This is a genomic window from Microbispora hainanensis (assembly GCF_036186745.1).
Classification (GTDB): domain Bacteria; phylum Actinomycetota; class Actinomycetes; order Streptosporangiales; family Streptosporangiaceae; genus Microbispora.
Genome location: NZ_CP108086.1, coordinates 4,546,398 through 4,659,577, shown reverse-complemented (window position 1 = coordinate 4,659,577; position 113,180 = coordinate 4,546,398). Strand labels below are relative to the sequence as shown.

Sequence of the window (113,180 nt, the reverse complement as noted above, 5' to 3'; positions counted from 1 at the left end):
GGCTTCGCCCGCCGGGCGGCCAACCGGATCGTGTTCATGGCCGACGGCCAGATCGTCGAGGAGGGGTCGCCCTCGGAGTTCTTCACCCAGCCGAGCACCGAGCGCGCCCGCGACTTCCTCTCCAAGATCCTCACTCACTAGATCCCAGCTCACGACAAGCTCCACAAGAAGCGAAAGGTGACGCGGATGCGATTCGGAGCCGGCCTGCTCGCGCTGGCCGCCCTGGCCACCGGCCTGACTGCCTGCGGCAACTCCGGTGCGGACTCGATCGTCGACAAGGCCAAGAACGACAAGAAGCTCGTGGTCGGCATCAAGATCGACCAGCCGGGCTGGGGGCTGAAGAAGCCCGACGGCAGCTACGGCGGATTCGACGTCGACGTGGCGAGGTACGTCGCCAAGGAACTCGGCGTGCCGGAGAGCGGGATCACGTTCAAGGAGGCCCAGTCGGCCAACCGCGAGCCGTTCATCCAGCAGGGCCAGGTGGACATGGTCGTCGCGACCTACTCCATCACCGACGAGCGCAAGCAGAAGATCTCCTTCGCCGGGCCCTACCTGGTCACCGGACAGGACATCCTCGTCCGCGCCGACGACACCTCGATCACCGGGGTCGAGTCCCTCAAGGACAAGAAGGTCTGCGGCGCCCAGGGCTCGTCGTCGCCGAAGCGGCTCGCCGACAAGTTCGGGCCCGAGTGGGAGTCCAAGAACCTCACCCAGCAGCAGGGGTACGGCGCCTGCCTGCCGCTGCTGGAGAACAACCAGGTCGACGCCATCTCCACGGACGCGACGATCCTCGCCGGGTTCGCCGCCCAGTTCCCCGGCAAGTTCAAGCTGATCGGCCAGCCGTTCAGCGAGGAGCGGTACGGCATCGGCATCAAGAAGGACGACAAGGCCGGCCGTGACGCGATCAACAACGCCATCGAGAAGTTCTTCAACGACGGCAGCTGGCGTGCGGCCCTCGACGCCAACCTCGGCGAGTTCGGCAAGTACTTCACCACGCCGCCGGCCGTCGACCGCTACTAGGACGGCGCGGAAGCGGCACTGAGAGGAGGCCGGCGGTGGAGGCCGTCGTCGACGAGCTTCCCGTCATCCTCGGCGCGTTCTGGCTGACGGTGAAGCTCACGGTGGTCAGCGGGGTGATCTCGCTGGTCTGGGGGATCGTGCTGGCGGCCATGCGCGTCAGTCCGCTGCCGGTGCTGCGAGGGGCGGGCGCGGTGTACGTCAACGTGCTGCGTAACACGCCCCTCACGCTCATCATCGTGTTCTGCGGCCTCGGCCTGGGCACGGTGATGAGCGTCCAGTTCTCCCGGGACGACCTGTCGCTCAACAGCTTCTGGCTGTCGATCATCGGGTTGTCCGCCTACACCTCCGCCTTCGTGTGCGAGGTCGTGAGGTCCGGGATCAACACCGTGCCGCTCGGGCAGGCGGAGGCGGCCCGGGCGATCGGGCTGACGTTCCTGCAGACGCTCCGCCTGGTGATCCTCCCCCAGGCGGTGCGCACGGTCATCGCTCCGCTCGGCAGCCTGCTGAACGCCCTGGTCAAGAACACGACGGTAGCGGCGGCGATCGGCGTCATGGAGGCGGCGCTGCGGATGAAGAACCTGTTCGACGCCCACGGAGACGCGATCATTCCCATCTTCCTCGGCTTCGCCGCCGGGTTCGTCGTGCTGACCCTCCCCTTGAACCTGCTGTCCGGCCGGCTGGCCCGGCGCCTGGCGGTGATCCGATGAGCGGACGCGGCGCCACCGTCCTCTACGACGTCCCGGGCCCGCGCGCCCGCCTGCGCAACAACGTGCTGACCCTCGTGTTCGGCGTCGTCCTGCTGCTGGTGGCGTACTTCGTCTGGACGAAGTTCGACGAGAAGGGCCAGTGGGACGGCAAGCTGTGGGAGCCGTTCCTGCGGGGCGAGACCTGGACCGAGCTGATCCTGCCCGGGCTGCTCAACACGCTGGTCGCCGCCGCGCTCGCCGCGGTGCTCGCGCTGCTGTTCGGGGCCGTGTTCGGCATCGCCCGTCTGTCGGACCACCGCTGGGTGCGGATCCCGGCCGGGGTGGTCGTCGAGGCGTTCCGCGCGGTCCCGGTGCTCATGCTGATCTTCTTCGCCCAGTACGGCGGGAGCCTCGCCGGGCTGGTCGTGACCGAGTTCGCGGCCGTGGTCTTCGGTCTCACGGTCTACAACGGGTCGGTCCTGGCCGAGATCGTGCGCGCGGGCATCCTCGCCGTGCCGCGCGGCCAGGCCGAGGCGGGATCCGCGATCGGTCTGCGCAAGAACCAGGTGATGCGGCTGATCCTGCTGCCGCAGGCGGTGACCGCGATGATGCCCGCGATCGTCAGCCAGCTCGTGGTGCTGCTCAAGGACACCGCGCTCGGGTTCGTCGTGGCGTACGCCGACCTGCTGAACGCGGGCGCCCGCGTGGTGCCGGCCAACTACGCCAACCTCATCCCCTCGGTCATCGTGATCGCGACGGTCTACATCATGATCAACCTGGCGCTTGGCTACCTCGCCAACTGGCTGGAACGGCGCAGCAGGCGCAGCCGCAAGGTCGCGGCCGACCCGGCCGCCGCCGAGGCGGCCGCGGGCGGCGAGGTCGCGCTGATGCGCTGACCTGCGGGAGTCCCGGGTAAAGGGAGCTTTGCCGTGTCGCTGCTGGCGGGGGGACAGGCTCGACCTCGATATTGAGCGCGTGTGGCGTGGCGTTGCCGTGGTCGGCGTCCTTGCGGCCGCGTTCCTGACCGGTGGATGCGGGAACGCCGGCACGCTGGTGGTCGGCGTGCGCTCCGGGCAGCCGGGCCTGGTCACCCGGCTCCCCGACGGCCGCTACAGCGGCTTCGACATCGAGGTCGCGCAATACGTCGCCAGGGCGCTCGGCTACCGCGACGACCAGGTCGTCTACACGCTCGACCCCACGCGGGCCGATCTCGTCGTCGGCGCCACCGGCCCCGCGGGCTCCCGGTATGTCGCCGGCCCCTACCTCGTCACCAGCACCGACATCCTCGTACGGGCCGGCGACCTGTCCATCCGCCGCCCGCGTGACCTCGCCCGCAAACGCGTCTGCGCCACCCGGGAGTCCGCCGGGCCGCTCGTGAAGCGGTTCGGCACCCGCTGGCGCCAGGTCTTCCTCGCCGAGGCGAACCTGCCCGCGGCCTGCGCGCCGCTGCTGGCCTCCGGCAGGACCGACGCGATCGTGGCCGACGCCCCCGTGCTCGCCGGGCTGTCGGCGCAGTATCCCGGCAGGTTCCGCTTCAGCGGCGGGTCCCTGGCCACCGAGAAGTACGGCATCGCCGCCGAGACGCCCGCGCTGCGCGACCAGGTCGAGGAGGCGCTGCGCCGGATGTTCGACGACGGCACCTGGAAGCGTACGGTGATCGACCAGCTCGGCGCGCTCGCCACCCGCTACACCACTCCCCCGTCCCTCGACTGACGCGTTGCCGCATTCACGCCCCCGGAAGCGGGCTCGTCCGGCAGGATGCGGTCATGCCCCCCACGCCTGGCCCGAGGCCGTTCTCGCCACGGCCGTCGTCCATCTCCACCGCCGACGTCGCACGCGCCGGCCGGCGGCTCGGCTTCCCGACCGTGCTGGGCGGGGAGACGTGGTGGGAGGAGGACCGCCCCGCCGAGGGCGGCCGCCGCACCGTCGTCCACCGGGCCGCCGACGGCTCCCTCACCGACCTGCTCCCCGCGCCCTGGGACGCCCGTACGCGCGTGCACGAGTACGGCGGCCGGTCCTATGTCGTCGTCCCCGGCCACGGGATCGTCTTCGCGCACCACGCCGACCAGAGGCTCTATCTCGCCAGGCCGCGCACCGGCGGCGGCCCGGGAGTGGAGCGGCCCTCTCCGGTCACGCCGGAGCCCGACGAGCCCGGCACGCTGCGCTACGCCGACCTGCGGGTCCAGGACGGCGCGGATGGTCTGCGGGTGTGGTGCGTCCGGGAACGCCACCACCACGATGCCAAGGTCACCCGCTCGATCGTGGCCATTGATCCGATCGGCGGCGAGATCGCCGAGGTGGTCACCGGCAGCGACTTCTACGCCTCGCCCACGCCGTCCCCCGACGGCCGGCACCTCGCCTACATCTGCTGGAACCATCCCCACATGCCCTGGACCGGCACCGAGCTGCGGGTCACGCGGCTGTCCGACGGCGCCACGCGGACGGTGCTGGGCGGCACCGCCGAGTCGGTCCTCGCGCCGGTGTGGTGCGACGAGCGGCGCCTGTACGCGGTCTCCGATCGGTCGGGCTGGTGGAACCTCTACCGGGCCGACATCACCGGCTCGTCGTGCGAGACCCTCTGCCCGGCGGAGGAGGAGTTCACCGGCCCGCTGTGGCAGCTCGGCGGCCTGCCGTACGCCGTGCTGGGCGACGGGCGGCTCGCCGTGCTGCACGGACGCGGCGACCTGCGCCTGAGCGTCCTCGACCCGGAGACGCGTACGCTCTCCGATCTCGACGTCCCCTTCCAGGGCTGGGCGCCCATGCTGGACGCGGACGGCGACGTGCTCGTCGGCCTCGGCTACCGGGCGGGCGCGCCGCGTTCGGTCGTCCGGATCGACACCACCGCAGGCCCCGGAGACCCCGCCGACGGCCATGCCGACCGCGGCGAGGGCGAGGCCGACCACGGCGGGAGCGGCCTCGACCGACCTGCCGATCTGAGCCCCGGAGACCCGGCCGACGACCGCGCCGACCGTAGCCCTGGTGCCCTGGCCGCTCGGGTGGCTCGGGCCGCTCGGGTGGCTCGGGCCGCTCGGGTGGCTCGGGCCGAGGAACTGCGCCGGGAGATCGACGACGTCCCCGCCGATGCTCTTCCCACGCCTCGTGCCGTCGAGTTCGGGGCGGCGCCCGGCGTCCGCGTCCACGCGTACCTGTATCCGCCGCGACAGCCGGATGAGGGCGGCGCGCCCTACGTCGTGTTCGTGCACGGCGGGCCCACCGGGCACGCGACGAGCGAGCTCAGCCTGGACAAGGCGTTCTTCACCAGCCGCGGCATCGGCGTGATCGACGTCAACTACGGCGGATCCAGCGGATATGGCCGGGCCTACCGGGAGCGCCTGCGCGGCCGGTGGGGCGTGACCGATGTGGAGGACGTGATCGCCGCGGCCAAGTGGCTGGTCGTGGAAGGTCTCGCCGACCCCGCGCGGATCGCCGTACGCGGCGCGAGCGCGGGCGGGTGGACGGTCATGGCCGCCTGCGGCGCGTCGGACGTCTTCGCGGGCGGCGTCTCGGTGGCGGGCGTCAGCGCGCTCGGGCCGCTCGTCGCGGCCACCCACGACTTCGAGTCGCGCTATGTGGAGTGGCTGGTCGGCCCCGAGGACCGGTATGGCGAGCGCGAGCCGCTGGCCCGGGCCGACCGGGTGAACTGCCCCATGCTGCTCATGCAGGGGCTCGCCGACCCGGTGGTGCCGCCGGCCCAGTCGCGGGCGTTCGCCGAGCGCCTGCTGGCGCGCGGCGTGCCCTGCACCTATCTGACCTTCGAGGGAGAGGCCCACGGATTCCGGCGGCTGGAGACCAGAGCGGCGGCGCTCGCCGCCGAGTTGTCGTTCTACCTGCAGATCTTCCGCTGAGCGGAGCCGGTCATCCGTCCGTCCCGGCGAGAAGCGTGCGCATCCGGTCGATCTCGATGCGCTGGTCCGCATCGACATGGGTGACGAACTGGTTGATCTCCGACTCCTCGCCTCCCCCGTCACCGAAGAGCCGCTCCACCATGGTCAGCGCTCCCAGGTGGTGCTGGATCATGTACTCGTAGAAGAGCCGGTCGAACCGCGCTCCCTTGGCCTGCTCCAGCTCGGCGAACTGCGCCTCGCTGAGCATGCCGGGCATGAGCTCCCCGCCGCCGTGGTCGTGTCCCCCGCCGGAGCCCACGCTCGGCACCTGCTGGAGCCGGGCCCTGAGCCAGCGCACCATCTGGTCGATCTCGTCCTGCTGGGAGATCTCGATCCGCTTGGCGAAACGCGGGAGGTCGCTGCTCTCGCTGCGCCCGGCGACGAGCGCGGTCATGCGCAGGGCCTGCGAGTGATGCCGGATCATCCCCTGCATGAACCGCACGTCGGCGTCGGTGTACTCCCTGCTGTCGGAGCTCGGCACCTCACCGGCCGGTAAGACCTTGCTGCCCTGTCCCGGTGCCCCCGGCTGCACGACGTTCACCGTGGCGGGGGGTGCGGCGGTCTCGGCCGTACAGGCACTGATCGCGGCGGCGGCCAGCGCGAGCGCGAGAAGCTGCCGTAACGACGGGGAGGAGATCATGGCCTGCGCTCGCTTCGTCGGCGGTTGGGGGGATACCGGCCAAACCGGAGGATGTGAAGGGGTATAGCACATTCGCCCCATATTCAGTTAGTGTCCCCCAAACGCCGCGTAGATCTTTTGGGTCGGGCCGGGCCCCGAGATCTGTCGCACGTCGCAATGGGTCACGCCGGCAAGATCAGAAAAGGAGGGGTGCGACCCTTGAGAATCAGTCGTGCGGCAGCACGTTGGGGGCGTGCTGGATTGAGGAAGATCGGAGTCGTCGCCGCAGGGGCGGTCCTGGTGGGCCTCCTGCCCGCCACGGCCATGGCGGACGACGCCGATCCACGAACCGGCCTGGGAGCAGGCTGGCTGGACGCTCAGCAGGCGAGCCAGGGGCTGGAACTCCTGGCCCACCGGGACAAGCCTGAAGGCTTCTATCAGGCCTCCAGCCCGGGCAACTCGTCGTTCGCGAACTCGGACATGGCCTTCAGCGGCAAGTACGCGTTCGTCGGCAACTTCACCGGTTTCAACATCTACGACATCTCGACGCCTTCCAATCCGGTGCTGACCACGTCCGTGGTGTGCCCGGGCGGCCAGGGCGACCTGTCGGTGTACGGCAACCTGCTGTTCATGTCGGTCGAGGAGACCCGGGGCAGGATCGACTGCGGCACGCAGGGCGCGAGCGGCACGGTCAACCCGGACCGCTTCCGCGGCGTCCGGATCTTCGACGTGAGCGACATCAGCAGGCCGGTCCAGGTGGCGGCCGTCCAGACCTGCCGCGGCTCGCACACCCACACCCTGGTGACCGGCAAGAACGACCCGGACAACGTGTACGTCTACGTGCAGGGCACGGCGAGCGTCCGGTCGGGTTCGGAGCTCGCGGGCTGCGCCAACACCGCGGCGACCGACCCGAACACGTCCCAGTGGCGTATCGAGGTCATCAAGGTGCCGCTGGCGGCCCCGCAGACCGCGGCGGTCGTCTCCACACCGCGCCTGTTCACCGATCCGGAGACCGGGGCGATCAACGGTCTCCAGAACGCCCCGCAGTCCCCGCAGCACCCGTCCGGCTCGTCCTGGTCGCCGTCGCCCGTCACGACACACTGCCACGACATCACGGCCTACCCGGAGATCGGGCTCGCGGCCGGGGCGTGCGCGGGCAACGGCCTCCTGATCGACATCTCCGATCCGGCCAACCCCAAGCGGCTCGACGCGGTGACGGACCCGAACTTCGCCTACTGGCACTCGGCCACGTTCAACAACGACGGGACCAAGGTCGTCTTCACCGACGAGTGGGGCGGCGGCACCGGGGCGCGGTGCCGTGTCACCGACGAGCCCTCGTGGGGCGCGGACGCCATCTTCGACATCGTCGACGGCAAGCTGAAGTTCCGCAGCTACTACAAGCTGCCCGTGCCGCAGACGAACCAGGAGAACTGCGTCGCGCACAACGGGTCGCTCGTTCCCGTGCCCGGCCGGGACATCATGGTCCAGGCCTGGTATCAGGGCGGCGTCTCGGTGTTCGACTTCACCGACTCGGCCAACCCGCACGAGATCGCGTACTTCGACCGCGGCCCGGTCAGCGCGACCTCGCTGCTCCTCGGCGGTTTCTGGTCCGCGTACTACTACAACGGCAACGTATACGGCAGCGAGATCGCCCGCGGGATCGACGCGTTCAAGCTGACCGCGAGCCAGCACCTGGACCAGGCCGAGATCGACGCGGCTGCCACGGCCACCTTCGACCGGTTCAACACCCAGCAGCAGCCTCGGGTGACGTGGCCGGCGAGCTTCCCGCTGGTGCGCGCCTACTACGCGCAGGCGCTGCGCACCGGCACCATGAAGAAGAACACCGCCGACAACGTACAGAAGTTCGTCGACCGGGCCGAGCAGTTCACGAACGGGCCACAGAAGAACGCCGCGGTGGCGCAGCTTCGGGCCGTCTCCCACCAGCTCGACACCTCCGTCAAGGCGCAGGCGACGCTGGCGAAGGCGCTCAACGACCTCGCCGACGCGCTCAGCCTCAAGGCCTGAGCCGACGGGGGGCGCCCCACCGGGGCAGTCCCCGCACGACCGGGGCCCCCGTCCAGCATTGGACGGGGGCCCTTCACCGTGGGTGCCCCGGGCTGTGGGGCATGAGGGCCGGGACTATGCCGGCCGAGGCTTCACGCGGCGATGCTCACCGGAGGGGCGCCGCCTACCGGGCAAGGTGGGGAGCGGACGGGGCGTCGCCGAGCGACCCCGGCAGGGCAGGCGGCACCGGGCAAGGCGTACCTGCCGGGGCTTCATGGGGTGAGGCTCTCAGATGGGGCTTACCGGGCGAACTCCGTGGCACGGGACTCGCGGACCACGGTGATGCGGATCTGGCCGGGGTAGGTCAGCTCCTCTTCGACCTGCTTGGCGACGTCCCTGGCGATGACCTGGGCCTGGATGTCGTCCACGTTGTCGGGCCGGACCATCACCCGGATCTCCCGGCCGGCCTGCATGGCGAAGACCTTGTCCACACCGTCGTACGACTGGGCGATCTCCTCCAGACGCTCCAGCCGCTTGACGTACGCCTCCAGGGACTCGCGCCGGGCACCGGGGCGGCTGCCGCTGATCGCGTCCGCGGCCTGGGTGAGGACCGCCTCGACGGTCTTGACCTCAACCTCGTTGTGGTGCGCCTCGATGGCGTGGACGACGTCCTCGTGTTCGCCGTACCGGCGGGCGATCTCCGCGCCGATCATCGCGTGGCTGCCCTCGACCTCGTGGGTGAGCGCCTTGCCGATGTCGTGCAGAAGCGCGCACCGCTTGACGAGGTCACGGTCGAGCCCCAGCTCGGAGGCCATGATTCCGGCGATGTGCGCCGACTCGATCAGGTGCTTGAGCACGTTCTGGCCGTAGGAGGTGCGATAGCGGAGCTGGCCCAGCAGCGTGACCAGCTCGGGGTGCATCTCGGTGATGCCCAGCTCGACCAGGGCGTCCTCTCCCGCGCGCACGCACAGGTCCCGCACCTCGGCCTTGCTGCGCTCGTACGCCTCCTCGATGCGCTGGGGGTGGATCCGGCCGTCGAGCACCAGCTTCTCCAGCGTCAGCCTGGCCGTCTCCCGCCGGACCGGGTCGAAACACGACAGCAGCACCGCCTCCGGCGTGTCGTCGATGATCAGATTGACCCCGGTGGTGGACTCGAACGCCCTGATGTTGCGGCCCTCGCGGCCGATGATGCGGCCCTTCATCTCGTCGCCGGGCAGGTGGAGGACGCTCACCACCGACTCGGCCGTCTGCTCGGTGGCGACCCGCTGCACCGCCAGTGTCACGATCTTGCAGGCGCGCTTCTCGCCCTCCTTCCGGGCCTCGCTCTCGATCTCCCGGACGATCAGCGCGGCCTCGCGCTTGGCCTGGTTCTCGATCTCCTTGACCAGCTCCGCCTTGGCCTGCTCGGCCGTCAGGCCGGCGACCCGCTCCAGGATCTCCTGCCGCCGCTCGGCCACCCGCTCCAGCTCCTCACGGCGGTCGGCCAGCTCGGTCTCGGTCTCGGCCAGCTTGCGGGCCCGCTCCGTCTGTCTGCGCGCCTCCTCGTCAAGCCGCTGCTCACGCTCAGCAAGCCGGTTCTCGCGACGCTCGAGGTCGGAGCGCAGTTCCTTGAGCTCCGTCTTGAGGATCCGCGCCTCCTCCTCGACCTCCTTGCGCATCAGCGCTGCGCTTTCGGCGAGTGTCTCCGACTTCTTGAGGATCTCCCCCGCGTCACGCTCCGCCTTCGTGCGGATCTCCTCGGCCTCGCGTCTGGCCTGTTCGAGTTCCTCGTTGACCTCGGCCTTCACCTCGGCGAGCTGCTCGGGCGAGGGGCCGGACGGTGCGACGACGCCGGTGCGGCGCATGACTATGACGAGGGCGGCGATCATCACGAGAGCCAGCAGCACTACCGCAACCGCAAGAACGATCACGATCGTGTCCATGCGCGCTCACCCCTCACGACAACTATTGGCAGAGGTCACACGCGCAGCACGGCAGCGCCCGGTGGCGTCACCAGGACAAATATCGTCGCAATGCCCGGACGCCCCAAGGGGCGGCCGATATGGCCCGGAGGCCGGTCAATGTCTCTCGTCCGTCGTGGTTCACCGTTATGGCAATCCGCGCTGCGCGGAGTAACTCCTCACTGCGGTCGAGATTAAGCGTCAGAGAGGTAACGAGCAAGCAAAGATGCCCTGTCAAGTGACTTTTGCGTGGTGCGATGGCTCACTCGAAGGTCTCCGGAAGCCCATCTGACGGGCTGCCTTCGGCCTCGATCGCCTCTCGGACCACGCGGAAAGCCAGCCCCGGCGAGTAGCCCTTGCGGGCCAGCATGCCGACCAATCGTCGCATGCGAGCCTGCGGCTCCACCCCACGGGTGGCGGCCAGCTTCCGGTCGACGAGCCTGCGTGCGGTCTCGGCCTCCTCGTCCGGATCAAGCTGCCCGACGGCGTCCTTGACCGTCTCCTCGGCCACGCCACGCTGCCGCAGTTCCTGCGCGAGCGCGCGGCGGGCCAGCCCGCGACCGGTGTGCCGGGAGCTCACCCACGCGGCGGCGAACGCCTTGTCGTCGATGAGCCCGACCTCGGAGAACCGCTCAAGCACGGCGTTCGCCGCATCCTCGGGCACGTCCCGCTTACGCAGGGCGTCCGCTAGCTGAGCCCGGGTCTTGGGGGCCATCGTGAGCAGCCTCAGGCAGATGGCCCTGGCCACCGCCTCCGGGTCGGCCGGCGGCCCCGCGCTCGCCGCGGTGCCCTCCTCCGGCCCGTCAGGAAGCCACCCGTCGGACCTCCTACGCTTCCCCCGGCGTCCCGGCGTGCCCGGCTCCCCCAAGCCGGCCCAATCTCCACGGCCTGCCAGGTCTCCCGGCACGCCCGGTCCCTCCGAGCCTGCCCAATCTCCACGGCCTGCCCGGCGTCCCGGCGCGGCCGACTCCCCCGGGCTCGCCCAGTCTCCCGGCGCGGGCCGGTCTCCCCGTGCGCCCGGCTCTTGCAGCCTTGCCCGGTCTCCGCGCGTGCGGCCACGTCCCTGGCGTCGGCGGCCGACAGGGCCGGCTTCCTGGCCCGCCTCCGCCCGCCCGCTCGCCTCGCGGCCGATCTCCTGCCCGCCGATCCTCGAACGCCCGTTTTCCGCACGCCCGGTCTCCGTACGCGCGTTGCCCGCACGCCCGGTCTCCGCACGCCCGCCGTCCGTACGCCCGCTTTCCGCGCGCCGGATCTGCTCGCGGAGGGCGGCGATCGTCGCGGAGACGTCCTCAGCGGGCCTCTGCGGCTCTTCGGCCGGCGCCCAGGGTCCCGAGTTCCAGTCCCCCGGCCCGATCTCGCCGTCCGGGCCAGGGGGCTCGTCGCGCCTCATGCCTGCGCTCAGACGTCACCCGGCTTGGGCGCACTGGCCGCCTTGCTGCCCCGGCCGGAGGTGGGGGCGGCCGGCGTCGCCGGGGCTGCGGGGGGCTCGCTCGGCGTGTCGAGCCGCGGCCCGACTCCGAGCTTCTCCTTGATCTTCTTCTCGATCTCGTTGGCGATGTCGGGGTTGTTCTTGAGGAAGTTGCGGGCGTTCTCCTTGCCCTGCCCGAGCTGGTCGCCCTCGTACGTGTACCAGGCGCCGGCCTTGCGCACGAACCCGTGCTCGACGCCCATGTCGATCAGCCCACCCTCGCGGGAGATGCCTACGCCGTACAGGATGTCGAAGTCGGCCTGGCGGAAGGGCGGGGCCATCTTGTTCTTGACGACCTTCACCCGGGTCCGGTTGCCGACCGGCTCGGTGCCGTCCTTGAGCGTCTCGATCCTGCGCGCGTCCAGCCGCACCGACGCGTAGAACTTCAGCGCCTTGCCACCCGTGGTGGTCTCGGGGCTGCCGAACATGACACCGATCTTCTCGCGGAGCTGGTTGATGAAGATGGCGGTGGTCCGGGTCTGGTTCAGCGCACCGGCGATCTTGCGCAGGGCCTGCGACATCAGGCGGGCCTGGAGACCGACGTGGCTGTCGCCCATCTCGCCCTCGATCTCGGCCTTCGGCACGAGGGCCGCCACCGAGTCGATCACGATGATGTCGACGGCGCCGGAGCGGATCAGCATGTCCGCGATCTCCAGCGCCTGCTCACCGGTGTCCGGCTGGGAGACGAGCAACGCGTCGACGTCGACGCCCAGCTTCTTGGCGTACTCGGGGTCGAGGGCGTGCTCGGCGTCGATGAACGCGGCGATGCCGCCGCCCTTCTGGGCGTTGGCCACGGCGTGCAGGGCGACCGTCGTCTTACCGGAGGACTCTGGGCCGTACACCTCGACGATCCGGCCGCGGGGATAGCCGCCGATGCCGAGGGCGACGTCGAGAGCGATCGAACCGGTGGGGATGACCTCGATCGGGGCACGCGCCTCGTCTCCGAGGCGCATGACACTGCCCTTGCCGAACTGCCGCTCGATTTGCGCGAGGGCGGTCTCAAGGGCCTTCTCGCGGTCGTTGATTGCCATTGGGTGCCCCCTGAAGGGTGTCGTCTGCTCGGTCACCGAAAAGCTACGGGGTGCCACCGACATTTTCCGGAGCTTCCCGCACACCGCCCCGAGAGGTGGGCCGGGAGCCTGTCGCGCCCCGGCGACCTGACGGCGCGCACCCCGGCGGCGACCAGTCCAATATAGCCGAACGACTGTTCGATCACATGCGGAACCGCGGCCGAGCCGGGGACGAACGGCGTCCCAACCGTGCCGTTACATTCCCGGGCCTTACCCTGCCGTGGTTGTCAGCGCGCTGACCTGCGACGATTCTTGTAGCGAAGCTGGATCTCCCCGCTGGAGGGGCTACGTGACGGGCACCGGCGACTACAGCCGACAGCGTCTGGCCCGCCTTGAGGCGCTCGCGGCGCGACTGTCCGGGCAGGGTCTTTCCGCGCGGCTGCTCGGCACGGACGATCCGGTCCTGTCCGTCCGGCACCCCGGCACCGGCAGGCAGACGATCGTCTTCGCGACGCCCTCCGGGGAAGGATGGATGTTCCTGTGGGCTCCGGGCGGCCAGGAGAGCGCCGACGACCCCGGCCGTGCGGCCGAGCTGATCGGTCAGGCCCTCTCCCGGCCCCCATGATCCTCCGTCCGCGCCCCGCCGGGAGCGAACGCCTCGCCCCCGCCGTCAGAGAACGCCTCACCCCCCGCCGGGAGCGAACGACCTCGCCCTGCCACCAGCGAAGGACCTCGCCCTGCCACCAGCGAACGGGTTCACCCTGCCGTCAGCGGACGACCTCGCCCAGCTTCACCCGGGCGCCGGTGCGGAGCACCGCCCGCTGATAGACGCGGGCCGCGCCCAGCAGGACGGCCACCACGGCCACGACCATGAGCACCGCGGCGATGAGGATCTCCACCAGCGGCACGTCGACGGCCGCCGTACGGACGGGCATGACCATCGAGGAGAACGGCGGCACGAACGACAGCACGCGCGCGACCGTGCCCGTCGGCTCGACGGCGGCGAAGTAGGCCGTCAGGTAGGTGAACATCATGAGCATGGTCATCGGCGTCAGGACGCTGTTGAGCTCCTCCTGCCGCGACACCAGGGAGCCGAAGGCGGCGGCGAGCGCCGAGAAGAAGGCGTAGCCCAGCACGAACCAGACGACCGCGCTGACCACGATTCCCCCCATTCCGGGCGGCAGGTCGGCCGTGAAGCCGGTCGCGGACGACGCCGACAGACCGGCGGCGATGACCACGACAAGGTTGACCAGCCCCAGCGCCCCCAGCCCGACGATCTTTCCGCCCAGGAGCTGCCAGGGACGCACCGAGGTGAGCAGGATCTCCACGATGCGGCTGCCCTTCTCCTCGACCACGCCCATCGCGACGAACATCGAGGAGTAGATGAGTAGGAAGAACAGCACCATCACGATCAGGGTGGCGATGCCGGTGCGCACACCCTGATAGCGGGCGTCGGCGCCGACCGACTCCACCGTCAGCGGCGTGATCGTGAGACCGGCCGCCTTGATCTGCGCGTCGCGGTGGGCGCTCTCCAGGATCAGTCCCAGCCGCTGGTCGAGTTCGCCGTTCGCGAGGACCTTGTTTCCATTGATCAGGGCCGCGTCGAGGTCCCCGTCGACCACGGCCTTCCGCGCCGCCGCCTCGTCCGGCAGCCGGGAGTACGCGAGTTGGGCAGCGGGCGGGGGCGCCTCGCCCACCACGCCGACGTCGTAGGTGTCGTCGCCACCCAGGACCTTCGGCAGGAACGCGAGCGCCGCCACCAGGACCGCGCTGACCGCCAGACTGATCAGGTACGACTTCGTCCTGATGCGCGTGCGGATCTCCCGCTGGGCCACCAGCCACAGGCCGTTCATGCCACCGCCTCCCTGAAGATCTCGGCCAGCGTCGGCTGCCTGCGGCCGAAGTGCTCGACCCGGCCGGCTCCCATCGCCGTACGCAGGATGTCCTGGTCGTCGCCCTCGTCGCACAGCAGGACGTCGCGGTCGCCCTCGCGGGTGAGCTCGCCGGGCAGGCCGTCGGCCCAGCCGGGCGCGGCGTCCCTGACCACGACCCGCAGCACCCCGCGGCCCTCCCGCTCGCGCAGCTCGCCGACCGGTCCGTACGCCACCATCCGGCCCGCCGAGATGATGCCGACCGAGTCGCAGAGCTGTTCGACCAGGTCGAGCTGGTGACTGGAGAAGATCACCGGCACGCCCGCGGCGGCGCGGTCCTTGAGCACCTCCGCGAGCGCGTCGACCGCCAGCGGGTCGAGGCCCGAGAACGGCTCGTCGAGGATCAGGACCGCCGGTTCGTGGACGAGCGCGACCGCGAGCTGCACCCGCTGCTGGTTGCCGAGCGACAGCGCCTCCACGGCGTCGTCGCGCCGCTCGACCAGGCCGAGCCGTTCGATCAGGGCGTCGGTGGCCGAGCGCGCGGCGGCCGGGGCGAGCCCGTGGAGCCTGCCGAAGTATTCGATCTGCTCGGCGACCTTCATCTTCTGGTAGAGGCCGCGCTCCTCCGGCATGTAGCCGAACGTCCGGCGGTCGTCGTACGTCAGGGGGCGACCGCCGAGGCGCACCTCGCCGGAGTCGGCGTCGAGCACGCCCATGACGATCCGCATCGTCGTCGTCTTGCCCGCGCCGTTGGCGCCGACGAACCCGAACATCTCGCCCGGCCGTACGGCGAAGCCCACCCCGTCGAGGGCGGTCTTGTCTCCATAGCGTTTGCGCAGGCCGTCGATTTCAAGCACGGGGGGTTGCCTCCACAATCCGTCGCAGAACGTCCATGTAGGTCTCGAAGGCCGCACGCCCCTGATCGGTCAGCGAGAGCCAGGTGCGCGCCCGCTTGCCGACGAAGGTCTTCTCCACGTGGACGTAGCCGGCCTCTTCGAGCGTGAGGATGTGCTTGCTGAGCAGCGAGTCGCTGACCTCGATGGTGTCGCGGAGGAAGCGGAAGTCGGCCTTGTCCGCCGCCGCCAGGGCCGCCATGATCGACAGCCGCACCGGCGCGTGGATGATCTCGTCGAGCTCGTGGCGTGGATGGACTCTCATCAGCTCCTCATCAGGCGGAGTCCGCCGTACACCAGGGGCAGCCCGGCGAGCACCGACAGCGCGACGAGCACCACCGTCCAGCCCGTATCGGGCCGGTCGGGACGCAGGCACATGCCGACGACGAACGGCACCATCATCGTCACCACGTACGCGGCCGAGATCGGCCTGTTGATCTGCTTCAGCAGCCGGTTGTGCACCCGCAGCCGGGCCCAGTACACGCACAGGGCGACCGTCAGGATGATCCACCCGACCCCGGCGAGCATCGGCAGCGGCCGGCCACCGAGGAACATCGCCGGCCAGTAGAGCATCGTGGCCAGTCCCACGAGCAGGTATGCCCGCCCGGGCCCGCGCGATGAATGCCTGACCTGCCGATCCACGCGCCCTATCTCCTGAAGCGCCTCATCGGGACTGAAGTGATCTCCGGTCATGCCCTTCCTCCGTGTTCATCCAGTCAACACGCTAGCAAGCACTCAACCGTCGTTCAAGTGATTGCCATAGGCGACGGAAGGCATGGGGCATGGACGAATCGGCGTGTGGCGGGACCACACCGCCGCGGCGCGGGACGGAGGCCGCCACGGAGCGACAACGCCCGCGCGGCCCGCCGCTCAGAAGGAGAGAGGAATCAGCGCAGCCTGGGGTCCACGTCGACCTCCTGGCAGACGGCCTGCCAGACCCGCTTGGCCGCCACGCCCTCCGCGAGGGCCTGCTCGACCGTACGCCCGCCGAGCCCGGAGATCACGTAGTCCTTCGCCCACGACTCCGCGTACGCCTCACCGAAGTGGCGGCGCATCCTGTTCCAGAAGTCTGTGAGGCGCATGCGTTCAGTATGACGCCGCGGCCCGGATGCTCGTCCGGGCCGCGGGCGCCTTCCACCCCGCTGTCGGGAGACGGGGTCACATGACGCGGGAGCCGTACATCTCGCCCAGGGGATCGGCGAGCAGTTCCAGGCGCGCGCCGTCCGGGTCGCGGAAGTAGATCGAGGCGCCGCTCTCCACCTGGTAGGGCACCCCGGCGGCGTCGAGCTTGCCGCGCAGGCGCTCCCACGTCGCCCGCTCCACGGAGATCGCGATGTGGTGGAGCCCGCCGAGAACCTCCTTGTACGGCTCCAGGTCGAGGCCGGGGAGGTCGAAGAAAGCCAGCAGGTTGCCGTTGCCGATGTCGAAGAAGAAGTGGTTGGACCCGCGGTAGTCGCGGTTCTCGAAGATCTCGGTCAGCGGGAACTCGAGGAGCTCCTGGTAGAAGCGGATGGTCCGCTCGACGTCGGACGAGATCAGTGCGAAGTGGTGCAGACCCCTTGCGCTGCTGGGGGCACGGCGCTCGCTCAGGTAGCGTTCGCGAATCCGCGCGCGCTCCGCCTCGATGGCCGCGTAGTCGATTTCCATACTGAGGAAGCATGTCCCGACAGCAGCATCTCGTACCAGACGCGTAAAGGGAGCAGCCGCGTTCGCCGTCTCCTCCGTTCCGGCGCGCTCCGCTCCCGGCGATGCCCGTCGCCCGGCGGCGGGATGGCGGTGCGGCGTTTTCTGTCGGTGGGGCGATGCATGATGGGCAGGTGGGTGCGCTCGACGGATTCAGCCCGGTGACCAGGGAGTGGTTCACCGGCGCCTTCGCGACGCCGACCGCCGCGCAGGAGGGCGCGTGGTCGTCGATCGCGCGCGGTGAGAACACGCTCGTGGTCGCGCCCACCGGGTCGGGCAAGACGCTCGCCGCCTTCCTCTGGGCCGTCGATCGCCTCGCCGTCGAGCACACGACGGGCCCGGCTTCGCCGGGAGCCGAGGCGGACCGTCCTTCCTCGCCGGGGGCCGAGGCGCGGGGGCCAGGCGGCCGCCGCGGTGCGCGACGCGGCCGGAAGGGCGACGCGGGGCCGCCCCGGCCCTGCCGGGTCGTGTACGTCTCCCCGCTGAAGGCTCTCGCGGTGGACGTCGAGCGGAACCTTCGGGCTCCGCTCACGGGCATCCGGCAGACGGCGCTGCGGATGGGCCTGCCCGCCCCCGACATCTCGGTTGCGATCCGTTCCGGAGACACCGCGGCCGAGGAACGGCGTCGTTTCGCGGCCCGGCCGTCCGACATCCTGATCACGACGCCCGAATCCCTGTTCCTGATCCTCACCTCGCAGGCGCGCGAGGCGCTGCGCGGCGTCGAGACCGTGATCGTGGACGAGGTCCACGCCGTCGCGGGGACCAAGCGCGGGGCGCACCTCGCGCTGACCCTGGAGCGGCTCGACGCCCTGCTGCCCGCTCCGGCCCAGCGCATCGGCCTGTCGGCGACCGTACGGCCGGTCGAGGAGGTGGCGACGTTCCTCGGCGGGTCCCGTCCGGCCACGGTCGTGCAGCCGCCCTCCGAGAAGGTCATCGAGGTCGACGTCGTGGTGCCGGTCGAGGACATGACCGAGCTGGCACCGCCTCCGCCCGGCGCCGACGGCGAGTCGCCGGAGCACCGCAGAAGCATCTGGCCGCATGTCGAGGAGCACCTTCTCGACCTGATCGAGGCCCATCGGTCCACGATCGTCTTCGCCAACTCGCGGCGTCTGTCGGAGCGTCTGTGCACCCGGCTCAACGAGCTCGCCTGGGAACGGCGCACCGCACCCGCGCCGGGCGACAGTCCGAGCCCGGGGGATCCGGCCCACTGGTCGGACGCCTTCGAGGAGTTGCACGCGCGATGGTCGGGTCTGCGCGAAGACCCCGATGCTCACCCCTCGGACACCGCGCACGCGGACACCGCGAACGGGAACACCGCGCACGGGAACACCGCGCACGGGGACACCGAGCACGCGGACGCCTCGTGGCCTGAGCCGCCCCGCGGGGACGTCCGGCGGACCGGCCAGGCGGCCATGCCGTCGGAGCTGATGGCCCAGGCGGGGGCCTCGGGCGGCGTGATCCCCGAGGTGGTGCGCGCGCATCACGGCTCCGTCTCCAAGGAGGAGCGGTCCCAGATCGAGGAGGCGCTGAAGTCGGGCCGCCTGCCCGCCGTGGTCGCCACCTCCAGCCTGGAGCTGGGCATCGACATGGGCTCGGTCGATCTGGTGGCCTGTGTCGAGGCGCCGCCCAGCGTGGCGAGCGGCCTGCAGCGCATCGGCCGCGCCGGACACCAGGTCGGGGCCGTGTCCCGTGGCGTGATCTTCCCCAAGTATCGGGGTGACCTGGTCCAGACGGCCGTCGTGGCCGAGCGCATGCGCGCGGGGCAGATCGAGGAGATCCGCTATCCGCGCAACCCCCTCGACGTGCTCGCCCAGCAGATCGTCGCGATGACCGCACTAGACGAGTGGACCGTCGACTCGCTGGAGACGCTGGTGCGCCGGGCCGCGCCGTACGCCACGCTGCCGCGCAGCGCGCTGGAGGCGACGCTCGACATGCTCGCCGGGCGCTACCCGAGCGAGGAGTTCGCCGAACTGCGGCCGCGCATCGTCTGGGACAGGGTGACGGGCACCCTCCAGGGCCGTCCCGGGGCCCAGCGCCTGGCGGTGACCAACGGGGGCACCATCCCCGACCGCGGGCTGTTCGGCGTGTTCCTGGTGGGCGAGAAGGCGTCGCGCGTGGGCGAGCTGGACGAGGAGATGGTCTACGAGTCCCGCGTCGGCGACGTGTTCGTGCTGGGCGCGACCTCGTGGCGGATCGAGGACATCACCGCCGACCGGGTGCTGGTCTCCCCCGCTCCCGGGCAACCGGGCAAGCTGCCGTTCTGGCACGGCGACACGCCGGGCCGGCCCGCCGAGCTCGGCCGGGCGATCGGCGCGTTCCTCCGCGAGCTGTCCGCCGCCGGGGCGGGCGGCCGGGGCGACCCGGCGAAGGTGCGCGAGCGCATCCGCGCGGCGGGGCTCGACGACTACGCCGTGGGCAATTTGCTCGCCTACCTCGCCGAGCAGCGGGAGGCGACGGGCTATGTGCCCGACGACCGCACGCTCGTGGTCGAGCGGTTCCGCGACGAGCTGGGCGACTGGCGCGTGGTGATCCACTCCCCCTTCGGGGCGCGGGTCCACGCCCCCTGGGCGCTGGCCATCGGGCGGCGGCTGCGCGAGCGGTACGGCATCGACGTTCAGGCCGTCCACTCCGACGACGGCATCGTGCTGCGCGTGCCCGACACCTTCGAGGACGCGCCGACCGACGTCGCGGTGTTCGACGCCGAGGAGATCGAGGAGATCGTGATCGAGGAGCTGGGGGGCTCGGCTCTGTTCGCCTCCCGGTTCCGTGAGTGCGCCGGACGCGCCCTCCTGCTGCCCCGCCGCTCGCCCGGCAGGCGCAGCCCGCTGTGGCAGCAGCGCCAGCGTGCGGCCCACCTGCTCGGCGTCGCGAGCAAGTACGCCGGGTTCCCGGTGGTGCTGGAGACGATGCGCGAGTGCCTGCAGGACGTCTTCGACGTGCCGGGCCTGGTGGAGCTCATGCGCGACGTGGCCGCCCGCCGGGTGCGGGTGGTCGAGGTGGAGACCTCCCAGGCGTCCCCGTTCGCGGCGTCGCTGCTGTTCAACTACATCGGCGCGTTCATGTACGAGGGTGACGCGCCGCTGGCCGAACGGCGGGCGCAGGCGCTCGCCCTCGACACCGCGCTCCTCGCCGAGCTCATGGGACAGGCCGACCTGCGGGAACTGCTCGATCCGGATGTCGTGGCCGAGACCGAGCGCGAGCTGGCGCGGCTGGACAGGCCGCTGCGCGACGCCGAGGACCTCGCCGACCTGCTGCGCTCGCACGGCCCGCTGCTCGCCCAGGACGTCTCGATCCGTGAGGGAGACCCCGGCTGGCTCGCCGACCTGGAGCGGGCGCGCAGGGCCATCCGGGTGCGCGTGGCGGGCCACGAGCAATGGGCCGCGGTGGAGGACGCCTGGCGGCTGCGCGACGCGCTCGGGGTGCCGTTGCCGGTGGGCGTCCCGCATGAGTTCCTCGAAGCGCCCCTCGGGGGTGGGTCCGGCGCGGCGGGCCGGGCCGCCGCCCCCGATCCGCTCGGCGACCTGGTCGCGCGCCACGCCCGCACTCGTGGGCCGTTCGCCTCCGGCACGGCCGCCGCGCGCTTCGGTGTGGGCGTGGCGGTGGTGGACGAGGCGCTGCGCCGTCTCGCGGCGGCGGGCAGGGTGGTCGCGGGCGAGTTCCGCCCCGGCGGCCGGGGCGAGGAGTGGTGTGACGCCGGGGTGCTGCGGCTGCTGCGGCGGCGGTCGCTGGCGCGGCTCCGCAAGGAGGTCGAGCCGGTCCCTCCGGAGACGCTGGCGGCGTTCCTGCCCGCCTGGCACGGCATCGTCCCGCAGAGCGGCGCACCGGCCGGCAGCGGCCAGGGCGGCAGTTGGCAAGGCGGACCCGGCGGCTGGCAAGGCGGGACCAGCGCCGGCCAGACCGGCGGCGCACAGCGCGGACCCGGCGGCCAGGGCGGCGGCCGGCAGGGTGGGACCGGCGGCGGGCAGGCTGAGGGCTGGCACGCCGGAGGTCGGCAGGGCGGCGGCGCGCAGGCTGGTGGCTCGCAGAGCGGACCGGGCGGCTGGCAGGCCGGCGGCGGGACCGGGCTCGCGGAGCCCGGCGCCCACGGCGGCCAGGGCCACGGCTCGGCGCGGGCCATGGACGCGCTGATCACGGCGATCGAACGGTTGCAGGGGGCGGCCGTCCCCGCTTCCGCGCTGGAGTCGCTGGTGCTCCCCGCGCGGGTGCCCGGATACTCCCCCGCGCTCCTCGACGAACTGACCTCGTCAGGAGAGGTCGTCTGGGTGGGCCAGGGGTCCCTGCCCGGCGGCGACGGATGGGTCGGTCTCTACTTCGCCGACACCGCGCCCCTGCTGCTCCCCGAGCCGTCGGAGATCAGCATGACTCCGCTGCACGAGCAGATCCTGGAGATCCTGAGCGGGGGCGGCGCGCTGTTCTTCCGCGAGCTGTCCAACCGGATCGCGGCGGCGGCGCTCGGCGATGCGGTGCCGCCTCTGTCCGGCCCTGACGCCGCCTCGGCCCGCCGGGCCAGAATCCTCGGCCGCGCCACCGGCGCCCCGCAGCCGGGAGCCATCGGCCCGACGCCGGGGGTCACACCCGCGAACACGACACCGGACGTCACGCCTGGAAACGCGGCGGCGGGTACCGTGCGCGGGGACACCGAGCGGGGTGTCACACCCGGCCGTGCGACGCCGGGTGGCGCACCCGCGAGCACGACACCGGATGTCAGGCCTGGAAACGCGGCGGCGGATACCACGCCCGGGGACACCGCACGGGGTGTCACACCCGGGAACGCAGCGCCGGACGATACGACGCTGGCGGCGGCCCTGTGGGACCTTGTCTGGGCCGGCCGGATCACCGGCGACACGCTCGCCCCGCTTCGCTCGACGCTGGGCACCGGGCGGCCCGCCCACCGGCCACCGGCGACCAGGCGCCACCGCGCGGTGCTGCCGACGAGAAGCGGCCCGCCGACCGTGAGCGGCCGATGGTGGCTGCTGCCCGCACCGTCGGCCGACGGCACTCAGCGGGCCCACGCCCAGGCCGAGGTCCTGCTGGAGCGGCACGGCGTGCTGACGCGGGGCGGCATCACCGCCGAACGCCTGCCCGGCGGCTTCTCCGCCGTCTACCAGGTGCTGCGCGCGTTCGAGGAGAGCGGCCGGTGCCGCCGGGGCTACTTCGTCGAAGGTCTGGGCGGCGCCCAGTTCGCCCTGCCGGGCGCGGTCGACCGCATGCGCGCCATGTCATCCACACGGTCCTCCGCGCAGTCGTCCACACGCCCCGATCCGGCCGAGGACCTGTGGTCGATCCCCGCCCCGCCGCCGCCCCGCCGTGCGGTCGTGCTCGCGGCGACCGACCCGGCCAACCCCTACGGCGCGGCCCTGCCCTGGCCGGACCGCGCCGACGACGTGGCCCACAAGCCGGGCCGCAAGGCGGGCGCGCTGGTGGTGCTGGTGGAGGGCACGCTGATCCTCTACGTGGAGCGCGGCGGGAAGACCCTGCTCTCGTACGGGCCCGAGGAGGACCTGCGGCCGGCCGTGCAGGCCCTGGCCGTCGCCGTGAAGCGGGGGGCCCTGGGGAAGCTGACGGTCGAGCGGGCGGACGGCACCGCCATCACCGACTCGCCCCTGGCGCAGGCCCTGGAAGCCGCCGGGTTCCATCCCACCCCACGCGGCCTGCGCATCCGCAGCTAGCCGAGGGCCCGACCCACCGGGCGATACTCGGCGGGGTCCGTCGCGTCCAGCAAACGTGATCACGTCCGTGGCCCGGCGGGGCTCCGGCCCGGCACGGGTCCTGGCACAGTCCCGGCGCAACTCCGGAACGCGTCCGGGCACGGCGCAGGCACGCGGCCGGGCACCGTGCTGCGCACGGCGTTGGGCGCACGGTGTCCGTCAGGCACTGTGTCAGGCACGATGCTGGGCACGATGCTGGGCACGGTGCCGCGCCAGGGCCGGCAGCAGGGTGCCGACCGAGACGGCGACGATGCCCGCGCCGAAGATCTGGAACGTCGCCTCCGCTCCCAGCCGCTGTGCGACGAACCCCGCGGCGACGGCGGGCAACGAGATCGCGGCATAGGCGACGATGTAGAAGGCGGCCATGACCCGAGCCCGGCCGTCCGGCGGCGCGGCGGCACCGACGGTGCGCAGTGCGCCGAACATCGCGAAGCCGACGCCGATGCCGATCACCACGCTGGCCGCGACGAACAACACGGCGCTGTCGGCGGACAGCGACCACGCCATCGACGCGATGCCCCCGATGAGCGCGAGCGTCCCCCAGACGATCTGGACGGCCGGGGGCAGCGCCCGCGCGACCAGGGGCGGCACCGCCGACGCGCCTCCCAGAGCCAGGATGGCCAGACCGGCCGCGAGCGAGCTCGCGGTGTGGAGGAGAGCGGGGGCCAGCGTGCCGGCGAGTCCCAGGTAGATGCCGATGATCGACCAGGCGCAGGTGATCGCGAGGCCCGCGACGACGAACGGCGCGCGGATCTGCCGTGGCACGCCCGGTGTCGCGATCCGGAGCCCGGAGCGTGACACCCGTGGCACGGTCTCGGGGACCGTCGTCATGCCCAGCAGCAGAACGGCGACCAGCACGGCGAGCACGACGAACGGGGTGACCAGCGGTGCCGGCGCGAACTGCAGGAGCACCGCGCCGAGCAGACCGCCGGCCCCGACGCCCAGGGCGCTGGCGACGACGTTGGCGAGACTGGCCGTGGCCGGATCGCGGCCCTGCCGCAACTCCAGCAGGGCGGCGCCGGACGCGCTGATCGCGATGCCGGTGGCCAGCCCCTGCACCGCGCGGGCGGCGAACAGCCAGGCGGCGCCGGACGCGAACCCGAACAGGCCCATCGCGACGAGCAGGCCGGACAGGCCCGTCATGACGACCGGCCTGCGGCCCCAGGTGTCGGAGACCCGGCCGAAGACCAGCAGCGAGGCCAGCACCCCCAGGCAGTACGTGGCGTAGATCAAGGTCACGGTGGAGGTCGGCAGATGCCATCGGACCGCGTACAGCCTGTACAGCGGAGACGGCACGGCCGACGCGGCGAGGCAGAGCCCGATGACCCCCGCCGTCAGCGCGAACGCGGGCCCGGACGCCTGCCGTCTCGCCGACGGACCAGCCGACGCGGCAGCCGTCGAAGCAGGCGACGTAGTGGGCGACGTAGTGGGCGACGTAGTGGGCGACGTAGTGGGCGACGCGGCAGCCGACGGATCAGGCGACGAAGCAGTGGAAGTCGCGTTGTTCACGCCTATCAGGTTCGCCGGGGCGCCGCGCGCGGACGAGTGGCAGAACTGCCGCCATCCATCAAAATCCTGCCGTTATGGTGATCGCATGAGAGCCGTTCCCGGCATCGTGGCCCTCGCCGTCATTGCGGACATGCCGATGTTCGAGCTGTCCATCGCCTGTGAGATCTTCGGAACCGACCGCCGCGAGCTCACCGATCCCTGGTATGAACTGCGGCTGTGCGCCGCCCGGCCCGGGACGACGCGTACGCAGAACGGGTTCGCGCTGCACACGCCCTACGACTTCCACACTCTCACCACGGCCGACACCGTGGTGGTCCCCGCGATTTCGGCCGACGCCGTGCTCGCGGGCGACGTGGGCCGCACGGGCGGCACGCGCAACGCGGACGACACGGGCGGCGCGGCCGGCATCACCGAATCGGGACTGCCGGAAGCCCTACGTGAAGCGCACGCGAACGGCGCCCGGATCGTCTCACTCTGCACGGGCGCCTTCGTCCTGGCCGCAGCGGGGCTCCTCGACGGGCGGCGGGCCACCACACACTGGATGTACACCGGCATCCTCAGCGCGCGTCATCCCCGCGTCCGGGTCGATCCCGCCGTCCTCTACGTGGACGAGGGCGACGTGCTCACCAGCGCGGGACGCACCGCCGGGATCGACCTGTGCCTGCATCTCGTCCGGACCGACCTCGGCGCCGAGGTCGCCAACCAGGTCGCCCGGCGCATGGTCACGCCCGCGCATCGGCCCGGCGGGCAGGCGCAGTACATCGAGGCTCCGGTGCCGCGTTCCGGTGACGACGGGCTGGCCCCCGTCCTTCAGTGGGCGCTGGAGCGCCTGCATGAGCAGCTCACCGTCGCGCAGATGGCCGCGTGGGCATCGGTCAGCGCGCGCACGCTGGTGCGGCGGTTCCATGCGGCCACCGGCACGACCCCGCTGCGATGGCTGCACGCCCAGCGCCTCGCGCGGGCCCGGCACCTCCTGGAGACGACCGATCTGCCGATCGAGCGGATCAGCCGGATGTGCGGCATGGGCACGGCCGGGAACCTGCGGCACCATTTCGTCAGGTCGGTCGGCGTGACCCCGGCCGACTACCGCCGGACGTTCCAGAGCGGGCGGGCGGTGTCCACGAGCGCGCCCGCCCGGATTCCCTACAGCTCGACGGGGCCGTAGATGGCGGCGGGGGCGCGGCGGGTCATGGCCCAGTAGCGGTCGCCGTACGACCAATGCCACCACTCGGTGGGGTAGTTGACCAGCCCGGCCGCCTCCAGGGCGGCGCCCAGGACGTCGCGGTTGTGCCGCGCCTCGGCTCCCACGGGGGCGGCGGTGTAGCACGCGCCGCCGCTCTGCTCGGGGGTGGCGTTGACCGCCGTGCCCATGTCGAGCTCCACTCCGTCGTCGTCACAGAGCGTGAGGTCGACGGCCGCGCCCGCGGTGTGCGGAGCCACCTCGATCGGCGAGACGTACCGGCTCGCGGCGACGTGCAGCTCCGCCTCCGTCAGCCGGGGGTACGCCGCCCGCAGTTCGTCCTTGTACTCCTCGAAATACTTCGTCTGCAGCGACGGCGGGCGATAGCCCTCGACCACCACCAGATGGCACCCGGCGGGCAGGAGGTCCTGGGCCTCCTCCAGACGGGCGAGCAGGCCCTCGCGCAGATGGGCGTAGGCCCCGGCGGGGTCGGCGAGCCGCTCGTCCACCCGCAGCCGCCCTCGCACGTCGCTCAGTTTCTCCCCGCATTCGTGCACCTCGATCGAGGTCACGCGGGGGTCGGAGATGAGCACCGGACCCTCGTCGAGGGCGGGCACGGCGGAGCGATCACGCGAGAAGTCGGACATGGGCATCAACCTACCGTCAGACGGTGTCCGAAAAGACCTCTTCACGTGCTCGGTCCAATGCCGCGACGATCGCACCCATGAGAACGGGATTGCCCTCCACTCCGGTCGCCACCACCGTGGGACGGCTCGGACACACCCGCGCCACCGCCTCCTCGACGCGCTCCGCGAGATGACCGCCGCCGGCCCTGCCCACGTCGCCGCCGAGCACGACGAGCCCCGGGTCGAGGACCACGGACACCGCCGCGACCCCGACCGCGAGCCGTCCCGCCAGGTCTTCGACGAAGTCGTCGTTGCCTGTGTCGATGGCCGTACGGACCAGGTCGGCGACCTCCGCGTCCCGCGTGTCCGGGGTGGTGAGGCCGTGCGCGCGGGCCAGGTTCCACAGCGCCTCTCCTCCGACGAGGCGCTGGAAGGAACCGGTCTGCGGCGCGGTGACCGCGCTGGGCAGGGGTTCGCCCGGGACGGGCAGCCAGCCGATCTCGCCCGCGCCGCCCGTGATGCCCCGGTGCAGCCGGTTGCCGAGCATGACGCCGAGGCCCTGGCCGACGCCGGTCCAGAGGATCACGAAGTCGTCGGCGTCCCGCGCGGCGCCGTACGCCTGCTCCGCGAGCGCCGCGAGGTTGACGTCGTTCTCGATGATCACGCTGTCGCCGAGCAGCGTGCGCAGCCCGGCGAGGATGCCGACGTGCCAGGCGGGCAGGTCGACCGAGTAGCGCACGTCGCCGGTGAGCGGGTCGACCACGCCGCGCGTGCCGATGACGAAGCAGCGCAGCCGGGTGAGCCCGATCCCGGCCGTCCCGCAGGCCCGCTGGACGGCCTCGTGGACCAGGCCCACGGGGTCGCCGGCCTCGCTCGGGTCGACGGTCACCTGGGCGACGACCGTGCCGGTGATGTCCGCGACGGCGGCCGTGACGCTGCCGGGCAGCACCTCCAGCCCCGCGACGTACGCGCTGGAGGGGTTGACGCCGTAGAGGGCGGCGTTGGGGCCGCGCCCGCCGGGGCGCTCCCCCGCGGCCGTGACCAGGCCGCGCGTCTCCAGACGGGCCAGGAGCTGGCCGGATGTGACCTTGGACAGCCCGGTAAGCTCTCCCAACTCGGCCCTGGTCAGCGGGCCTCTGGAGATGAGGAGTTCCAATGCCGCGCGGTCGTTGATCTGCCGGAGCAGGCGAGGCGTACCCGGTCGTTGAGGCACCGGCTGGTTCCCCTCTCGTCACGATCCGCTAACGCGGTCTTTTTTATAAGAAAGTTTCTTGTTAGTTTATCGCCAGCCAGCCCGGAGGCAACCGATCAGCCTCGGGACGCCAGAGCGCCGACCGAAAGGAGAGCGCCTTCCAGCAGGTGAGCGGCCCGCCGACACCCCCCACGAGGCGCACCCCCGACGCGAAGCCGGGAAGGGAGAGACCAATCGTGAAGATCGTGAAGCTCGCGGTCGCAACCACCGCGACCGCTGCCCTGGCCCTGGGACTCGCCGCTTGCGGAAGCGACGACTCCGGAAGCACGACCGCCCCGTCGGCCTCCGCCGCCGCGAGCGGTCCGAAGTTCGCCGGCCAGACTCTTACCGTGTGGCGACTCGGTGCCCCCACCGACGTCTTCACCAAGTACATGGACGACCTGAACGCCAAGTTCAAGGAGCAGACGGGCGCCGAGGCGAAGGTCCAGTGGATCCCCTGGCCCGACGCGCAGAAGAAGTGGACCACCGCGCTCGCCGGCGGCGAGGGCCCGGACGTCACCGAGTTCGGCAACGACCAGGTCGCCGCCTGGGTGGCGCAGGACGCGCTCACCGACATCACCGACGCCGTCAAGAACGACCCCGAGCTCCAGCAGATTCCGCAGAACCTGTGGAGCTACGAGACGATCGACGGCAAGATCTACGCCGTGCCGTGGGGCGGCGGCACCCGCGCCGTGCTCTACCGCAAGGACTGGTTCGAGAAGCTCGGCATCGAGGTCCCCAAGACCTGGGACGACCTGGTCGCCGCGGCCAAGACGATCGTGGACAAGCAGGGCAAGGACGTCGACGGCTTCGCCTTCAACGGCGGCTCCGACGCGAACATGTCGCTGTCGCCGTTCGTCTGGTCGGCCGGCGGTGACTTCGCGAAGTTCGAGGGCGGCAAGTGGGTGGGCCAGCTCACCCAGCCGGGCTTCAAGGAGGGCTTCCAGTTCTACACGGACCTGGTCGCCAAGGACGGCGTGTCCGGCAAGGGCCGCCTGACGCAGAACTCCGTCGACATCGCCCAGCGCTTCGCCGCCGGCAAGGTCGGCATGTACGTCACCGGCGGCTGGGACATCGCGGCCATCAAGGAGCAGAGCAAGGGCAAGGTCGACGAGTCGAAGATGGGCTTCTTCTCGCTGCCCGCCAAGGACGGCTCCGGTCCGGCCCCGGCCTTCCAGGGCGGCAACGACATCGCCGTCTGGAAGGACGCCAAGAACCCCGAGCTCGCCCTCGAGTACGTCAAGCTCGCCGCGGGCAAGGAGTTCGGCGTCCGGTACGCCAAGGAGGGCGGCCTGCTCCCGCTCTACCCCGACGCGCTGGAGGAGATGGGCAGCGACCCCGCCCAGAAGCCGTTCACGGACACCTTCAAGGTCGCCAAGGGCTTCCCGGCCAGCCCCAACTGGGCGGAGGCCAACGACACCAAGGCCGTGCTGCAGAACGCGGCGCGTGAGGTGATCGAGGGCAAGAAGAGCGTCGACCAGGCTCTGACGGACGCGAACACCGAGCTTGAGACGATTCTCAACCAGTAGATCATGACTCAGATGTCAACCCTCGCCCGGGGCGGAGCCGACACCTCCGCCCCGTCGCGGCGCAGTCGCAAGGGGGCGCGCGGGCCGGGGCTGTCCCCCAAGGCCGTCCCCTACGTCCTGCTTCTGCCGGGCCTCCTGGTCATCGCGGTGCTGCTGCTCTACCCGCTGTACCAGATGGTCGAGATGTCCTTCCACAAGGTCGGACTCCGGCAGATCAAGGCCGTCAACCCCGCGCCCGCCGACTTCGTCGGCTGGGACAACTACACGCAGATCCTCGACTCCGACCTGTTCTGGTCGTCGCTGCGCAACACGGTGGCCTTCGCCGTCGTCACCGTCGCGCTGACGCTCATCCTCGGCACCCTCGTCGGCCTGCTGCTCAACAAGCTCGGCCCGAAGATGTCGACCTTCGTGGTCGTCGGCATCATGGCCGCCTGGGCCACCCCGCCGACCGCGCAGGCGATCGTGTGGAAGTGGCTGTTCGACTCCGACTCGGGCATCGTCAACTGGACGCTGAACCTCCTGCCCGACTGGCTGTCGAACCTGGTGTTCGGCCACGCCGACTGGAGCGGATATCCGTGGTTCAACGACACGCTCACGCTCTACTTCGTGCTGATCGTGGCCGTGGTGTGGGCGTCGTTCCCGTTCATCGCGGTGTCGGTGCTCGCGGGGCTCAAGAGCATCCCCTCGGAGCTGTACGAGGCGGCGAAGATGGACGGCTCGGGCGCGGTCCACACGTTCCGGAGGATCACCCTTCCGCTGCTCAAGCCGGTGTTCTCGGTGCTGGTCGTGCTGTCGATCATCTGGGACTTCAAGGTCTTCACGCAGCTCTACCTGCTGGCCGGCGGCACGGTGAACCGTGACGCGTTCAACCTGTCGCTGTGGAGCTACGCCGAGGCGTTCAGCAGCCCGCCGAAGATGGGCCTGGGCGCCGCCATCGCGGTCGTGCTGACCGTGATCCTGCTGCTGATCACCTTCGTGTACGTGCGTCAGATCGTGAAGACGGAGGACGACATCCGATGAGCCCGCTCGCCCGCAGGAGGCTCGGACAGGCCGCGCTGAACGCGGCCGGGGTCGTGGTGTTCCTCTTCGCCGTCTTCCCCGTCTACTGGATGGTCACGACGGCCTTCAAGCCGAACGACCAGATCTTCACCACGAGCTTCATCCCGTTCCCCAGCCCGCCCTCGATGGACCACGTCTCGCGGGTCTTCACCAAGGGCGTCGCCGGCCACTCCATCTGGCAGTACCTCTTCAACAGCACTCTCGTGGCGCTCAGCGCCGTCGTGATCGGCGCGGTGTTCGCGCTGCTCGCGGCGACCGCAGTGGCGAGGTTCCGCTTCCGGTTCCGCACGTCGTTCCTGATCCTGCTGCTGATCGTGCAGATGGTGCCGGCCGAGGCGCTGCTGATCCCGCTGTTCACCATGGTCAAGCGGCTCGGCCTGTACGACCAGCTGCCCGGCCTGATCATCATCAACGTCGGCCTGACGCTGCCGTTCTCCGTCTGGATGCTGCGCACGTTCGTCGCGGCCGTGCCCAAGGAGCTGGAGGAGGCCGCCTGGATCGACGGCGCCGGCCGCTTCACCACCTTCTGGCGGGTGCTGTTCCCGCTGGTCGCCCCGGGCCTGGTCGCCACCAGCATCTTCGCCTTCATCACCACCTGGAACGAGTTCGTGTTCGCCCTGACCCTCATCGGCGACCAGGGCAAATACACGATGCCGGTCGCGCTGCAGTTCTTCGTCGGTCAGCGGTCGACCGACTGGGGCGGGATCATGGCCGCCTCCACCCTGATGACCATCCCGGTCCTCATCTTCTTCCTGCTGGTCCAGCGGCGGATGGTCTCCGGCCTCGTCGCGGGTGCGGTCAAGGGATAACCCGACCGCCACCGGCACACCCCTCGTACGGCCCCCCTGGTACGGCCACCGGATCCGGTGGCCGTACGGGCCCTGCACGCGCGCCCTCACTCCACCGTCACCTAAGGAGCCGAGACACCATGTCCGCCACCCGCGACCCCCTGCCGGGGGCCGCCGACCTGTCCACGCGCACCGGCGACCCGGGCCTGCACCGGCTCGCGGCGGGCGCACTGCTGATCTCGTTCCAGGGGACGACCGCGCCGGACTGGGTCCTGCGCGGCCTGGAGGACGGTCTGGGCGGCGTCTGCCTCTTCGGGTTCAACGTCGCGGACGGCGAGCAGATCGCGGCGCTCACCGCCCGTCTCAACGAGGCGGGCCGCCCGGTCGTCTCGCTGGACGAGGAGGGCGGGGACGTCACCCGCCTGGCCTACCACACCGGGAGCGTCTACCCGGGCAACGCGGCGCTCGGCGCCGTGGACGACGTGGCCCTGACCGAGCGGGTCTACCACGCGATGGCCGCCGACCTGGCGCGGTGCGGGGTGAACTTCGACATCGGCCCGGTGGCCGACGTCAACACCGCCGACGACAACCCGATCATCGGCACCCGGTCGTTCGGCTCCACGCCGGACCTGGTGGCCCGGCACACGGTCGCCGCCGTACGCGGCCTGCAGTCGGCGGGGATCGCCGCCTGCGTCAAGCACTTCCCCGGCCACGGCGCCACCCTTCAGGACTCCCACCTGGAGATTCCGCTGGTGGACGCGCCGCTCGACGTGCTCAGGGAGCGCGAGCTGGTCCCGTTCGTCGCGGCGATCGAGGCAGGAGCGAAGTCGATCATGACGGCGCACGTGGCGGTTCCCGAGCTGACCGGGGACCTGCCGGCCACGCTCAGCGCGCGGGCGCTGACCTGGCTGCTGCGCCGCGAGCTGGGCTACGACGGCGTCGTGCTCACCGACGCCCTCGACATGCACGCGATCAGCGGGAGCGTGGGGCTCGCGGAGGGCGCGGTGCGGGCCCTGGCCGCGGGCGCCGACCTGCTGTGCCTCGGGCCGCTGCCCACCGCGGAGGACGTACGCGGCATGGTGGACCACATCGTGGACGCCGTCGCCGAGGGCAGGCTCGCCGCCGAGCGGCTGGAGGAGGCCGCCGCCCGGGTGGAGCGGCTGCGCGACTGGTTCGACGGCACGCGGCCGTCCCCGAACGGGTCGTCGGTCAATGGGGAGGCCGCGAACGGCGAGGTCGTCGGCCTGGACGCCGCCCGGCGCGCCGTGTCGCTGACGGGCTCGGCGGGGCCGCTGACCGACCCGTTCGTGGTCGAGATCGACACGCCGCCGACGATCGCGGTGGGCGAGGTGCCCTGGGGCATCGCGCCGTGGCTGCCGGAGGCCGAGATCGTCCGGGTCAAGCCGTCGGAGGCCGACGCCGGAGAGCTGCTCGGCCGGGCCCGGAAGCGTTCGCTGATCGTGGTCGTCAAGGACGCCCACCGCCACCCCGACAGCCGCGAGCTGGTCTCCGCGCTGCTCGCCGCCCGCCCGGACGCCGTCGTGATGGAGATGGGCCTGCCGATCTGGCGGCCCGGCGCCGGGGCCTACATCGCGACGTACGGCGCGGCCCGCGCCAACGCCCGGGCCGCGGTGGAGCTGCTGAGCGGTGACCCCTCGACGGCCGGGCTGTAGAGGGCGGGCTGTAGACAGCAGGATGTAGAGGGCCGTTATGAGGCAGGAGCCGACCGGCCCATCGGCCGGTCGGCTCCTGTTCACTTGTTCACCGCGGCGGCGTCCCCGGTGCCGCATACCGTGACGTCAGCCGCAGCTGATCGCGTTGTATGCGGCCTCGTAGGACGTGGTGACCTGCTCGCCGTTGATGAGCGACGTACCGGTCACGGTGGCCTTGCCCGCGCCGATCTGCCCGGCCCGGGTGTTGAAGGACTGGTAGGCCTGCTTGCCCGGGGCCACGTCGGCCACGGTCTTGGTGCCGTACGGGGTGGTCAGTGTGATCGTCGCCGGCACGTCGCCGTCGTTGACGGCCGTGACCGCCACGTACGCCGACGAGCCCACACAACGAGACGCGGCGGTAACGGTCAGCGGTGTCTCGGCGGGCGGCGTCGCGACCACCGTGAACGTCACCGACTGCACCTCGGAGGTGTTGCCGGCCTTGTCGGTCGCCCGGTAGCGCACCGTGTGCTCGCCGACCTGATCCACCGGCACCGGAGCCGAGTAGGCCTGGAACGCACCACCGTCCAAGGCGTACTCCACCGTCTCCACCCCCGACTCGCTGTCGGTCGCGGAGATGGTCACCGTGGCGGAATCCACGTAGTCGCCGTCGGCGTTCTTGTCGCCCGACACCGACGCCGACACCTCGGGCGGGGTGGTGTCCTCCGGCTGCGGGGCCACTACCGTGAACGTCACCGACTGCACCTCGGAGGTGTTGCCGGCCTTGTCGGTCGCCCGGTAGCGCACCGTGTGCTCGCCGACCTGATCCACCGGCACCGGAGCCGAGTAGGCCTGGAACGCACCACCGTCCAAGGCGTACTCCACCGTCTCCACCCCCGACTCGTCGTCGGTCGCGGAGATGGTCACCGCGGCGGAACCCACGTAGTCGCCGTCGGCGTTCTTGTCGCCCGTCACCGACGCCGACACCTGCGGCGGCGTCGTGTCGGTGGGTTCGGCGCTGGTGACCACGAGCTCGCCGACCATTCCCGCGTGACCGGGGATCTCGCAGTAGTAGCGGTACGTTCCGGGGGTGAGGGTCACCTGAACCTCGTGCCTGCCCCCGCTCGTGTCGAAGGGGCTGGCCATGATGTTGACGTCGACGTCGTGGTTGTAGCCGGGGCTGTCGTCGTCGAACGTCAGCGTGTGCGTCATGCCGTAGGTGTTGCCGGTCGACGCGTTGGTCTCGAAGACGATCGTCACGAGGCCGGCCGTCGCCGTGGTCGGCGCGGACTTGTATTCGGTGTAGCTGTTGTCGGCGGTCCAGACGAGCGTCTGCTCCGCCGCCAGGCCGGCCCGCTGACCCTGGTCCTGTGCCGCGGCACCGACTCCCGACAGCCATACCGTCGGCAGTGCCACAGCCAGGATCACCAACGCCATGCGTCCGAACGTGGCCGGGGATCTGAGCGCCTTCCGCAGAGCACGGACGAAGCCCGATGAAGATCTGATGCGCATATACCGTGTACCTCTCATGATCTGATGCTCGGCCGTCGGACATCGCACTTCGGCCGACGTCACTCGGGGGGCGTGCCGGGCGGGAGAGCTCGCGTACACGGGCGTCGCGGAACTCGGCCAGGCGGTGTCGGCCTCGGAGCTGTGGTAGGTCAGGCGGCCATGACGGGCGGCGTCGCCACGCCCAGAGTCAGGGCGACGTCTCCCTTGTGATCACGACACGGCACCGGGCGGGTGGCCGGGGTGTGCGAAGAGGTCTCTTCGGCCCATCGTCCGCTCCTTCGGTTGTAGGGGGGGCAACAGCAACCTTCGGAAGAACTACCTGGTCAGCGGCAGTGGTCACCGGGCTCGACGATGTCGGACGTGGCACCGGCCCCGGCGATCTCCTCGTCTCTGCGCCGATCGATCGTTTCCGGAGACGGCAGCGGTGCCGTGACGTCCACATCCCTTCGGAGACCGGTGGTCACTCCTCCGACGCTTCGGCGGAAACGTAACATTCTGGCCGTATTTAGTCCACATCTATGACTAAGTAGACTCGTTCGTTACCATACTTCCTGAAGAAACCCGCTAAAGGATGGGTCTTATCGACAGAAGTCCCCCCACGTCTGTACAAAGTCCTCCGGATCGGCATGGCCGGCTCACCGCCGGCGTCACGGACCACCCCCCAGCTCGCCACACGTTGCCGCACGTGGGCGAGCGCCGTCACCGATTGGGAACCATGACCGAGAAGACCAGCGACGTGACGCGACGCCTGCTGTCGCGGCGCGCCTTCGCCACCACCGCGGCCGCAGCCGCCGCGATCACACCGTTCGCCGTGGCAAGTCAAGCCACCGCGGAACCCGCCGGCAAGACCACCCGTAAGACCGCAGGGGAGCCGGGCGAGGTCCGCCGCATCACCCTCTACGTGGACAAATTCCCCGATGGGCAGATGGGCTACGGCCTGGAACCCGGCAAGCCCACCATCCCCGGCCCCCTCATCGAAATGATCGAGGGCGAGACCCTCGAAATCGAACTCGTCAACAACACCGACGTCACCGCCAGCCTGCACGTGCACGGCGTCGACTACGAGACGAGCAGCGACGGCACGCGGATGAACGACAGCGTCGTCCAACCCGGAGGCCGCTACGTCTACACCTGGCGCACCCACGCCCCCATCACACGCGCGGACGGCACCATCGCCCCCGGCAGCGCCGGCTACTGGCACTACCACGACCACGTCGTCGGAACCGACCACGGCACCGGCGGCATCCTCCTCGGCCTCTACGGACCACTAGTCGTACGCCGCACCGGCGACACCCTCCCCGACAAAACCTTCACCGTCGTCTTCAACGACATGAAAACCAACAACCTCACCACCGCACCCGACTTCACCGCCAAACTCGGCGAACGAGTCGAATTCATCGTCATCGCCCACGGCAACCTCTTCCACACCTTCCACATCCACGGACACCGCTGGGCCGACAACCGCACCGGCACACTCACCAACCCAGACGACCAAAGCCGAATCATCGACACCAAAACCACAGGACCCGCAGAATCCTTCGGCTTCCAAATCATCGCCGGCGAATACGTCGGCCCGGGAATGTGGATGTACCACTGCCACGTACAAAACCACTCCGACTCGGGAATGGCCGGGGTGTTCAAGGTCACCGGCGGCGCGAGCGAAAAGGTGCCGCTGACCGTTACCGCCACGTCTCGTTGCGTGGGCTCGTCGGCGTACGTCGCGGTCACGGCCGTCAACGACGGCGACGTGCCGGCGACGATCACACTGACCACCCCGTACGGCACCAAGACCGTGGCCGACGTGGCCCCGGGCAAGCAGGCCTACCAGTCCTTCAACACCCGGGCCGGGCAGATCGGCGCGGGCAAGGCCACCGTGACCGGTACGTCGCTCATCAACGGCAAAGAGGTCACCACGTCCTACGAGGCCGCATACAACGCGATCAGCTGCGGCTGACCCTGCATCTTTCCGCGCAGATCTCCGGATCGGCATGGCCGGCTCACCGCCGGCGTCACGGACCACCCCCCAGCTCGCCGCACGTGGGCGAGCGCCGTCACCGATTGGGAACCATGACCGAGAAGAACAGTGATGTGACGCGACGCCTGCTGTCCCGGCGCGTCTTCACCACCAGCGCGGCCGCAGCCGCCGTGATCACACCGTTCGCCGTGGCGAGTCAGGCCACCGCGGAACCCGCCGGCAAGACCACCCCCACGACCACCAGTAAGACCGCGGGCGAACCGGGCGAGGTCCGCCGCATCACCCTCTACGTGGACAAATTCCCCGATGGGCAGATGGGCTACGGCCTGGAACCCGGCAAGCCCACCATCCCCGGCCCCCTCATCGAAATGATCGAGGGCGAGACCCTCGAAATCGAACTCGTCAACAACACCGACGTCACCGCCAGCCTGCACGTGCACGGCGTCGACTACGAGACGAGCAGCGACGGCACGCGGATGAACGACAGCGTCGTCCAACCCGGAGGCCGCTACGTCTACACCTGGCGCACCCACGCCCCGACCACTCGCGCGGACGGCACCATCGCCCCCGGCAGCGCCGGCTACTGGCACTACCACGACCACGTCGTCGGAACCGACCACGGCACCGGCGGCATCCTCCTCGGCCTCTACGGACCACTAGTCGTACGCCGCACCGGCGACACCCTCCCCGACAAAACCTTCACCGTCGTCTTCAACGACATGAAAACCAACAACCTCACCACCGCACCCGACTACACGGCCAAACTCGGCGAACGAGTCGAATTCATCGTCATCGCCCACGGCAACCTCTTCCACACCTTCCACATCCACGGACACCGCTGGGCCGACAACCGCACCGGCACACTCACCAACCCAGACGACCAAAGCCGAATCATCGACACCAAAACCACAGGACCCGCAGAATCCTTCGGCTTCCAAATCATCGCCGGCGAACAGGTCGGCCCGGGAATGTGGATGTACCACTGCCACGTACAAAACCACTCCGACATGGGAATGGCCGGAATGTTCATCGTGACCGACGCGAACGGAAACGTGCCGGGCCACTCCATGGACGACATGCCGGATCACTCGACGAGTGGGACGCCGAGTCCCTCCACGAGCGACATGCCGGGCCACACAATGAGTGGGACGTCGGGTCACTCCATGGACGCCATACCGGACCACTCCATGCACGGCATGTGACGGCGCCACCGCCGTACGTCCGGATCGGGACTTCGGCCGGGAGCACTCCCTATGCCGTGAAGATCTCCTCGCGGGCCTGGTCGAGCGCGGCGAGAACGGCGCCGCGCAACACCGGGTTGCCCTCAACCTGGCTCGTGACGACCTTCGGGGGGACCGGGCAGATGCGCGCGACCGCCTCCTCCACCCTGCTGGTCAGCGCCGCCCCACCGGCGCGGCAGACCTCTCCGGCCAGCACCACGAGGCCGGGGTCGAGCACCACGCACACCGACGCCACACCAAGGGCGAGCCGCGAGGCGACCTCGTCGAGCAGCGGCTCGCCCGCGGTCCCGGCCGCGACGGCCGCGGTGACGCAGTCGGCGGCGGTGTCCCCGGCGAAGCCGTGCCCACGGGCCAGCTCGGTGACGGCCTCGGAGCTGACCAGCGACTGCAGGCCGCCCCCGAGGGACGGCAGGCGCCCGGGCACCGCTCTGACGTCGTCGGCGAGCGGCACCCCGGGCACCGGCAGGTAGCCGATCTCCCCCGCACTGCCCGACCGGCCACGGTGCAGCCGTCCGCCCAGCACGACGGCCAGGCCGATGCCCCGGCCCACCCACACGAGCACGAAGTCGTCCACCTCCCGGGCGGAGCCCTTCGCGCGTTCCGCGATCGCGGCGAGGTTGACGTCGTTCTCGATCGTGACGTCCCTGCGCAGGTCGCGCGCGAGCGCCTCATGGATGCCCTCGTGCCATTGCGGCAGGTCGAAGGAGAACCGCACGTCCCCCGTGCGGGGATCGACGACGCCGGGCGTGCCGATGACCACGCCGCGCAGCCGCGACAGCGCGACCTTCGCACTCCTGCACGCCTTCACAACGGCCGAGTGCACCAGCGAGACCGGGTCATCCTGCCCCTCGGGGGAGGCCGTCACCTCGGCCACCACGTCGCCGTTGATGTCGGCGATCGCCGCCGACACCCGGTCGGGGCCGACCTCCAGCCCCGCGACGTACGCGCAGGAGGCGATCACGCCGTACAGCGCGGCGTTGGGTCCGCGGTTGCCCGCCTGCTCCCCCACGACCTCCACCAGGCCGCGCTCCTCCAGACGCGCCAGCGTCTGGGACGCGGTGACCTTGGACAGGCCGGTGAGCTCCCCGATCTGGCCGCGGGTCAGCGGACCCGAGGCGAGCAGCAGTTCCAGGGCGGCCCGGTCGTTGATCTCCCGGAGCAGCCGGGGCACGCCAGGACGTCGCTCCATGCTCCTGCTTCCCATCGTCTGAAGTCTCCGGCTCGCCGTCGGTGCGCCCACCCACGCCTCTCCGGTTCGCTCGGCCCCCGGCGGCGCTTCGACCATGTGCGCCCGTGAATGAACAACAAGGTTTCCAGCAAGCTTAGCGAGCCGACACGTGCGAGGAACGCCCCAGGTCGAACGTATTGGTAACGCTCCCATCTTTCGTGAGGATGGCTCATATGAGCCCGAAGGGAGCGCCATGACCGAGACGTCCGGGCAACCGCACACCCCACCTGCCCGCGGGCTTCCCGCTCCCCCGTGGCCGCTGGTCATGCTGGCGACGGGCGTCACGCTCCTGATCGACGTGGTGCGGGTGTTCCTGCCGTCCCTCATCACCCTGTACGGCAGGGCGGGCGAGACCGCTCCCGCCGGCATGGGGACGTACGCCGCGCTGTGGTTCGTCCTGCCGTTCGCCGCCGTCCCCGCGGCGCGGTTCGCGTCGCCCCGGATCGTCGGTGTGGTGGGTGCGGTGGCGCTCGTCGCGGCCCGGCTCGGCCTCCAGGCGGCGGACGGAGGCACGCCCCAGCTCCTGCTCGCCTCCGCGGGGGTCACGGCGGGGCTGGTCTTCCTCTACGGCTGCGCGCGGACGACGGCGGGCACGTGGGTGCCGGCCGGGCTGATCGGCGGCCTGGCCGGTGCGTCGATCCTCCACCTGGCCCTCGACCGGGTGGACCTCGTCTGGCGGGACGGCCCGCTCCCCTGGATCGCCGTCGCCGCGCTCTGCGCCGCCTTCCTCTGGTCCGTACGGCTCTCGCCCGCGTCGCCCGTCCCCGCCCCGGCGGCCGTCTGGTTCGTCTTCGGCCCGGTGCTCATGCTCGCGGGCATGTACTGCGGCGGCGCGGCCACGCTCGCGCAGGACGCCGGGCAGCACGGTGCGCCCTTGACCGCCCTGGCGGTCGCGCTCCAGGCCGCGGCGCTGTGCGCGGCCGTCGTCTGCGCATGGACACTGTCGTCGGGCCGGCCTGTGCCGTGGGGCCGAGCCGTGTCCTGGAGCCGGATCGCGTCGTGGGGCCGGGTGGCCGGGGTCCTCCTCGTCGCCGGGGTGGCGGCGGCCGAGGCCGGCGTGCCGGGCGTACCCGCCCTCGTGGCGACGGTCGCACTCGGGGCCTGCGCCGGCATCGCCGGACGCCAAGGGGGCACCGCCGCCGCAAGCACAAGCGGGCGCGCAAGCGCTGCCGACGACACGGCCGGAGGCGTCCCGGAGCGCAGAGCCGGGCGCGGGGGCGTCGCGGTGCTGGGCGGGATGCTCGTGTTCCTGGTCGGGGCGTTCCTCTACTACGCGTCCTTCGACGCCGACCTGGGCTTCCCCAACGCGCTGGCCCCGCCGGCCGTGGCCGTCCTCGTCGCCGCCGTCGTCTTCTTCCGGGAAGCCCCACCGCAAGAGACCACCCCGACGAGGCGAGTGCCGCGCCGGTGGGTGGCGATCGGGCTTGCGGCGGCCGTCCTGACCGGCCTGCTCACCTGGCAGTCGCCGCCCGCGACGAAGACGATCACCGGGAACGAGTTCACCCTCGTCGCGTACAACATCCGGATGGGCTTCGGGCTCGGCGGACGGCTCGACCTCGACCACATCGCCGCCTGGGTCGCGACGCGGCGTCCCGACGTGGTGCTGATGAGCGAGGTCGACCGGGGCTGGCTGCTGAACGGCGGGCACGACGACCTGGCGAGGATCGCCCGCGGCCTGGGCATGCGCTACTACTTCGCGCCCGCCGCCGACCGCCTCTGGGGCGACGCGCTGCTCACGAACCTGCCCGTCGCCGAGATCGGCTCGACCCGGCTCGGACGGCACGGGTATCCGACCGGCGCCCAGGCCCAGTCGATCGTGCTGAGGATCGGCGACCGTGAGGTGGGCATCGTCAACACGCACCTGCAGGAGCCGCGCGGGCAGGCGCCCGAGGCGGCGGCGATCGCCCGGCGGCTCGCCACGGGCACCCTCCCGTCCGGCACCGCAGGCGCCGGCCCGCGACCGGTGATCGTGGCCGGCGACCTCAACACGACGCCGTCCGACCCCCAGATGCGCGTGCTGGAGGCCGCCGGCCTGTCCGATCCGCTGCGGGCGCTCGGCGACCCGCCGACCTCTCCCGCCGACGCTCCCGTGCGGCGCATCGACCACGTGCTGATCTCGGACGGGCTCACCGCCGTGGCGGCCGAGGCACCCCGCGTGCCCTACTCCGACCACCTCCCGCTCGTCGTACGGCTCCGGCTGAATTAGGGTCTGCGGCCGGAAAATCAGGGCTCCGCCGGGCCGTGATGGCAGGCGGGCGTCCTACCGATGCCAACCAGGCGGGATAATCGACTACATGCGACTTTCTGCCCGTGTCGACTACGCCCTCCGTGCCGCCGCCGAACTCGCCGCGTCGGGCGAGGGACCCACCACGGTGGGCGAGCTGGCCAAGGAGCAGGAGATGCCCCCCAAATATCTGGAGAACATCCTCCTGCAGATGCGCCGCGCCGGACTGGTGCGCGGGCAGCGGGGCCCAGAGGGGGGCTATGTCCTGGCACGGCCGGCCAGCCAGATCTCGCTCGCCGACGTGATCCGCGCGGTGGACGGACCTCTGGCCAACGTGCGGGGCGAGCGGCCCGAGCACGTCGGATACCAGGGCGCCGCCCAGGCGTTGCAGCAGGTGTGGATCGCGCTGCGGGCGAGTGAGCGGGCCATCCTCGAAGAGGTCACGCTGGAGCAGATCGCCAAGGGCGAGCTGCCGCCCCGGGTGACCGAGCTCGCCGCCGACCCGGCGGCATGGGACTCGCACATGCCCGTGTGAGCCGCCTGTACCCGATCCTCACGGGAGGAGAGCCGTGCCGGAGGGTGACGCCGTCTATCGGACCGCCAAGCGGCTCAGACAGGCCCTCGACGGCCGGAGGCTGACCCGCAGCGACTTCCGGGTGCCCCGGTATGCCACCGCCGATCTGCGCGGCCGGACCGTGCTGACGACGGTCTCGCGCGGCAAGCACCTCCTCACCCGGGTGGAGGGTGGGCTCACCGTCCACACCCACCTGCGCATGGAGGGAAGCTGGCGCGTGGGCCCGGCGGGCCGTCCGGCGCCGAGGGGCGACGTGGTCCGGCTGATCCTCGCCAACATCCAGTGGCAGGCGGTCGGCACCCGGCTGGGCATGGTCGACCTCGTGCCGACCGACCGCGAGGAGCGGGTCGTGGGGCATCTCGGCCCGGACCTGCTCGGGCCGGACTGGGACGCCGCCCTCGCCGTACGGAACCTGCTGCGCGACCCGCAGCGGTCGATCGGGGAGGCGCTGCTCGACCAGCGCGACCTGGCGGGCATCGGCACGATCTGGCGGGCCGAGACGCTGTACGCCGCGCGGATGTCCCCGTGGCGTCCGGTGGGGTCGATTCCGCCGGACGAGCTGGAGGCGCTGGTCTCCGTCGCCCACCGCCTGATGGACGCGAGCAAGGACGCGCCACTCCCGGTGACGACGGGCGACGCGCGCCCCGGGCGGTCGCTGCTCGTCTACGGCAGGGCACGCCGCCCGTGTCACCACTGCGGCACCCCTGTCAGCCGCGGGGAGATGGGCCCACAGCCGGCCGAGCGGCTCATCTACTGGTGTCCCTCCTGCCAGCGCGACTGAGAACCGGTACGCACACGAAGGGGATCCCGTGCCGCCCACCGCCGCCCGCGTCATGCTGCTCGTCCTGTACACCGACCGGCTGGAGGAGTGCCGCGCCTTCTATGGCGCACTCGGTGTCGAGTTCACCCTGGAACGGCACGGCCAGGGCCCGCGGCACCACGCCGCCGTCCTCGCCGACGGCACCGTGTTCGAGCTGTATCCGGCGACCGCAGAGCGCAGGACCGGGTCCGTACGGCTCGGCTTTGACGTGGACGGAGCCGCCGCCGAGCCGCGGCTGGAGCCCGGCCGCCACCTCATGACCGACCCGGACGGCAGGGTGGTCGAGATCCACGCATCGTGATCGCGGGCGGCCGCAAGCGCGCGCCCGAAGGCCGAGGGCAGGTCCACGAGACCGCGAGCAGCGGTGAGCACGTTACGGGAGCGCGGCAGGCACCACGGAGACGAAGTGGCGAACACAACCCGGCGGAACCGCTGAAAACGGGCCCACGACACAGAGACGGGGTCAGACGAGCGTGTCGAGAACGGGTGAGACAGGCGCGCCAGGAGCAGGCCACGCGACACGGGGACGGGCCAGACGCACGCCGGAAACGGCCCAGGCGACACGGAGACGGGGCCATACGGGCGCGCCGGGACGGGGCCGTACGAAACGGAGACCCCATCGGGAGCGGGCCGCACGAAGTCGGAGACGGAGCCCGGTGGGCGCGTCAGGGAACGGGGCGACACCCGAGGCGACACCAAAGGGAACGGGCGGAACGGGCCGCACGATACAGAAACGGGCACGGAAACGGGCCTGCGGGGGCCAGGCGCCCGCCCGTGGGATCGGGACTGGGCACCCGGGTCCGGGTCGACCCGGACTGCGGGCGCGGAGGTCACGCCCTGGCCTTCGGACCGGGCGTGCCCTATCGGGCCGTGTCTTATGGGGCCTACGGGGACAATCGGGCGAGGTCGCGGAGACGCCGTCCGCCGGCACGGCGGGGCGTCGAGACGCCGCCTAGGCGGCGACCATGTCCTTGACCTCCGGGAAACCCTCGAAATCCGGCCCGGCGGGGACGGTTTCGGGTATGGGCAGGCGCTCGTGCTCGGGCACATCTGCCAGCACGGGGGCGGCCTGCAGCTCGGCCAGTGCGAACTGGTCGGACACTTCACGCAACACCTGGGACAGCGGCACCCCGAGCGCGCCGCAGATCGAGGCGAGCAGCTCGGAGGAGGCTTCCTTCTGGCCGCGCTCGACCTCGGACAGATAGCCGAGTGAGACACGCGCCAGCGTGGAGACCTCGCGAAGGGTGCGATTCTGCCGCACCCTCAGCCGCCGCAGTACGTCACCGAGCAGCTGACGCAGCAGGATCATCTGTCGCTCCCTCCCCAAGGGGGGCGCCTTCACGACGCCTCTCGCGGTGGGCTCATGTCGCCCCTTCTTAATCTGCCCTTCGTACATACGCCTCGCCGTCATCATGGGTTCGCTCGGCCCCTTCGCCGGGCGTGCGCCTGTCTTGCTCCTCGCCTTTGGCTCACGGACCTCACTCACAGCTCCACCGTACCTGTAGAGGGCGACACCGCGGCAGACCGAGGCGAGCATGTTCGCTGGGGACGTAACGCGGTAATCACCCCAGATGTTCCCCCGAATTTGCCTTCAGCACACCTTCCAGCAGCAGCAACGCCTCCTGGCAGGTGGCGGTTCTGATCCCGTCCCTGTCTCCGGTCAAGCGCAGGTCACGGTGCCAGAGGCGCTCTCCCGGTCCCGCCAGGGCGATGTGGACCGTGCCGACCGGCTTGCCGTCCTGGGGATCGGGGCCGGCGACCCCGGTCACCGCCAGGCCGTAGCCAGAGTCGGCGAGCTTGCGAACGCCGACCGCCATGGCCGCGGCCACGTCGGGATGCACCGCTCCCTCTCGTTCAAGGAGATCGGACGGCACGTCGAGAAGGCTCGCCTTGAGGTCCGTGGCATAGGCGATCACGCCGCCCCGGAAGGCGGCCGAGGCGCCCATCGGACCGGTCAGCGTGGCCCCGATCAGGCCGCCGGTGAGCGACTCCGCCACGGCGACAGTCGCGCCCTGCCGCACCAGCAGGGACAGCACCTCGCTCGCCACACCCCTCATCAGCCTTGCGCACTCCTCGCCACCTGCCGCAGCCGCACCGCCCTCACCACGTAGTCGGCGCCGGTCCCGACCGTGACCACCAGGGCGAGCCCCATGGCCACCCACCTGATCACGTCGGGCACCCCCGGCACGATGTAGAGCGCGATGGCCACGATCTGCAAAACAGTCTTCACCTTGCCCCCGTAACTGGCCGGGATAACCCCGTGCCGGATCACGAGGAAGCGCAGCAGCGTCACTCCCGCCTCGCGGGCGATGATCACCACGGTGACCCACCACGGGATCTCGCCGAGGTACGACAGGCTGAGCAGCGCGGCGCCGATCAGCGCCTTGTCCGCGATCGGGTCGGCGATCTTCCCGAAGTCGGTGACCAGCGCGTACTTCCTGGCGAGCCAGCCGTCGAGCTGGTCGGTGAGGGAGGCGAGCAGGAAGACCCCGAGCGCCGCCAGCCGCCAGCCCTCCCCCTCGACGAACAGGAAGACGGTGAAGACGGGGACGATCGCCAGCCGGGCGATGGTCAGGACGTTCGCGATGTTCCAGGTGCTGACCCGGCGCACCACGCCTTCCCCCGCACCTCCGGCGATACCTTCCCCGGCGCCTCCGGGGACGCCTTCCGCGGCGCCCTCGCCGGCGCCTTCTCCTGTGCCTTCTCCGGCGGACGGCGGCTCAGCGGCCGTACGGTCGCCGGTCACGGCCCCGGAGCCCGGCTCCCCCGCGACGTCCTGCCCCGCCTGCGGGACACGCGGAGCGGGCGCCGGGATCGCCACCGGCGTGGCGGGCACGGCGGCGACCGGCGGCGCCGCGGACTCCGGTGTCATCTCCCCCGGGCCCGCCACGTCCATCGGCGGCTCACCGCGCTCCGTCATGTGCCTGCCTTGATCCGGGCGATGAGGTCGACCCCCTCGGAGTCGACGGCGACCGCTTGGACGATCTGGCCGGGGACCAGGCCGATCCCCTGCACCGTGACGGCGCCGTCCACCTCGGGACCCTGATGCGCCGCACGGCCCTCGTATCCGCCGTCGCCGAGGTCCTCCTCGATCAGAACCTGCAGCTCGTCGCCGATGCGTTCCTCGGCCCGCTGGGCGGTCAGCTCCTCGGCCAGCTCGGTCAGCATCGCGACCCGCTCGTCGATCACGTCCTGGTCGAGCTTGCCCTCGAAGCCGTACGCGTCGGTGCCCTCCTCGTCGGAGTAGCCGAAGACACCGATGACGTCGAGCCTGGCCTTTTCGAGGAAGGCCACCAGCTCGTCGAACTCCTCCTGGGTCTCCCCCGGGAACCCCACGATGAAGTTGGACCTGATGCCCGCCTCGGGCGCACGGTCGCGGATCTGCGCGAGCAGGTCGAGGAACCGCTTGGGGTCGCCGAAGCGCCGCATCCGCCGCAGCACGGTCCCGCTGGCGTGCTGGAAGGACAGGTCGAAGTAGGGCGCGACCCCCTCCGTCGAGGCGATCACGTCGAGCAGCCCGGGCCGCAGCTCGGCGGGCTGCAGGTAGCTGACCCGCACCCGCTCGATGCCCTCGGTCGCGGCCAGGAGGGGCAGCAGCTTCTCCAGCGCGCGCAGGTCGCCCAGGTCCTTGCCGTACGACGTGGAGTTCTCGCTGACCAGCACGAGCTCCTTGACGCCCTGCCCGGCCAGCCAGGCGGCCTCGGCGAGCAGGTCCTCCGGGCGGCGCGAGACGTACGAGCCGCGGAAGGCCGGGATCGCGCAGAACGTGCAGCGCCGGTCGCAGCCCGACGCGAGCTTCAGCGACGCCACCGGCCCCGAGCCGAGCCGCTTGCGCAGCATGCGCGGGCCGCTGGCGGGGGCGACGCCCTCCGGCAGCGGGTCCGCCTGGGCGTGACCGGGAATGTGGGCGTGGGCGGCCGAGCGCTCCACCGGCGTGATCGGCAGGAGCGTGCGGCGGTCCCGCGGGGAGTGCGGGACCAGCGGCCTGCCCGCGATGACGTCGTCGAGACGCTCCCCGATCTCGGCGTAGTCGTCGAAGGAGATGACGGTCGCCTCGGGCAGGGCGTCGGCGAGCTGCGCGCCGTACCGTTCGGCCATGCAGCCCGCCGCCACCACCTTCGCGCCCGAGTCGGCCGCGGCGAGCAGGGTGTCGATGGAGTCCTTCTTCGCCGAATCGATGAAGCCGCACGTGTTGACGACGACGACGTCGGGATCGTCGTCATCGGTGTGCCAGCCGGCGGCCTCCAGCCGCGCGGCCAGCTCCTCGGAGTCGACCTCGTTGCGGGCGCAGCCCAGCGTGATCAGCGATACGGTTCGGCGAGAAGACATGATGCGAACTACGGTATCGGCAGTCGGCGATTAACGGAGACTCGGGCCGCCCGCCTCGAAGGTCCGCCGGATCATCTGGCCGTCCTTGCCGGGCGTGCCGAGGTCCTTTCCGTTGACCTCCAGCCGCACCGCCCCCGCGTCGCCGATGGTCACCCGCATGCGGTCCTTCGCCGAATAGGTCGAGGTCCTCCCCTCGGGCAGCGTCCCCTGGAAGATCTCCTTGCCCTTGGCGTCCCGCACGTTGATGTACGACGGCTTGCGCGCGGTGACCTTCACGACCACCGTGCCGGGCGCGAGGGCCTCCTCCAGGGTCTTCTTCTCGTGGCCCTTCTCGTTACGCGCGTGCTGGTGCGGCGCGGTCACCGGGAGCTGGGCGGCAGTCGTGCCGGCCTTCTCGCCGGAGCCCCCGAGCATCCGCGCGATGACGACGACCGCGACGATGGCCAGGGCGACCGCGGCGGCCTTCGTCCAGCCCGTGGCCCAGCGGGCCCGCTCGCTCACGTCGCGCCTGAACACCGCCGAGGCCTTGACCGGTGACGCGATGTCGGCGTTCTCCTGCTCGTACTGCCGCAGGATCTCGTCCGCGTCCAGGCCGAGGTCGGAGGCGATGGTACGGATGTGCCCGCGTGCGTAGAAGTCGCCCACCGAGAAGTCGTCACGCTCGAAGCGTTCGATGACGGACTCGCGGACCCGCGTGCGCTCGCTGAGCTGACGCACGGTCAGCCCGGCGCGCTCACGGGCTTCGGCCAAAACAGCACCAACGCTCATTGGTCACGCCCCCCTGTTCGAGCTTGCAGCTCGCCCCACAATGCGTAGTTAGTCACATTCAATCAGTAACTGGCTACGATGTGTACCCGGGGGTGTGCCAAATGTTCACGGAGAGTGCGCGCGGGGAGCGGCCGGGGCCTGTTCAGCGCCGCAGGGGCTTCAGCGCGAGATAGAGCCCGGCGGCGATGAGGAACCCGGCCTCGAACGCGATGTCCCCCACCTGGGGCACGCTCCGCGGCACCAGGCCGACGTACTGCTCCTGGTTGGAGAACAGCCAGACCGACAGGACGACCCCCGCGACCATCGCGACGGGCCCGGCCCAGTTGGTGTGCCGCCGGTCGAACATGAGCGGTTCGAGCGCGCGGATGTCCTGGCCGCGCCGCAGCAGCATGTCCGTCAGCACCACGCCCAGCCAGGGGCCGATCCAGTACGCGATGACCAGCAGGAACGCCTCGTACTTGTGCCCGGCGTCCTCCAGGCCCGAAAGCGCCACCACGAAACCGATCACGCCGCAGGCCAGCGCGACGATGGCCCGGCGCATCGTCAGCGGCAGCCGTACGCCGAGGGCGAGCAGCGACATCGCGCCCGAATAGACGTTGAGCGCGTTCGCCGACACGGCCCCGAGGGCGATCGCGAGCAGCGTCAGGTTCGCCACGAGCGCGGGCAGGTGGCCGGTGAACGCCGAGGTGGGCTGCCCGAGGGCGTCGCCGCCCCCGATCGTCACGGACGCCGCGCCGACGACCTCCAGCAGCACGCACGACACGAACACGCCGAGGCCCGCCGACAGGCCGGTGGCCCGCCTGCTCGCGTCCTGCGGAAGGTACCGCGTGTAGTCGGCGGCGTACGGGTTCCAGCCGGCCGCGTAACCGAACGTCGCGCCCACGGTCAGCAGGAAGCCGCCCAGCCCTCCCCCGCTGCCCGCATAGCCCGGCTGGGCCTTCGACAGGATGATCACGGAGGTGACCGCGAAGATCGCCGCGAGGACCGGGAACGCGTACTTCTCGAAGGCCTGCACCAGGTTGTGGCCGAAGAATCCGAGCACCACCATGACCGCGACGACGATCAGCAGGCAGGCCCAGCCCGGCAGGCCGGTCAGCGTGTTCAGCGCGAGCGCGCCGCTCACGCTGTTGACCGCGAACCAGCCGATTCCGGCGGCGACGGAGTTGAACGCCGAGGGGATGACGTTGCCCCAATAGCCGAACGGCAGCCTGCCGAGCACCATCTGCGGCAGTCCCGCGCTCACACCCCTGGCCGACAGCACGCCGTGGGTGAGGGCCCCGAGGCCGCTGCCCACGACGACGGCGAGCACGGCCTGCCAGAAGCCGAGCCCGAACGCCGCCACGGCGAGGACCCCGAGGAAGATCGTGGCGAACTCCAGGTTCGGCGAGGTCCACGTCCAGAAGAGCTGCCGGGGCCTGCCGTGACGCTCGGAGAGGGGGATGAACTCGATGCCGCCGGGCTCGATCGCGGCGACCTTGTCGCCGTACCGGCCCTCGCGTACGGCGACCTCGGAGGGTTCCAGAACTGTCATACGGTGATCGCCCTCAGCTTCTCGAGGAGGTAGTCGGACGCGCGGACGGGCTCGTAGGAGACCCGGCCGACCGGGGGGCCGAGCGACTCCACCTCGGCCAGGGGATTGCACTCGTAGAAGTAGATGAGCGAGATCAGCTCCTCGTCCGGCGCCGACGGGTCGGGCGGGAGCACCCGATGCCGGGTGGAGCGCCAGCGGTCGCCCGTCCAGCGGGCCAGCAGATCACCGATATTGATCGTGAACGAGTCCGGCACGAACGGCGCGTCGATCCACTCGCCGTCAAGGGTGTAGACCTGCAGGCCGCCGACGCCCCGCTGCCGGTCGAGCACGGTCACGGTGCCGAAGTCGGTGTGCGGCCCGATCCGGAACTGCCCCGGCTCCGGCTCGCCCACTTGCGACAGCGGCGGATAGCGGTTGATGTTCATCGTGTACGACGGGTGGTCGGCCCGTGAGGCGAAGAAGTCCTCCTCGATCCCCAGGGCGGCCGCGCAGATCACCAGGAGTTCGCCGGCCAGCGAGCGCATCTCCGCCAGGTAGCGGGTGAGCAGCGCCTGGAGTTCGGGCACCTCGGACGGCCAGACGTTGGCGAGGAACCACTCGGCGTCGATCTCCGGGACGCCGATCGGCCGGTCGGCGCCCACGGCGAAGGTCTCCTTGAGGTCGGGCGGGGTGGGCGTGCCCTCGGCGTAGCCGTTGGCCTCGACGCCCGGCGGCAGCCAGCCCCGCTCCCCCACGACGGCCGCGTACCGCTGCTTCACCTCGGCGGGCAGGGCGAAGAACCGCCGGGCCGCGGCGCGCACGTCCTCGCGCAGCTCGGCCGGCACGCCGTGCCCGGTGACCAGCAGGAAGCCGATCTCGCGCAGCGCGGCGTCGACCTGGGCGGCCACCCGCGCCCGGCCGTCCGCCTCACCGGAGAACCAGGGAGTCAGGTCGACGACGGGAACCGAATTCATGCCTCATCTCCGATGTCCTCGTTCCAAACGGCCGGGTTGGCCGCGATGAAGGCCGTCATGAGCCCGGCGCACTCCGGATCGTCGAGCACGACGACCTCCACCCCGGCCTCGGCGAGCCACTCGTGCGCGCCCGTGAACGTGCGGCACTCGCCGACCACCAGGCGCGGAATGCGGAACTGCCGGATCAGGCCGCTGCAGTACCAGCAGGGCGACAGGGTGGTCACCATGGTGGTCCCGCGATAGGAGGGCTGGCGGCCCGCGTCGCGGAAGGCGGCGGTCTCCCCGTGCACCGAGGGATCGCCGTCCTGGACTCGGCGGTTGCGCCCGCGCCCGAGCAGGCGGCCGTCCGGGCCGAACAGGGCCGCGCCGACGGGCACGCCGCCCTCGGCGAACCCCTTCCTGGCCTCTTCCAGGGCCACGCTGAGCATGGCGGCGTCGCTTGTCATGTGCTCACTATCCCTCCGGGCGGCGCCTTCGGGAACGGACGAAACGTCCGTACTATGACGTCCCTTAACGGACGATCCGTATAGGGGTGCATCGATGCCTCTGACGCTGCGCGAGTTGCTGTCCTTCGAGGTGCTGCGGGAGGCCCGGCCGGAGGTCCTCGCCGGGGAGGGCGCGCTCGACCGGGTGGTCCGATGGGTGCACTCCAGCGAGATCTACGAGATCGGCCCCCTGCTCACGGGCGGCGAGCTGCTGCTGACGACCGGGCTCGGCCTGGCCGGCACGGACGCGGGAGCGCGGCGGCACTACCTGCGGGAGATCGCCGCCAGGGGCGTGGCCGGGGTCGCCCTCGAACTCGGCCGCACGTTCCCCGAGACGCCGCGCGAGCTGGTGGAGGAGGCCCGCAGGCAGGAGCTGCCGTTCATCGCCCTGCACGCGGTCGTCCCGTTCATCCGGATCACCGAGCACGTCAACACGCTGATCGTCGACTACGCGAGCCGGCGGCTGCGGGTGGGCGACTCGGCCACCCGCGCACTCAACGAGGCGCTCATCGCCGGCGCCGGGGTCGCCGGGGTGCTGGCGACCGGAGCCGAGGTCGTGGGGGCACCGCTGATGCTGCTGTCCGCCAGCGGCGCGCTGGTCGCCGCCCACGGCGTGGGCAGCGACCGGGACGCCTGGCGCGCGGCTGAGCGTGCGGTCTGCGAGTCACCGGTCACCCTCCACGGCCATCCCTGGGGGCGGCTGGTGGCCGGCCCCGGTTCGGCGCTGCCCGCCGACGACCTGGCGATCGCGCTGGAGCGCACGGCCGTCGCCCTCGCCCTCGCCATGCTCAGGACGGGCAGTCCGCCGAGCGAGCGCGACCGCCAGGCGTCCGCGCTGCTGCGGGACCTCATCGAGGGCACGGCCGAGGCCGACCCCGGCGTACGGGCGGTCATGGCGGGCCTGCCCACCGGGCCCGCCCACCTGCTGGTGGGCGTGGCCGTGGACGCCCTGGAGACGGCGGCCGCGCTCGCCGTACTCGACCGGGCCGCGCACATCCTGCACACGACCGCCCTGCGCGGGCGGGTGGGCCGGCTGGTGCTCGGCACCCTCGCGGTGCCGGTGGCCGTGGCGGACGCCGCCGGTGCGGCCGCCCAGGCGCTGGAGGAGGCGCTGCGGCGGCTGCACACCCCCCAGCTCAGAGTCGCCGTGGGGCACGCCGCGACCGGCCTGGCCGAGCTGGGCGGTTCGCTGCGGGACGCACGGGCCGCGCTCGGGCTGCGGCGGGACGCCCGGCTCGTCACCACCCGCGCGCTCGCCCTCGAGCTGGAGCTCACCCGCCACGCCGACACCGGGCACGCCGCCGAGCTCGTACGGCGGACCATCGGCCCGCTGGTGGACTGGGACACGGCCCACCGGACCGACCTCGTCGGCACGCTGGAGGTCTTCCTGCTGCACGGGTGCAGCGCGACCCGTGCGGCCGCCGCGCTGCACCTCGGCCGGCAGACGTTCTACCAGCGGCTGCAGCGCATCGAGACGCTGCTGGGCCACCCGGTGACCGACCCCGGCGCGCACGCGGCCCTGCTGCTCGCCACCGCCGCCCACCGGGTCGCACGCCGCTGAAATCAGGCGATCCAGGCCGTGCGGACGCTCGGCGAGGCCCGGCGGCTACTCGCCGCCGCGGAGGTCGGCGAGCAGGCCGGGCAGGTCGTCGGGCTTGACCAGCACCTCCCGGGCCTTGGACCCCTCGCTCGGGCCCACCACGTTGCGGCTCTCCAGCAGGTCCATCAGCCGTCCGGCCTTGGCGAAGCCCACGCGCAGCTTGCGCTGGAGCATCGACGTGGAGCCGAACTGGGTCGACACGATCAGCTCGGCGGCCTGGATCAGCAGGTCGAGGTCGTCGCCGATCTCCTCGTCGATCTCCCGCTTCGCGGTGGCGGGCGCGGCGACGTCCTCCCGATATTCGGCCTGCATCTGGGCCTTGCAGTGGCCGACGACCTCCGCGATCTCCTTCTCGGAGATGAAGGCGTTCTGCAGCCGCATCGGCTTGCTCGCGCCCATCGGCAGGAACAGCGCGTCGCCCTGCCCGACCAGCTTCTCCGCCCCCGGCTGGTCGAGGATGACCCGCGAGTCGGCGAGCGAGGAGGTCGCGAACGCCAGCCGCGAGGGCACGTTCGCCTTGATCAGGCCGGTCACGACGTCGACGGACGGCCGCTGGGTGGCGATGACCAGGTGGATGCCGGCGGCCCGGGCGAGCTGCGTGATGCGGACGATCGAGTCCTCCACGTCGCGCGGCGCGACCATCATCAGGTCGGCCAGCTCGTCCACGATCACCAGCAGATATGGGTACGGCTGGTAGACGCGCTCGCTGCCCGGGGGCGGCACCAGCTTGCCCGCGCGCACGGCCTTGTTGAAGTCGTCCACGTGCCGGAAGCCGCTGGCCGCCAGGTCGTCGTAGCGCCGGTCCATCTCGCCCACCACCCACTCCAGGGCCTCGGCGGCCTTCTTCGGGTTGGTGATGATGGGCGTGATCAGGTGCGGGATGCCCTCGTACGAGCTGAGCTCCACCCGCTTGGGGTCGACGAGCACCATGCGGACCTCATCGGGCGTGGCCCGCATCAGGATCGAGGAGATCAGGCCGTTGATGCAGGTCGACTTGCCCGCGCCGGTGGCGCCGGCGATGAGGATGTGCGGCATCTTGGCCAGGTTGGCCACGATCGTGCGGCCCTCGACGTCCTTGCCCAGCCCGACGATCATCGGGTGGTGGTCGGCCTGGGCCACCTGCGAGCGCAGCACGTCGCCGAGCGACACGAGGTCCTTGTCGACGTTGGGGATCTCCACGCCGATCGCCGACTTGCCGGGGATGGGAGACAGGATCCGGACGTCGGCCGACTTGACGGCGTAGGCGATGTTCTTGGTGAGCGCGGTGACCTTCTCGACCTTGACGGCCGGGCCGAGCTCGATCTCATACCGGGTCACCGTCGGGCCCCGGGTGAAGCCGACGACCTGCGCGTCGATCGCGAACTGCTCCATCACGCTGGTCAGCGCGTTCACGACCGTCCGGTTGGCCTTGGTCTCCTGTTTGGGCGCGCTGCCCGGCCGCAGCATCGCCAGGTCCGGCAGCGTGTAGGGCCCCTCCTGGCTCGACAGGACGAGCTGCTCCACCTTGCGCGGCGCGGGGGTCGGCAGCGGGGGCTGGGGCGCCGGCTTGGGCGTCTCCGGCTCGGCCGGCTCCACGATGTCGTCCACGAGGCCGGGGACGATCTCCGGCGAATGGTCCTTCTCCGCCAGCACCGGCGTGTCGTACGGCTTGACGGTGTCGCCGCCCTCGGGCACGTCGCGCCCGCCGCCCGGCTGCTTGCGCGTGCGCTTCCTCGGCGGCGCGGGGGCCCTGCGGGGCTCCCCGTTCTCGTCCGGCCGCTGGAAGAGCATGTGCTGGATCTCGGCGAGCCGCTCGGGGATGCGGTGGATCGGCGTGGCGGTGATCACCAGCAGGCCGAAGCCGGACAGCATCAGCAGCAGCGGGATCGTGATGAACGCCGGCAGGATGCTCGACGGCGGAGCCGAGACGATGAACCCGATCATGCCGCCCGCCGCCGACACGTTGTCCATGCCGTCGTCTGGACCCCCGGAGGGGTACGGCGTGCCGTGGGCGACGTGCACGATCCCGAGGATCCCGGCCAGCAGCGCGGTCCAGCCGATGCCCATCCTGCCGGTCTCGGAGTTCTGGTCGGGGTGGCGCAGCAGCCGCCAGGCGAGCAGCGCGAGCAGCACCGGCGCCGCCCAGGTGAGCGAGCCCACCGTCCCGCGCACCACGGCGTCGACGAACGCGGCGAACCCCGTCTTGGTGTCCCGCCAGGTCAGGGCGGCGAGCACGATGGCGCCTGCGAGCACCGCCAGCCCCTGCCCGTCGCGGCGGTGCGCGGGATCGAGGTCGCGGGCGCCCTGTCCGAGTGCCCGGGCCGCCGCCCCCACGCCGTTCGCCAGCAGCATCCACATGCCGATGACGAGCTTGCCGATCACGAGGAAGAACCAGCTGACCGGATCCTGGCCGGTGGCGACGGGCCGTTTGGGCGCGGATCTGGGGGCCGGCCTGCCTCGGGAACCCGACGGGGATCGCTTGGTGGAAGCCGTACGGGATCCGGAGCGCGACGCGGGGCGCTTGCCGGACCCCTGTCCGGACGTACGGGTGGCCATGATGCCGAAGTTACCCCGGATGCGGGCGATTGCCGGGGCGGCGCGCCGGGAGGCCACCCGATGAAGCGCCGCCCGGCCGAGCGCGCCGCACACGACAGCGGCCCGCGAAGCACCGCCCGGCCGAGCGCGTCCTACGAGGCGCCGCCCTCTGGGGCGCTGGAGGGCCCGCGCCGCCCGTCGAGGAGCGCGCTCACCCGCCTGCGGCCGTCCTCATTGGCCGGCACCTGCAGCACCAGCAGGAGATCGGGGTGCTCCGCCGGCCGCAGCTGGAACATCTCCAGGTCGAGCCGCCCGATCTCGGGGTGATCGATGGCGACCGTCGCGGGCCTGAAGCGGCGGACCGGGTAGTCCGCCCACCACTCCCGGAACTCCGGGCTGACCTCGCTCAGCGCCGTCACCAGCGCGGTGAAGGCGGGGTCGCCCTGCCGGTGTCCCATCGCGGCGCGGAACTGGCTGATCAGGGCGCGGGCGGCGCGTTCCCAGTGGACCATCCGGGCGCGGTTGCCGGGGTCGGTGAACATCATCCACAGCAGGTTCCGCCGGTCCGGCGGGAGCGTCAGCGGATCGTGGCGGAGCAGGGTGTAGGGGGTGTTCCAGGCCAGGTAGTCGAAGCGCGCGTCGTACACGCAGGCGGCGTTCGGAGCGGCGGCGTCCACCAGGCGCCGCAACCGGTCCCGGGGCCGCTCCCCCTCTCCTGACGGCGTGTCCGGCGGGGCCAGCCCGGCCAGATGGCGCAGGTGCCGGTGTTCGTCGGGATCGAGCAGCAGCGCACGGGCCAGCGCGTCGATCACCTGCGCCGACGCCGAGATGTCCCGTCCCTGTTCCAGGTAGGTGTACCAGGTGACGCCGACGCCCGAGAGCTCGGCGATCTCCTCACGGCGCAGGCCGGGGGTGCGGCGCAGGGCCGGATCGCCTTCCGGCAGGCCGACGTCGGACGGGCGCAGGCGGGCCCGCCGGGCGCGGAGGAACGCACCGAGCTCTGCCCTGCGGCTCGACGTCCTGGAGCGGCGGTCGGGTCCATGACTGGCAGCACGAGTGCCAGGACCGCCGGACGCCGCCTCGTTATCGTGACGCCCATGATCCCTCACACCGCGAGTCTGCCATGGAGGCATACGCCATGAGCGATCCCGTACTGGTCGTCGGAGCCACGGGCCGGCAGGGCGGCGCCGCCGCGCGCCGGTTGCTCGCCCGGGGCCGGAACGTACGCGCCCTGGTGCGCGACCCGGGCGGTTCCGCCGCCAAGGCGCTGGAGGAGTCGGGGGCGGAACTCCTCGTCGGCGACCTCGACGACGAGGAGTCGCTGCGCCGCGCGATGCGGGGCGTGGACGGGGTCTTCCTGGCGCTGACCATGATGCAGGGCCCGACGATCACCGTCGAAGGCGCCGCCGCCGAGGAGCGGCGGGGCCTGACGGTGGCCCGGCTGGCCGCGGAGATCGGCACGGGACACCTCGTGTACAGCTCGGTCCCCGGCACGGACCACCAGTCCGGAATCCCCCACATCGAGAGCAAGGCGCGGATCGAGCGCGAGATCCACGAGCTCGGGCTGCCGGCGACCATCCTGCGCCCGGTCTCCTTCATGGAGAACTTCAGCACCTACAACCGGCCGAGCCTGGAGGACGGCACGCTGGTCGTACGGCTCCCCATGGATCCCGGGACGCCGATGCAGCTGATCAGCGTCGAGGACATCGGGGTGTTCGCCGCCCTCGCCTTCGAGCGCCCCGGCCAGTACCTCGGCCGCACCGTCGATCTGGGCGCCGACGAGCCCACCCCGTCGGAGATCGCCGCCACGTTCGGCCGGGTGTGCGGCCTGCCGGCCCGCTTCGAACGGACGCCGATCGAGCACGTGCGCGCGTTCGACCCGTGGGTGGCCCGGATGTTCGAGTTCTTCGAGGAGCACCCCGCACAGGTCGATCTGCCTGCCCTGCGCGCCGAGCACCCCGGATTGATGACCCTGGAGACGTGGCTGCGCGCCACCGGCTGGAAAGCGTGAGGTGCGAGGACATGACCGATGGACTGTTACTTCCGCCGGGAGGCGGCGACTCGATCCAGGCGATGACGCTGAAGGTCGGCGCGGAGCAGGCGGCGGCGTGGTCGGTCTTCGAGGCCGTGGTCGCCCCGGGTTTCGACGTCGGGGCGCACCTGCATCACGAGGCGGAGGAGATGTTCTACGTCATCGACGGCGAGCTCGACCTCCTCGCCTTCCATCCGGCGGACTCCGAGACGGGCTCCGACTGGCGTTCCTGGCGGTCGGAGGCCGGCGCCGAGGTGCTGCGGGGCGGGCCCGGGAGCTTCATGCACGTGCCGGCCGGATGCCCCCACGCGTTCTTCAACCCCGGCAGTGAACCGGCCCGGATGCTGTTCATCGTGACCCCCGCGGGTCACGAGACCTACCTGCGGGAGCTCACCGGGATGCTGGCCTCGGGACCGCCGGACCCGGCCGAGATCACGGCGCTGCGCGCCCGGCACGACATCCACCAGCTGACCCCGCTCACGAACCGCGCCTGACCACGCTCGCCCCCGGCGCGCGGTGGCGCACCAGCCTCGCGGCGAACCCCCGTACGCGTGGTCCGTGCCTGCGGACCCACGCCCTCACCCACACGGCCTGGTAGGCGACCACGACCCCCAGCGTCAGCAGGGCGTCGGCGGCGTCGACCAGGCCGTCGTGATGCAGCAGCACGCCGAGGGACCTGGCGATCAGCGCGACCGTGAACGGGACGGAGATCAGGAGGAAGACCCCGAGGCAGAGCCCCGTCCCGGCGACGAGGAGCACGCTGTAGAACCGGACGAACCGGCGCTGCCGCGGGTCCAACCCGGTGAGCGGCTCCGCGGTGGGCCTCCGTACGGCGCGGCGAAGCAGGTGCAGCAGGAAGGCGGCGGCGTCGGCGTAGAGGTTGCGGCAGCGCGCCAGGTCCTGGAGCAGGAAGTAGAGGTCGGTGCGCATGAAGACGAAGAACTGCAACGCCAGCCCCGTCATCTCGGTGAGCGCGATGACCGACAGCAGCGTGTTCGTGCCGGACAGCGCCATCGTCAGCAGGCAGGCGGCGAGCACGCTCGCGTCCACCGCCATCCCCGCGAGATAGACGGTCAGGCGGACCCGCCGCTCGGCGAGCCAGACGCCGGAGACGTCGGTCTGCGCGGCCAGGAACTGAAGGCGCGTGTCGATCCGGATGCGGCCGGGGACGCCCGCGGCCCGCGCGGTGAGGAGGTGGGCGAGCTCGTGGAGTGAGACGAGCACGGCCACCACGGCGATCTCGCTCAGCAGGACCACCGTGCCGTGGTCGCTCCAGAGCAGGGCATGCCACCGGGGAACGACGCCGGGCCGCAGCACCGCCGCGACGACCCCGCCGAGCACGAGCAGGCCCAGCAGGCAGTGCAGCAGGGGGCTCAGCGTCCACCGCACCATTTCCCGCGTTATCCAGGGAAGCGACGGCGCCGGGGCGCCGGTGTCGGCGAAGACCCGGTCGCCGATCGAGGCCACCATCCCCACGGCCGCCAGGTCGTCCACGAATCCGGACACGTCGAGCTCCACCCCGAGCTCGGCTCTCAGCTCCTCGCGCGCCGCGCGGATCGTCCGCCCGCTGCCGAGCAGTTCGATCGCCCGTTTGCCGGCGTAGGGCACCTCGATGCAGACGCCCGTGTCGACGCGGCCGACGATCCATCCGTCCTCGTCCTCGCGGAACCCGAGAGGACGCAGCCGGACGTGCGTCATCGCGCTTGCGCGTCCGTCCGGGGCGGCGGAAGCGGGACGACCCGCTTCTCCACGTAGGCCGGCAGGTCTTCGCCCCGCTCGTACAGCGAGGAGACGACCGACGTCCATGCGGCGACGGCGTCGGCGTCGTCTATCCGGCGGGCGCCGGCACACGCGCCGCGGTCGTCGTAGCGCACGTGGTACATGTGCCTGCCGGGAAAGACGACGAGCTCCGGGAGGGGACCGTCCGCCTCGAGGCCCGCCAGCTCACCGGCGTCCAGAACCCTGCCGCGCTCCCCCAGGCGCGCGCGCAGCGCGAGCAGGTGCAGCTCCCACTGCAGATATGCGGTGAGCGGCGTCTCGACGATCCGCAGGCGGCGCAGCTCCCCCCGGGCCGGAAGGTCCGCGGCGATGGTCTCCCGCGCCTCTTCCAGCAGTTCGAGCGAGCGGTGCCAGTCTCCCGCGCGCATGGCCTTCCAGCTCGGGTTCTCCCCTTCGTCGAACGTCTGGGCGCGCTCCAGCTTCCAGATCACACCGTCGACGTCGTGGAAGACCTCAAGGAAGTCCGCCGCGTACTCCCGCATGGGCAGCATCGTGCCCGGCACGGCCTCGGGCCGGGGTATTTTCATGCCTCACCGTCATTCGTATTTCGCATGACGATGGTCCGGACGGCGACTCGGAAATCGACCATCCGGACCATCACCGGTCAGCTATTCGAGTTTCCGCTGTACGACTGCGTCGTCTCGATCTTGTCGAGCAGCCGGAACGAAATCTTTCCGGCCGCGTCCTCGGTCTCGGCGGAATCCTGCACCGCCGGCTCCTGTCGCTCCATTTCCACCCCCTTTCGTCGCGACAACTCACGACACTAAGCCGGGGCATTTCAGGCGTCAACCGCTGATTTCCGTTCCCTTTTTCCCCGCACCGCGCAGCCGGCGCATTCCGGCGACGCCGCATAGTGCGTGTACACATGCTGTTCGGGGGCGATCAGATTTATCCCGGTGACATGACTGCGCAGCGTCGCCGGAATTCCGGTCACCATCGAGATCACGGCCTGCGCGGTGAGGTGTCCGGAAATGCCGGCGGACGGCGCCAGCACTCCCGGCCCGCCGAGGTCGACGTGGACCCCCGGCTCCAGCGACGCCTCGATCGCGGCGGTGAGGCATTCGTAGCAGGGCCCGCCGGCGGCGAAGACCCCCACGCTGACGAGGGGACCCCGATAGCCGCCGACCGCCCACGGCACCCCGGCCATCAGGCATGCCCGGTTGGCCCAGATCCGGATGCTGTCCTGGCCGCGAGGTTCGTCGGCGCACAGGGCGAGCGCGTCGAACCCGGCCAGCAGCGCGGACACGTCCGCCCTGCTCTCGACGGCGCGGGTCTCCCCGGTCACGCGCACACCCGAGTTGATCGCCGTGAGGCGTTCGACCACCACGTCGGCCTTCGGTCTCCCGATGTCGGCCTCGGTGAACAGCGCCTGCCTGGTGAGGTTGGACACCTCGACCACGTCGCGGTCGACGCAGTGGATCCTGCCGACCCCCGCGGCGGCCAGCGCCCAGGCGGCGTGGCTGCCGGTGCCCCCGAGCCCCAGGACCAGCACGCGTGCGCGCTTCAGCGCGACCTGCGCCTCCCATCCATGGGCCCGGGGCACGAGATCCACCCAGCGGAAGAACGCCTTGTTCCGCGAATATCGCTCCGTCTCGGCCGCGCTGAGGTCACCCGGCGGCGGGGCCGCCGCGTCCTCCAGGTAGCCCGATCGCAGCAGCAGGTCCACCACGCCGGCGGCGTCCACCCGCTTCATGCCGGGAAACAGACGGCACAAATGATCGGCGACGTCGGCGGGCGCGCGGGTCCCGTCCATCGCCGACAACGCGGCCCACGCGTGACCATGCGGATCCGATATCTCCGCGGCGATTCCATAAATGGAGCCGCCGATGCGAATCCTGTCGCGCCCGATCCTGTACGGCCGGTGCTCGGCCTTCACTTTCGGCAGGCGCAAGCCGACCTCCATCGGCCCGAGGAGACGATCACGACACCGGGAACTTATCAGCGCGAATTGCCGCCGGTCAATGTCTATTCGCGAATACGCCGAAGACCGGGAAGAATACGGTGCGGAACGGCCCGCCGATCCGGCCGGCCCCAAAATAATCGCCACGCCCGGACGAATTCTAGATTTCTTCTATATGCGGGCGCCCCGCACGCATGTGCGTGCGGGGCGCCGCCGACGTGTCAGAAGGCGCGGCGCTGCCGCATGGCGGAGCGCTCGATGCGCTCACGTGCCTCCAGCAGGCAGGAGGCGATCTCCTTCTCCCGCTCGGGCGTGAGGCGCGGGATCGGCACCGAGCAGCTGATGGCGTCGCGCGGCGGGTCGCTGATGTGCAGCGCGACGCCGAAGCAGCGCAGCCCCTCGGTGTTCTCCTCACGGTCCACCGCGTAGCCCTGCTTGCGCACCCGGTGGAGGTCGACCAGCAGCTCGTCGGCGTCCACGATCGTGTTGGCCGTCAGCGCGGGCAGCTCGGCGGGCAGCAGCGCGCGGACCTCGTCGTCGTCGCGGCTCGCCAGGATGGCCTTGCCGAGCGACGTGGTGCTCGCCGGCAGACGGCGGCCCACCCGCGAGAACGGCCGCAGGTAGTGCCGCGAGGCGCGGGTGGCGAGATACACGATGTCGAAATGGTCGAGACGGGCGAGGTGCACCGTCTCGCCGGTGACCTCGGCCAGCCAGTCCAGCGCGTCGTGCGCGAGCTGCACCACCGGGTCGCCGTCGATGTACGTCGCCCCGACCAGCAGAGCCCGCATGCCGATCCGGTAGAGCGTGCCGGTGACGTCGGTCTCGATCCAGCCGAGGTCGACCAGCGTGCGCAGCAGGGCGTGCAGGCTGCTCTTGGGGTAGCCCAGCTTGCCCTGTAGGTCGGTGAGGCTGTGCAGTCCGGGATACTGCGCGAAGAAGTCGAGCAGCTCGACCGTCCGGAGTGCCGACTTCACGTGCGGCACGGGTTCCGCCATGTGTACCTCCCTGACCCGCCTGTTCCGCCTCCTATTGTGAGCCGGTTCCCCAGGAGGCGACCGTACGGGAGGCGATGTAGTCCATATCCAGATCATCCCCTAGTCCGGGAGTGTCCGGCATCCGCACCTTTCCGCCGGAGAGCGGGTCGACGATCGACCGCAGGTGCGGGGCGGGCGTGTCGTAGTCCGAGTGCGGGTGCAGCAGTCCCCGTTCGTACCACTGCCCGCAGAGGCTGGCGCCGATCACGGCGAGCGCGCCGGAGCCGTTGCCGTGGATCTCGCAGTCCATGCCGAACGACTCGGCCAGGTGAACGGCCTTGATCGCCGGGATGATGCCGCCGGAGCCGACCACGCCGACCCTGAGGATGTCGCAGGCCCCCGCGGCCACCCACTCCGCCCGCGCCATGTGCTTGCCCCAGGAGGTCTCCGGCCCGAGGATCGGCGTCCTGAGCTGGTCGGCGAGCCATCGGTACGACTGCACCGACGCCTCCTCCATCGGCTCCTCGTACCACGCGAAGTTCAGCTCGTCCAAGGCCCGGCCGAGGGTCAGCGCCTCGGAGCGGGAGTACCAGTGGTTGCTGTCGAGCATGAGCGCGACGTCCGGGCCGACCGCCTCCCGGACCGCGGCGCACGCCTCGATGTCGCGGTCCACGCCGTACGGCATGGGCGGCATCCAGGTGTGCAGCTTGATCCCGCGGTAGCCGCGGGAGACGAGCTCCTTGGCGAAGGCGGCGTAGTCGTCGGGGGTGGCCAGGCCGCCGGGGATGTCGTCGCCGCACATCGTGCTCGCGTAGGCGGGCACCTCGGAGCGGGCTCCGCCGAGGAGCTTCCAGACCGGCAGGCCGAGCTTGCGCCCGGCGAGGTCCCACAGTGCCTGGTCGACCGCGCTGAGCGCCCGGTCGGACAGGTTGCCCTGGGCGCCCCGCTGCCGGCGGGCGACGCGGTGCCACAGCCGTTCGCGGTCGAGGCTGTCCTGACCGATCAGCGCCGGGCCGATGTGGCCCGTGATCACCGCCTCCCTGACGGTGTCGGGCGCCGCCAGGCAGTATCCGGTCGCGCCGTCGCTGTCGGTGACGGCCAGCAGCGCCTCCCGCACCTCGCGGGGCGGGCCGGGGTGCCGGTGGCCGTGGCCGTCCACCACGGACTTGGTGACCGTGGCGAAGACCGTGACGATGACGCGTTCGACGACCGCCATGACCTCTTCCTCTCTGTCGGTGTGGAGGGGCCGGAGGGCCGGTGCGCGGTCAGGTACGCACCGGCCCGGTCCCGGGACGCGGCGGCGATCGTCAGCCGCCGGTCGCCTTCTTCCATTCGGCCTGGGCGTCGGTCAGCTTCTGCGCCAGGGTGTCGAGGAACTCCTGGGGCTTCATCTGGCCGAGCAGCACCTTCTGGAAGAGCGGCTCGGTGTCGGCCTTGGTGATGGAGGAGAACTGCGGCAGGTAGTAGGGCGGCGACACGACCTGGGTGTTCGGGTCGCTCAGCGTGTCGACGGCCGTCTTCAGGTGCTCCAGGCCCTGCACCCAGGAGTCGCCCTGCGCCTCGGTGTTGGCCGGGATCTGGCCCGTCTGCTCGTTCCAGTAGCTGTTGCCGTCGTGGGAGACCAGGAACTCCACGAACTTCCAGGCGGCGTCCTTGTGCTCGCTGTTCTTGAACACCGCGAAGCCGTCCACGGGGTTGGCGACGATGGTCCGCTTGCCGCCGGGACCGGTCGGCAGCGCGAAGGCGCCGATCTTGTCCTTGCCGTGCGCCTTGACGTGGTCGTTGTACGAGCCCAGGTTGTGGTGCATCATCGCGATCTTCCCCGTGCCGAACTGGGCGACCATCTTCGGGAAGTCGTTGGTGACGTCGGCCTCGGGGGTGTCCTTCTTGTACAGCCCGGCCATCTTCGTGAGGAACTCGGCGTTCTTCGGGTCGTTCACCGTGCTCTTGCCCGAGGCGTCGAAGAACTCGGTCACGCCCGAGTAGGAGTACATCTCGGCCAGGATCTGGAAGATCGAGCCGGCCCCGCCGCGGATGGTGTAGCCGTACTCGTCGGGCTTCTTGGTCAGCTCGTCGGCGTCCTTGAAGAACTCGTCCCAGGTGTCCGGCGCCTGCTGGAGCTTGTCCTTGAGGTACCACACCACGTCCATGTTGGAGGTGTTGGGCACCAGGTAGAGCTTGCCGTCCGGCACGGTCTTGCGGACCGAGTCGAGCATCGACGTGGCCAGCTTGCCGTTCACCGAGCTCTTGGCCAGCCACTCGTCCGCCGGCTCCAGCGCCTGCTGGCCGGTCAGGTTGGCCAGGTACGACGTGGTGACGCCGCCGACGTCGGGGGTGTCCCCGCCCGCGATGGCGGTGTCGTACTTCTGCTGGACGGAGGCGATCGGGACGCCGACGTACTCGACGTGGATCGAGGGGTTGGCCGCCTCGAACCGCTTGATCAGCTCCTGATAGATCGGGGTGCGGGCGCCCCCGTTGTTGTCCCAGAACGTGATGGTCGTCTTGCCGGAGCCCTCGCCGGAACCCGAGTCCGACCCACATCCGGTAACGGTGACGGCCAGAACGGCGAGCGCCGCCCAGGCCACTTTCATCTTCATGGTTCCTCCTGCTTACGACAGGCTGCTCTCGACAGTTCTCTGGGGGTGCTATCCCTTGACCGTCTCTGGGGGTGCTATCCCTTGACGGCGCCGGCGCTGATGCCGTGCACGAGATAGCGCTGGACCACTGCGAACACGCAGACCACCGGCAGGGCGGCGACGACGCCCCCGGCCGCCAGGGCCCCGAAGTCGGCGCTGTACTCCCCGATCGTGTAGCTGAGCCCGACCGGGATCGTGAAGCTGTCCTGCTTGCTGACGAACATCAGCGCGAACAGGAAGTTGTTCCACGTGTGGATGAAGGCGAACGACCCCACGGCGATCAGGCCGGGCCGCAGCTGCGGCAGCACGATCGCGAGGAAGCCGCGGAACCGGGTGCAGCCGTCGACCATCGCGGCCTCCTCGACCGTGAACGGCACGGCCGAGATGAACCCGCTCATCAGGATGATCGACAAGGGCAGGTTGAAGACGGTGTCGGCGACGATGAGGCTGGCCAGGCTGTTGATCAGGCCGAGCGACTTGAAGATCGAGAACAGCGGGATCAGCATCATCGCGCCGGGGATGAACTGGGTGCACAGCAGCACGACCATGAACAGGCTCCGGCCGCGGAACCGGTAGCGCGACAGGGCGTAGCCGCCCATGACCGCGATGACCGTGGTGACCAGCAGCGACCAGACCCCGACGATCACGCTGTTCTTGAAGAACACCGCGTAGCCGATGTCGTTCCAGACGGTCTCGAAGTGCTCGAACGTGATCGGCCACGGCACCGGGTCGGTCGAACCGGCCGGCCGGAGGGCGAACACGAGCATCCAGTAGAACGGCACGAGGGTGAAGACCAGATACAGCCCGAGAGGGACGTAGAGCCGCAGCACACGGCCGGGATCGCGTCTCCTCCGCCTGCGGGCCCCCTGGGGCAACGCTCGCGTGCGCGGGCGGGTCATGACGTCGGCGCTCATCGCGAAACCCCTCGCCTCTTCATCGTTCCCCGCCGAACCGGCTGAGCCGGAGGTAGAGGATGGAGCAGAACAGCAGGATCACGAAGCCCGCCATCGTCAGCGCCGAGCCGTACCCGAAGTCCTTGGAGTCGACCGCCCGCTGGGCGACGTACAGCGGCAGCGTGGTCGTGACCTGCGCCGGGCCGCCGCCGGTGAGGGTGTAGAGGAGGTCGACGTTGTTGAACTCCCAGACCCCGCGCAGCAGCGTGGCCAGCACGATCGCGTCCCGCAGGTGCGGCAGCGTGACGTGGAGGAAGCGCCTGACGCGCCCGGCGCCGTCCACCGCCGCCGCCTCGTAGAGCTCGCCGGGGATGCCCTGCAGGCCGGCGAGCAGGAGGATCGCGAAGAACGGCACGCCGCGCCACAACTCGGTCACCACCACGGCGGGGAAGACCGTGTCGGGGTTGCCGAGGACCGCCGCCTCGGGCTGCCCGAGGAAGCGCAGCACGCCGGTGCTCGGCGTGTAGAGCAGGATCCAGATGCCCGTCGTCAGCACTCCGGAGACTGCCCAGGGCGAGAAGACCAGCGACCGGGCGAGCCCCCGTCCGATGAAACTTTCATTGACGATGAGGGCCAGGGCCAGCCCGAGGATCAGCTGGAGGCCGATCTCGGCGACCACCCATTTGGCGGTGAACCCGAGGCTGTGCCAGAAGACCTCGTCCTCGAACAGCATCTGCCGGAAGTTGCCGAGCCCGGCGAAGCCGTCCGCCCATGGCCGGGTGAGGTTGCGGTGCTGCAGGCTGTAGTACGCGACGCTGGCGATCGGGTAGACGAGAAACGCGGCGATGAGCGCGACCGTCGGCGAGATCAGCAGGTACGGCACGGCCTTGCGGCGCATCGTCGTCACCGGCGCATCTCCTCTGCGACTCTTGCCGGAACCACAGCCAAGACATATTCCTGAACGTGGTTCACAAACGTGGACGGATCCACGGTGATGTTCGGGCCGCATCCCTGTCAAGGATCCGTGTCCTATTCGAAACATTCGCTCTCTTCGGGGTGCGCGTCTTGACCGCGCGCCGCCGCGCGCCGTACGGTCCCGGTGTTCACGAATATGAATCACGTTCAGATGGATGACGGAGGAAGCCGGTGACAATCGACGGCCTGCTGTTCTTCCCGGTCACGCCCTGCGACGAGGAGGAGCGGCTCGACCTCGAGGTGTTCCGCCGGCACGTGCGGCAGGGTGTCGAGGCGGGATGCGGAGCGGTGTTCGCCTGCTGTGGCACCGGCGAGTTCCCCACGCTCAGCCTGCGCGACTACGCCGCCTGCGTGGCCGCGGCCGTCGAGGAGGCGGCCGGGCGCGTCCCGGTGGTCGCCGGCACCGGCTACGGCACCGCGATGGCCCTGGAGTTCGCCAGGGCGGCCGAGGACGGCGGGGCGTCGGCCCTGCTCGCGCTGCCGCCCTACCTCCTGCAGGCGGGCCAGGACGGCCTGCGCCGCCACTACGAGGCACTCGCCGACGGCGCCCGGCTGCCGATCATCCTCTACCAGCGGGACAACGCGATCTTCGAGCCGGAGACGGTCGCGGCGCTCGCGCGACACCCGGGCGTCATCGGGCTCAAGGACGGCTACGGCGACCTCGGCCTCCTGCGCCGGATCATCGAGGCCGCCCCGCCGGAAATGCTCTACTTCAACGGCCTGCCGACGGCGGAGCTGTCCCAGCTCGCGTACCGGGACCTCGGAGTGGTCCGCTACTCCTCCGCCGTCTTCTGTTTCCTCCCCGACCTCGCGCTCGCCTGCTACCGGGCGATGCGGGACGGCCGCGACGACGTCGCGAACCGTCTGATCGAGGGCTTCTACCGTCCCCTGGTCGACCTCCGCAACGAGGGCCCGGGGTACGCCGTCTCGCTCATCAAGGCGGGCGTTCGCCTGCGTGGTCTGGACGTGGGACCCGTCCGCCGGCCGCTGTCCGATCCCAGCCCCGAGCACCTCGACAGGCTCGCCGGGCTGATCGGCCGCGGCCTCGCCCTTCTCGAAGAACTGGAGCGGTCGCCCGATCCGGCCTGAGCGCCGGCGACACGTACGACTCGTCTCGGGGGAGCGACCGCGGAACGGAGACAGTCATGCCCGGAAGATCCCTACTCCTGTCGGCCGCCCTCGCGATCACGGCCGCCGTCCCCGTGCTGGGAGCGGGCCCCGCCGGAGCGGTCACCCCGCCCGCCGGGAAGCCGGCCGACATCGGGCGGCAGACGCTGCCCTCGGGCGACGGCTGGGCCTCGTCCGGCACGGGCACCACCGGCGGCGCGGCGGCCCCCGCGTCGAACGTCCACGTGGTCACCGACCGCGCGGGCCTGGCCGCGGCGCTCGCCTCCCCCGGCCCCCGCATCATCTATGTCAAGGGCGTCATCGACGTCGACAAGACCTGCGCCGACTTCGCCACCGGCGGCTACACCCTGGCCGGCTACCTCGCGGCGTACGACCCGGCGGTGTGGGGACGCGACACCGAGCCGTCCGGGCCCATGGAGGACGCGCGGGCCGCCTCCGCCGCTGCGCAGACGAAGTACATCAAGCTCAAGGTGCCGTCCGACACCACCATCGCAGGCCTGCCGGGAGCGACCATCCGGCACGTCAACCTGCACGTGGACAAGGCCGACAACGTCATCATCCGCAACATCCGTTTCGAGGACGCGGCCGACTGCTTCCCCCAGTGGGACCCCACCGACGGCGACGAGGGCAACTGGAACTCGCTCTACGACAACATCTCGGTCACCGGCTCGACCCACGTCTGGATCGACCACAACACCTTCACCGATGGGGACAACCCCGACTCCGACCAGCCGCTCTACTTCGGGCGGCCGTACCAGGTGCACGACGGGCAGGCCGACATCACCAACGGCTCCGACTTCGTGACCGTGTCGTGGAACAAGTTCTCCGACCACGACAAGACCATGCTGATCGGCTCGACCAACAACCCCGCGACCGACCGGGGCAAGCTCAGCGTCACCGTGCACCACAACGAGTTCTCCGGAAACCTGCAGCGGCTGCCCCGCGTGCGGTTCGGCAAGGTGCACGTCTACAACAACTACTACCAGGTGCCCGACGCCGAGCCCTTCGAGTACGCGCTGGGCGTGGGCGTGGAGTCGCAGATCTACGCCGAGAACAACTACTTCCGGCTGAGCCGGAGCGTCGACCCGGCCGACCTGCTCTACAACTGGGGCGGCACGACGCTGACGGCCAAGGGCAACCTGCTGCGGGTCGGCGGCAAGGAGACGCCGATCGACCTGGTCTCCGTCTACAACGCGAAGAACGACCCCGACCTCGGCGCCGACGCGGGCTGGACGCCGGCCCTGCACACGGGGATCGACCCCGCCGCGAGCGTGCGCAGGGAGGTCTCCCGGCACGCCGGGGCCGGCGAGATCCACTGACGGCCGGCGGCGCGCGACCCCTGTACGCGACTGTGCGTGCCAGGCGCGCGGCCCCTGTGCGCGCGCACAGGGGCCGCGTGCAGAAGCCGCGTGCAGAAGCCGCGTGCAGAAGCCGCGTGCAGAAGCCGCGTGCAGAGGCGGTGTGCGGAGGCGGTGTGCGGAGGGGCCGCGTGCGGAGGAGCCGCGCGCACCCTCGTCAGGGCGGGCCGAGGCGGGACAGCGGCAGCCCGAGCTGGAGATACAGCTCAAGCTGGTCGAAGAAGATCTGCTGGTCGACGATCAGGCCGTCCTGCACGGTGAAGAACCAGCCGCACCGCACGCTGACGTACCGCCAGGAGCCGTGGAGCTCCTCACCCGTGGTGAGCGGGAAGGGCCCGGTGTGCCTGCCGGTCCCCACCGTGGTGACCGCCGCGACGTCGCCCTCCACGACCTTCCGCAACACCGTGACGTGCAGGTCGGGGAACGCGCTCCAGATCGCGGTGTGGTAGGACGCCACCTCCGAACGGCCCTCCACCGGGCCGCCCGGCCCCACCGCGACGGGCTTGAGGCAGAAGCACCCCATGACCTCGTCCAGGTCGTGGGCGTTGTACGCACTGAAGTATCGGTCAACCACGTCGGCCACGGCGAGACCCCCGATGCTCGCACCTGGTTGTCCAGGCTATCGAGACGCCGGCCCTTCACCTCGGGCGGGCGTCCGGAGCGAGCAGGCGGGCCAGCACCTCCTCCAGCCGGCGTCCCGGCCGCCCTCCGCGGGGGCTCTGCTTCGACCGCCAGGCGACGAAACCGTCGGGCCTGACGAGGGTCGCGCCGGTCCTCGTGATGCCGTACGCCTCGCAGAACCGGCCTTCGGGATCACGCAGATCGACGCCGATCCGGTGGACGTCCAGCCCGGCGCGGCCCGGGGCCTCCGCGGCCCACTCCGCGCCGTCCGGGCCGATCAACAGGGTGAACGCTCCGGTGAACAGGTCGAGCGTGGACAGCCTGGTCCCCGCGCGCTCCAGCCATACGTGCGGCGCCCGCAGGCCCGGACGCCCGCCGGGCGCCCGCGGGTCCTCGGCCGGCGCCTCGGGCGCGGGCGTCTCCGGGATGATCGCCGGGGAGTCGTAGCGGTACCCGAGGATCATGGTCAGGTCGTCGATCGCGGTGACGTCCTCGCCGGTGCCTTCGTGGCGACCGGCGAGGTGCCGCGTCGCGGTCTCCAGCGTCAGCAGCGCGACCGGCCGGCGCTCGGTCTCGTAGGTGTCCAGCAGCGCGTCTCCCGCCCGGCCGCCGATCACCGCGGCGAGTTTCCACGCCAGGTTGTGCGCGTCGGCGATGCCGGTGTTCGCGCCGTACGACCCGGACGGCGGCACGACGTGGGCGGCGTCACCGGCGATGAACACCCGCCCGGCCCGGTATCGGTGGGCGACCCACCCGCCGACCGTGCTGTGGGAGACCTTCCACGGCCATCCCGGCACCGGGGGCACGAGCGTGAGGTCGAGGTCTTCCACCCCGGTCGCGAGGCGGGCCAGCTCGGCGCAGCGCCCCTCGGAGAAGTCGCCGGGGGTCTCGCCCGGCCGGTAGGGCACGCCGAGCATCCACCGCCCGGGGGTCCGCAGCGGCACGAGCACGGTGCCGGTGACCGGCCGGTCGAGGTAGGCCAGCAGGAACCGGCGTTCCCGCAGCACGGCGGTGAGGTCGGCGTCGAAGACGAAGTACGCCACGTGGGTCACCGGTCCCGGCTGGTCCGCGCCGATGCCGAGCCGGCCGCGCACGCCGGCGCGGTGACCGTCGGCGGCGACCAGATAATCGGCGCGGACGCATCGGTCGGCGCCGGTGCGCAGGTCGCGGACGACGGCCGTCACACCGTCGTCGTCGGCGTCGAAGGAGACCAGCTCGGTGCCGAAGCGGATGTCCGCGCCGCCGCTCTCGGCATGGCAGCGCACGATCCGTTCGAGCTCGTCCTGGTCGATCATCGCCCAGTCGGCCGGGCCGACCGATGACGGCGGCCGGACGTGCGCGAGCAGGTCCACGCGGAAGCGCTCCCGGCCGGCCAGCGTGTCCGCGCCGATCATCTCCGGAAGGCCGGCGAGGATCGACTGCCGCCCGCGGATCTCCTCCTCCAGCCCGAGCGAGCGGTAGATCTCCATCGAGCGCGGGTTGAACGCCCGCGCCTGCGGTGTGATCGCCGTCGACGGATGCCGTTCGACCAGCATCGGGCGGACCCCGAGGCGGGTGAGGAAGAGCGCGGCGGACAGGCCGGTGATGCCTCCTCCCACGATGAGAACGGCGGTCCTGTCGTCGTACGGCGTGGTCATGGGTGCGTCCTCCCGTTCGGAACCTGTCGCACCCATAATCAACCGTCTATAAAATTGTGTCAATCAGATGGTTGATTGTGTTGAATGGATGGATGACACTGTCAGCGCTACGATCGGATCATGTCCACGCCGAAGCCCCGCAGATCGCCCAAGCCCCAGGAACGGCAGCGCGACCCGGAGCGCACCCGCGGGCTCATCCTGGACGCGGCCACGGCCGAGTTCGCCGCGCACGGCTACGCGGGCGCCCGGCTCAGCGCGATCGCCACCAGGGCCGGCGTCAACCAGCAGCTGATCTCGTACTACTTCGACGGCAAGGAGGGCCTCTATCGGGCCCTCGGGGAACGCTGGCGGCAGCGTCAGGGCGAGCTCGTGTCGCCCGCCACGCCGCTGCCCGAGCAGATCCGCAGGTACGCGCTGGAGGCGCTGGACAACCCGGACGGTGTCCGGTTGCTGGCGTGGAGCGGCCTGGAGTACGCGGGGCCGCACACCGATCCCGACCAGGCGCCGCGTTCCGAGGCGCTGCGGGGCTACGTGGACGAGGTCCGCGCCCGGCAGGCGGCGGGCCGGCTGCCGGACGAGGTCGATCCGGCCTGTCTGAGCATCATGCTGATGGCCGCCGCCATGGCCCCCGTCACCCTGCCACACGTCGTCGAGGGCGTCTGCGGAGCCGATCCCCACTCCCCCGAGTTCGTCCGGCACTACGCCGAGCAGGTCTCCCTGGTCGCCCGGCTCCTCGGGCTCGGCCCCGAACGGCACCCCGAAGACCGGTCGGAACAGCGACCCGAAGACCGGTCGGAACAGCACAAGGAACAGCGGGCCGAATAACAGTCCGCGCCGCTCCCCCAGAACGGGAGCGGCGCGGTAGCGAACACGCGGCGACGAGCGCGGTGGTGTCAGACGCGCAGGCGGCCGTCCACGCGTTGCGGCACGCCGAGGGGGTTGTCGTCGCGCAGCTCCGGCGGCAGCAGATCCGCCGGCCAGTCCTGGTAGGCCACGGGGGTGGTCCAGCGGCTGATCGAGGCCGCGCCGACGGAGGTGTGCGCCGGGGCCGTGGAGGCGGGCCAGGGGCCGCCGTGGTGCATCGCCCAGCAGACGGCGACGCCCGTGGGCCAGCCGTTCCAGATGAGCCGCCCCGCCAGGCGCCGCAGCACCGGCACGAGATCGCGGGCCTCCTCCGGCCCGGCCGCGTGGATGGTCGCGGTCAGCGACCCGGGCAGCCGGCGCAGCACGGCGGGCAGGTCGGCGGCGTCGCGATAGCGGATCACGATCGCCGACGGGCCGAAGCACTCCTCCGCCAGCTCGGGCAGCCCGTCCGCGAACGCCTCCAGGTCGGCGGCGAAGACCTGTGGGGTGATGCCGTCCACCTCGCTTCCGCCGGCCAGCACGGGGAGCCGCTCGGCCAGCCGGCCGGACGCCCGCAGGTAGCCCTCGCGGATCTTGCCGGTCAGCATGGGCCCGCCGCTGGTCGCGCCGACCGCCTCGGCGATGGCCTCCTCGAACCCGCCCTCGGCCGGTACGAAGACCAGGCCGGGGTTGGTGCAGAACTGTCCCACCCCCAGCGTGAGCGAGGCCGCGAACCCGGAGGCCACCTCGGCGGGGCCGGCCGACGGCAACACGACGACCGGGTTGACGCTGCCCAGCTCGCCGTAGAACGGGATGGGGTCGGGCCGCTCGTCGATCAGCCGCTGGATGGCCGTGCCGCCCGCGAGGGAGCCGGTGAAGCCGACCGCCGTGACGAGCGGGTGCTGCACCAGCGGAGCCCCCGCCTCGAACCCGTGCACGAGCCCGAGCAGGTCGGGGTCGGGCAGGGCCTGCCGTACGACGGAGGCGGTCAGGTCGGAGGTGCGGGGATGCCCCTCGTGGGCCTTGACCACGACCGGGCAGCCGGCCGCGAGCGCCGACGCCGTGTCGCCGCCCGCCACCGAGAACGCGAAGGGGAAGTTGCTGGCCGCGAAGACGGCCACGACGCCGAGCGGGTGGTTCATCCGCCGCAGGTCGGGCCGGGGCGGGGTGGCGCCGGGGTCGGGGTGGTCGATCACCGCCTCGACCCAGCCGCCGTCCCGCAGAACGTCGGCGAACAGCCGGAACTGCGCGGCCGTACGGGCGATCTCGCCGCGCAGCCGCGCCTCCGGCAGCCGGGTCTCCTCCGCGGCGGCAGGCCACAGCTCCTCGGCGTGCTTGAGCAGGGCGTCGGCGACACTTTCGAGCACGGTGGCTCGCTCGGCCGGGGGCGTCGCCCGCCACGCCTCGCCCGCCGTCGCGGCTCGCTCGACCGCCGCCTGTACGGAATCGATCACCTGATCGGTCACCTCACTTTTCCGCCGTCAGATTCCCGACATCGTAACGGGGACCGCAGAACGCCCCGCCGACCAGGGAGTGCGGCAGCTCGCCGAGATCGGGCTCGCCGTGCTCGGCGATCAGCTTCTCGGCGAACACCTCCGAGTCGTCCTTGGGCTCGTAGCCGATGGCCCGGCCCTCCTCCAGCGACCACCAGCGGCGTGTGTTGGCGGACACGCCCCACACCACGTGGAAGCCGTCGGCCGCAAGCGACGCCTCGACCAGCCGCGCGCAGTCGTCCGGGGACAGCCAGGTCGACAGCATGCGCACGTCCCTGGGCTTCTCGAAGCACGAGCCGATGCGCAGGCAGGTCACCTGGATGCCGTAGCGGTCGTGGTAGAGGGAGCCGAGCGCCTCCTTGGTCACCTTGCTCACGCCATAGAAGGTGTCGGGGCGCGGGAACAGGTAGTCGGGCGCCTCGCCCTCGCCGCGCGGGTGGAACCCGACCGCGTGGTTGCTGCTGGCCAGCACGACGTGGCGCACTCCGGCCCGCCTCGCGGCCTCCAGCACGACGTAGGTGCCGTTGATGTTGACCTGCAGGATGTCCGCCCACGGCTGTTCGACGCTGTGGCCGCCCAGGTGCAGCACGGCGTCCACGCCGTCCATCGCCGCTTCCATCGCGGCGGGGTCGGTGATGTCGGCGGTCACGGCCTCCTCGCCCGGGCCCGCCTCCAGCGGGACGACGTCGAGCAGGCGCAGCACGCGCCCCTCTCTGGCCAGCCGGGGTCGCAGCAGGGTGCCGACGCCGCCCGCCGCGCCGGTCATGAGAATTCGCATGTGCCTCCTGTCGGATCGGCCCTGCATGGAGCGCGGCCCCGGTGATGGGGATCTTGGTGCCCGCGCCGGTGCGCGGCGCTCCGTGATCGTCCAAGCGACGTATGGACCGTGTCGATGCGGAACGGCGTCAGTCTCGCAGCAACCCACAAATGTTCACAAGCACGTGCATGGTTCACATATCTGACCTGACATCTCTCCTTGACGCAACTGATGCCAATTTCTACGGTCTTGCTAGCGAGCAATCACAATTGCGGGGCCGATTCAGAACGTGAACCACCCCCAACACGTGAACCGGAGGCGGGCACATGCCGCGTCATCTGTCCGATCGGCGCACGCACCCCCCGCACTCACTCCCTGCACTCGCCCCCCGCACTCACTCCCTGCACTCGCCCCCCGCACTCGCCCCCTGCACTCGCCCCCCGCACTCGCCCCTGCCGCCGGCAGCCTGGCTCCGGAGAGATGCCGGTGACGCCCGCCTACAAGCTCGGCCCGCAGCGCCGCGGGCCGACCAGCGCCGCGGGCCGACCAGCGCCGCGGGCCGACCAGCGCCGCGGGCCGCAGCGGCGCGGCCAAAGGGTGACAAAGTTGACTTTCATCGGATGATCCGGCTAGCTTCGGGGACATATTGAAGAACTCTGTCCATATATGTGGACACCAAAGGGGGGTGGGCGGATGCAGCTCGACGGCGTTCTCTTCTTTCCGGTCACACCGTTCGGCTCGGACGGTGAGCTGGCCGAGGACGTGCTGGCCAAGCACGTGAGCCGAGGGGTGGCCGAGGGCGCGGGCGGGGTGTTCGCCGCCTGTGGCACCGGCGAGTTCAACGCACTGGGCATCGACGAGTACGCACGGGTGGTGCGGATCGCCGTCGAGTCGGCGGACGGGCGGGTGCCCGTGCTGTCGGGAGCGGGCGGCTCCCTCCCGTTCGCCCGCGAGTGCGCGCACAGTGCCGCCGACGCGGGCGCCGACGGCCTGCTGCTGCTGCCGCCCTACCTGGTCAGCGCGCCCGCCGACGGGCTGGTGCGCTACGTCCGTGAGATCGCGGCCTCCACCGACCTGCCGATCATCGTCTACCAACGGGCCAACGCCCGCTTCACGCCCGCCGCCGCCGTGGCGCTCACCGAGATCCCCAACGTCGTCGGGTTCAAGGACGGCCTGGGCGACGTCGACGCCATGCAGCGCATCGTGCTCGCCGTCAGGGACGCGACCGACGGCGACTTCACGTTCTTCAACGGGCTGCCGACGGCCGAGATGACCGTGCCCGCCTATCGGGGGATCGGCGTGAGCCTGTATTCCTCCGCCGTGTTCTGCTTCCTCCCCGAGGTGGCGCTGGCCTTCCACAAGGCCGTGACCGCCGGAGACGACGACCTCGTGCGGCGCCTGCTCGCCGGTTTCTACCGCCCGCTGGTCGAGCTGCGCGACCTCGTGCCCGGCTACGCCGTCTCGCTCATCAAGGCCGGCGTCGCACTGCGCGGCCTCGACGTGGGCCCGGTGCGCCCGCCGCTGGTCGACGCGGCGCCCGAGCACGTGGCCCGGCTGGAGCGGCTGATCGAGGCCGGATTGGAGATCGTGGGATGAGGATTCGCGAGATCAACGTCACGCCGGTCGCCTTCCGCGACCCGCCGCTGCTCAACGCCGCCGGCGTGCACGAACCGTGGGCGCTGCGCACGATCGTCGAGGTCGTCACCGACGAGGGGCTCACCGGCCTCGGCGAGACCTACGGCGACCTCGACCACCTCGTGCGGGTGCGGGCCGCCGCCGAGGCGCTGATCGGACACGACGTCTACGGCCACAACGCGATGTACGCCACCGTGGCCGGCCTCGTCGGGGCCGACGTCGTCACCGACCTGCACGGCCTGACCGGCACCTCCTCGCGGGCCAAGACCGTCGACCGGATCTTCTCCCCCTTCGAGGTGGCGTGCCTCGACATCCAGGGCAAGGCGGTGGGCCGGCCCGTCGTGGACCTGCTCGGCGGCAGGGTGCGCGACGCCGTGCCGTACAGCGCCTATCTGTTCTACAAGTGGGCGGGCCACCCGGGCGCGCCGGACGACGGCTTCGGCGCCGCACTCGACCCCGAAGGAGTGGTCGAGCAGGCCCGGATGCTGATCGGCCGGTACGGCTTCCGCTCGATCAAGCTCAAGGGCGGCGTGTTCCCGCCCGAGCAGGAGATCGAGGCGACCCGCGCGCTGCGCGAGGCGTTCCCCGACCATCCGCTGCGCCTCGACCCCAACGCCGTCTGGAGCGTGGAGACCTCGATCCGGGTGGGCCGCGAGCTCGACGGCGTGCTCGAATATCTGGAGGACCCGACCGAGGGCATCGAGGGCATGGCCCGGGTCGCCGCCGAGGTGCCGATGCCGCTCGCCACCAACATGTGCGTCGTGACGCCCGAGCACCTGCCCGAGGCCGTCCGGCGCAACGCGATCGGCGTGCTGCTGACCGATCACCACTATTGGGGCGGCCTGGTGCGCTCGGCGCACATCGCCACACTGTGCGCGACCTTCGGCATCGAGCTGTCCATGCACAGCAACTCCCACCTCGGCATCAGCCTCGCCGCGATGACCCACCTGGCCGCCGCCACCCCGTCGGTCACCCACGCCTGCGACACCCACACGCCCTGGCAGGACGGCCAGGACGTGGTCGTCCCCGGCGCGCTGCGGTTCGTGGACGGCGCGGTCCCGGTGCCCGACGGCCCGGGACTCGGAGTGGAACTCGACCGCGACGCCCTCGCAATCATGAACGAGCAGTATGAGAAGTGCGGGGTACGCTCCCGCGACGACACGACGTACATGCGGTCCGTCGACCCGTCCTTCTCCGCTCGGAGGCCACGCTGGTGAACGTCATCTACGCCTACCCCTGGGACATCGTCGGCGACCCCGGCGCCGCCGCACGCCTCAAGGCGCTCGGCGTCGACGCGGTGGCGCTCGCCGCCTCCTACCACACCACCCGCGCCGCCACCCCTTTCCATCCGGCGCACCGGCTGGTCGACGCCCGGCACGCCGCCTGCTACGTCCCCGTACGCGAGGAGGCGTGGAAGGGGTCGCGGCTCGTGCCCGGCACGCCGTCGTGGGTGGACTCGGGCGACCCGTTCGGGGAGGCGAGGGACGCCCTGCGCGCCGTCGGGCTGCCGGTCCACGCGTGGACCGTGCTGACCCACAGCACGCTGCTCGGCGCGGCCAACCCCGACCTGGTCGTCACCAACGCCTTCGGCGAGCTCTATCCGTACGCGCTGTGCCCGGCGGCGGCCGACGTGCGCGACTACTGCCGCACGCTGGTCCACGAGGTCGTCGAGGCGGGCGACCCCGACGCGCTGATCCTGGAGGCGTGCGGCGCGCTCGGCTTCCGGCACGGCGGCCACCACGAGAAGACCGACGGCGCCGACTGGTCGCCCGCGCAGATCGCGCTGCTGTCGCTGTGCTTCTGCGCGGCCTGCCTGCGCCGCTATGAGGCGGCCGGGCTGGACTTCGCCGAGGTCCGCGCCAGGGTGCGGGCGGGCGTCGACGGCGCGCCGCGCTCGGTCGAGGACGCGCTCGGCGACCTCGCCGGCCCGGTGCGCGACCTGCGCACGGGGCTCGCGGGCGAACTGCGCGACCTGCTGCTGGCCGAGGCCAGGGCGGTGCGGCCCGGCCTGAAGATCGCCCTGCACGCCAACGCCGACCCGTGGGCGACCGGCCCGTTCGCGACCGTGCCCGAGGGGGTGGACGTCGACGTGCTCGTCGGCAACTGCTGGAACGCCCCCGAGGTGGACGAGGCCGGGCTGCGCGCCCTGGGCCGGCTCGGCCCCCGCGTGGGCGCGTACGTGCTGACCCTGCCCCCGCGCCCGGCGGACGGCGCGGCGCTGTCGTTCCTCGCCGAGGCCTACACGGCCGCGGGTGCCGACGAGATCCACTGGTATCACGGCGGCCTCGCCTCCGCGGCCCGGCTGAAGGCGATCGCCGAGGCGATCCGCCGCTGAGGCACCGTGCCGAGCCCGTGCCGAGCCCGTGCCGAACCCGTGCCGAGCCCACCCCAGAGACCGACACGATGCGGGACAATCATGGGCATGCGGTTCGGCATCCTCGGCCCCACGCAGGCGCGGCCCGACGGCGAGCGCCCGGTCCCGGTCGGCGGGCCGGGGGTGCGGGCGCTGCTCGGCCTGCTGCTCCTCAACGCGGGGCGGGTCGTCACCACCGAACGCCTGATCGACGGCCTCTACGGCGCCGAGCCTCCCGCCGGAGCGACCAACGCCCTGCAGGCCCAGGTGTCGCGGCTGCGCCAGCACCTCGGCGACCTCGTCGTACGGGAACCCGCGGGCTACCGGCTGGCGGTGGACCCGGACGACGTGGACGCGCCGCGCTTCGAACGGCTGGCGGCCGAGGGGCGGCGGGCGCTCGACGCGGGCGACCCCGCCGGGGCCGCCGGCCTGCTCGACCAGGCCCTCGCGCTGTGGCGCGGGCCCGCGCTCGCGGACGTGCCCGACGCGCCGTTCGCACCCGTCCAGGCGGCCCGGCTGGAGGAGCTGCGCCTGTCGGCGGCCGAAGACCTCACCGAGGCCCGCCTCGCCCTCGGGCGGCACCGCGACCTGCTGCCCGAGCTGCAGGAACGGGTCGCGACACACCCGCTGCGGGAGCGCTCGCGCGGACAGCTCATGCGCGCGCTGTACGCTGCGGGCCGCCCGGCGGAGGCGCTGGCCGTCTATGACGAGGCCCGGCGGGTGCTCGCCGACGAGCTGGGCGTCGATCCCTCGGCCGAGCTGGCCACGATCCACCTCGCGGTGCTGCGCTCCGATCCCTCCCTCGCTCCCGCCTCCGCCTCCGCCGCGACCGGCGGGCGCCCCGTCCCGCTCACCTCTCTCGTGGGCCGCGACGACGAGCTGGAGCGCATCGGCGCGCTGCTCGCCGAGGCGCGGCTGGTGACGCTCATCGGCCCGGGCGGCACCGGGAAGACCCGGCTGGCGATCGAGGCGGCCGGCCGGTGGCCGGGCGAGGTCTGCCTCGTGGAGCTGGCCCCGCTCACCGACGGCGCCGACGTGCCGCAGGCCGTGCTCGGCGCGCTCGGGCTGCGCGAGACCGCCGCGGCCATCCCCGCTCCCGGCACGCGGCAGGGCGCCGCCGATCCGGTCGCCCGCCTCGTGGCCGCCCTCACCCTGCGGCCGGTGCTGCTCGTGCTCGACAACTGCGAGCACGTCGTGGAGGAGGCGGCCCGGCTCGCCGACCGGCTGCTCGCGGCGTGCCCCGCCCTGCGCGTGCTGGCCACCGGCCGGGAGGCGCTCGGCATCACCGGCGAGCGCCTGTGCCCGGTGCCCCCGCTGCGGGTCCCGCCGCCCGCCGACGAAGCCGCCGGCGAGCCCTCCGTGGAGGACGCGCTCGCCTATCCGGCCGTACGGCTGTTCGCCGAGCGGGCGGCCGCCGTACGCCCCGGATTCGTCCTCACGCCCGGCGACGTCGGGCACGTGCTGCGGATTTGCCGGGCGCTCGACGGGCTGCCGCTCGCCGTCGAACTGGCCGCCGCGCGGCTGCGCTCGCTGCCCCTGGCCCGGATCGCCGCCCGGCTGGGCGGCGACGACGGCGACCCGGCGGCGGAGGGCGACGCCCCGCGCTTCGCGCTGCTGTCGCGCGGCAGCCGTACGGCCCAGCCGCGCCACCGGACGCTGCGCGCGGTCGTCGAGTGGAGCTGGGACCTGCTCGACGAGCCGGAGCGCGCGCTCGCCCGGCGGCTGACGGTCTTCGCGGGCGGCGCGACGCTGGAGGCGGCCGAGCGGGTGTGCGGCCTGCCCGACACCGACGGTGTGCTCGCCTCCCTGGTGGACAAGTCCCTCGTCGAGGTGGTGGACGACCGCTACCGGATGCTGGAGACGATCCGGGCGTTCTGCGCCGAACGGCTCGCCGAGGCCGGCGAGAGCGAGACCATGCGGCAGGCCCACCTCGCGTACATCCTCGACCTGGCCGCCACGGCCGACCCGCACCTGCGTGGGCATGGTCAGATCGAGTGGCTGCGCCGGCTGGACGGCGAGCGCGACAACCTGCAGGCCGCGCTGCGCCGTGCCGTACGCGCGGGTGATCTGGCACCCGCGCTGCGGCTGCTGTCGGCCACGGCCGGCTACTGGCTGCTGCGCGGGCTGCGCGGCGAGGCCGCCCGGCTGGGCGCCGAACTGCTGGGCGAGGTCGGCGCCACGCCGCCCGAGGGCCTGGAGGAGGAGCACGTCGTGTGCGCCTGCCTCGTGGCCTGGGGCGGAACGAGCGGCCCCGCCCTGGACGCGCTCGTGGCCGAGGCCATCGGCCGGACCTACACGCTGCCCATGCCGCCCCGTCAGCCGTACCTCCTCGTGCTGAACGCGATGATCAGCGGTCCACCCTCCGGGGAGATGCTCGGCCGGATGGAGGACCTGTTCCGCGCGCTGGAGCGCGACCCGTGGACGCGGATGCTCAGCCGGTTCAGCCTCTCCTATCTCAAGGCGTTCGACGGCCGGCTCGACGAGGCCGAGCAGGAGCTCACCGGCGCGCTCCGCGACGCCCGCGCCGCCGGGGACGTCTGGCTCCGCGTGATGATGTTGTCCGCGATGTCGGACGTCGCCGACGGGCGGGGCGATCTCGAACGGGTCGAGGCGCTGACCAACGAGGCGATCGACCTGGCCGAGCGGCTGGGCGCCACGGCGGACCTCGCCGAGAGCCTCTGCCGGCGCGGCTGGGCCCGCATGCGTTCCGGGCACATGGACGCCGCGAGGGCCGACTTCGAGCGGGCCGCCGAGTTGTCCCGGCGCACGGGCGCACCGGAGATCCTCGCGACGGCGCTCCTCGGGCTCGGCGAGCTCGCCCGGCACGACGGCGACCTGCCCGGGGCCCGGCGGTGGTACGAGACGGCCCTGGCGGAGTGCACGGCCGAGTGGTTCACCGCCGAGGAGACGCGCTCGCACGTCTATCTCGCGCTCGGCTGGGCCGCGCAGATGTCGGGCCAGGCCGCCGAGGCGCTGGCGTGGCACCGCCGCGCCCTCACCACCGGCCTCGGCACCCGCAGCCTCGCCATGACCGCCGCGGTCGCGGAGGGCGTCGCCGGCGTCGCGCTGCTGGAGGAGGCCCCCGAGCGGGCCGCCTGGTTGCTGGGCGTCGGCGGCGCGCTGCGCGGAGCGCCCGCCGTCCGCGATCCGGACGTCGCCCGGATCGAGGCGCGCTGCCGGACCGTCCTCGGCGACGACGCCTTCGACCGGACGTACGCCGAGGCCGAGGCGTTCACGCGGCAGCGGGTGCCGGCCACGGCGGGCGTCACGAGGGGTGCCGCGGAGGGGGCTGCGGAGGGCGCCGCGGAGGACACGGAGGCGGCGGCGCTGACCGTCATCGAAAGGCACCTGTCAGCGCTCGGTGGATGAGCCGTCAGCGCCCGGGCGCACGCTGACGGCCATGAACGGCACCTCTCGCAAATGGGGCACGCTGGTCGTCGCCTGCCTGGCCATGCTCCTGCTGTCCCTCGATCTCACCGTGTTGCACCTCGCCCTGCCGAAGCTCGGCGAGGACCTGGCGCCCTCGGCCACCCAGTTGCTGTGGATCGCCGACATCTACGGCTTCGCGCTGGCCGCGCTGCTCGTGACCATGGGCAACGTCGGCGACCGGATCGGGCGCAAACGCCTGCTGCTCACCGGCCTGGCCGCCTTCGGCGCGACCTCGGTGCTCACGGCGTTCGCGCCGAACGCCCCGCTGCTGATCGCCGCTCGGGCGCTCCTCGGCGTGGCCGGCGCGACGATCATGCCCTCGACGCTGTCGCTGATCCGCAACGTGTTCTCCGACCCGAAGGAGCGGACCACCGCGGTCGGCATCTGGAGCAGCGTGGGCGCGATCGGGTTCGCCCTCGGGCCCGTCGTCGGCGGCCTGCTGCTCGACCACTTCTGGTGGGGCTCGGTCTTCCTGATCAACGTGCCCGTCGTCGTGGCCGTCCTGGCCGCCGGGTTCGTCGTGCTGCCCGAGTCGCGCAACCCCCGGCCCGGACGGCTCGACCTCGTCAGCGTTCCGCTGTCCGCCGCAGGCGTGCTCGGCCTGATCTACGCGATGAAGGAGGCCACGACCGGCGGCGTCGCGCAGGCCCCCGTGATCGTCGCGGCGGTGGTCGCGGTCGCCGCGCTGGTCGTCTTCGTCCGCAGGCAGACCCGGCTGGCCGAGCCGCTGATCGACGTGGCGCTGTTCCGGCGGCGGGCGTTCGCGGCCACGGTCGGCGCCGAACTGGTCGCGGTCTTCGCGATGCTCGCCATGTCGGTGGTCTTCGCGCAGTATTTCCAGCTCGTCATGGGCTGGTCGCCGTTGACCGCGGGGCTCGCCGGGTTGCCGGGCGGCCTCGCCGGGGGCCTCGGCGGCGCGCTGTCCGGTGTGCTCGTGCACCGGTGGGGCCGCGGGCCGGTCGTCAGCCTCGGGCTGGTGCTGACCGCGACCGGGTTCATCCTGTTCAGCCGGATCGACACGGAGACGCCCTATCTCTACATGCTGGTCGCCATGATCATCCAGGGCGTCGGGATGGGTTTCACGTTCGCGGTGACCGGCGACACGCTGCTCGCCTCGGTGCCCAAGGAACGGGCCGGCGCGGCGAGCGCGATCTCGGAGACGGCGCACGAGATGGGCGGCGCGCTCGGCATCGCCGTGCTCGGCACCGTGCTGACCAGCGCCTACCGGAACGGCCTGGCGCTTCCGCCCGGCCTGCCCGGCGGGCCCGCGGCCGAGGCACGCGACACGCTCGCGGGCGCGCTGAAGGTCGCAGCCACGCTCCCGGGCGACGCCGCGGGGGCCGTCGCCCGGGCCGCCCGTCAGGCGTTCGTCGAAGGCATCCACGTCACCGTGCTGACCGGCGCGGCCATCCTGCTCGTGCTCGCGGTCGCCGTGCCGTTCGCACTGCGCGGCGTGCCCAAGGTGATCCCCGAGACCGAGGACGAGGAGACCGGCGGGCAGCCCGCCGAGGGCGCGGTCACGGCCCACTGATGCGGGCCACACGCCTGGGGCGTCCCCGCACACCGGGGGCGCCCCCGCCGAGACCCGGCCCACTGAGGCCCGGCCCACTGAGGCCCGGCCCACTGAGGCGTGGCCCGGCGAGGCACTGCCCGCCGAGGCATGGGACATGGTGCCTGCATCAAAGCGGGCGTGGTCATGAGCCACAGAGGGTTTCCCATGGCCTCGGTCCTGCATGGTGCCTACATCAAGGCGGGCGTGGTCCCTATCTCACGAGGGACAGCCAGCGGTGGTGGGCGCCGCCGAAGGGGCCGGTCCGCGCGGCCACCGCCTCCATCAGCCAGGCGGCCGACCGCTCCGCCTGGCGGACGACCTCCTCCGGGTAGCCGTACCGCACCTGGTGGACGGCGAACTCGTCCTCGTCGTCCAGGATCACCCGGCCGTCGCGCATCCGGAGCACGTCGAGATCGAGGTCGGCCATCGTGATCCGGCCGTCGCCGCGGACGGGCACGGTGGTGACGTCGCAGTAGATGGCGCACCGGTTCGACGGGGAGTTGAACGTGGCCGTCCACCACGCGTTCCCAGGGAACAGCATCACGAAGGCGTCCTCCCAGACCACCGGCGGCTCGTTTCCCCGCCGGCCGACGGTGCCCGGGGGACATCCGGTCCAGACGCCGTGCTCGTCCTCGCCCAGCACCCGCGCGTACTGGTGCCAGTGCAGCGACCCGCCGTACTTGCGGTAGACGATCCTCACCTCGGACACGGGCGGGACGCTACGCCACGCCCGTCTCCGAGTACAACGGGATAAACCCGTCAGACCTCGACGACCACCGGGATGATCATCGGGCGGCGGCGGTAGGTGTCGCTCACCCAGCGCCCCACCGTACGCCTGATGGTCCGGCGGATCTGCAGCTCGTCGGCCACTCCGGACGCGGCGACCTCCTGCAGCGCGACCTCGATCTGCGGGATGACCGCGTCGAACGCGTCGGGGTCGATGCCCGAGCCGCGCGCGGTGATCTCCGGGCCCCCGGTGAGCTTCCCCGTGGTGGAGTCGACCACGACGACGATGGAGATGAACCCCTCGTCGCCCAGGATCCGCCGGTCCTTGAGCGCCACGTCCGTGATGTCGCCCACCGAGGTGCCGTCTACGAAGACGTACCCGCACGGAACCGCGCCGGTGATCCTCGCCTGGCCGTCGACGAGGTCGACGACCACGCCGTCCTCGGCGATCACGATGTTCTCCCGGGGGACGCCGGTCAGCTCGGCGAGCCTGGCGTGCGCCCGCAGGTGCCGCCACTCCCCGTGTACGGGCATGAAGTTGGACGGCTTGGTGAGGTTGAGCACGTACAGCAGCTCGCCCGCGGCGGCGTGCCCGGAGACGTGCACCCGCGCGTTGCCCTTGTGGACCACCCGCGCGCCCCACCGGTTGAGGCCGTTGATGACCTTGCTGACCGCCGTCTCGTTGCCCGGCACGAGCGACGAGGCGAGCAGGACGGTGTCGCCCTCGGCGATCCTGATCGGGTGGTCGCGGTTGGCCATGCGCGACAGCGCGGCCATCGGCTCGCCCTGGGAGCCGGTGCAGATCAGCACCACGTCCTCCGGCGGCCACTCCTCGATCTCCCGGGAGTCCACGAGCAGGCCACCGGGCACCTTCAGGTAGCCCAGCTCGCGCGCCACGCCCATGTTGCGCACCATCGACCTGCCGATGAGCGCGACCTTGCGGCCGTGCTTCTCGGCCGCGTCCATGATCTGCTGCACGCGGTGGATGTGCGAGGCGAAGCTCGCAACGATGATCCGCTTGGTCGCGCTGCGGAAGACGTCGTCGATGACCGGCGCGATCTCCCGCTCGCTGGTGACGAAGCCCGGCACCTCGGAGTTGGTGGAGTCGGACATCAGCAGGTCGACGCCCTCGGCCCCGAGCCGGGCGAACGCCCCGAGGTCGGTCAGCCGCCCGTCCAGCGGAAGCTGGTCCATCTTGAAGTCGCCGGTGTGGAGGACGAGGCCCGCAGGGGTGCGGATCGCCACGGCCAGCGCGTCGGGGATCGAGTGGTTGACCGAGACGAACTCGCACTCGAACGGCCCGAACGTGCGCCGCTCGCCCTCGACCACCTCGACCTTGACCGGCTGCATCCGGTGCTCGGTCAGCTTGCTCTCGATGAGCCCGAGCGTCAGCCGCGAACCGACGATCGGGATGTCGCGCCGCTCGCGCAGCAGGTAGGGCACCGCGCCGATGTGGTCCTCGTGGGCGTGCGTGAGCACGAGCGCCTCGATGTCGTCGAGCCGCCCCCGTATGTAGTCGAAGTCGGGCAGGATGAGATCGACGCCCGGCTGGTCGGGCTCGGGGAACAGCACACCGCAGTCCACCACGAGCAGGCGGCCGTCATACTCGAACACCGCCATGTTGCGGCCGATCTCACCGAGGCCGCCCAGCGCCACGATGCGCAGGCCGTTTTCCGGCAGCGCCGGAGGCGGACCGAGTTCGGGATGCGGATGACTCATTCCGCGCCCTCCGCCCCGGGCCGCTCGCCGTGCGCGCGCAGTTCCCTATCGTCGTTCCTTCTGATCAAGTCGCTCATTCGGCTCCATCTGTTGATCTAATCCACAAGCTTGAGGCCCCCCGTGATGAGGTCCTCCCGAAGCGCTGTCGTCTGCTCCTCCGTGGCGTCCACGAGCGGCGGCCGGACGTATCCCGCGTCCTGGCCCACCAGCTTCAACGCCGCCTTGACCATGATCGCCCCCTGGGTGCGGGTCATGATCGCCGAGACCACCGGAAGGAGCTGACGGTGGACGGCCAAAGCGTTCTCGACATCACCGGACCGGTAGGAGTCGACCATCGCGGCCAGCTCGGCGCCCACCACGTGGCCCACCACGCTGACGTACCCGGCCGCGCCGACGGAAAGCCACGGCAGGTTCAGCAGGTCGTCGCCGGAGTAGAAGACGAGATCGGTGGAGGCCATCACCTGCGAGCCCGTGAACAGGTCGCCCTTGGCGTCCTTGACGGCGGCGATGCGCGGGTGCTCGGCCAGCCGGAACAGGGTCTCGATCGTGATGGGCACCCCGGCTCGGCCCGGGATGTCGTACAGCATCACCGGCAGGCCGGTCGCGTCGGCGACGGCCGTGAAGTGCCGGAGCAGACCCTCCTGCGGCGGTTTGTTGTAGTAGGGGGTCACCACCAGGAGACCGTGCGCACCGGCGCGCTCGGCGGCCCTGGCCAGCTCGGCGCTGTGCCGCGTGTCGTTGGTGCCGGCACCGGCCACGACGGTGGCCCGGTCGCCGACGGCCTCGACGACCGCGCGCAGGATTCGGTCCTTCTCCTCGTCGGAGGTGGTGGGGGACTCCCCTGTCGTGCCACTGACGACCAGGCCGTCGTTGCGCTGCTCGTCCACGAGATAGGCGGCGAGCCGCTGGACGCCCTCATAGTCGACGGCGCCGTCAGAGGTGAACGGTGTGACCATGGCGGTCAGCGTGCGGCCGAAGGGGGCGTCGGAGGTTCCAGTAGGCGATGCCATAGACCGAACGGTACCCGGATCCGCAGGAGTGATGGACCTCGCCACCCCGTTATGTCCAGTACCGCCCCGTGAGCGGCGCTGACAGCGGAAGAGGCCGCCGATATGTGCTCGGGGGTACACACATCAGCGACCTCTAACCGAAAATCGCCGCGTCTTACGCGGACGTTACACGCCGCTGGCGAGAATTTTCCGGAAGGCCGCGAACAGCGGCTTCTGCACCTCCGGGGGTTCTTAGGGGATCTTCGGGGTCTTCGAGCGGTCTTCGAGGGGTCTCCTGGGGGGCCTCGGGGGTCTTTCGCGAGCCCGCGGGCCTTCACGGGTTTTCGCGAACCCGCGCGGGCCTCCACAGGTTGGCGGAGCCTCCGCCGGCCTGCACGGTTTTCGCGCGAGCCTTCGCGTGCCCTTACGGGTTAGCGCTGGCCTTCGAGCCCCTTCGGGGCGGGCGGCGGGACGCGGCGGGAGGCCGCGACCACGTCAGTGGACCTCGCCTGCGAGGAGCCGCACCCACAGCTCCTCCATGCGCGCGGCCACGAGCCGCTCGGTCTCGCGGACCTCCGGGTTCTTGCCCCGGGTCGTCCGCCGGATGAACAACAGACCGCCCGCCGCGCACAGCTCATAGATCGTCGGCTTGCACTCGCACGTGTGTCGGCGCACCCGTACGCGATCGCTGCGGTTGGTGGGCTGCATCCATTTGATCCGCTTGTGCCCGTCCCGTGGAGGGCTGGCATGGATACCGTGATAGGGCGGTGGAAGGGGAATATCAGCACCTGGCCGCTTAGCGGCACAATCACCCATTAGCAGCCCTTTCACCAGGTAAAGTTGGAGTCACAGGCCATCCCCGTCACTCTCGGTCGCCCGGCGAATACGCCAAGATTTGGAGGACCCGTCACCCCCTCAGGGATGGATTGATGGCAAACTCTGATCCGGTCTACCTGCGCGTAGTCGAGGACATTCGCCGCCAGATCGTCGACGGCACGCTCCCCCCGGGCGCACCGATCCCCTCGCGGCACCAGATCACCCGGAAATACAGCGTCGGAGAAACGGCCGCCCGCCACGCGCTGCGCGTGCTCGCCCAGGAGGGCCTCATCATCGGCCGGGTGGGCTCCGGCCACCGGGTGCGGGAGAAACCGATCCTGCTCCCGCTCCACCGCAGCCGCTATCCCGAACCGCACGCCGCCTTCGCGAGCGACATGCAGGCGGGCGGCCGACAACCCAGCTGGAGCTGGCGCAGCGAGCTCACCGACGCTCCTCCCGACATCGCCCGCCGGCTCCGCATCGGGGAATGCAGCCCGGTGATCAGAACCCGCTACATCTTCCGCGGGGACGGCCGCCCGGTGCAGTTGCTCACCTCGTACGAGCCGATCGAGCCCGGCCAGAGCCAGGCGCCCGAAGAGGGCACGTACGAACGCAGGAGCGCGGCCTTCCGGCTCGCGGCGAGCGGCCTGCCCGTCACGGAGATCAGCGAGAGCGTGCTCATCCGTGTCCCCCAGCCGACCGAGAGCGACCTGCTCGAACTGCCCGCCGGCGTCCAGGTGCTCCAGATCGAGCGTACGTACTGGACCGGGGAGCGCCCGGTCGAGACCAGCGACGCCGTGGTGCCCGGCGACAGGTTCCGGCTGGTCTACGGCATTCCCAGCCCCCTCTGACTGTCGGTGCCCACTGGTACAACCAATCCGGATCCCCCATCCGGAGGTGCCGATGCGCGTCAAGGACATGCCCCTGGCCGACCAGCCGCGTGAGCGGCTGCTGACGTCGGGAGCCGCCGCGCTCGCCGACAGGGAGTTGCTCGCCCTGCTGCTCGGCTCGGGCAGCAGGGGCGTGAGCGCCGTCGAACTCGCCTCCCAGCTCATCGCCCACTGTGGCGACCTCGGGGAGCTTGCCCGTTCCGAGGCCCACCGGCTGCTCGCCGTCCCAGGTGTGGGCCCCGCCAAGGCCGCCCGTGTGGCGGCCGCGTTCCATCTCGTACGGCGGGCCCAGGCGGAGCCGGAGCGAAGCCGGATCACCTGCTCGGCCGACATCGCTTCGGCTGCCGCTCCCCTGCTGCACGGACAGCCGCGCGAGCGGCTCGTCGTGATCGTGTGCGACGGCCGCGGCGCCGTGCTCCGCCGGACCGTTGTCACCGAGGGCGGCAGCGACCACACTCCCGCGCCCGTCCGCGACATCGTCACGACCGTCCTCCTCTCCGGCGGTGCCGCCTTCGGCCTCGCCCACAACCACCCGAGCGGATCGCTCGACCCCAGCCCCGCCGACGTCGAGGTCACGGCCCGCCTCCACGAGGCCGCCGACACCGTCGGCCTCCGCTTCCTCGACCACGTGATCGTCACCGACACCGCCTGGCGCCGGATCGCGTCTGACGGCCAGGTCGACGACGCGTAGACCATATTAGCTATAGCGGTCTACTACTCCTATACATCTCGCCGGTGGTTGTCTGCTTTGTAGGTAGACGTCCGGTTTCGTCTATCATTCCTTCATGATTGATCGCGACGGTCCGGTGCCGATCTACAAACAGATCGCCGAGATCATCCGAGAGCAGATCGATCACGGCGAGCTCGAGCCGGGCGACGCCGTCCCGAGCGAGACCGAGATGGAAGCCGAATACGGCATCGCCCGCCTCACGGCACGACGCGTCACCCGGGAGCTTCGCGAGCAGGGCCTCGTCTACACCGTCCAAGGCGAAGGAACGTTCGTCGGACAGCCGGGCACTCCACGGTCAGCCGAACGGACGCCTGTCTACCAGCGCATAGCGGCCGAGATCCTGGAACAGATCCGCAACGGAGACCTCGTGCCGAATCGGCGCATTCCGCCGGAGAAGGCGCTGATGAAGCAGTACGGCGTCGCCAAGGCCACCGCTCGCAACGCCGTGGACTTCCTTCGCAAGCAGGGATGGGTGTTCACCGTTCCCCATCGCGGCACTTATGTGTCTTCCCCAGACAACTGGCCGAAGGACTGATCGCACCACCCGAGCGCCGCCTGACCAACCCGACGCCGCCTTGCTGTCTGCGTGAAGGCTTCCGTGGCGCGTTCGCGGCCGTGCTCGGCTCCCTGCAGTTCATGCCCAAGGTGCGGGCTCGCAGGCGAGTCCACCGGGCGCTCGGCCGGGCCTATCTCCTCGGCGTTCCTCGCCGTCACCGCGCGCGTCCTCGTTCCCCTGCTCCTGCTGGTGCAGGCCCCTTCCGCGGGGCCGAAGCGATGGGAGAGCTCGCGCACTCGATGATCCCGGTCGGGCAGACGCTGGGCTGGGTCGTCAACCTGATCGTGGTCGAGACCGTCATCAGGCGGCGCCGCGCGGACTACGCCGGGCCGTTCGGCGCACCGGCCGGCCGGTCGTAGACCAGCGAGGACGTCGAGTGTTGCGGAGCCGCCGGGCCCCGGCAATTATTTCCCCTCATTCCTGGTTGGCTTTGGACAAAGAGGAGGAAGGTCATCATGCCGGTGCCCACACAACCACTGCGCAAGCTGGGTTTTCTGACCATCGGACTGTTCGACGGGGACGACCCGCGCCCGGGACACGAGTCGACGCTGCGGATCATCGAGCTGGGCGAGCGGCTCGGTTTCGACAGCGCCTGGGTGCGGCACCGCCATCTGCAGTACGGCATCTCCTCCCCGGTCGCCATCCTGGCGGCGGCCTCCCAGCGCACCACCCGCATCGAGCTGGGGACGGCGGTCACCCCCCTCGGCTGGGAGAACCCGCTACGGCTCGCCGAAGACCTTGCCACGGTGGACATCCTGTCCGGGGGCCGGCTCAACCCGGGCGTCAGCGTCGGGCCCCCGATGCACTACGACCAGGTCAAGGACGCGCTCCACCCCGGGACCGCCGACCTGGAGGACTTCAGTTACGAGCGGGTGCGCCGGTTGCTGTCCTTCGTACGCGGCGAGCCGGTCACCGATTTCAGCGGCACCGAGGGGTTCGAGGTCTTCTCCGACCGGGTCCAGCCGCACTCGCCGGGGCTGGGCGATCGCATGTGGTACGGCGGCGCCAGCCTCCGCTCGGCCCGATGGGCGGGCGAACACGGCATGAACTTCCTGACCAGCAGCGTCGTCAAGGCGGAGGAGTCGGAGGACTTCGCCGAGATCCAGCTCTCCCACATTCGGGAGTTCCGCGACCGCCACCCCGACGGGCAGAAGGCCCGCGTCTCCCAGGGGCTGGTCGTCATCCCCACCGACACGGCGACGCCGGAGCAGCGGGCCAAGTACGAGGAGTACGCCGCCAAGCGCACGCCCCGCACCGCCGCACCGCAGGGACCTGCCCGCATGATGTTCGCGCCCGATCTCGTCGGCAGCTCGGCGGAAATCGCCGAGCGGCTGTACGCGCACGCCGCCTTCCGGGAGATCGACGAGGTCGCGTTCGCGCTGCCGTTCACCTTCGGCCACGAGGACTACGTGCAGATCCTCACCGACATCGCCACGAGGCTGGGGCCCGAACTCGGCTGGCGACCCGCGACAGGGCCGGACGGGGCAGCGCCCCCGGTCGCGGGCTGACCGGGCCCCTCAGAACGCGTCCTCAGAAAAAGATCGCCTTGTGCGGGAACATATCCGTCTTCCAGACTATTCCTACCAAATAACCAGCTAATTGCTGGACGGCAACGCCGCGGAGGAACACCCGCACGGAGAGAAGAGGACGAGCCCACCATGACCGATCGTCGCCTGTCGCTCGCCGTCGATCTGGACGGAGACGGCGCCCATCCGGCCTCCTGGCGCCACAGTGGCCGCCCACCCGCGCACACGCTGACGGCCGCGGCGCTGCGGCGGGTCGTCACCGAGGCGGAGGCGGCCGGCTTCACGCTCGCCACCTTCGCCGACTCCCCGCTCCCGGCCGGCCCCGCGCCGGACGACGCCGGGCGCCTGGAGGCGGGCACCCGGGCCGCGTTCGCCGCCCTTCTGACCAGCGGCATCGGGCTCGCCCCCACGCTGCACACGACCACGACGGAGCCGTTCCACCTGGCCACGCAGCTGGCGAGCCTGGACCACGCCAGCCGGGGCCGGGCGGCCTGGGTGGTCGGCGCGGCCGACGGCGACGACGCCTTCGCCACCATCGGGGCGCGGGCGCTCACCGGCGAGGACGCGCGGCGTGAGGCGGCCGACGTCATCGAGGTGGCCCGCCTGCTGTGGGACTCCTGGGAGGACGACGCGGTGATCAAGGACGTGGCCACCGGCCGCTACCTCGACTCCGGCCGCGTCCATCACGTCAACTACATCGGGACGAACTTCACCATCTCGGGACCTCTCATCACACCGCGCCCGCCGCAGGGCCAGGTCGTCGTGCTCGCCCCGGCCGCCCTGGAACTCGACGCCCTGGCCGACGTGGTGCTCGTGAGCGAGACCGATCCCGACGCGCTCGCCCGCCGGGCACGGCAGGCCAAGGACGCGGGCGCGGCGCTCGCGTTCGCCGAGATCGAGGTCGTGCTCGACGCCGCCGAACCGGCGGCGCGGAGGCTCGCCGTCCTGGACGCGGCGACGCCGTGGCCGGACTCGGGACGCCTGCGTTACACCGGACCGGCCGGCGGGCTCGTGGCACTGCTGCGTTCGCTCCCCCCGGCCGTCGACGGGGTTCGCCTGCACCCCGCCGTCCTCGCCGCCGACCTGCCGGTGCTCGCCGCGGACGTGCTGCCCGCGCTCGCCGCGGCGGGCCTGCACGCACCGCCCGTGCCCGGGGCCACGCTCCGTACGACGCTGGGCCTGCCCCATCCCGCCAACCGCTTCGCCGCCGTCGCGAGCGCGACCGTCTGAAGGGACGCCCCATGACCTCCCCCAGCCCGACCGGCGCCCCCTACGACCCGCACGCCCAGGTGCACCTCGGCGTGTTCTATCCCGGGGTCGGCCCCCAGCTCATCTGGACGGATCCGCACGCCGCATCCCACACCGCGATCGAGACCTTCGTCCACGTCGCGCAGCTCCTGGAGCGCGGGCTGTTCGACGCGTTCTTCCTCGGCGAGGGGCTCCGCGTACGGGAGAACCGCGGACGTGTGCACGACCTGGACGTGGCCGGCCGCCCCGACGCGATCACCCAGCTCTCCGCCCTCGCCGCGGTGACCGAGCGGATCGGCCTGGTCGCCACGCAGAACACGACCTACAACTTCCCCGCCGACCTGGCCCGCCGCCTGGCGAGCCTGGACTTCCTGTCCGGCGGACGGGCCGGCTGGAACATCGTCACCACCGACAACGCCTGGACGGGCGCGAACTTCCGCCACGGCGGCTGGCTTGCCCATGAGCGCCGTTACGAGCGGGCCACGCAGTTCGTGGAGGCGGCCAAGGAGCTGTGGGCGTCCTGGGCGCCGGACGCGATCGCCGAGTCAGGAGAGGAGGCGTCCTGGGCACGGCCCGGCGCGATCCGCGAGGTCGGACGCGACACCGACCTGGTACGGCTGCGCGCCCGCGCCACCGTTCCGGCCAGCCCCCAGGGACGGCCGGTGCTGTTCCAGGCGGGCGACTCCGACGGCGGCCGCGAGCTGGCGGCCCGTCATGCCGACGTGGTGTTCTCGGCCAACACCGACTATGACAAGGCCGTCGCCTACGCCGCCGATCTGCGGGCCCGGCTGGCCCGTCACGGCCGCTCGCCGGACTCGCTGCGCATCCTGCCCGGCGCCTCGGTGATCATCGGCGACACTCCGGAAGAGGCGAGAGAGCGCGCCGAGTGGGTGTTCGCGGAGCAGGTCTCGCCACCCCGGGCGATCGCGTTCCTGGAGCAGTACTGGAACACCGACCTGTCGGCCTACGATCCGCACGGCCCGCTGCCCGACATCGAGCCGAGCGCGGCCGAGCTGGACCCCTCTCGCGGCACGCTCCCCATCGAGCGGCGCACCGGCAAGCTCGCCACCATCGCCCGGTGGCGGGAGCAGGCCGCGGCGGAGAACCTGTCGATCCTGCAGCTCGTCCGCCGGGTCACGCCGCGCGAGCGCGCCTTCGTCGGCACCGCGTCGCAAGTCGCCGACGAATGGGTGCGATACGTCCGTACGCGTGCGGTGGACGGGTTCAACATCAGCCCGCACCTGCTCCCCTCCTCTCTGGAGGACATCGTGAACAAGCTGATTCCGGAGTTGCAGGACAGGGGCGCCTACCGCACCGAGTACACCGGGACGACGTTGCGCGAGCACCTCGACCTGCCCGCGGTGTCCGGAGGGCCGGACGCGGCGGGCCCTGTGACGTAGCGCGGCCGGCTGCCGCGCGAGGTGGGCGACCACCTCACGCGGCGGTCTCGACGAGGCGCTCCCGCGGGTCATGACCGAGCGGTACGCTCCTGAGGGTCGCGCACCGGACCGCCCCAGAGGCGCCCGGTGGTATCACCCTCGTTCACCCGGCGGCCTCACCGGTTGCCTGGGGTCGATGCGGAACAATCTCCCGGAGGAGCCGCGGGGGCGGCGCGAGGCCCGTGCCGGTCGACACGCTCGACGGCACGAACGGCTCAGCCGATCAGGGCCAGCGCCTTGTCGCTCAGGCCGGCCGGGGCGGTCTTCGGGCTGCCTGCCGAGTAGGGCGGCCGCGGGTCGTACTCGATCGCGAGTTGCACGGTCTGCGCCGTCTCCTCGTCGTGCGTCGCGGCCAGCAGGCTCAGGGCCATGTCGATGCCGGCGGACACCCCCGCCGCCGTCACGATCTTGCCGTCGATGACCACGCGCTCGCCGACCGGCTCGGCGCCGAACCCGGCGAGCTGGTCGAGCCATCCCCAGTGGGTCGTCGCCCTGCGGCCCTTCAGCAGCCCCGCCGCGCCCAGCAGGAACGAGCCGCTGCACACCGAGGTCGTCCACCGGGTGCCCTCGTGGGCCCGTGCGATCCAGCTCAGCAACTCCGTGTCGGACAGCGCCTCGATCGTCCCCGGCCCTCCCGGCACGACGACCACGTCCGGCGCGGGCAGGTCGCCGTACGACGCGGTGGCCGCGAGGCTCAGGCTGCCCCGGTCGTCGAGCACCGGCCCGGGCTCGGCCGCGACGAACGTGACCGTGCAGCCCGGCGCGAACGCGAGCACCGTGTACGGCCCGACGGCGTCGAGCGCGGTGAACCGGGGATAGAGCGGAATCGCGATGTTCATGATCTGCTGCTTTCCTTCGACCGGAACCGGCGGCGGTAGTCGCCGGGTGAGACGCGCCAATGACGGCGGAAGACCCGATAGAGGGTCTCGGGGACGCCGAGCCCCGACTCCCTGGCCACCCGGTCCAGGGGATGCGCGGTGGTCTCCAGCAGCCGCCGGGCGGCGTCGGCCCTGCTGCGTTCGACGTACCTGCCGGGTGAGACCCCGGTCTGCTCGGTGAAGACGCGGGAGAAGTGCCGCTCGCTCATCCCGGCCCGCCGGGCGAGCGCGGGCACGCTCAGGTCCTCGGCCGGGTTGGCGTCGATGAACGCCTGGATCTCGCGCAGCGGCTCGGCACGCGGGACGGCGGCCCGCATCGGGGCGCTGAACTGGCTCTGCCCGCCCGGCCGGTGCAGATACACCACGAGTCCGCGGGCGACGTTCCGGGCGATCGTGTGGCCGTGGTCGTCGACCACGAGCGCCAGGGCGAGGTCCACTCCCGAGCTGACCCCGGCCGAGGTCCAGACGTTCCCGTCGCGGATGTAGATGGGATCGGCGTCCACCTCGACGTCCGGGTAGCGGTCGGCCAGCTCGCCCGCGACCAGCCAGTGGGTGGTCGCGCGCCTGCCGTCGAGCAGCCCGGCCTCCGCGAGCAGGAAGCTCCCGTTGCAGACGGAGGCGACGCGCCGGGCCCCGGCCGCCAGCCGTGTGATGCCCGCGACCAGTTCACGATCCCGCAGGTGTTCCGGCATCGACAGCCCGCCCACGACCAGCAGCGTGTCGATCGGCCCCGCGACCTCGGCCAGCGGGGTCTCCGCGAGGGTCGCGATCCCGTTCTGAGCCGGTATGGCCCCGGCGCGCACGGCCGTCACCTCAAGCCGATAGCCGGCCTCCGGCACGATCAGGTTCGCCGTGGAGAAGACGTCGGCCGGCCCGGCGAGGTCGAACATCTGAAAGCCATCGAAGATCACGATGACCACGCGTCGCTGCATGCCCTCAATGCTCGCGACCAGGACTTGATGGCGTCAACGACATGAACATTGCACATCACGCCATAACCAAAAGCATCATCCCAGGTCGGGCACCTGAATACCAATGGCGTTAGATTTGAACCACGCTTTGCGGCGCCGTCGGAAGCAGGCGCCGAGGAGGTGGCCGGGACGATGCCGAGCGCTCGAGAACTCAAAGACAGGCTCTTCGCCGCGATCAACAGTCACGACCTCTATGACGTGCTGGACTGTTACGCGCCCGACGCCGTGTACATCAGCCCGGCGGGCATCGCGGAGGGCCATGAGCAGATCGCCTGGGCCTACGAGGACCTCTGCAAGGTCTTCCCCGACATCTACTACACCGCCTGGTACAAGGCCCCCTGCGATGACCCCGCCTTCACCGAGTACACGATGACCGGCACGCACATGGGCGCGCTCCTGCTGCCGGGCGGCCGGGTGGCGGCCGCGACGGGCCGTCGCATAACGGTGCGGGGCAGCTGCGCCTGCGCGGTCGAGAACGGCAAGATCGTCACCGATCGCGACTACTACGACCAGCTGGAGCTCTACTCCCAGCTCGGCATCGACCTCGAATCGCCGCCGGAATCCTGAGCCCCGGCGGAACGACAGCCGCACCGGAAAGCGACCACGACGGCCGGTCGCAGTCGGTCACCGCGCCCGGATACGACCTCACGCCTCACTCACGCCGCTGATCTCACCGCGAACGACCGTCTCCTTGCCCGAGCCACGGCCGGGGCTGAAGCGGCGCACCACCTCCGCGCGGTCGAGCCCGCGAAAGAAGGCCGCGCTGAAAATCTCGCCAGCGGTCCGCCGCCTCCGCACCGAGACCCGTTGAGCCACTGGAACGGCGCCAGGGGATCGATCGTCGTCATGCGGGACATCGTGGCGGGCCGCACCGACAATCCGGCCGAGCGAGCGTCATTCCTCGCCGGAGAACCGGCCCCAGGCGGACTGCCGGGTCATGCCGAGCGCGGCCCCGATCCTGGCCCAGGTGACGCCCCGGTCGCGCGCCCGCTGGACCCAGACCTTCAGGTTGTCCTCGACCTGCGCGCCGACCTCGGCGATCCGCGGAAGGAACTCCAGGATCTGCTCGTCGGTCATGCTCTCGGTGTACGGGATCTCCGGAGCCTCGATGGACTGGGCCGCCAGGATCTCGGCGCAGAGCCCGACGCACTCGTTGCAGATGTAGACGCCGGCACCGGCGATCACCTTGGCTACGGCGGTCTTCGGCTTGGAACAGAACGAGCAGCGGATGTCCTGGTCCGCCAGGGAAGGAACAGGCACGACGCCTCCAAGGGGGGTGAGCTGTCAGGTTGTTCCTGACGTGCACGGCCAAAAGCTACACCGTCAGGATCAGCCTGACAACCGATCACCCGGAAAGCGGCCGCGCCGCCGGCTCAGCTCTTGGGGCCGAAGGCGTGCGGGACCTCTCCCTTACGGCCGCAGCGCGGGCAGGGCCGGTAGCGCCCCGACCACCAGGTGGCCTTGAGTGTGCCGCTTCCCTTGCACTTGGGGCATTTCGACAGGTAGTTGCGTATGTAATCGAAGACGAGCCAGACGCCGAAGAAGGCCCCGGCGAGGACGAGAACGGTCTGGGAATCCACCATGGCTCCGTGGTCGGGGGACGGACCGGCGACGAAGGCGCCGCCGTACGGAAGCCGGTCGCACGGGGGCGCGGTCACCGTCACTCACCGGCCGGGCGAACCAGTGCCGGAGGCGGGCGCGGGTGGTCACCCGCGCCCAGGGCGCGCGCATGGCCTGCGAGGGGACGCCCATCGTTGCCTCCGGGAACACTGGTCGCACGTGAGAGGACGCCGCACCGCCTCCGGCCGGTGACAGCCGGACGCCCATTGGCTGGAGTCACAACTTTGGAGTCTCAGCTTCAAAGCCACAGCGTTGGAGCCACAGTGTCTGACCACACAGTGTTGGAGCCACGGTGTCGGAGCCACAGCGCCCCGGGGGCGGGGCGGTCCTCAGACTCCCTCGGGCTGGAGCTCCGCCGCCTGCTCCACGTCCGCCCCGGGCCGCCGCAGGACCACGTACGCGACCACGAAGGCGCCGACCAGCAGGGCGAGGGAGACCGTGAAGGCCAGCCGGTAGCCGCCGGTCAGCGCGACCGCCTCGCTCGCCCCGCCCGCCAGCAGCCCGTCCGTACGGGAGGCGGCGAGCGTGGACAGCAGGGCGACGCCGGCGGCCATGCCGACCTGCTGGGTCGTGTTGAAGAACCCCGAGACCAGGCCCGCGTCGTCGGGGCGGGCGTCGGACATGCCGAGCGCGGTCAGCGCCGGAAGCACCAGCCCGGCGCCCATGATGAGCACCATCACGGGAAGCAGATCGGTCACGTAATGCGCGTCGACAGGGACGCGGGCGAGCCAGGCCATCGCACCGATCAGCAGCACCAGGCCGCCCAGCAGTACGGCACGCGCGCCGAAGCGGGTGCTCAGGCGAGGGGACGCGAACAGCGACACCCCCGCGATGGACACCGCCGCCGGAAGCATGGCCAGCCCGGTGCCGAACGCGTCATAGCGGAGCACATGCTGCAGGAACAGCGCGACGATGACCTGGAAGGCGAACATCGCGCCCACGGTCAGCACCTGCACGAGGTTGGCCCCGGCGACGGCGCGTGAGCGGAGGATCCGCAGCGGCATGAGCGGGGTGCGGGCGGTGGCCTGCCGGACGAGGAACGCGGCCAGCAGCACGAGCGCCATCACACCGAACCACAGGGAGCGCGGGCCATACCGCTCGATCTGGACCACGGCGTAGATGCCCAGCATGAGACCGGCCGTGACCAGCAGGGCGCCCAGGGCGTCCGCGCCGGCCGCCAGGCCGAGCCCCCGGTCGGCCGGCAGCGCCCGGAGCGCCAGCACGATCGTGACCACGCCGATCGGCACGTTGATCAGGAAGATGTAGTTCCAGCCCAGCGCGTCGGTGAGGACTCCGCCGAGCACCGCGCCCAGCGACGCCCCGGCGGCGCCGGTGAAGCTGAAGACGCCGATGGCCTTCGCCCGCTCCCCCGCGTCCGTGAACGTCGTCACCAGGATGCCGAGCACGACCGCCGAGGCCATGGCGCTGCCGACGCCCTGGAGGAAGCGGGCGCCGATCAGCATCCCCGGGCTGCCGGCGGCTCCGGCGAGCAGGGACGCGGCGGCGAAGACGGCGTTGCCCGCCAGGAACATGGTCCGGCGGCCGATCAGGTCGCCCAGCCGACCGGCCAGCAGGAGCAGTCCGCCGAACGCGATGAGGTAGGCGTTGACGGTCCAGCTCAGCTCGGCGGGCGCGAAGCCGAGGTCCCGCTGGATGGCGGGCATGGCCACGGTAACGATGCTGCCGTCGAGCACCGTCATCAGCATCGTGGCGGACAGCACGCCCAGCACGAGCAGACGGGATCGGGATATCCGCGACATGGGTCGCCTCCTGTTCATGAGGAACAGAAAGAACCGTAGCAGATAGTTTTGTTGTAGACGATCCCTAACGGACCGGTCACCCGCGCTGGCGCGCCCGCCTCACCGGTTGCGGCGCCTCCACCGCGGTCGCCAGGTGCCCCGTGACCAGCCGGTTGAGCGCGCGCACGAGCACCTCCGCCTCCTCCTCGGGCAGCGACGCGAGGGCGTCCCGGTGGACCCTGTCGACGATCTCCTGGCTCCGCTTGGCCACCTGCGCCCCCTTCTCCGTGACCGCGACGATCCGGGCCCGCCGGTCGGTGCTGGACGGCCGGCGCTCGGCGAGACCGGCCTGCTCCAGGGCGTCGAGGGTGACCACCATCGTGGTCTTGTCCATGTCGCCCAGCTCGGCGAGCTGGATCTGCGTACGCTCCTCCTGCAGCGCGTGGACGAGCACGCAGTGCATGCGCGCCGTCAGGCCGATCTCGGCGAGGGCCGCCGCCATCCGCGTTCGCAGCACGTGGCTGGTGTGGTCGAGCAGGAAGGACAGGTCGGGCTCGTCACGTGAGGGCGCCATGGCGGTCATGCGTCCAGGCTACCAATTCGTCCGCTTGCGGATTATCCGCAAAGGTCACACCACGTCACACCGGGTCACACCGTCCGTAGGGCCGCCTCGACGGACGTCGCGCTCGCCGGGACGAGCGGGAGCCGTACGGCGGCGGTGGGAATGTGGCCCTGGGCGTGCAGGACGCCCTTCAGCACGGTGGGGTTGGGCTCGGCGAACATGGCCGCCGACATGAGCGACAGCCGGTGCCCGAGGGCGCGGGCGTGCTCGACGTCCCCGGCCCGCCACGCCTGGAAGAGCGCGGCGAACTCACCGGTGCGCAGGTGGGCGGAGGCGAGGATGCCACCGGAGGCGCCCAGGGCGAGCAGCGCGGACAGGAACGGGTCGTCCCCGGCGAGCACCGCGAAGTCCTCCGGCGGGTCGGCGAGCAGGGCGACCGTGTCGAGGTCGACGCCGCCGACGGCGTGCTTCACCCCGGCCACCATGGGCAGCTCGCCCAGCCGCCGCAGCGTGGCCGCGCCCACCGTCTGCCCGGTGCGATAGGGGATGTTGTAGACGACCAGCGGCACCGGGGTCTGCTCGGCCAGCGCGGCGAAGTGGGCGAGCACACCGGCCTCGGATGGGCGGACGAACGCGGGAACCGTCACCAGCGCCGCGTCGGCCTCCCCCTTGAGCGCGCGCAGCGCCTCGGCCGTGCTCCGCGTGTCGGCCGAGCCAGCGCCGACGGTGAGCGTGGCGCCCCGCTCACGGCAGACCCGGCCGCACAGCTCGATGACCGCGCGCCGCTCCTGCTCGGTCAGCGTGGCGACCTCCGCGGTGGTGCCGAGCGCGACGAGCCCGGACGCACCGTCGTCGAGCACGCCGCGGGCCAGGTCTTCGAGCGCGTCGAAGGCGATCTCGCCGTTCTCGGCGAACGGGGTGATCAGCGGGACATGGATGCCGGAAAGAGTCATGCCGCGATCCTTCCGGCGGCAGAGCATGTAGGTCCAGTTCGCCTTTCTGTCGAAACCGTTAAGCTGAGCCGATGCTCGACGTCCACTTCCCGCGCTGATGCTCGACGTCCGCAGGCTGCGCCTGCTCCGCGAGCTCGCCTACCGGGGCACGATCGCCGCGGTGGCCGAGGCGCTGACGTTCACTCCCTCGGCCGTCTCCCAGCAGCTCGCCGCGCTGGAGCGCGAGGCGGGGGTCGCCCTGCTGGAACGCACCGGACGCCGGGTCGCGCTCACCCCCGCCGGGGTGACACTCGTACGGCACGCGGAGGCCGTGCTCGAACGGCTGGAGCAGGCGGCGGCGGAGCTCGCCGCGGCCAAGGGGGACTTATCCGGGACCGTGCGGATCGGCGCCTTTCCCACTGCGACCCGCGCCATCCTCCCCTCGGCCCTGGCGGCGCTCGCCCGCAGCCATCCGGGCCTCGACCCGATGGTGGACGAGGTGGACCCGGCCGAGGTCGCGCCGCGCCTGCGCGCCGGCGAGCTCGACGTGGCGCTGGTCCATGAGTACGACTTCGTCCCGGCCGAGCCCGATCTCGCCCTGGACGCCGTCCCCCTTCTCGACGAACCGATGTATCTGGCCACCGTCCGCCCCGCCGGCGGGGAGGGGGACGCGGCCACGCTCCTCACCTGCCGAGACGCGCCGTGGATCGTCTCGACGCCGGGCACCCTCTGCCACACGATGACCGTGCGCGCCTGCCAGGCGGCCGGCTTCTCCCCACGCGTACGCCACCACATCGACGACTTCGCCACGGTCCTGGCGATGGTCGCCGTCGGGCAGGGCGTGGCGCTCGTGCCGGAGCTGGGCGCCGCCGACCCGCCCGACGGCGTCACGCTGACCGCGCTGTCGATGCGCCGCCGCACCCGCGTGGCCTTCCGCCGGGGCGCCGGCGGCCATCCCGCCGTCGTCGCGCTGATCGCGGCCCTGCGTTCCGCCGTCCGCTAGGACGAGTGGTTCCGAAAGGTTGGGCGCGCTTGCCGCCCGGCAGGCGACCGGGGAGCCCAGGGTCAGGTGCGGCGGGCGGCCCAGACGGTGCGCTCGGTGCGTACGGCGAGGTCGTCGTGGCGCAGGATGCTGTGCGGGCTGTCGGTGTCCAGGAGTTCGTCGAGGGCGGCGAGGTCCTCAGGGCCGAGTGCGGGCGCGGCGGCGCCGCGGAGGCGTTGCAGGCTGCGGTGGGCGTAGCGGCCGATGGCCTCGCCGCGGTCGCTCTCGATGTCGCCCTCGATGTCGCCCTCGATGTCGCCCTCGATGTCGCCCTCGATGTCGACGGTGATGGTGCGCTCGGCCTCGACGGTGAAGCCGGCGGCGGCCAGCATCGGCCCCCAGTCGGCGCCGCGATGCGGGACGTGTTCAGCGTGGAAGCCGTCGGTCGCTCTGTGGACGCGGTCCTCGAGCCCCGGCCGGCCTTCGGGGGCGTCGGCGGGCAGGAAGCGGGGGAGGCCGTCCAGCTCCACGACGGCGAACAGCCCGCCCGGCGCTAGAAGTTCGTAGACGCTCCGCAGTGCGCGGTCGGGATGGGCCATGTGATGCATGGACGCGGAGGCCCACACCAGGTCCGGTGTGCCGAGGTCGGGCCAGCGGCTGGTGTCGAGGTCGGCCTGCACGGTGCGCACCCGGTCCGAGACGCCGCGGGCGCATGCCTTCTCACGCAGGAGCCGCAGGTGACCGACGGAGGCGTCGACCGCGGTGACGTGCGCCTCTGGGAAGCCTTCGAGGAGCGCGAAGGTGCCCGCGCCGGTGCCGCAGCCCAGGTCCACGACCTGGCGCGGCTCGACCTTCAGCGGCAGCCAGGCGGTGATGGATGCGATGTGCTCGGCGAGGACCTCGGCGTCGAGGTCGAGGATCTCCGCCTGGCCGCTGTCGTCGTGCTCCTGGTGGCGGCCGTGCGAGCCGCCGTGGTGCGGGGTGTGCTCGTGCGCTGGGGTCATGACATCACCGTAAGCAGCCCATGCGCCTACGGCATGACTCCTTGCGAGAAACGCAACAAGGTGGCTCGGTGTGCTGCCCGCCGCGCAAATGTGGCGGGGCAACCCGTACTCGCGAGGGTGCTACTCGCAGGGGCCCTGCGCGCCGTCGCACTCGCCGGTCTCGCCCGCGACGCGCCGGTGGCCCCGACGAGCGTCGCGGTCGAAGATGCCCATGATCTCGCACGGGCCGCCCTCGGCTCCGATCGCGTGCGGCATCATGGTCGGGAACTCGGCGGCCTGGTTGGTCTCGATGCGGAACCGGCGGTGGCCGAGCATGAGGATCGCGGTGCCGGAAAGCACGACGAGCCATTCGCGGCCGGGGTGGGCGCGCATGCGGGCGGGATTGCCGGGCGGAGGCTCGGTCATGCGCTGACGCATGACGCTCATGCCGGGGTCGCCCTTTATGGGCCAGCGCATCAGACCGTGGGCGCCGTCGATCATCGGGCTGATGACGACGTCGTCGGCGGCGTTCTCCACGAGCTGGTCGAGTGTGGTGTCCAGGGCGCGGGCGAGGGTGACGAGCTGGTCCAGGGCGAGGCGGCGTTGTCCGTTCTCGATCCGGCTCAGCGAGGACTGGCTGAGGTTGGCGCGGGTGGCCAGTTCTTCCAGCGACCAGCCCTGTGCGACGCGCAGTGCGCGGATCCGTTTGCGTACGAGGCTGTCCAGCGCTCCGTCTTCTTGCGTCATATGCAACAGCGTATGCCCCGCCCGCAATTCGCGCTTGACGTCGAATCCAGATGGCCCAGCACGAGGCCAGGTGCGATGAAAGCGCGACATGTCCGGACAGACTTCCCGCTGCGAGAGCGACACCCTGCCCGCCCAGACGGTGGGCGATCCGCGCGTCGTCGCCGCCATCGCCTTCGTGGCCTGAGAGCCGCACCGCCGGAACGCATCCCTGCTGGACGTGCACCTCTTCCGGGAGCGCGGGCCTGGCCGGCGACTCCATCACGCTGCTCGTCGTCTCCGGCGTCCAGGCCGGACCGTCGCCGTCACGTCGCAATGGAGACGCCCTGCCGAACGAGCTCCTGGGCGCCTTCATCACCGATCGGAATCACTCGTCCAGGAGTCAGAACACCGGGATGATGTCCTCAGGGTCGATCACGTCGACGTTCACGCCGTCGATGTCGAGCTCGGGGATCGCGGGGAACTCGATCCCCCACCGCTCGACGATCGCGCGCACACGGGCCATCGCCACGCGCCAGTTGTCGGCCTGCTCGTCGTACGACAGCACGCCGAGGCCGCCCTCCCGCGCGTGGTCCATCAGCACGCGGTGGTTGTGCAGGAAGTACGGCGGGAGCTCCCAGAAGCCCTCCGGCGGCTCCCACAGGATCATCGACAGGAACACGAACCCGGCACGCAACTGACGGGTGATCAGGCCGCGTACGTCGTCGGTGAGCCCGGGCCACTCGTTCTCCAGGATCGTCATGCAGATCTGGAGGTGCCGCGACTCGTCCCGGCCGATCTTGTGGAACATCTCCGAGAACAGGGGGTGCTCGGTGCCGGAGGCCATGCCCCGGAACAGCGTCGAGGCCGCCATCTCCCCCATCATGAAGCTCGTGAACAGCACGGCGAGCGAATACTTGCCCACGGCCGTGTTGTAGCCGTTCCAGTAGCGCCCGCCGTTGTGATAAAGCCAGCCGATGTTGTTGTGCGCCGCCCGCTCCAGGTCGGTGGAGGGCTGCCAGTCGAGCGGGCCGCCGGGCCACAGCCGGGCGATGGACCGCTGGCAGCACTCCTCGTGGTTCATCTCGTCGCGCGTGATCGAGAAGAAACACTTGCGGACGGGATCCTCCTCGTGCTTCTCGAACGCCTGGATCGTGGCGCGGGCGAAGACGGCCGGGCCCGAGGCGTCGAAGTTGGCCAGCACGGAGAACCAGTACATGATCCCCAGCCGTTGCTCGGCCGTGAAGTCCCGCGGGTCGAGCGCGTCCCACGGCAGGTCGGCGGGGTTCCAGACCATACGCTTGGACTTCTCGTAGATGGCCGCGAGCTTCTCGGTCTCCACCCGCCACTCCATCGGGTAGATGTTGGGCTGCGGGATCTCGGGCGCCGGCCAGAAACCACCCTCAGGAACCACGACGTCCGACATCGCCTCACCATCCCGCGCGCGTGTGACCCGCATCACGTTGTAACACTGTCAGCCCCATCCTGCGCCGCGCCGTCACACCAATCAAGTGCCCACTCCGGGCCGCCTGCGGCCGGCCTGTGTCATGCGGCCCTCCGGCTGCCCTGCGTGACCGCCACGCAGGCGAGCACGGCCAGGGCCGCCGCGATCGTCGCGGCGCCGATCTCCTCGTGCAGCAGCAGCCACGCCCACACCAGGTTGAGCAGCGGCTGCGCGAGCTGGGTCTGCCCGGCGCGGGCGATCCCGCCCATCGCGAGCCCGGCGTACCACGGAATGAACCCGAGGAACATCGACACCAGCGCGACGTACGTGAACCCGGCCAGCGACTCGGCCGAGGGCGCCGCCGATGTGGTCAGGGCCAGCACGACCGTCGCGGGCACGGTGAGCGGGGCCGCCAGCACCAGGGCGTACGAGATGACGCGCCAGCCGGGCGTCTCCCTGGCCAGGCGGCCGCCCTCGGTGTAGCCGACGGCCGCCGACAGCAGGGCGAGCACGAGCAGCACGTCGGCCCCGGCGAGGCGGCCGGTGCCGCGGGTCAGCGTGAACACGGTGATCGACAATGCGCCCGCCGCACAGGCGGCCCAGAACAGCGGCCTCGGCCGCTCCCCCGCCCGCAGCACCGCGAACGCGGCCGTGGCGGCCGGGAGCAACCCGATGACCACGGCCGAGTGCGCCGTGCTCGCACCACCGGCCAGGGCCAGGGTGCTGAACAGCGGGAAGCCGACGACCACCCCCAGCACGATCAGCGCGTACGCCCGCAGGTGGGCGCGGGGCGGCAGGAGCGGCGCCCCGGCGGCCTTGAGGCAGACCGCCGCGGCGACCGCGGCGACGGCCGCGCGCCCGATCGCGACGAGGTACGGATCGAACCCCCGCAGCGCGAACGCGGTCGCGGGAAGCGAGCCGGAGAACGACAGCACGCCCAGGCCGGCCAGCAGGCTGCCCCGCCATGCCGAACGGTGCGGGGCTGCCGCTATCGGGAGAACTACAGTAGCGCTATTGTCAGCTTTCATGAATGACGATAGCAGTATCGCTCGGCTCGCCGCGATCCTCCGGGAGGAGACGGAAAGGGCTCGGCCGGGCGAGCGGCTGCCGTCCAGCCGGGAGATCATGCGCCGCCACGGCGTGGGCCCGGTGACGGTCTCGCGGGCGATCGCGCAGCTCGCGGCGGAGGGGAGGGTCGTCACCCGGCCCGGCGCGGGCGTGTTCGTCGCCCCGGCCCGGCGGCCGGTCGCGCGGACGCCCGACCTGTCGTGGCAGACCGTGGCCCTCGGCGACCGGGTGGTGGACGACTCGGCGACGGCGAGCCTGCTGGCCCCGCTTCCCGACGGCGTCGTGCCGCTCACCGGCGGCTACCTCAACCCCGATCTGCGCCCGGTCAAGGCGCTGGCCGCGGCGGCCGCGCGAGCCGTACGCCGGCCGGAGGCGTGGAGCATGCCCCCGCTGAACGGCCTGCCGGAGCTGCGCCGGTGGTTCGCCGCCGAGGTCGGCGGCGCGGTGACGCACAGCGACGTGCTCGTGGTGAGCGGCGGCCAGTCGGCGCTCACCCTCGCGTTCCGCGCGCTGGCGGCCCCCGGCTCGCCGATCCTCGTCGAGACCCCCACCTACCCGGGAGCGCTGGCGGCGGCGAGAGCGGCCGGGCTGCGGCCGAGCGCGGTGCCGCTCGACCGGGACGGCGTGCGGCCCGACCTGCTGGCGGAGGCGTTCGCGATGACGGGTGCGCGGGTGTTCTACTGCCAGCCGACACTGCACAACCCCACGGGCGCGACGCTGACCCGCGAGCGCAGGGAGCAGGTGCTCGCCGTGGCGCGGGCGGCGGGGGCGTTCGTGATCGAGGACGACTACGCGCGTTATCTGGCCACGGGACCCGTTCCGCCGCCCATGGTGACCATGGACACCCACGGCACGGTGGTGCACATCCTGTCGCTGAGCAAGATCACGTCACCGAGCCTGCGGGTGGCCGGCCTGACCGCGCGGGGCCCGGCCGCACACCGGCTGCGCGCCTGCCAGGTGGTGGAGTCGTTCTTCGTCGCCCGGCCCCTGCAGGAGACGGCCGCCGAGTTCGTGGGCTCCACCGCCTGGCGGCGTCACCTGGGCACGGTCCGGCAGGAGATCGGCGTACGGCAGGCCACGCTGCTGGCGGGGCTCGCCCGCCACGCGCCCGCGGCCGAGGTGCAGCTGACTCCCGCCGGCGGCCTGCACGTCTGGGTGCGGCTGCCGCCCGGCGCCGACGAGGCGGAAGTGGTCGAGGCGGCGCAGGCACAGGGCGTGGTGGTGAGCCCGGGGCGCATCTACTACCCCTCCGAGCCCCCGGGACCACGGCTGCGGCTCACCCACACGGCCGCGATCGGCCTGGCCGAGCTGGAGGAGGGAATCCGCCGCCTCGCCCCGGTCTTGTCACAGCTGTCACATCAGTCCCACCAGTGAACCTTTGCCCCGGCTGAGTCGTCTCTTCTCTGTCACCCTTCAACCCCTCACAGAGGAGACAGCGTGCGCGTCCGTTCTCTGTTGATCGCGTTATGCGCCGTGCTCGCGTCAGCCGGCCTGCTCGTCGTCCCGTCCGCCGCCGTGGCCGCCCCCGCGGGGACCTCCTCCGCGTCGGCGGGCTGCTACCGCCAGGTCGGGGACCACTGGGAGTGCGTCACGCCCGGCGCGTTCTGCCCGGCGGCGGCCCATGGCAAGAGCGGAACCTCGCAGGACGGCGACTCCTACCGGTGCGTGCAGGACGGCTCCTACTGGCGGTGGAAGCCGGCCGGCTCCTCCGGCGGCACGACGCCCAAGCCGACCGCGAAGCCCAAGCCGACCGTCAAGCCGAAGCCGGTCGCGAAGCCGTCGGGGGCGAAGTGCTCCCGTAAGTACCTGCCGCTGCCGGACCCGAAGTGCCAGCCGGGCGCGCGCAACCCCGCCGTCACGCAGAAGACGATCAAGTCGACGATCTGCGTGCCCGGTTACAGCAGGAAGGTCGCGCCTCCGGCGAGCTACCTCAACGCCCTGCGGGTCACGCAGATCGCCCAGTACGGCTACGCGGACAGGAAGCCGTCGCACTACAAGGAGGACCACCTGATCCCGCTCTCCCTGGGCGGCTCGCCCAAGAGCGCGAAGAACCTGTGGCCCCAGCCGGTCCTGGCGGGCACGGGCAAGACCCCGGCCGCCAAGGACGCGGTCGAGCTCACCCTGTGGAGGGCGGTGTGCCGCGGCAAGGTGCCACTCGCCAAGGCGCAGCAGGCCATCGCCAAGAACTGGCGGACCGCGGTGCGACGGCTCGGCCTCTAGACGGCTTCCCTACGACCCGGGCGTCATCGGCGCTCCTGCCGCCGACGCCCGTCCCGCCGGTGCTCGTCCTGCCGGTATTCGCCCGACAGGCGCTCGCGACGCTCCTTGTTCCGCAGCGCCAGATAGGCCAGGTAGCTGAAGCGCATGAGGCTCTCCTCGGAATAGTCGACACCAGTGAAACACTCGCGGTGGTGTTGTTATTTCATGACCTCCGACTGTCGTAAAGTGGTCACGAGGGGTGATCGATCATGACGGGCCCGGCGGAGCTGCTCCGCGACTTCGTGAACACCTACGACGTCGAGGGAGACGCCGATGAGCTGGCCTCGCCGGCCGAGCTGTCCGTCTGGCTGCGCGAACGGGGGCTCATCGGCGACGACGACCGCGCCGCCGACGAGGACCTCGCGATGGCGACCCAGCTGCGCGAAGGACTGCGCGCCGCGCTGCGCGGCAACCACGACGGAGGTCCGTACGAGGTTCCGGAGGGACTGGACGCGGCGCTGGCGCAGTTGCCGGTGCGCGTGACGCTCTCGGCGGGGATGCCGGCGCTCGAACCCATGGGGTCCGGAGTGGCGGGCGGGCTCGCACGGCTGGCGGCGCTGATTCCGGCCGCCCACGCCGACGGCACCTGGCCGCGGCTGAAGGTCTGCGCCGAGAGCACCTGTCAATGGGCGTTCATCGACTCGTCCAAAAACCGGTCTCGCTCCTGGTGCTCCATGCGCGTCTGCGGAAACCGCACAAAAACTCGGGCATATCGGGCACGACGCCAGGCGGAAGGTACGCCGAGGCCCTCCTGACCAGTACGGTGTTACAGGCTAAGAAAGGAGCCCGTCGAATGGGTGTTAGAGCTGCCCGCCTCGAAGACGTCGACGCGGTGACCAGCACCCAGATCCGGGCGTGGAAGGCGGTTTATCGCGACTTCCTGCCACCGATCCCGTTGGAACAGATGACGGGGCCGGCGGCGGAGAAGATGTGGCGCCGCCAGTGGGAGGAGGCGATCCTCTCGCCGCCCACGCCCCGTCACCGTCTGCTCGTCGCAGTCGAGCGGGTGGTGCCCGACACCGACGCGTTCACCGCGCTCGGTCCCGGCGGCATCCTGGCGACCGCCGCGCAGCGCGCCTCCGACCGGGTCGTGGGGCTGGCGTCGCACGGACCCGCCGAGGACCCCGATCTTCACCCGGCCACCACGGCCGAGTTGATGACGTTGCTCGTCGATCCCAACCACATCCGGCGCGGACACGCCAGCAGGCTGCTCAACGCGACCGTCGACCACCTGCGCGAGGACGGCTACAGCACCGTCGTCACCTGGGTCTTCGCCGACAACCACCCGATGATCGGATTCCTGGAGTCGGCCGGCTGGGGCGAGGACGAGGCCGAGCGCGTTCTCGACATGGGCCGCCCGATCCGGATGATCCGCCTCACCACCGACATCAGCTGACTCGCCTCCTTTCCTGCCCGTCCGTACGGCTTGCGCCCCCGGGGGCGTCGCCTCCGCCAACCCCGCTGTCACGAGAAGATGGGGGATTGGCCAAACTAGGTACGCCTTCACCGGCTACGCACAGGTAGGAAAAGGGAGTCACGTGGCCACCCCAGCTCAATGGTTAGCGGGCGCACGCCCCCGTACGCTGCCCGCCGCCGTCGTCCCGGTCGCCGTCGGCACCGGAGCCGCCATCGCGGAAGACGGCGCGATCTGGTGGCGCGCCCTGCTCGCGCTGTTCGTCGCGCTGGCGCTGCAGATCGGGGTCAACTACGCCAACGACTACAGCGACGGCATCAAGGGCACCGACAAGGACCGTGTGGGGCCCCTGCGCCTGGTCGGTTCGGGTGTCGCGGCCCCCAAGCAGGTGCTCGCCGCCGCCCTCGGCTGCTTCCTCGCCGCCGCGGTCGCCGGTCTCGTCCTCGTGGTGGTCACCCAGGCATGGTGGCTGCTGCTCGTCGGCCTCGCCTCCATCCTCGCGGCCTGGTTCTACACCGGAGGCTCCCGCCCGTACGGCTACCGCGCGCTCGGGGAGATCTCGGTCTTCGTGTTCTTCGGCATCGTGGCCGTCGCCGGGACGACGTACGTCCAGGTGGAGCGGCTGACCTGGCTCTCGCTGGCCGCCGCCGTGCCCGTGGGGCTGCTCGCCTGCGCGCTCCTCATGGTCAACAACCTGCGTGACATCGTGACCGACGGCCCCTCGGGCAAGCGCACGCTGGCCGTCGTGCTCGGCGACAGCCGTACGCGCCTGGCCTACTCGGCGACCCTGGTGCTGCCCTTCGTGTTCGCGCTCGCTCTGGTGCCCGTACGGCCCTTCGCCGCGCTGACCGTGCTGGCGCTCCCCCTCGTGGCCGCCCCGATCAAGACGGTCCGCTCCGGCGCGACCGGTCCCGCGCTCATCGCGACGCTCCAGCAGACCGGCCGCCTGCAACTCGTCTTCGGCGCCTTGTTCACCCTCGGCCTCGCCCTGTTCTGACCGGATCCCCGATGGACCGCGCGTGGACCTGGGACCGGCCCCTGCCGCTGCGGTGGCTGCTGCTCGACGAGTTCACGGACACCCCGGGTAGCGCGATGGGGGTCTGCACCGACATCAATGGGCTGTTCGCCGCGCCCGCGCAGCCTCCGGAGGCGCAGGGCTTCCTGCTCCACGGCCAGGCCGGGGACCGGGCACGTGCCGCCGCACCACCGGGGTCTTCCACGACCGGCCTTATCCGGAGGAGCGGCCGGTGACCCTCGTCGGCTGCCGCCCGGAGGAACCGCTGCTCACGCTGCTGCGGCGGCGGTCCGCCAGGAAGCGGCACCTCGCGGCGACCGTCTGCGCCGTCGACGTCACCGGCCGCGCCGTCCCGACGCACAGAGCGGTGTCCTCCGTCGTCATCGAGGCGAACCCCTCCCGGCTGGACCCCGGGCTCCTCGACATCACCCTCGACGGCGGTTTCGACGAGCCGTTCCCCGACGGCGCCCGCGCGATCTGGGACCTCTGGCATGCGGGACGGCCCTCCCGGCGCAACCTCTGGGCCGGGTACGACCGCCGCCTGCGGCACGAGTGGGTCGGCGCGGCGCTGTGCCACCATACTCATGATCAACCGGACCGGCCGCCGGGCAGGACCTGTCACCTCGACGGGCGGTTCGTCACCGACATCGAGGGCTTCTACTGCGCCGTCGGTGAGGCCGTCAACGGCCCCGGCGGCTACTTCGGATGGAACCTCGACGCGTTGGTGGACTGTCTCCGAGGCGGATGGGGCGCCAGTCGCCCCTTCCGGCTCGTCTGGCATCACGCGGAGGTGGCCCGCCGCCATCTCGTTCCCGGCTACGACCGGCCCGCGTACGCCCTGCGCTCCTGGGGCCCGCCCGTCACCCTGGACGAGCTGCTCGGCATGTTCGCCGAGGTGGACGTCACCGTCGAGTTGCGCTGACACCGCCGCTCCGGCCGGGCTGGAGGACCTCCGGACGCGGAACGCCGTCACCGGCAGCCGGGCCGCATCCGGAGGATCCCATGGAGGAGCGCGTCGCCCTTGAGGCGGTCAGCCCTGGGGCACGAGCCGGTCCTTGATGAGCGCGATCACCTCGTCGAACCGCGCGTCCACCTTGTCGAACCGGGCGTCTATGCCGTCCAGCCGCTGATCGATGCCGTCAAGGCGGGTCTCCACGCGTTCGATCCGCGCATCCATCTTGTCGAGCCGGGTCTCCACGTGCTCAAGCCGCTCGTCCATCTGGTCGAGGCGGATCTCCACGCGATCGATTCGCGCGTCCATCTTGTCAAGCCGCTCGTCCACGGCGTCGAAGCGGACGTCCATGCCGTCCAGCCGCTGATCGATGCCGTCAAGGCGAGTCTCGACACGCTCGATTCGCGCGTCCATGCCGTCCAGCCGCTGATCGATGCCGCCGAGACGGGTCTCGACGTGATCCATCCGCGCGTCCAGGCCGTCGAGACGGCGGTTGACGAATTTAAGCTCGGCCTGGATACCGAGAGAGCGGTCCTCCATCGCCGTGAAGCGCTCGTCGGCGAGGTCGAACCTCGCCCTCATCTCGGCGAAGCGCGAGTCCATGCGCGAGCGGAACTCCATCACGTCGTCGCGCGTCGCCTGGAACAGGCGGATGTTCGCGCCCTGTGCCTGCTGAATGTCCAGGCGCGCACGCTCGACCTTGTTGTCGACGGCGTTGATGAGGATCTTGAAGGACTGCACGTCCGTCTCGAGTGCCGTGACGCGCTCTTCGAGCTCCATGCCGGCCATGGTAGTCATGCCTTTCTCCGGGGGGTCGTCGTTTGGAACGGTCCGCCGAGCGGCGGTCCGGGGGACAACCATGCCCTAGGACGGGAGCGGTTTCGAACCGCTTCGGACCACCGAAAACCGTTCTGGAGAAGGACCTGAACCGCGTGGATGACCTTTGCCGCCCCGGGTAGACGAGTCGCACTCCCTGAGCGGCCTCCTGCCGCGCGAACTGGGAAGATGGCGGCGAAACGCCGAAGGCGCCCGCTCATGCCCGCGATGCGGGAATTGCTTGCCCCGGAACGCGGGGCTGTCGCTCGTATGTGTCCATGCCGACCCTGCGGATGGCGTCTCAACCGGGATGGACCACTCCCGGCCGCCCGGCCTGTCCCCGACGAGGACAGGCCGGGCGGCCGCGGAGACTACTGCAGGTCGAGGAGGCGCTCCAGGCCGACGGTGAGGCCGTCGAGCCCCTGCACACGGCGGACGCCCAGCAGGACGCCCGGCGTGAACGACGCCCGGTTCATCGTGTCGTGCCGGATCGTGAGGGTCTCCCCCTCGCCGCCCAGGATGACCTCCTGGTGGGCGATCAGCCCGGCGAGCCGTACGGCGTGCACATGGACGCCGTCCACATCCGCGCCCCTGGCGCCGTCGAGCGCGGTGGTGGTCGCGTCGGGAGAGAGACCGAGCCCCGCCTCGCGCCGCGCCTGCGCCACCAGCTCCGCCGTACGGCGGGCGGTGCCGGAGGGGGCGTCGGCCTTGTTCGGATGGTGCAGCTCGACGATCTCGACCGACTCGAAGTACCTGGCCGCCTGCGCGGCGAAGTGCATCATCAGCACGGCCGCGATGCCGAAGTTGGGGGCGATGAGCGCGTTCGTGCCGGGGTTGGCGGCCAGCCACCCCCGCACGGTCTCCAGCCGCTCCGCGTCGAAACCGGTCGTGCCCACGACCGTGTGGATGCCGTGGGAGATGCACCACTTCAGGTTGTCCATGACGACGTCGGGGTGGGTGAAGTCCACCACCACCTCGGCGCCGGTCAGCGCGTCGAGCGGATCGTCCTTGTCGACCTCCGCCACGAGTTCCAGGTCATCGGCCGCCGCGACGGCCTTGCACACTTCCACACCCACGCGCCCGCGGGCGCCGAGAACACCGACCTTAATCACGCGCCCAAGGCTATACGTGACGGCGGCGGGCGAGGCGGCGAGGAGCGGGCCGACGCGCCCGAGCCCACGACGGCGAGAAGCACCGCCCCCGGCGCGAGCCGTAACAGACCGGCGCGCCCGAGCCCACGACGGCGAGAAGCACCGCCCCCGGGCGCGAGCCGTAACGGGCGGACGCATGGCCGGGGCGGCGGCAGGCGAGCGGGCCGCACGTCCCAGAAAACGCAAGAGGCCGCGTCGGCGCGGAAGGGCGTCGGCGCGGCCTCAGCGGCACGATCAGGCGATGGCGGAGCCGAAGTCCTTGTCGGAGTAGGGCCCGATCACCGCGAGGGTCAGCGGCCGGTTGAGGACGTCCTCGGCGACCGCGGCGATCTCCTCGGGGGTGACCGCCTCGATCCGCCCGAGCACCTCGTCGACCGTCATGAGCCGCTCGTACACGAGCTCGCTCTTGCCGATCCTGGACATGCGCGAGCCGGTGTCCTCAAGGCCGAGCACGAGCCCGCCGCGCATCTGGCCCTTGCCGCGGGCGATCTCCTCGGGGGTGATCCCCTCGGCCACGACCCTGGCCACCTCGTCGCGGCAGATCTTCAGCACGTCGTCCACCTTCGAGGGCAGACAGCCCACGTAGATGCCGAACTGGCCGGTGTCGGCGTACTGCGAGGTGTAGCTGTAGGCGCTGTAGGCCAGGCCGCGCTTCTCCCGGATCTCCTGGAACAGGCGCGACGACATGCCGCCGCCGAGCGCCGCGTTCAGGACGCCGAGCGCGAAGCGCCGGTCGTCGTTGCGGTGGAACGCGGTCATACCGAGGACCAGGTTGGCCTGCTCGGTCGGCCGGTCGACCACCCGGACGCCGGTCCTGACGTCCACGCCGGGGCCGCCGATGCGCGGCGGCGCGGGCTCGGCGGAGCCGCCCAGCGCGCCCGCCCGCTCGTACGCCGCCGCGACCAGCGCGACCACCCGCTCGTGGT

Annotated in this window: 105 protein-coding genes (2 of these 105 cut by a window edge); 47 read left to right on the top strand and 58 right to left on the bottom strand. The window is 71.4% G+C overall.

Features of this window, described 5'->3' with window-relative positions; all coding sequences use genetic code 11:
* From OHB01_RS21795 to OHB01_RS21770, 6 genes are all read left to right on the top strand, one after another.
* Positions 1-141: the end of an amino acid ABC transporter ATP-binding protein gene (locus OHB01_RS21795; RefSeq protein ID WP_142650549.1), read on the top strand. 615 nt of this gene lie to the left of the window's left edge; only the last 141 of its 756 coding nucleotides appear in the window; its start codon lies off the left edge, out of view; its stop codon occupies positions 139-141.
* A 45-nt stretch (positions 142-186) separates the two neighbouring features.
* Positions 187-1,020: a glutamate ABC transporter substrate-binding protein gene (locus tag OHB01_RS21790; RefSeq protein ID WP_142650548.1), complete on the top strand. Its 834-nt coding sequence runs from the start codon at positions 187-189 to the stop codon at positions 1,018-1,020.
* A 35-nt stretch (positions 1,021-1,055) separates the two neighbouring features.
* Positions 1,056-1,727 carry an amino acid ABC transporter permease gene (locus OHB01_RS21785; protein WP_142650547.1) on the top strand — a complete coding sequence of 224 codons (672 nt, stop codon included), beginning with the start codon at positions 1,056-1,058 and terminating at the stop codon, positions 1,725-1,727.
* On the top strand, positions 1,724-2,602 hold the full coding sequence (locus tag OHB01_RS21780) for an amino acid ABC transporter permease (protein WP_142650546.1): 879 nt from the start codon (positions 1,724-1,726) through the stop codon (positions 2,600-2,602). The genes OHB01_RS21785 and OHB01_RS21780 overlap by 4 nt, the downstream gene beginning before the upstream one ends.
* Positions 2,603-2,681: 79 nt before the next feature.
* Complete coding sequence (locus tag OHB01_RS21775) at positions 2,682-3,419, top strand: transporter substrate-binding domain-containing protein (protein ID WP_328709520.1); 738 nt, start codon at positions 2,682-2,684, stop codon at positions 3,417-3,419.
* A 53-nt stretch (positions 3,420-3,472) separates the two neighbouring features.
* Positions 3,473-5,551 carry a S9 family peptidase gene (locus OHB01_RS21770; RefSeq protein ID WP_328853901.1) on the top strand — a complete coding sequence of 693 codons (2,079 nt, stop codon included), beginning with the start codon at positions 3,473-3,475 and terminating at the stop codon, positions 5,549-5,551.
* Positions 5,552-5,561: 10 nt separating this feature from the next.
* On the opposite strand, the gene OHB01_RS21765 is transcribed toward OHB01_RS21770, so the two are convergent.
* The gene (locus tag OHB01_RS21765; protein ID WP_147943544.1) at positions 5,562-6,230 is read right to left on the bottom strand and encodes a DUF305 domain-containing protein; all 669 of its coding nucleotides are present in this window, start codon (positions 6,228-6,230) and stop codon (positions 5,562-5,564) included.
* Between the two features lie 240 nt (positions 6,231-6,470).
* Between OHB01_RS21765 and OHB01_RS21760 the strand changes: the two genes are divergently transcribed.
* Positions 6,471-8,234 carry an LVIVD repeat-containing protein gene (locus OHB01_RS21760; RefSeq protein WP_240971911.1) on the top strand — a complete coding sequence of 588 codons (1,764 nt, stop codon included), beginning with the start codon at positions 6,471-6,473 and terminating at the stop codon, positions 8,232-8,234.
* Positions 8,235-8,512: 278 nt separating this feature from the next.
* On the opposite strand, the gene rny is transcribed toward OHB01_RS21760, so the two are convergent.
* The 3 genes from rny to recA all read right to left on the bottom strand — a co-directional run bounded on the left by rny (position 8,513) and on the right by recA (position 12,652).
* Complete coding sequence (gene rny / locus OHB01_RS21755; protein ID WP_142650541.1) at positions 8,513-10,135, bottom strand: ribonuclease Y; 1,623 nt, start codon at positions 10,133-10,135, stop codon at positions 8,513-8,515.
* 280 nt (positions 10,136-10,415) lie between these two features.
* Positions 10,416-11,543 (bottom strand): recombination regulator RecX, encoded by a 1,128-nt coding sequence (recX, locus tag OHB01_RS21750; RefSeq protein WP_142650540.1) that lies wholly within the window; start codon positions 11,541-11,543, stop codon positions 10,416-10,418.
* Between the two features lie 8 nt (positions 11,544-11,551).
* Positions 11,552-12,652 (bottom strand): recombinase RecA, encoded by a 1,101-nt coding sequence (gene recA / locus OHB01_RS21745; RefSeq protein ID WP_142650539.1) that lies wholly within the window; start codon positions 12,650-12,652, stop codon positions 11,552-11,554.
* Between the two features lie 328 nt (positions 12,653-12,980).
* Between recA and OHB01_RS21740 the strand changes: the two genes are divergently transcribed.
* The gene (locus OHB01_RS21740; protein ID WP_142650538.1) at positions 12,981-13,256 is read left to right on the top strand and encodes a hypothetical protein; all 276 of its coding nucleotides are present in this window, start codon (positions 12,981-12,983) and stop codon (positions 13,254-13,256) included.
* 142 nt (positions 13,257-13,398) lie between these two features.
* Here the strand turns inward: OHB01_RS21740 and OHB01_RS21735 are convergent, their stop codons facing one another.
* The 6 genes from OHB01_RS21735 to OHB01_RS21710 all read right to left on the bottom strand — a co-directional run bounded on the left by OHB01_RS21735 (position 13,399) and on the right by OHB01_RS21710 (position 17,042).
* Complete coding sequence (locus OHB01_RS21735; protein WP_142650537.1) at positions 13,399-14,484, bottom strand: ABC transporter permease; 1,086 nt, start codon at positions 14,482-14,484, stop codon at positions 13,399-13,401.
* Positions 14,481-15,359: an ABC transporter ATP-binding protein gene (locus tag OHB01_RS21730; protein ID WP_142650536.1), complete on the bottom strand. Its 879-nt coding sequence runs from the start codon at positions 15,357-15,359 to the stop codon at positions 14,481-14,483. The genes OHB01_RS21735 and OHB01_RS21730 overlap by 4 nt, the downstream gene beginning before the upstream one ends.
* A complete protein-coding gene (locus OHB01_RS21725) occupies positions 15,352-15,660 on the bottom strand; it encodes a winged helix-turn-helix domain-containing protein (RefSeq protein ID WP_142650535.1) in 309 nt (102 codons plus the stop codon). Before OHB01_RS21725 ends, OHB01_RS21730 begins: the two co-directional genes overlap by 8 nt.
* The gene (locus tag OHB01_RS21720) at positions 15,660-16,037 is read right to left on the bottom strand and encodes a hypothetical protein (protein ID WP_142650534.1); all 378 of its coding nucleotides are present in this window, start codon (positions 16,035-16,037) and stop codon (positions 15,660-15,662) included. The genes OHB01_RS21725 and OHB01_RS21720 overlap by 1 nt, the downstream gene beginning before the upstream one ends.
* Positions 16,038-16,282: 245 nt before the next feature.
* Positions 16,283-16,477 (bottom strand): DUF3046 domain-containing protein, encoded by a 195-nt coding sequence (locus OHB01_RS21715; RefSeq protein ID WP_142650533.1) that lies wholly within the window; start codon positions 16,475-16,477, stop codon positions 16,283-16,285.
* Between the two features lie 76 nt (positions 16,478-16,553).
* On the bottom strand, positions 16,554-17,042 hold the full coding sequence (locus tag OHB01_RS21710) for a VOC family protein (protein ID WP_142650532.1): 489 nt from the start codon (positions 17,040-17,042) through the stop codon (positions 16,554-16,556).
* 155 nt (positions 17,043-17,197) lie between these two features.
* Between OHB01_RS21710 and OHB01_RS21705 the strand changes: the two genes are divergently transcribed.
* Positions 17,198-22,747 (top strand): Lhr family helicase, encoded by a 5,550-nt coding sequence (locus OHB01_RS21705; protein ID WP_419197546.1) that lies wholly within the window; start codon positions 17,198-17,200, stop codon positions 22,745-22,747.
* 210 nt (positions 22,748-22,957) lie between these two features.
* Here the strand turns inward: OHB01_RS21705 and OHB01_RS21700 are convergent, their stop codons facing one another.
* On the bottom strand, positions 22,958-24,295 hold the full coding sequence (locus tag OHB01_RS21700; RefSeq protein WP_328853899.1) for an MFS transporter: 1,338 nt from the start codon (positions 24,293-24,295) through the stop codon (positions 22,958-22,960).
* An 85-nt stretch (positions 24,296-24,380) separates the two neighbouring features.
* Between OHB01_RS21700 and OHB01_RS21695 the strand changes: the two genes are divergently transcribed.
* Positions 24,381-25,460 carry a helix-turn-helix domain-containing protein gene (locus tag OHB01_RS21695; RefSeq protein ID WP_328853898.1) on the top strand — a complete coding sequence of 360 codons (1,080 nt, stop codon included), beginning with the start codon at positions 24,381-24,383 and terminating at the stop codon, positions 25,458-25,460.
* Here the strand turns inward: OHB01_RS21695 and OHB01_RS21690 are convergent.
* Both OHB01_RS21690 and OHB01_RS21685 read right to left on the bottom strand, forming a co-directional pair.
* Positions 25,439-26,122 (bottom strand): M15 family metallopeptidase, encoded by a 684-nt coding sequence (locus OHB01_RS21690; protein ID WP_142650529.1) that lies wholly within the window; start codon positions 26,120-26,122, stop codon positions 25,439-25,441. The genes OHB01_RS21695 and OHB01_RS21690 overlap by 22 nt on opposite strands.
* A 16-nt stretch (positions 26,123-26,138) precedes the next feature.
* A complete protein-coding gene (locus tag OHB01_RS21685; protein WP_328853897.1) occupies positions 26,139-27,314 on the bottom strand; it encodes an ROK family protein in 1,176 nt (391 codons plus the stop codon).
* A gap of 215 nt (positions 27,315-27,529) precedes the next feature.
* Here OHB01_RS21685 and OHB01_RS21680 point away from each other — a divergent pair, with 215 nt between their 5' ends.
* From OHB01_RS21680 to OHB01_RS21665, 4 genes are all read left to right on the top strand, one after another.
* Positions 27,530-28,861, top strand: a complete 1,332-nt coding sequence (locus tag OHB01_RS21680) for a sugar ABC transporter substrate-binding protein (protein WP_142650527.1) — start codon at positions 27,530-27,532, stop codon at positions 28,859-28,861.
* A gap of 12 nt (positions 28,862-28,873) precedes the next feature.
* Positions 28,874-29,881 carry a carbohydrate ABC transporter permease gene (locus OHB01_RS21675; RefSeq protein ID WP_240971908.1) on the top strand — a complete coding sequence of 336 codons (1,008 nt, stop codon included), beginning with the start codon at positions 28,874-28,876 and terminating at the stop codon, positions 29,879-29,881.
* Positions 29,878-30,729 (top strand): carbohydrate ABC transporter permease, encoded by an 852-nt coding sequence (locus OHB01_RS21670; protein WP_142650525.1) that lies wholly within the window; start codon positions 29,878-29,880, stop codon positions 30,727-30,729. Before OHB01_RS21675 ends, OHB01_RS21670 begins: the two co-directional genes overlap by 4 nt.
* Positions 30,730-30,848: 119 nt before the next feature.
* Positions 30,849-32,381 carry a glycoside hydrolase family 3 protein gene (locus OHB01_RS21665; protein WP_142650524.1) on the top strand — a complete coding sequence of 511 codons (1,533 nt, stop codon included), beginning with the start codon at positions 30,849-30,851 and terminating at the stop codon, positions 32,379-32,381.
* Positions 32,382-32,507: 126 nt separating this feature from the next.
* Here OHB01_RS21665 and OHB01_RS21660 read toward each other — a convergent pair whose 3' ends face one another.
* Both OHB01_RS21660 and OHB01_RS21655 read right to left on the bottom strand, forming a co-directional pair.
* Positions 32,508-33,794, bottom strand: coding sequence for a cupredoxin domain-containing protein (locus OHB01_RS21660; protein WP_328853896.1), 1,287 nt, complete (start codon positions 33,792-33,794; stop codon positions 32,508-32,510).
* 398 nt (positions 33,795-34,192) lie between these two features.
* Complete coding sequence (locus OHB01_RS21655; protein ID WP_168066698.1) at positions 34,193-34,333, bottom strand: hypothetical protein; 141 nt, start codon at positions 34,331-34,333, stop codon at positions 34,193-34,195.
* 251 nt (positions 34,334-34,584) lie between these two features.
* On the opposite strand from OHB01_RS21655, the gene OHB01_RS21650 reads away from it, so the two are divergent.
* Both OHB01_RS21650 and OHB01_RS21645 read left to right on the top strand, forming a co-directional pair.
* Positions 34,585-35,823 carry a multicopper oxidase domain-containing protein gene (locus OHB01_RS21650; RefSeq protein ID WP_328853895.1) on the top strand — a complete coding sequence of 413 codons (1,239 nt, stop codon included), beginning with the start codon at positions 34,585-34,587 and terminating at the stop codon, positions 35,821-35,823.
* Between the two features lie 113 nt (positions 35,824-35,936).
* Positions 35,937-37,046 (top strand): multicopper oxidase domain-containing protein, encoded by a 1,110-nt coding sequence (locus OHB01_RS21645; protein ID WP_328709509.1) that lies wholly within the window; start codon positions 35,937-35,939, stop codon positions 37,044-37,046.
* Between the two features lie 49 nt (positions 37,047-37,095).
* On the opposite strand, the gene OHB01_RS21640 is transcribed toward OHB01_RS21645, so the two are convergent.
* On the bottom strand, positions 37,096-38,274 hold the full coding sequence (locus OHB01_RS21640) for an ROK family transcriptional regulator (RefSeq protein WP_328853894.1): 1,179 nt from the start codon (positions 38,272-38,274) through the stop codon (positions 37,096-37,098).
* A 232-nt stretch (positions 38,275-38,506) separates the two neighbouring features.
* Here OHB01_RS21640 and OHB01_RS21635 point away from each other — a divergent pair, with 232 nt between their 5' ends.
* The 4 genes from OHB01_RS21635 to OHB01_RS21620 all read left to right on the top strand — a co-directional run bounded on the left by OHB01_RS21635 (position 38,507) and on the right by OHB01_RS21620 (position 42,232).
* Positions 38,507-40,519 carry an endonuclease/exonuclease/phosphatase family protein gene (locus tag OHB01_RS21635; protein WP_328853893.1) on the top strand — a complete coding sequence of 671 codons (2,013 nt, stop codon included), beginning with the start codon at positions 38,507-38,509 and terminating at the stop codon, positions 40,517-40,519.
* An 88-nt stretch (positions 40,520-40,607) separates the two neighbouring features.
* Positions 40,608-41,072 (top strand): RrF2 family transcriptional regulator, encoded by a 465-nt coding sequence (locus OHB01_RS21630; protein WP_142649864.1) that lies wholly within the window; start codon positions 40,608-40,610, stop codon positions 41,070-41,072.
* A 34-nt stretch (positions 41,073-41,106) separates the two neighbouring features.
* Positions 41,107-41,892 carry a DNA-formamidopyrimidine glycosylase family protein gene (locus OHB01_RS21625; RefSeq protein WP_147943380.1) on the top strand — a complete coding sequence of 262 codons (786 nt, stop codon included), beginning with the start codon at positions 41,107-41,109 and terminating at the stop codon, positions 41,890-41,892.
* 52 nt (positions 41,893-41,944) lie between these two features.
* Positions 41,945-42,232, top strand: a complete 288-nt coding sequence (locus OHB01_RS21620) for a VOC family protein (RefSeq protein ID WP_185949034.1) — start codon at positions 41,945-41,947, stop codon at positions 42,230-42,232.
* 651 nt (positions 42,233-42,883) lie between these two features.
* On the opposite strand, the gene OHB01_RS21615 is transcribed toward OHB01_RS21620, so the two are convergent.
* From OHB01_RS21615 to OHB01_RS21580, 8 genes are all read right to left on the bottom strand, one after another.
* Positions 42,884-43,240: a helix-turn-helix domain-containing protein gene (locus tag OHB01_RS21615; protein WP_142620497.1), complete on the bottom strand. Its 357-nt coding sequence runs from the start codon at positions 43,238-43,240 to the stop codon at positions 42,884-42,886.
* A gap of 253 nt (positions 43,241-43,493) precedes the next feature.
* Positions 43,494-43,988 carry a CinA family protein gene (locus tag OHB01_RS21610; RefSeq protein WP_142649867.1) on the bottom strand — a complete coding sequence of 165 codons (495 nt, stop codon included), beginning with the start codon at positions 43,986-43,988 and terminating at the stop codon, positions 43,494-43,496.
* Positions 43,988-44,851 carry a CDP-diacylglycerol--glycerol-3-phosphate 3-phosphatidyltransferase gene (pgsA, locus tag OHB01_RS21605; RefSeq protein WP_419197545.1) on the bottom strand — a complete coding sequence of 288 codons (864 nt, stop codon included), beginning with the start codon at positions 44,849-44,851 and terminating at the stop codon, positions 43,988-43,990. Before pgsA ends, OHB01_RS21610 begins: the two co-directional genes overlap by 1 nt.
* Positions 44,848-46,260, bottom strand: coding sequence for a 30S ribosomal protein S12 methylthiotransferase RimO (rimO, locus tag OHB01_RS21600; protein WP_142649868.1), 1,413 nt, complete (start codon positions 46,258-46,260; stop codon positions 44,848-44,850). The genes pgsA and rimO overlap by 4 nt, the downstream gene beginning before the upstream one ends.
* 30 nt (positions 46,261-46,290) lie before the next feature.
* Positions 46,291-47,010: a helix-turn-helix domain-containing protein gene (locus OHB01_RS21595; RefSeq protein ID WP_168066245.1), complete on the bottom strand. Its 720-nt coding sequence runs from the start codon at positions 47,008-47,010 to the stop codon at positions 46,291-46,293.
* Positions 47,011-47,170: 160 nt separating this feature from the next.
* Positions 47,171-48,559, bottom strand: coding sequence for a purine-cytosine permease family protein (locus tag OHB01_RS21590; protein ID WP_147943381.1), 1,389 nt, complete (start codon positions 48,557-48,559; stop codon positions 47,171-47,173).
* Entirely contained in the window at positions 48,556-49,512 is a 957-nt protein-coding gene (locus tag OHB01_RS21585) for an isopenicillin N synthase family dioxygenase (protein WP_142649871.1), read from the bottom strand. Before OHB01_RS21585 ends, OHB01_RS21590 begins: the two co-directional genes overlap by 4 nt.
* Positions 49,509-49,958, bottom strand: a complete 450-nt coding sequence (locus OHB01_RS21580) for a nucleoside deaminase (RefSeq protein WP_142649872.1) — start codon at positions 49,956-49,958, stop codon at positions 49,509-49,511. Before OHB01_RS21580 ends, OHB01_RS21585 begins: the two co-directional genes overlap by 4 nt.
* 94 nt (positions 49,959-50,052) lie before the next feature.
* Between OHB01_RS21580 and OHB01_RS21575 the strand changes: the two genes are divergently transcribed.
* Complete coding sequence (locus tag OHB01_RS21575) at positions 50,053-51,558, top strand: PucR family transcriptional regulator (RefSeq protein ID WP_142649873.1); 1,506 nt, start codon at positions 50,053-50,055, stop codon at positions 51,556-51,558.
* A 45-nt stretch (positions 51,559-51,603) separates the two neighbouring features.
* Here the strand turns inward: OHB01_RS21575 and OHB01_RS21570 are convergent, their stop codons facing one another.
* A complete protein-coding gene (locus OHB01_RS21570) occupies positions 51,604-54,132 on the bottom strand; it encodes a DNA translocase FtsK (RefSeq protein WP_147943382.1) in 2,529 nt (842 codons plus the stop codon).
* Positions 54,133-54,263: 131 nt separating this feature from the next.
* A complete protein-coding gene (locus tag OHB01_RS21565) occupies positions 54,264-55,220 on the bottom strand; it encodes a helix-turn-helix transcriptional regulator (RefSeq protein WP_205830690.1) in 957 nt (318 codons plus the stop codon).
* Between the two features lie 29 nt (positions 55,221-55,249).
* Between OHB01_RS21565 and OHB01_RS21560 the strand changes: the two genes are divergently transcribed.
* On the top strand, positions 55,250-56,122 hold the full coding sequence (locus OHB01_RS21560; protein ID WP_240971802.1) for an NmrA/HSCARG family protein: 873 nt from the start codon (positions 55,250-55,252) through the stop codon (positions 56,120-56,122).
* Between the two features lie 11 nt (positions 56,123-56,133).
* On the top strand, positions 56,134-56,637 hold the full coding sequence (locus OHB01_RS21555) for a cupin domain-containing protein (RefSeq protein ID WP_142649877.1): 504 nt from the start codon (positions 56,134-56,136) through the stop codon (positions 56,635-56,637).
* Here the strand turns inward: OHB01_RS21555 and OHB01_RS21550 are convergent.
* The 9 genes from OHB01_RS21550 to OHB01_RS21510 form a co-directional block, all read right to left on the bottom strand.
* Positions 56,621-57,841 (bottom strand): hypothetical protein, encoded by a 1,221-nt coding sequence (locus OHB01_RS21550; protein WP_142649878.1) that lies wholly within the window; start codon positions 57,839-57,841, stop codon positions 56,621-56,623. The two genes, OHB01_RS21555 and OHB01_RS21550, sit on opposite strands and share 17 nt — an antisense overlap.
* Positions 57,838-58,449, bottom strand: a complete 612-nt coding sequence (locus OHB01_RS21545) for a DUF6879 family protein (protein WP_142649879.1) — start codon at positions 58,447-58,449, stop codon at positions 57,838-57,840. The genes OHB01_RS21550 and OHB01_RS21545 overlap by 4 nt, the downstream gene beginning before the upstream one ends.
* A gap of 77 nt (positions 58,450-58,526) precedes the next feature.
* The gene (locus OHB01_RS21540) at positions 58,527-58,652 is read right to left on the bottom strand and encodes a hypothetical protein (protein ID WP_260617399.1); all 126 of its coding nucleotides are present in this window, start codon (positions 58,650-58,652) and stop codon (positions 58,527-58,529) included.
* A 48-nt stretch (positions 58,653-58,700) separates the two neighbouring features.
* The gene (locus tag OHB01_RS21535) at positions 58,701-59,813 is read right to left on the bottom strand and encodes a HesA/MoeB/ThiF family protein (RefSeq protein WP_328853892.1); all 1,113 of its coding nucleotides are present in this window, start codon (positions 59,811-59,813) and stop codon (positions 58,701-58,703) included.
* 230 nt (positions 59,814-60,043) lie between these two features.
* Entirely contained in the window at positions 60,044-60,817 is a 774-nt protein-coding gene (locus OHB01_RS21530; protein WP_142649881.1) for an IclR family transcriptional regulator, read from the bottom strand.
* A 31-nt stretch (positions 60,818-60,848) separates the two neighbouring features.
* Positions 60,849-62,012 (bottom strand): enolase C-terminal domain-like protein, encoded by a 1,164-nt coding sequence (locus OHB01_RS21525; protein ID WP_328709504.1) that lies wholly within the window; start codon positions 62,010-62,012, stop codon positions 60,849-60,851.
* Between the two features lie 91 nt (positions 62,013-62,103).
* Positions 62,104-63,393 (bottom strand): ABC transporter substrate-binding protein, encoded by a 1,290-nt coding sequence (locus OHB01_RS21520; protein ID WP_142649883.1) that lies wholly within the window; start codon positions 63,391-63,393, stop codon positions 62,104-62,106.
* A 74-nt stretch (positions 63,394-63,467) separates the two neighbouring features.
* Positions 63,468-64,346, bottom strand: a complete 879-nt coding sequence (locus tag OHB01_RS21515; RefSeq protein WP_142649884.1) for a carbohydrate ABC transporter permease — start codon at positions 64,344-64,346, stop codon at positions 63,468-63,470.
* A gap of 19 nt (positions 64,347-64,365) precedes the next feature.
* The gene (locus OHB01_RS21510; protein ID WP_142649963.1) at positions 64,366-65,223 is read right to left on the bottom strand and encodes a carbohydrate ABC transporter permease; all 858 of its coding nucleotides are present in this window, start codon (positions 65,221-65,223) and stop codon (positions 64,366-64,368) included.
* 248 nt (positions 65,224-65,471) lie between these two features.
* On the opposite strand from OHB01_RS21510, the gene OHB01_RS21505 reads away from it, so the two are divergent.
* Positions 65,472-66,389 carry a 5-dehydro-4-deoxyglucarate dehydratase gene (locus OHB01_RS21505; protein ID WP_142649885.1) on the top strand — a complete coding sequence of 306 codons (918 nt, stop codon included), beginning with the start codon at positions 65,472-65,474 and terminating at the stop codon, positions 66,387-66,389.
* A 56-nt stretch (positions 66,390-66,445) separates the two neighbouring features.
* Positions 66,446-67,747, top strand: a complete 1,302-nt coding sequence (locus OHB01_RS21500) for a pectate lyase (protein ID WP_328853891.1) — start codon at positions 66,446-66,448, stop codon at positions 67,745-67,747.
* A gap of 196 nt (positions 67,748-67,943) precedes the next feature.
* Here OHB01_RS21500 and OHB01_RS21495 read toward each other — a convergent pair whose 3' ends face one another.
* Positions 67,944-68,369 (bottom strand): nuclear transport factor 2 family protein, encoded by a 426-nt coding sequence (locus OHB01_RS21495; RefSeq protein ID WP_168066247.1) that lies wholly within the window; start codon positions 68,367-68,369, stop codon positions 67,944-67,946.
* A 55-nt stretch (positions 68,370-68,424) separates the two neighbouring features.
* Entirely contained in the window at positions 68,425-70,044 is a 1,620-nt protein-coding gene (locus OHB01_RS21490) for an FAD-dependent monooxygenase (protein ID WP_328853890.1), read from the bottom strand.
* A gap of 120 nt (positions 70,045-70,164) precedes the next feature.
* Here OHB01_RS21490 and OHB01_RS21485 point away from each other — a divergent pair, with 120 nt between their 5' ends.
* A complete protein-coding gene (locus OHB01_RS21485) occupies positions 70,165-70,869 on the top strand; it encodes a TetR/AcrR family transcriptional regulator (protein WP_142649889.1) in 705 nt (234 codons plus the stop codon).
* A gap of 68 nt (positions 70,870-70,937) precedes the next feature.
* Here the strand turns inward: OHB01_RS21485 and OHB01_RS21480 are convergent, their stop codons facing one another.
* Both OHB01_RS21480 and OHB01_RS21475 read right to left on the bottom strand, forming a co-directional pair.
* Positions 70,938-72,341, bottom strand: coding sequence for an aldehyde dehydrogenase (NADP(+)) (locus OHB01_RS21480; protein WP_312845768.1), 1,404 nt, complete (start codon positions 72,339-72,341; stop codon positions 70,938-70,940).
* A gap of 13 nt (positions 72,342-72,354) precedes the next feature.
* A complete protein-coding gene (locus OHB01_RS21475) occupies positions 72,355-73,158 on the bottom strand; it encodes an NAD-dependent epimerase/dehydratase family protein (protein ID WP_142649891.1) in 804 nt (267 codons plus the stop codon).
* A gap of 672 nt (positions 73,159-73,830) precedes the next feature.
* Between OHB01_RS21475 and OHB01_RS21470 the strand changes: the two genes are divergently transcribed.
* From OHB01_RS21470 to OHB01_RS21450, 5 genes are all read left to right on the top strand, one after another.
* Entirely contained in the window at positions 73,831-74,733 is a 903-nt protein-coding gene (locus OHB01_RS21470; protein WP_328853889.1) for a 5-dehydro-4-deoxyglucarate dehydratase, read from the top strand.
* Positions 74,730-75,989, top strand: coding sequence for a glucarate dehydratase family protein (locus OHB01_RS21465; RefSeq protein ID WP_142649893.1), 1,260 nt, complete (start codon positions 74,730-74,732; stop codon positions 75,987-75,989). The genes OHB01_RS21470 and OHB01_RS21465 overlap by 4 nt, the downstream gene beginning before the upstream one ends.
* Entirely contained in the window at positions 75,986-77,107 is a 1,122-nt protein-coding gene (locus OHB01_RS21460) for a hypothetical protein (RefSeq protein ID WP_328853888.1), read from the top strand. Before OHB01_RS21465 ends, OHB01_RS21460 begins: the two co-directional genes overlap by 4 nt.
* A gap of 87 nt (positions 77,108-77,194) precedes the next feature.
* Positions 77,195-80,494 carry a BTAD domain-containing putative transcriptional regulator gene (locus OHB01_RS21455; RefSeq protein ID WP_328853887.1) on the top strand — a complete coding sequence of 1,100 codons (3,300 nt, stop codon included), beginning with the start codon at positions 77,195-77,197 and terminating at the stop codon, positions 80,492-80,494.
* Between the two features lie 31 nt (positions 80,495-80,525).
* Positions 80,526-82,085 carry a DHA2 family efflux MFS transporter permease subunit gene (locus OHB01_RS21450; protein WP_328853886.1) on the top strand — a complete coding sequence of 520 codons (1,560 nt, stop codon included), beginning with the start codon at positions 80,526-80,528 and terminating at the stop codon, positions 82,083-82,085.
* 232 nt (positions 82,086-82,317) lie between these two features.
* On the opposite strand, the gene OHB01_RS21445 is transcribed toward OHB01_RS21450, so the two are convergent.
* The 4 genes from OHB01_RS21445 to OHB01_RS21430 form a co-directional block, all read right to left on the bottom strand.
* Positions 82,318-82,815: a DUF402 domain-containing protein gene (locus OHB01_RS21445; RefSeq protein WP_142649897.1), complete on the bottom strand. Its 498-nt coding sequence runs from the start codon at positions 82,813-82,815 to the stop codon at positions 82,318-82,320.
* A gap of 50 nt (positions 82,816-82,865) precedes the next feature.
* Positions 82,866-84,551 carry a ribonuclease J gene (locus tag OHB01_RS21440; protein WP_328853885.1) on the bottom strand — a complete coding sequence of 562 codons (1,686 nt, stop codon included), beginning with the start codon at positions 84,549-84,551 and terminating at the stop codon, positions 82,866-82,868.
* A 95-nt stretch (positions 84,552-84,646) separates the two neighbouring features.
* Positions 84,647-85,561: a 4-hydroxy-tetrahydrodipicolinate synthase gene (gene dapA / locus OHB01_RS21435; protein ID WP_328853884.1), complete on the bottom strand. Its 915-nt coding sequence runs from the start codon at positions 85,559-85,561 to the stop codon at positions 84,647-84,649.
* Positions 85,562-86,035: 474 nt separating this feature from the next.
* The gene (locus tag OHB01_RS21430; protein WP_240971803.1) at positions 86,036-86,248 is read right to left on the bottom strand and encodes a hypothetical protein; all 213 of its coding nucleotides are present in this window, start codon (positions 86,246-86,248) and stop codon (positions 86,036-86,038) included.
* 221 nt (positions 86,249-86,469) lie between these two features.
* On the opposite strand from OHB01_RS21430, the gene OHB01_RS21425 reads away from it, so the two are divergent.
* The 7 genes from OHB01_RS21425 to OHB01_RS21395 all read left to right on the top strand — a co-directional run bounded on the left by OHB01_RS21425 (position 86,470) and on the right by OHB01_RS21395 (position 92,706).
* Positions 86,470-87,207 (top strand): GntR family transcriptional regulator, encoded by a 738-nt coding sequence (locus tag OHB01_RS21425; protein WP_142649900.1) that lies wholly within the window; start codon positions 86,470-86,472, stop codon positions 87,205-87,207.
* Positions 87,208-87,259: 52 nt separating this feature from the next.
* Positions 87,260-87,937, top strand: coding sequence for a JAB domain-containing protein (locus OHB01_RS21420; protein WP_142649901.1), 678 nt, complete (start codon positions 87,260-87,262; stop codon positions 87,935-87,937).
* A gap of 94 nt (positions 87,938-88,031) precedes the next feature.
* Positions 88,032-88,511 (top strand): GntR family transcriptional regulator, encoded by a 480-nt coding sequence (locus OHB01_RS21415; protein ID WP_142649902.1) that lies wholly within the window; start codon positions 88,032-88,034, stop codon positions 88,509-88,511.
* A 239-nt stretch (positions 88,512-88,750) separates the two neighbouring features.
* The gene (locus tag OHB01_RS21410; RefSeq protein ID WP_328853883.1) at positions 88,751-88,891 is read left to right on the top strand and encodes a hypothetical protein; all 141 of its coding nucleotides are present in this window, start codon (positions 88,751-88,753) and stop codon (positions 88,889-88,891) included.
* A 96-nt stretch (positions 88,892-88,987) separates the two neighbouring features.
* Positions 88,988-90,040 (top strand): LLM class flavin-dependent oxidoreductase, encoded by a 1,053-nt coding sequence (locus tag OHB01_RS21405; protein WP_328709498.1) that lies wholly within the window; start codon positions 88,988-88,990, stop codon positions 90,038-90,040.
* A 150-nt stretch (positions 90,041-90,190) separates the two neighbouring features.
* Positions 90,191-91,288, top strand: a complete 1,098-nt coding sequence (locus OHB01_RS21400; RefSeq protein ID WP_147943396.1) for an LLM class flavin-dependent oxidoreductase — start codon at positions 90,191-90,193, stop codon at positions 91,286-91,288.
* Between the two features lie 11 nt (positions 91,289-91,299).
* On the top strand, positions 91,300-92,706 hold the full coding sequence (locus tag OHB01_RS21395) for an NtaA/DmoA family FMN-dependent monooxygenase (protein ID WP_142649905.1): 1,407 nt from the start codon (positions 91,300-91,302) through the stop codon (positions 92,704-92,706).
* A 254-nt stretch (positions 92,707-92,960) separates the two neighbouring features.
* Here OHB01_RS21395 and OHB01_RS21390 read toward each other — a convergent pair whose 3' ends face one another.
* Positions 92,961-93,584 (bottom strand): DJ-1/PfpI family protein, encoded by a 624-nt coding sequence (locus OHB01_RS21390; RefSeq protein ID WP_142649906.1) that lies wholly within the window; start codon positions 93,582-93,584, stop codon positions 92,961-92,963.
* Positions 93,581-94,555 (bottom strand): GlxA family transcriptional regulator, encoded by a 975-nt coding sequence (locus OHB01_RS21385; protein ID WP_142649907.1) that lies wholly within the window; start codon positions 94,553-94,555, stop codon positions 93,581-93,583. Before OHB01_RS21385 ends, OHB01_RS21390 begins: the two co-directional genes overlap by 4 nt.
* Before the next feature lie 171 nt (positions 94,556-94,726).
* Between OHB01_RS21385 and OHB01_RS21380 the strand changes: the two genes are divergently transcribed.
* Positions 94,727-95,161 carry an ester cyclase gene (locus OHB01_RS21380; RefSeq protein ID WP_142649908.1) on the top strand — a complete coding sequence of 145 codons (435 nt, stop codon included), beginning with the start codon at positions 94,727-94,729 and terminating at the stop codon, positions 95,159-95,161.
* A gap of 327 nt (positions 95,162-95,488) precedes the next feature.
* Here the strand turns inward: OHB01_RS21380 and OHB01_RS21375 are convergent, their stop codons facing one another.
* The 5 genes from OHB01_RS21375 to OHB01_RS21355 form a co-directional block, all read right to left on the bottom strand.
* Positions 95,489-95,854, bottom strand: coding sequence for a ClpX C4-type zinc finger protein (locus OHB01_RS21375; protein ID WP_328853882.1), 366 nt, complete (start codon positions 95,852-95,854; stop codon positions 95,489-95,491).
* 113 nt (positions 95,855-95,967) lie between these two features.
* Positions 95,968-96,252, bottom strand: coding sequence for a hypothetical protein (locus tag OHB01_RS21370; RefSeq protein ID WP_328853881.1), 285 nt, complete (start codon positions 96,250-96,252; stop codon positions 95,968-95,970).
* Positions 96,253-96,543: 291 nt separating this feature from the next.
* Positions 96,544-97,974 carry an MFS transporter gene (locus OHB01_RS21365; protein WP_205830691.1) on the bottom strand — a complete coding sequence of 477 codons (1,431 nt, stop codon included), beginning with the start codon at positions 97,972-97,974 and terminating at the stop codon, positions 96,544-96,546.
* 76 nt (positions 97,975-98,050) lie between these two features.
* Positions 98,051-98,536 (bottom strand): MarR family winged helix-turn-helix transcriptional regulator, encoded by a 486-nt coding sequence (locus OHB01_RS21360; protein WP_147943397.1) that lies wholly within the window; start codon positions 98,534-98,536, stop codon positions 98,051-98,053.
* 65 nt (positions 98,537-98,601) lie between these two features.
* On the bottom strand, positions 98,602-99,468 hold the full coding sequence (locus OHB01_RS21355) for a 4-hydroxy-tetrahydrodipicolinate synthase (protein WP_328853880.1): 867 nt from the start codon (positions 99,466-99,468) through the stop codon (positions 98,602-98,604).
* A 97-nt stretch (positions 99,469-99,565) separates the two neighbouring features.
* Between OHB01_RS21355 and OHB01_RS21350 the strand changes: the two genes are divergently transcribed.
* A complete protein-coding gene (locus tag OHB01_RS21350) occupies positions 99,566-100,450 on the top strand; it encodes a LysR family transcriptional regulator (RefSeq protein WP_147943398.1) in 885 nt (294 codons plus the stop codon).
* Between the two features lie 62 nt (positions 100,451-100,512).
* Here OHB01_RS21350 and OHB01_RS21345 read toward each other — a convergent pair whose 3' ends face one another.
* The 4 genes from OHB01_RS21345 to OHB01_RS21330 form a co-directional block, all read right to left on the bottom strand.
* Positions 100,513-101,433 carry a class I SAM-dependent methyltransferase gene (locus OHB01_RS21345; RefSeq protein ID WP_328853879.1) on the bottom strand — a complete coding sequence of 307 codons (921 nt, stop codon included), beginning with the start codon at positions 101,431-101,433 and terminating at the stop codon, positions 100,513-100,515.
* 120 nt (positions 101,434-101,553) lie between these two features.
* Positions 101,554-102,159, bottom strand: a complete 606-nt coding sequence (locus tag OHB01_RS21340) for an XRE family transcriptional regulator (RefSeq protein ID WP_168066251.1) — start codon at positions 102,157-102,159, stop codon at positions 101,554-101,556.
* Positions 102,160-102,538: 379 nt separating this feature from the next.
* Positions 102,539-103,561, bottom strand: coding sequence for a hypothetical protein (locus OHB01_RS21335; protein ID WP_142649916.1), 1,023 nt, complete (start codon positions 103,559-103,561; stop codon positions 102,539-102,541).
* A gap of 119 nt (positions 103,562-103,680) precedes the next feature.
* A complete protein-coding gene (locus tag OHB01_RS21330; protein ID WP_142649917.1) occupies positions 103,681-104,607 on the bottom strand; it encodes a DMT family transporter in 927 nt (308 codons plus the stop codon).
* Here OHB01_RS21330 and OHB01_RS21325 point away from each other — a divergent pair.
* Positions 104,606-106,021: a PLP-dependent aminotransferase family protein gene (locus OHB01_RS21325; protein ID WP_142649918.1), complete on the top strand. Its 1,416-nt coding sequence runs from the start codon at positions 104,606-104,608 to the stop codon at positions 106,019-106,021. The two genes, OHB01_RS21330 and OHB01_RS21325, sit on opposite strands and share 2 nt — an antisense overlap.
* A 63-nt stretch (positions 106,022-106,084) precedes the next feature.
* On the top strand, positions 106,085-106,867 hold the full coding sequence (locus tag OHB01_RS21320; RefSeq protein ID WP_328709493.1) for a hypothetical protein: 783 nt from the start codon (positions 106,085-106,087) through the stop codon (positions 106,865-106,867).
* Between the two features lie 23 nt (positions 106,868-106,890).
* Here the strand turns inward: OHB01_RS21320 and OHB01_RS21315 are convergent, their stop codons facing one another.
* The gene (locus OHB01_RS21315; RefSeq protein ID WP_260617400.1) at positions 106,891-107,013 is read right to left on the bottom strand and encodes a hypothetical protein; all 123 of its coding nucleotides are present in this window, start codon (positions 107,011-107,013) and stop codon (positions 106,891-106,893) included.
* A gap of 102 nt (positions 107,014-107,115) precedes the next feature.
* On the opposite strand from OHB01_RS21315, the gene OHB01_RS21310 reads away from it, so the two are divergent.
* The 5 genes from OHB01_RS21310 (at position 107,116) to OHB01_RS21290 (ending at position 110,257) form a co-directional block, all read left to right on the top strand.
* On the top strand, positions 107,116-107,661 hold the full coding sequence (locus tag OHB01_RS21310) for a CGNR zinc finger domain-containing protein (RefSeq protein ID WP_142649920.1): 546 nt from the start codon (positions 107,116-107,118) through the stop codon (positions 107,659-107,661).
* A gap of 38 nt (positions 107,662-107,699) precedes the next feature.
* Positions 107,700-108,302, top strand: coding sequence for a GNAT family N-acetyltransferase (locus OHB01_RS21305; protein WP_142649921.1), 603 nt, complete (start codon positions 107,700-107,702; stop codon positions 108,300-108,302).
* Positions 108,303-108,444: 142 nt separating this feature from the next.
* Positions 108,445-109,317, top strand: a complete 873-nt coding sequence (locus OHB01_RS21300; protein WP_142649922.1) for a 1,4-dihydroxy-2-naphthoate polyprenyltransferase — start codon at positions 108,445-108,447, stop codon at positions 109,315-109,317.
* A gap of 11 nt (positions 109,318-109,328) precedes the next feature.
* The gene (locus tag OHB01_RS21295) at positions 109,329-109,571 is read left to right on the top strand and encodes a hypothetical protein (protein ID WP_222709519.1); all 243 of its coding nucleotides are present in this window, start codon (positions 109,329-109,331) and stop codon (positions 109,569-109,571) included.
* On the top strand, positions 109,568-110,257 hold the full coding sequence (locus OHB01_RS21290) for a barstar family protein (RefSeq protein WP_261985783.1): 690 nt from the start codon (positions 109,568-109,570) through the stop codon (positions 110,255-110,257). Before OHB01_RS21295 ends, OHB01_RS21290 begins: the two co-directional genes overlap by 4 nt.
* 108 nt (positions 110,258-110,365) lie before the next feature.
* Here the strand turns inward: OHB01_RS21290 and OHB01_RS21285 are convergent, their stop codons facing one another.
* The 3 genes from OHB01_RS21285 to OHB01_RS21275 form a co-directional block, all read right to left on the bottom strand.
* The gene (locus OHB01_RS21285; protein ID WP_328709490.1) at positions 110,366-111,067 is read right to left on the bottom strand and encodes a tropomyosin; all 702 of its coding nucleotides are present in this window, start codon (positions 111,065-111,067) and stop codon (positions 110,366-110,368) included.
* Between the two features lie 407 nt (positions 111,068-111,474).
* A complete protein-coding gene (gene dapB / locus OHB01_RS21280) occupies positions 111,475-112,215 on the bottom strand; it encodes a 4-hydroxy-tetrahydrodipicolinate reductase (protein ID WP_142649926.1) in 741 nt (246 codons plus the stop codon).
* A gap of 273 nt (positions 112,216-112,488) precedes the next feature.
* Positions 112,489-113,180, bottom strand: the 3' portion of a protein-coding gene (locus OHB01_RS21275) for a M16 family metallopeptidase (RefSeq protein WP_142649927.1). Its footprint extends 619 nt past the window's final position; the window shows 692 of its 1,311 coding nt (coding positions 620-1,311); its start codon lies beyond the right edge, outside the window — the gene reads right to left on this strand; it ends in the stop codon at positions 112,489-112,491.

Excerpts from the sequence above, each read along its gene's own strand:
- OHB01_RS21570 (WP_147943382.1), bottom strand. The coding sequence starts at position 54,132 with ATGGCCACCCGTACGTCCGGACAGGGGTCCGGCAAGCGCCCCGCGTCG.
- OHB01_RS21645 (WP_328709509.1), top strand. The coding sequence starts at position 35,937 with ATGACCGAGAAGAACAGTGATGTGACGCGACGCCTGCTGTCCCGGCGC.
- OHB01_RS21735 (WP_142650537.1), bottom strand. The coding sequence starts at position 14,484 with ATGAACGGCCTGTGGCTGGTGGCCCAGCGGGAGATCCGCACGCGCATC.
- OHB01_RS21550 (WP_142649878.1), bottom strand. The coding sequence starts at position 57,841 with ATGACGCACGTCCGGCTGCGTCCTCTCGGGTTCCGCGAGGACGAGGAC.
- OHB01_RS21340 (WP_168066251.1), bottom strand. The coding sequence starts at position 102,159 with ATGACGCAAGAAGACGGAGCGCTGGACAGCCTCGTACGCAAACGGATC.
- OHB01_RS21710 (WP_142650532.1), bottom strand. The coding sequence starts at position 17,042 with ATGGAAATCGACTACGCGGCCATCGAGGCGGAGCGCGCGCGGATTCGC.
- OHB01_RS21590 (WP_147943381.1), bottom strand. The coding sequence starts at position 48,559 with ATGACAGTTCTGGAACCCTCCGAGGTCGCCGTACGCGAGGGCCGGTAC.
- dapA (WP_328853884.1), bottom strand. The coding sequence starts at position 85,561 with ATGGCATCGCCTACTGGAACCTCCGACGCCCCCTTCGGCCGCACGCTG.
- OHB01_RS21325 (WP_142649918.1), top strand. The coding sequence starts at position 104,606 with ATGAATGACGATAGCAGTATCGCTCGGCTCGCCGCGATCCTCCGGGAG.
- OHB01_RS21465 (WP_142649893.1), top strand. The coding sequence starts at position 74,730 with ATGAGGATTCGCGAGATCAACGTCACGCCGGTCGCCTTCCGCGACCCG.
- OHB01_RS21380 (WP_142649908.1), top strand. The coding sequence starts at position 94,727 with ATGCCGAGCGCTCGAGAACTCAAAGACAGGCTCTTCGCCGCGATCAAC.
- OHB01_RS21305 (WP_142649921.1), top strand. The coding sequence starts at position 107,700 with ATGGGTGTTAGAGCTGCCCGCCTCGAAGACGTCGACGCGGTGACCAGC.
- OHB01_RS21580 (WP_142649872.1), bottom strand. The coding sequence starts at position 49,958 with ATGACAAGCGACGCCGCCATGCTCAGCGTGGCCCTGGAAGAGGCCAGG.
- OHB01_RS21635 (WP_328853893.1), top strand. The coding sequence starts at position 38,507 with ATGACCGAGACGTCCGGGCAACCGCACACCCCACCTGCCCGCGGGCTT.
- rny (WP_142650541.1), bottom strand. The coding sequence starts at position 10,135 with ATGGACACGATCGTGATCGTTCTTGCGGTTGCGGTAGTGCTGCTGGCT.
- OHB01_RS21355 (WP_328853880.1), bottom strand. The coding sequence starts at position 99,468 with ATGACTCTTTCCGGCATCCATGTCCCGCTGATCACCCCGTTCGCCGAG.
- OHB01_RS21560 (WP_240971802.1), top strand. The coding sequence starts at position 55,250 with ATGAGCGATCCCGTACTGGTCGTCGGAGCCACGGGCCGGCAGGGCGGC.
- OHB01_RS21470 (WP_328853889.1), top strand. The coding sequence starts at position 73,831 with ATGCAGCTCGACGGCGTTCTCTTCTTTCCGGTCACACCGTTCGGCTCG.
- OHB01_RS21405 (WP_328709498.1), top strand. The coding sequence starts at position 88,988 with ATGCCGGTGCCCACACAACCACTGCGCAAGCTGGGTTTTCTGACCATC.
- OHB01_RS21425 (WP_142649900.1), top strand. The coding sequence starts at position 86,470 with ATGGCAAACTCTGATCCGGTCTACCTGCGCGTAGTCGAGGACATTCGC.
- OHB01_RS21350 (WP_147943398.1), top strand. The coding sequence starts at position 99,566 with ATGCTCGACGTCCGCAGGCTGCGCCTGCTCCGCGAGCTCGCCTACCGG.
- OHB01_RS21310 (WP_142649920.1), top strand. The coding sequence starts at position 107,116 with ATGACGGGCCCGGCGGAGCTGCTCCGCGACTTCGTGAACACCTACGAC.
- OHB01_RS21490 (WP_328853890.1), bottom strand. The coding sequence starts at position 70,044 with ATGACCACGCCGTACGACGACAGGACCGCCGTTCTCATCGTGGGAGGA.
- OHB01_RS21780 (WP_142650546.1), top strand. The coding sequence starts at position 1,724 with ATGAGCGGACGCGGCGCCACCGTCCTCTACGACGTCCCGGGCCCGCGC.
- OHB01_RS21770 (WP_328853901.1), top strand. The coding sequence starts at position 3,473 with ATGCCCCCCACGCCTGGCCCGAGGCCGTTCTCGCCACGGCCGTCGTCC.
- recX (WP_142650540.1), bottom strand. The coding sequence starts at position 11,543 with ATGAGGCGCGACGAGCCCCCTGGCCCGGACGGCGAGATCGGGCCGGGG.
- OHB01_RS21390 (WP_142649906.1), bottom strand. The coding sequence starts at position 93,584 with ATGAACATCGCGATTCCGCTCTATCCCCGGTTCACCGCGCTCGACGCC.
- OHB01_RS21585 (WP_142649871.1), bottom strand. The coding sequence starts at position 49,512 with ATGAATTCGGTTCCCGTCGTCGACCTGACTCCCTGGTTCTCCGGTGAG.
- OHB01_RS21525 (WP_328709504.1), bottom strand. The coding sequence starts at position 62,012 with ATGGCGGTCGTCGAACGCGTCATCGTCACGGTCTTCGCCACGGTCACC.
- OHB01_RS21670 (WP_142650525.1), top strand. The coding sequence starts at position 29,878 with ATGAGCCCGCTCGCCCGCAGGAGGCTCGGACAGGCCGCGCTGAACGCG.
- OHB01_RS21530 (WP_142649881.1), bottom strand. The coding sequence starts at position 60,817 with ATGGCGGAACCCGTGCCGCACGTGAAGTCGGCACTCCGGACGGTCGAG.
- OHB01_RS21395 (WP_142649905.1), top strand. The coding sequence starts at position 91,300 with ATGACCTCCCCCAGCCCGACCGGCGCCCCCTACGACCCGCACGCCCAG.
- OHB01_RS21715 (WP_142650533.1), bottom strand. The coding sequence starts at position 16,477 with ATGCGCCTCACAGACTTCTGGAACAGGATGCGCCGCCACTTCGGTGAG.
- OHB01_RS21610 (WP_142649867.1), bottom strand. The coding sequence starts at position 43,988 with ATGAGGGGTGTGGCGAGCGAGGTGCTGTCCCTGCTGGTGCGGCAGGGC.
- OHB01_RS21615 (WP_142620497.1), bottom strand. The coding sequence starts at position 43,240 with ATGATCCTGCTGCGTCAGCTGCTCGGTGACGTACTGCGGCGGCTGAGG.
- OHB01_RS21400 (WP_147943396.1), top strand. The coding sequence starts at position 90,191 with ATGACCGATCGTCGCCTGTCGCTCGCCGTCGATCTGGACGGAGACGGC.
- OHB01_RS21555 (WP_142649877.1), top strand. The coding sequence starts at position 56,134 with ATGACCGATGGACTGTTACTTCCGCCGGGAGGCGGCGACTCGATCCAG.
- OHB01_RS21475 (WP_142649891.1), bottom strand. The coding sequence starts at position 73,158 with ATGCGAATTCTCATGACCGGCGCGGCGGGCGGCGTCGGCACCCTGCTG.
- OHB01_RS21510 (WP_142649963.1), bottom strand. The coding sequence starts at position 65,223 with ATGCGCCGCAAGGCCGTGCCGTACCTGCTGATCTCGCCGACGGTCGCG.
- OHB01_RS21440 (WP_328853885.1), bottom strand. The coding sequence starts at position 84,551 with ATGAGTCATCCGCATCCCGAACTCGGTCCGCCTCCGGCGCTGCCGGAA.
- OHB01_RS21295 (WP_222709519.1), top strand. The coding sequence starts at position 109,329 with ATGGACCGCGCGTGGACCTGGGACCGGCCCCTGCCGCTGCGGTGGCTG.
- OHB01_RS21455 (WP_328853887.1), top strand. The coding sequence starts at position 77,195 with ATGCGGTTCGGCATCCTCGGCCCCACGCAGGCGCGGCCCGACGGCGAG.
- OHB01_RS21675 (WP_240971908.1), top strand. The coding sequence starts at position 28,874 with ATGTCAACCCTCGCCCGGGGCGGAGCCGACACCTCCGCCCCGTCGCGG.
- OHB01_RS21665 (WP_142650524.1), top strand. The coding sequence starts at position 30,849 with ATGTCCGCCACCCGCGACCCCCTGCCGGGGGCCGCCGACCTGTCCACG.
- OHB01_RS21725 (WP_142650535.1), bottom strand. The coding sequence starts at position 15,660 with ATGAGAGTCCATCCACGCCACGAGCTCGACGAGATCATCCACGCGCCG.
- OHB01_RS21640 (WP_328853894.1), bottom strand. The coding sequence starts at position 38,274 with ATGGAGCGACGTCCTGGCGTGCCCCGGCTGCTCCGGGAGATCAACGAC.
- OHB01_RS21485 (WP_142649889.1), top strand. The coding sequence starts at position 70,165 with ATGTCCACGCCGAAGCCCCGCAGATCGCCCAAGCCCCAGGAACGGCAG.
- OHB01_RS21420 (WP_142649901.1), top strand. The coding sequence starts at position 87,260 with ATGCGCGTCAAGGACATGCCCCTGGCCGACCAGCCGCGTGAGCGGCTG.
- OHB01_RS21660 (WP_328853896.1), bottom strand. The coding sequence starts at position 33,794 with ATGGCGTTGGTGATCCTGGCTGTGGCACTGCCGACGGTATGGCTGTCG.
- OHB01_RS21365 (WP_205830691.1), bottom strand. The coding sequence starts at position 97,974 with ATGTCGCGGATATCCCGATCCCGTCTGCTCGTGCTGGGCGTGCTGTCC.
- OHB01_RS21545 (WP_142649879.1), bottom strand. The coding sequence starts at position 58,449 with ATGAAAATACCCCGGCCCGAGGCCGTGCCGGGCACGATGCTGCCCATG.
- OHB01_RS21790 (WP_142650548.1), top strand. The coding sequence starts at position 187 with ATGCGATTCGGAGCCGGCCTGCTCGCGCTGGCCGCCCTGGCCACCGGC.
- OHB01_RS21330 (WP_142649917.1), bottom strand. The coding sequence starts at position 104,607 with ATGAAAGCTGACAATAGCGCTACTGTAGTTCTCCCGATAGCGGCAGCC.
- OHB01_RS21450 (WP_328853886.1), top strand. The coding sequence starts at position 80,526 with ATGAACGGCACCTCTCGCAAATGGGGCACGCTGGTCGTCGCCTGCCTG.
- OHB01_RS21430 (WP_240971803.1), bottom strand. The coding sequence starts at position 86,248 with ATGCAGCCCACCAACCGCAGCGATCGCGTACGGGTGCGCCGACACACG.
- pgsA (WP_419197545.1), bottom strand. The coding sequence starts at position 44,851 with ATGACGGAGCGCGGTGAGCCGCCGATGGACGTGGCGGGCCCGGGGGAG.
- OHB01_RS21650 (WP_328853895.1), top strand. The coding sequence starts at position 34,585 with ATGACCGAGAAGACCAGCGACGTGACGCGACGCCTGCTGTCGCGGCGC.
- OHB01_RS21360 (WP_147943397.1), bottom strand. The coding sequence starts at position 98,536 with ATGACCGCCATGGCGCCCTCACGTGACGAGCCCGACCTGTCCTTCCTG.
- OHB01_RS21630 (WP_142649864.1), top strand. The coding sequence starts at position 40,608 with ATGCGACTTTCTGCCCGTGTCGACTACGCCCTCCGTGCCGCCGCCGAA.
- OHB01_RS21410 (WP_328853883.1), top strand. The coding sequence starts at position 88,751 with ATGGGAGAGCTCGCGCACTCGATGATCCCGGTCGGGCAGACGCTGGGC.
- recA (WP_142650539.1), bottom strand. The coding sequence starts at position 12,652 with ATGGCAATCAACGACCGCGAGAAGGCCCTTGAGACCGCCCTCGCGCAA.
- OHB01_RS21315 (WP_260617400.1), bottom strand. The coding sequence starts at position 107,013 with ATGCGCTTCAGCTACCTGGCCTATCTGGCGCTGCGGAACAAGGAGCGT.
- OHB01_RS21695 (WP_328853898.1), top strand. The coding sequence starts at position 24,381 with ATGAGAGCCGTTCCCGGCATCGTGGCCCTCGCCGTCATTGCGGACATG.
- OHB01_RS21335 (WP_142649916.1), bottom strand. The coding sequence starts at position 103,561 with ATGTCGGACGTCGTGGTTCCTGAGGGTGGTTTCTGGCCGGCGCCCGAG.
- OHB01_RS21345 (WP_328853879.1), bottom strand. The coding sequence starts at position 101,433 with ATGACCCCAGCGCACGAGCACACCCCGCACCACGGCGGCTCGCACGGC.
- OHB01_RS21515 (WP_142649884.1), bottom strand. The coding sequence starts at position 64,346 with ATGAGCGCCGACGTCATGACCCGCCCGCGCACGCGAGCGTTGCCCCAG.
- OHB01_RS21385 (WP_142649907.1), bottom strand. The coding sequence starts at position 94,555 with ATGCAGCGACGCGTGGTCATCGTGATCTTCGATGGCTTTCAGATGTTC.
- OHB01_RS21705 (WP_419197546.1), top strand. The coding sequence starts at position 17,198 with ATGCATGATGGGCAGGTGGGTGCGCTCGACGGATTCAGCCCGGTGACC.
- OHB01_RS21500 (WP_328853891.1), top strand. The coding sequence starts at position 66,446 with ATGCCCGGAAGATCCCTACTCCTGTCGGCCGCCCTCGCGATCACGGCC.
- OHB01_RS21765 (WP_147943544.1), bottom strand. The coding sequence starts at position 6,230 with ATGATCTCCTCCCCGTCGTTACGGCAGCTTCTCGCGCTCGCGCTGGCC.
- OHB01_RS21620 (WP_185949034.1), top strand. The coding sequence starts at position 41,945 with ATGCTGCTCGTCCTGTACACCGACCGGCTGGAGGAGTGCCGCGCCTTC.
- OHB01_RS21415 (WP_142649902.1), top strand. The coding sequence starts at position 88,032 with ATGATTGATCGCGACGGTCCGGTGCCGATCTACAAACAGATCGCCGAG.
- OHB01_RS21690 (WP_142650529.1), bottom strand. The coding sequence starts at position 26,122 with ATGTCCGACTTCTCGCGTGATCGCTCCGCCGTGCCCGCCCTCGACGAG.
- OHB01_RS21285 (WP_328709490.1), bottom strand. The coding sequence starts at position 111,067 with ATGGAGCTCGAAGAGCGCGTCACGGCACTCGAGACGGACGTGCAGTCC.
- rimO (WP_142649868.1), bottom strand. The coding sequence starts at position 46,260 with ATGTCTTCTCGCCGAACCGTATCGCTGATCACGCTGGGCTGCGCCCGC.
- OHB01_RS21575 (WP_142649873.1), top strand. The coding sequence starts at position 50,053 with ATGCCTCTGACGCTGCGCGAGTTGCTGTCCTTCGAGGTGCTGCGGGAG.
- OHB01_RS21520 (WP_142649883.1), bottom strand. The coding sequence starts at position 63,393 with ATGAAGATGAAAGTGGCCTGGGCGGCGCTCGCCGTTCTGGCCGTCACC.
- OHB01_RS21540 (WP_260617399.1), bottom strand. The coding sequence starts at position 58,652 with ATGGAGCGACAGGAGCCGGCGGTGCAGGATTCCGCCGAGACCGAGGAC.